Source organism: Hymenobacter polaris, assembly GCF_012927305.1.
Classification (GTDB): Bacteria; Bacteroidota; Bacteroidia; order Cytophagales; family Hymenobacteraceae; genus Hymenobacter; species Hymenobacter polaris.
Genome location: NZ_JABBGH010000003.1, coordinates 792915 through 907911 on the forward strand (window position 1 = coordinate 792915; position 114997 = coordinate 907911).

Consider the following 114997-nt stretch of genomic DNA (forward strand, 5'->3'; position numbering starts at 1 on the left):
TATCAGAACATCAGCGACCGGGGCCAGGTGTCGGTAGGCGTGCAAAAAAGCATGTGGCAAAAGCAGGGCACCCTGCGCCTGAGCGTGACGGATATTTTCTACACGCAGCCCTACCAGGTAATCTCCACCTACGACACGTTCAACGAGCGCTACTACACCCGGCAGGATACGCGGGTGGCTACGCTCTCGCTCAGCTACCGCTTTGGCAACAGCAAGGTGGCCGCCGCCCGCAAGCGCGCCGCCGGGGCCGAGGATGAGCTGCGCCGGGCGGCGGCTGGGCAGTAATTGCCGCGCTGAGACGACAAGTAGCTGCCGAAAGCAGTCGAAAAGCCTCTTGAAATAACCCGGCCCGGCAGCAAGTGGCCCTGGATAAGCATGGCCGTTTTAGCCAGCCAGCCAGCTGCTACGTGCCCGGATGGTACCAAGGCCCCTAGGGTGTAGGGCCGCTTAAAGACTGGCTAAGCGTTGCCACTAGCTAGGGGCGCGTTACTTCGCAGGGCCAAGCCGCTACTTCCCCTGCTCATGCTCCTGCCCGTACCGCTGCCCGCCGAGGTATTCACCCTCGAATACCGCCCCGACCAGGCGCTGCTTGTTGCGCGCTGGCTGCAGCCCCTGGCGCTGCCCGAGCTGCAAGCCAGCTACGAGGCGCTGCTAGCCGCCGCCCTGACCCACGCCAACTGCCGCCACTGGCTGCTCGATGTGCGCCGCCGCCCCGTGGGCAACTTGGAGGCGCTGGCGTGGTTTCGGCAGCAGTTCAGCCCCCGGCTGGTGCCGGCGCTGGGCGGGCCGCTGTTCGTGGCCTACTTCGCCATGGTTAACCAAGAGGCTCTGGGCACCAACTCGGCCTTGCTTGGCAGCATTGCGCAGGGCGAAACCGAGGGCGCCCACTACCAGTATTTCAACCGCGAAAACGAGGCCCTGGCTTGGCTGGCGCAGCAGCCCTAGGGCGGCGGGGCCCGCTACCTTTGGCGCCTAGTTCGCCCATCTCTCCCTCCGCCCGCCCCATGAAGCAAGCCCTCGAAGAAGCCACCCGCCCCGACGTAACCGTGCGCCACCCGCACCAAGACCCCCACGGCATGCAGGATGTGCTGCACCAGCTGGGCATTGGCGCCGAGGTGCCCGCCTATAGCACCGGCCGGCAGTGGGGCGGCGCGGGCCAGGCGCCGCGCCCCGTGCACTCACCCGCCGATGGGCAGCTCATTGCCACCGTGGCCCAGGCTACCCCGGCCGACTACGAAACCGTGCTGCAAGCCGCCCAGGCCGCCTTTGCTACCTGGCGCCTGGTGCCGGCCCCGCGCCGGGGCGAGGTGGTGCGCCAGATTGGCCACGAGCTGCGCCGCCACAAGGAGGCCCTGGGCAAGCTGGTGAGCTACGAGATGGGCAAGATTTTGCAGGAAGGCCTGGGCGAAGTGCAGGAGATGATTGACATCTGCGACTTCGCGGTGGGCCTCAGCCGGCAGCTGCACGGCTTCACCATGCACTCCGAGCGGCCCGCCCACCGCATGTACGAGCAGTACCACCCCCTAGGGGTCGTGGGCGTCATTTCGGCCTTCAACTTCCCGGTGGCGGTGTGGAGCTGGAACGCCATGCTGGCCGCCGTGTGCGGCGACGTGTGCGTGTGGAAACCCTCGGAGAAAACGCCCCTGGTCGCCGTGGCCGTGCAGCATATCATCCAAAAGGTGCTGGAAGATAACGACTTGCCCGAAGGCGTATTCAACCTACTGCTGGGCGGGCCCGCGCTGGGCGAGGCCCTGGCCAAAGACGAGCGCGTACCGCTGGTGTCGGCCACGGGCAGCACCCGCATGGGCCGGGCGGTGGGCGCCGCCGTGGGCGCGCGCCTGGGCCGCGCCCTGCTCGAGCTGGGCGGCAACAACGCCATTATCATTACCCCGCAGGCCGATTTGGAGCTGGCCATTCGGGCGGTGGTGTTTGGGGCGGTGGGCACGGCGGGGCAGCGCTGCACCACCACGCGCCGGCTCATCATCCACGCCAGCTTGTTCGACGAGGTGAGCAAGCGCCTGCAGGCGGCCTACGCCAAGCTGCCGGTGGGTCACCCGCTGCAAGCCGGCACCCTGGTGGGCCCGCTCATCGACGCCGACGCGGTAGGCCTGTTCACCGATGCGCTCGACAAGGTGCAGCAGGAAGGAGGCACGCTGCTGGCCGGCGGCCAGGTGCTGAGCAGCGCCGAGCTGCACGGCGGCCACTACGTGCTGCCGGCGCTGGTGCAGGCCGAAAACCACTACCCCACGGTGCAGCACGAAACCTTCGCGCCTATCCTTTACCTCATTAGGTACGAGGGCGAAGTAGAGGCAGCCATCGCCCTGCAAAACGGGGTGTGCCAAGGTCTGTCGTCGGCCATCTTCACGGGCGGCCTGCGCGAGTCGGAAGCTTTCCTAAGCGCGGCCGGCTCCGACTGCGGCATTGCCAACGTGAACATCGGCACCAGCGGCGCCGAAATTGGCGGTGCCTTCGGCGGCGAAAAGGAAACCGGCGGCGGCCGCGAGTCGGGCTCCGACGCCTGGAAAGTTTACATGCGCCGCCAAACCACTACCATCAACTACGGCACCGAACTGCCCTTGGCGCAAGGTATCAAGTTTGATATCTAACGATTAGGATAAAAAGGCGGTCCTGCTGAGCCTGAATAAAAAGGCGGTCATGCTGAGCCCCGCGAAGCATCTCTCCCGAACGATACCCTAGGGGCGCGGAAGAGATGCTTCGCGGGGCTCAGCATGACCGCCTTTTATCTGCATACAACTCTATACAACTCCTTACCGGCCAGTAGTTTGCCGCACGGCTTCAGGTAGCACGCGGGCCAGGGCCTCGGCTTGGGCGCGGGTGAAGCTGCCTTTCACTTCTACCAGCACAAACGAGTTGGCCGCGTCGGGCAGGCCGCCGGTGGCTACCAGCTCGCTCACGTTGTCGCCGTTGGCGCGGACTACGTAGTTGTAAGCGCCCGTGCCGCTGCCCGCCGCCAGCGAGGTGTAGCGCTCGGCCGCCAGCAGGCCGCTTACCTCGCTGCCTAGGCCGTCGCGCGCCAGCTCGCGAGCGCCGCTGCTGGTGGGCACGAAGCTGAGCACCCGCGCCGTGCGAATGCTGGTAATGGCGTTGGTCAGGTCGCTGCCGCCCAGTAGCTTAGCTGCCCGCACCAACGCCAGCCGCTGCAACAAGTCGGCCGACCACTCGGTGGTGCGAAAGCCCGGCTGGTCGCGGTACTTGGCAAAGAAGTTATCGACGGTGCGGGCCGGGCTGCCGGGGCCGCTGGCGCGGCAGCCGCCCAGCAGCGCCAGGGCCACTAGCAGGGCTAGTAGCCGCAGCCCCCAGTGCGCCGCGGGCCGGACCGGCGTGAAAGAACAGAGGTGATGCATAAGGGAATAGATGAGGTATTGAAAGGGCAAAAAAGAACGTCATACTTATCTGGCGTCCGCCTGCCGAAGCATCTCTCCCGCACGATACGGCGTGGTAGAGATGCTTCGGCAGGCGGACGCCAGATAAGCATGACGTTCGGACGGGATTATTCGCTCCGAAACTAGCTGTGAGCGCCGGCAGTCGAGCCTTCATCGGTGGGGTCGGTTTCGCCGCGGCGCTGGCCCTGGCGGTCTACCGGGCCTTCACCGGCAGTAATCTCCTGGTTTTCGTCGTCCGTTACGTACACGTTGGTGGTGGGGCCTAGGCCGCCGTTGTGGGTCGAGAGGTCAGCCTCGGCTTCGGCAAACTTGAGGTTGAGCAGCGAATCGGCGTGGTTGTCGGGCGTCGGGGAATCCTTTTTCTTGTTGTCAGCCATAAAAACAACCCGGCCGCGGGGAAGTGAGGGGCGGCCCGGCGCTTAGGTGTACGCGGGCTGCGGGCCGGGGTTGGGGGCGGGCTGCGGCGGGCCCGCGGGTTACTTTTGGCAAAAAATGCCCCTAGGCCCGCCCGTATGACGCCCACCACCCCGCCCACCGATTTCGACCCCCAGCATAACCCCTGGCAAACAATGAGTTCGGAGCCCAAGTACCAAAATCCCTGGATTCGGGTGCGCGAAGACCAGGTGATTAACCCCAAGGGTGGCCCCGGCATCTACGGCGTGGTGTCGATGCGCAACAAGGCTATTGGCATCGTGCCCGTTGATGCCGAGGGCAATACCTGGCTGGTGGGCCAGTACCGCTACACGCTGGGCGAGTACAGCTGGGAGATACCCATGGGCGGCGGTCCCGTGGAGTTGGATATTCTGGAATCGGCCCAGCGCGAGCTGCGCGAGGAAACCGGCCTGCTTGCCGCTCGCTGGACGCGCATTGCCCGCCTGCACACCTCCAACTCCGTGACCGACGAAGAAGGCTTCGTGTTTTTGGCCGAAGACCTGACCCAGGCCGACTGGGAGCCCGAGGAAACCGAGGACCTGCGCCTCTGGAAGCTGCCCCTAGCCCAGGCCGTGGCCCTGGCCCTGGATGATACCATCACCGACGCCATTAGCGTGGCCGGCTTGCTGAAAGCCGAGCGCGTGCTGGCCGGGCGCGGGTAGGGACGCCAGGGTTTGGCCGTACCCGAGGGCCCACGCGCCCGGCCCCAATGTTCTGGCCGTTATTTTTGCACTGTATGGGTGATTTCTTTCGCTATATCGGCCAGCGGCTCTATACCACCTGGGCCACGTTTTGCTTCGTGCTGCCGTTTTTCGTCACCTACCCGGCGCAGCTGGTGCTGGTGCGCAGGCCCGCGTGGCGGCGCTACCTGCACGCCATCAACCACTACTGGGCCATCTTTTCAACCACCACCTGGGGCGTGCCGGTAGAGGTAGTGAACGAGGGCCCGCCCCTTCAAGACCAGCCCTGCATTTACCTGGCCAACCACACCTCGTTTGTGGATATTCTGCTGCTGTTTCGCGATATTCCGGGCTTCGTCAACATCATGGGCAAGGACTCGCTAGTGAAGTTTCCGCTGTGGGGGCCCATTTTTGGGCAAACCTACATTCCCATCAACCGCAAGAGCGCCGTGGGCCGGGGCCGCGCCACCGCCCAGGCCCGCCAAAGCCTGCGCGAGGGCCGGCCGCTCATCCTGTTTCCCGAGGGCACCATCGGCCCCAAACCGGGCGAGGCATTGCAGCCGTTTATGGACGGCGCGTTTCAGCTGGCCATTGCTACCGGCGTGCCCATTATTCCGGTAAGTTTGCCGCTGACCCACAAGTTTATGCCTTCGGTACCAGGCCTGCGTGTGCGCCACGCCAAGCTGCGCGCCGTCTACCACCAACCCATCGAAACCAAGGGACTGACCGAGGCCGACATACCCGCCCTAAAGGCGCGGGTGATGGCCGAAATCGCCGACGACTTCGTGCCCGAGGGCCGGGGCATCCCGGTGGGCCGCACCTGGCGCGGCGTGCTGCCCGAAAAACCCGCGAAAGGGTAGGGGCCGCCCAGCCACTAGCGCCCTAGGGCTTGTTTTATCGACTTATCCACACACTTATGAACACCGAAACCCTCCGTGGCCTGGCTCACCTGGCCCGCCTCGAATTTGACCCCGCCCGCGAGCAGCAGATGCTGGCCGACCTCAACGGGATTCTGGACTGGGTGGCCCAGCTCGAAAAAGTGAACACCGACGGCGTGGCCCCGCTGGTGCACCTCTCGCACGAAATCAACGTGCTGCGCCCCGACGAGGCTCGCAATACCGTGAGCCGCCAGGAAGCCCTGCGCAACGCTCCGCGCCATGATTCTGACTATTTCCGCGTGCCCAAGGTGCTGGATTAGGCTACGCTGAGTATTAAAAAGAACGTCATGCTGAGCTTGCCGAAGCATCTCTGTCGCATCGTTGAACGATTCTAGCGGCGTGGCAGAGATGCTTCGACAAGCTCAGCATGACGTTCTTTTTTGCCACCGTTCCATTGTAATAGCCCCTAGGGCTACCCCCGCCGTTTTGCCGACGTTTTCCCAATCTCTACTGCGCCCGCGCCTGCCGCTGCTGCTGGCGCTGCTGGCCCTAGGGGGCGCTACCTACGCCTACTTCGCGGGCGAGGCGGCCACGCTGCCAATGCGCCTGGTGCCGCATCTGGCGCCGGTGCCGGTGGTGCTCGACTCGGTGGCGGCCGGCCCCGCCTGGCTGCCGCTGCCCCTCAATGGCTATGCCGTGACGCTGACCCACGACGTGGGCGGCCCCTACACCCACCCCCTGGCGGCTACCGGCTGGCTGCTGGTGCTGGCCGGGGCGCTGGCCGGCTGGCTGGCGGTGGTGAGCGGGCTGCGGCGGCCGGCCTTCGTGGTGGGCACGGCGCCGGTCATTTTTCTGTTGTCTTCGCTGAACGTGGACGGCCTAGGCCTGTTTGGCGGCAGCCAGCCCTATTTCCTGTGGCTGAGCCTGGGGGTGCTGGGCGCCGCCGCCGGCGGCCTGCACCTGCTGGGCGAGCGGGTGCGCCTACCGCTGCGGGCCTTGGTGCTAACCACGCTGATGGCCGCGCTGGCCGGCCTAGTATATAGCAAAACTCCGCTGTCGCCCGCCGATACGGCTTTGCAGCTGGCGGCCTTTGCCACGCCGGCTGGGGCGGTGCTAGTGGCGCTGCTGGTGCTGTGGGTGGGGGTCGAGAACGTGCGGGCCCTGCTGTGGTTTAATAGCCAGGCCGAGCAGCCCGAAAGCCGGTTTGGGTTATTTCCGTACCTGCTGGCTAGCTCGCTCTACCTTGGGGCGCTGGGCTGGTACTGGTACCAGGGCAGCCTGGCCCTGGGCTATGGCCTGCACCTCGACCCGCTGGTGCTGCTGCTGCCCGCCGTGCTCACGAGCGCGCTGGGGCTGCGCCTGCGCGCGCCTAGCTACGCCGAGTGGGTGCCCTACCCGGCGGCCCGCGTGCTGCTGGGATTGCTAACGGCCGCCGCCGCCGCCGCCCTAGGCTACGCTTTTTATACGGTGAACGCGCCGCTGCTTGATGCGGCGCGCGCTTTCAGCGCGCTGGCCCTAGGGCTGCTGGGCGCGGCTTTTCTGCTGTATTCGCTGCTCAACTTTGCGCCGCTCATCCGGCAGCGGCTGCGGGTGTACCGGGTGGCGTTCGCGCCGCGCCGCTTTCCCTTCTACGCCGTGTATGTGCTGGGGCTGGGCGTGCTAGCGCTGTATGGCGTGCAGGGCGGCTGGCCCTGGCTGGCGCAGGTGCAGGCCGGGCAATACAACCTGCTGGGCGACGCCACCCGCCAGCAAAGCGAGGCCCGCCCCGACGACCTGCCCCTGGCCCTGCTGGCCGAGCGCTACTATGCCGAAAGCGGCGACGTGCTCGACCGCTTCAACCGCCCCGCCCAGCTGGGCCGGGCGGCCCTCTACCGCTTCCGCAGTCAAATCCAAAACGAGCAAAACGCGCTGCGCCGCGCCCTGCTGCGCCAGCCCGACGAGAAGGTGAGCGTGCGCCTGGCCGCCCTGCTCACCACGCCCGGCGACTTTCTCGACGCCCTGGCCGTGCTGCGCCAGGCCCGCCGCGCGCAGCCGCGCAGCTTCGCCCTCACCTCCGATTTGGCCCAGCTGTTCACCCGCTCGGCCCTCACCGACTCGGTGGCTACCTACCTCGACCGGGCCGCGCGCCTAACTCCCGGCAGTGCCGTCAGTGAAGCCAACCAGCTGGGCTTCCTGCTAAGCCAGGGCTTGTATGCGGAAGCTGAGCAGCTGTTCGTCAAGGAGTTAGCAACGCGCAAAACGCCGGCCAATGCGCCCGCGCTAGCGGCCAATAGCACCCTGGCTTACCTGCTGAACGCTACGAAGCCAGGCCAAAAAAAGGGTTTCGTAGCCATCACCACCAACTCGGCTCCCCCCGCCAGCGCCGACCTGGATGATGCCACCTTCGCTGAAGTGTACCAGGACGCGCTGCACATGGCGCGCGCTACCCGCCCCGCCACCGAGCGGCTGCCGTGGGCAAAAGCCCTGGCCACCCTGGCCGCCCGCCCGGCCAACGAGCCTTACTATGAGCAGCTAGTATACCTGCAAAGCCTGCTGCTGCACGCCGCTGGCCACGAGCTAGCCGCCCGGCAGGCCCTAGGCCCCCTGGCCGCCGGCACCAGCCAGTCGGCGGCTTACTATCAGTATGTGCTGGGGCTGTGGCAGCTGCAGCAGCGGCAGTATATCGCCGCCGCCACTCGCCTGGGCCAGGCCGCCGCCCTGGGCGCCGCCGACGCCCGCCCCGCCCAGGCCTGGGCGCTGGCGCTAGCCGGCCGGCCCGACTCGGCCCGCGCCGTGGCGCGCCGCCTGGCCCTGGGGGCCGATACTGCCCAGCGGCCAATGGGCCAGCGCCTGGCCGCTGCCCTGGCGGTGGGCTCGCTGGTGGTGGGCCAGCCCGCCCGGCCGCTGGTGGGCGCAGCGGCCCTAGGCCAGGCGCAGGCCGCCGAAGCCGCCGGCCGCCCCGACAGCGCCGCCCGCCGCTACCGCCGGGCCGTGGCTACCGCGCCCTTCAACGTAGCGTTGGTGCTGGCGGCCGGCCGGTTTTTCAGCGCCCAGCAGCAGCCCGGCAATGCCTACGAGGTGCTGCAGCAGGGCCTCACCGAAAACCCCGACGACCCGGCCCTGCTGTCGGCCTTTGCCCTGGCCGCCGCGAGCGCCGGCGTGGCCGACCTGGGCCAGTCGGCGCTCGCGCAGCTGCGCCCGCGCCTCGACCCGGCCGCCTACGCTACCTTGGGGGCCCAGTTCGAGGCTCGCCGCCGGGCGTATGCGGCGGCCGCGGCCGAGTTTGAGACACTGGGTCCGGCCCAGCCTGCTGGCCGCTAAGCCCGGCCCCTAGGGGCGGTGGCTGCCAAAAGCAGAGGCTACTTGTAATGCCGCGCCCCGCGTGGCCGAACCAAGAAGCGCTGGCCTTACAGGGCCGTAGTATCTTCCCGCAAAATTGCTTTTCCTATGGTCGCTTCCGCCACGCCGTTCGTCATTCAAACCCAGGATATTGCCAAGGAGTACGTGATGGGCACCGAGCACATCCATGCCCTGCGCTCGGTGAGCATCGACATCAGGCGCGGCGAGTACGTGGCCTTTATGGGGCCGTCGGGCTCGGGCAAAAGCACGCTCATGAACATTGTGGGCTGCCTCGACACGCCCAGCAGCGGGCGCTACGTGCTGAACGGGCAGGACGTGAGCCGCATGAGCGACAACCAGCTGGCCGAGGTGCGCAACAAGGAAATCGGCTTTGTTTTCCAAACCTTCAACCTGCTGCCGCGCGCTACGGCCCTGGAAAACGTGGCCCTGCCACTCATTTACGCCGGCCTAAGTAAGCGCGAGCGCACCGAAAAAGCCTTGGAAGCCCTGCGCTCGGTGGGCCTGGCCGACCGCGCCGGCCACCGCCCCAACGAGCTAAGCGGCGGCCAGCGCCAGCGCGTAGCCATTGCCCGCGCCCTCGTCAACGTGCCCAGCGTGCTGCTAGCCGACGAACCCACCGGCGCCCTCGACTCGAAAACCAGCTACGAGATAATGGGTTTGTTTGAAGCGCTTTACGCTAAGGGCAACACCATCATCATGGTAACCCACGAGGAGGATATTGCCCACTACGCCCACCGCATTGTGCGCCTGCGCGACGGCCTCATCGAAACCGATGAGGTAAACCAATCCATCAGCAAGCCGCTGGTTGCTTCGGAGGCCTAGCGGCAAAACGGGCTGCCGCGGCCGCTTTGGCTCGGCCAACCACCCCTAGGCCCCACCCGCGTAGCCAGCGAGCCGTCGGCGAGCGTATCCGCGGAATCCGTTAAATCCGTTAAATCTGCGATGAAGATATATACCAAAACCGGCGACCAGGGCCTGACTTCGCTTATTGGCGGGGTGCGGGTGCCCAAGTCGAGCCTGCGCATCGACTGCTACGGCACCGTAGACGAGCTGAACTCCTACCTGGGCTTACTGCGCGACCAGGACGTGAACGCCCCGCGGCGCGACTTGCTCAAGGAAATTCAGGACCGGCTGTTCACCATTGGCTCGCACCTAGCCACCGACCCTGGCCAGGAGCCCCGCCGGCGCCTGCCCGACCTGCACCCCGCCGACGTAACCCTGCTGGAAACCGAGATGGACCGCATGGACGGCAACTTGGCGCCGCTGCGCGAGTTTGTGCTGCCCGGCGGGCACCCGGCGGTGTCGTTTGCGCACGTGGCGCGCTGCGTGTGCCGCCGCGCCGAGCGCCTGGCCGTGCAGCTGCGCGAGGAAGCGCCGGTGGAGGACCTGGTGGTGATGTACCTGAACCGGCTATCCGACTACCTCTTCGTGCTGAGCCGCCAGATGGCCCACGACCTGGGCGTGCCCGAAGTAACCTGGAAGCCCAGGGTGTGAGGTAGGGCGCCCGCGCAGCCCTAGGGGCGGCCGCGCCGTAAGAAGGTAGGCCAGGCGGCGCGCGGCTGGTCATGCCCGCTTGCCTGCTACCGCCGCCGTACCTTGCGGCCCCAATCCCACCCACTCTTTTTTACCTTTCCCTGACTACTATGCTCGATACCTTTGCCATCGACATTGAGCCGGTCATCACCTCGCGCATTGGCGAGATGGACCCGGACCGCCTGGAATTCGGCAAGCTCTTCGCCGACCACATGCTCACGGCCGAGTATGCCGATGGCGAGTGGCAGGCGCCGCGCATTCGGCCGTATGGCCCGCTCAGCATCAGCCCGGCCACTTCGGCGCTGCACTACGGGCAGGCCATTTTTGAGGGCCAGAAGGCATATCGCCAGGCCGATGGCAGCGTGGCCATCTTCCGGCCCCAGGCCAACTGGCAGCGCTTCAACCACTCGGCCGAGCGCATGGCCATGCCCACCATCCCCGAAGATATTTTCGTGCAAGGCATGCGCGAGCTGGTGAGGCAGGACGCCAGCTGGGTGCCCAGCCGCCCCGGCAGCTCGCTCTACCTGCGGCCCTACATGTTTGCCACCGATGGCTTTCTGGGGGTGCGCCCGTCGGCCACATACCATTTCGGCATCATTACCTGCCCGGTGTCGGCCTTTTTCGGCCAGCCGCTGCGCGTGCGCTTCGAGCAGAAGTACGTGCGCGCCGCCGCGGGCGGGGCGGGCTACGCCAAAAACGCCGGCAACTACGGCGCCGCCATGCTGCCTAGCTCCCTGGCCCAGCGCGAAGGCTACCACCAGCTGCTGTGGACCGACGCCTCGGAGCACCAGTACGTAGAGGAATCGGGCGCGATGAACGTCATGTTTGTTATTGATGGCGTGCTGGTTACGCCCGCGCTGTCCACCTCTATCCTCGACGGCATCACGCGCCGCTCGGTGCTGGAGCTGGCCCGCGACTGGGGCATGCCCACGGAGGAGCGCCGCGTGTCAAGCCGCGAGATTGTAGCGGCCCTAGGCCAGGGCAAGCTGCAAGAAGCCTTTGGCGTGGGCACGGCCGCTACCATCGCGCCCATTGCCATCATTGGCCACGAAGGCCACGACTATACCCTGCCCGAAGTGCCGGCCGATGCTTTTTCGCGCCGCGTGGGGGCCGCCCTGGAGGCCATTCGCACCGGCCAGGCGCCCGACCCGCACCACTGGATGGTGCCGGTGCAAGGCTAGTAAACGCAGGCAGCCCTAGGCCATTGCTAGGGCTGCAAGGCTTAAAAGGCCGGCCGGAATCCCTGGCTGGCCTTTTTTGTTCGACCTTTGCCGTGTGCGGCTTTGCCACTGGGGCAAACCAGGCACTCACTCATTTTCTCACTTACAGATGACCCAAGACCAGATACGGGACTTGAAGGGCCGCGCCGAGGCCCTGAGGAGGTACCTTTGACTACGATACCCGCAAAGAACAAGTAACGGCCGCCGAGGCCGAAACCCTGGCCCCTGATTTTTGGGACGACTCGAAAGCCGCCGAAGCCAAGCTCAAGGAAATCAAGGGAATTAAAACTTGGACCGACGACTACGAGGCGGTGCAGGCTGCCGTGGCCGACACGGAGGTGCTCTACGACTTTTACCGCGAGGGCGAAGCCAGCGAGGCCGATATTCAGGCTGAGTACGACGCCACGCAGGCCAAGGTAGAGGCGCTGGAGTTCAAGCGCATGCTTTCGGACGAGGAAGACCAGTTGCCCGCCGTGCTGGAAATAAACCCCGGCGCCGGCGGCACCGAAAGCCAGGATTGGGCCGAGATGCTGATGCGCATGTACATCATGTGGGGCGAAAGCCACGGCTTCACGGTGCGGCAGCTCAGCTACCAGCCCGGCGAGGGCGCGGGCATCAAGTCGGCCTCGCTGGAAATCGACGGGCCGTTTGCCTACGGCTACCTCAAGAGCGAGATTGGCGTGCACCGGCTGGTGCGCATGTCGCCCTTCGACAGCAGCGGGCGGCGGCACACGTCGTTCGCGTCGGTATTTGCCTACCCGGTGGTCGATGACACCATCAACATTGAGATTAATCCCGCCGACATCAGCTGGGATACTTTCCGGGCCGGCGGCGCGGGCGGCCAGAACGTGAACAAGGTGGAAACCGCCGTGCGCCTCACCCATGCGCCCAGCGGCATCATCATCGCCGTGCAGATTGAGCGCTCGCAGCTTATGAACAAGGAGCACGCCCTGCGCATGCTGCGCTCGCGCCTCTACCAGCAGGAGCTGGACAAGCGCAACGCCGAGCGCGACAAAGTGGAAGCCACCAAGAAGCGCATCGACTTCGGCTCGCAAATTCGCAACTACGTGCTGCATCCCTACAAACTCATCAAGGACCTACGCACTGGCATCGAGCGCACCGACGTGCAGAACGTGCTGGATGGCGACCTGGACGAGTATATCAAAGGGTACTTGATGCAGAACTAGCCCCTAGGGCTGGCAGCTACCTTAGGGGCTGCCTTGGCCCTAGGCGCATAAAAAAGGGCCACCCAGCTGGGTGGCCCTTTTCGTTTTAGGAGGTGTAGCACCTTAGTCTACCACGTCCCAGAAAATCTTGGTGTACTGCGTAACGCCGGCCGGCACGTTGGCCGCGTTGGTGCTCACTTCGCTCAGCGGGTAGAACAAGCGCGTGGGCAGCTTGTCGGCGCGCGGCGACTGCGACTGCGTAGAAGCTACCTGCGACAGGTTCGGCTGGGCGCTGCGACGGTAGTCATCCCAGGCTTCAACGCTGGCAACGGAATTCATCGCCAGGTATTTCTGGTAGATGATGATGGCTTGCTTGCCCAGCGCGCCGTTGCTAGTAGCCGCGTCATAGCTCACCAGCGGGTTGCTAGCGTTGGAGCCACCAGCATTCGTGGTAGCAACGAACGTGTTGTACTGCGAGATACCAGCCGCACCAGCCGTCGTTAGAGCAGACAAAGTAGAGGCGTTAATCGTAGCATTCGTCGTAGCCGCTGCCCGGTAAAAGTAGATAAAGGAAGCTTTGATACCGTCAAGGTAATCTGCCTTAGCCTGAGTATCCCCACCAGGCAGCAGTCCGCGGGTTTCGGCTTCAGCTTTCGAGAAGAGTTGCTCCGATAGCAACATCAGCGCGGTAGGAGCATTCAGGCCCTTGATGATGCCTCCGCTGGCAGCGGTAGAGTTAGCTCCCAAAAAGCGCGAAGCCGTCGGCAAAGACTCCGTGGGGGCGTTGAAAGCGGGCGAGTTGCTTTCGCCCGGCCGGGCCCCTACGTACTGTGCAGCCGATGCCCCATTTACGAGGCGCGCTCCCATCGTGTACAGCTGCGAAACCCGCGGGTCATTATTGTTGAGGTACTGGTTGATAATGAACTGCGTCGGAATCTGGTAGCTCCGCTCGGTAGCCCCCGTGCCCGACGGCGTGAAAGCGTAGCGGGTATAGAGGGGGTTCTGTTGGCCGGTATTCTGAGCGTAGCCAGGTTGCGCTACTACGTCGGAAGTGATAAAATCGCCACCGTTATCGGCCACGCTGGCTTGCAGCGCAGTCATCTGCTGCGTGATATAGGTGTTCAGCGTAGCGTCATTGGTTTGCGACTCGCGCAGCAAGATGCGTAGCTTTAGCGAATTGGCAAACTGGCGCCATTTCAGCATGTTACCGCCAAACACGATGTCTTCGCTGCTCACTGCCCGCGGCGTAAAAGTAGAGGTAGCCGTAGCATCCGTGGCTTTGATGTCAGCAATTGCCCCGGTCAGCTGCACGATAAGGTCCTTGTAAATGTCGGCCGCCTTATCGTAAGTAGGAGCGGTCTGGCCTAGGCCCTTTAGCGCCTGCGTATAAGGTATGTCGCCATACTCATCTACCAGCAGCAGAAAGTTGTACACTTTCATGATGCGCGCAATAGCCGCGTGGTAAGGGTAGCCGTTGGCCGAGCCGTTGGTTTGAATCTGAGCGTAGTCCTCCAGGTTGTCGTAAGTGCCATCCCAGAGGCCGGCGTAGTACGAAGACGAATAGTTGTAAGTCAGCTCTTCGCCGTAGCCGCTCACTACCCCCGTCTTGCCCCAGTAGCCGGCTGCCCAGCTGGCGTAGCTATTGTAGCTGGGGTTGTTGCCCGTGTAGTTGGCGGCCGTGGTAGCCAGAGCCGAGGCCAGCTGAGCATCGGGCGTTACCGCGGTCAGGCTATTCGGATTCTGGTTGATGTCGATAAACGACGAGCAGCCGCTGGTAGCGATACTAAGCGCGCCCGCAGCAAGTGCTATAACGTAATTCTTCATAGGTAAGGCTTAGAAAGTTGCGTTGAGGCTAGCACCGTAAAACTTGGTCGGCGGCGTCTGTAGGTTGGTGTTGATACCGATAGCGTTGGAGTTGGAAAAGCTAAACTCGGGGTCAGTATAGATATTCTCCTTAGGCACCCAGGTTAACACGTTGCGGCCAAATACATTCAGCGACAGGCCTTTGATAACGCTCATCTTTGCCAGTACCGCAGCTGGTAGCGCGTAGCTAAGGGAAATCTCCCGAATCTTGAAGAAAGTTCCGGTGGTAACGTAGTTCTCGGCTACCGTGCGGTTCCAAGTCGAGTTCTGGGCCCAGAACTCAGCGCCACCCGGCGTTACGCCCGTGGTATTCGGAACGTAAGTAGCGCCGCCGTCAGTCGAGATAGCCGAGTTCGGATACACGAAGTTCTGGCGGTTGTACATCGCGCTGCGCGCGCCGCTACCCGTGAAGTCCAGGTCTTCGCCGATAGAATTGTACACCACGTAGCCCGTGCGCAATTCACCCTGACCCGAAAGCGTCAGGCCCTTGTACGAGATGGCGGCATTGAAGCCGTACTTATACTTCGGCTGGGTGTTGCCGAAGGTCTTTAGGTCGCCGGCCTTGAGCGGGTAGTAGTAAGTCGTTAGGTCGGTAGCGTCGTAAGCATTGCGCGTCGAGGCCATTTTCACGCGGCCGTCGTCGGTGCGCTGGTAGTACGAGCCGCGCAGGATGGGGTAGGGCTGGCCAGGTATGGCGTAAAGCTGAGCATTGCCGCCCGTCGAGAGAGCCAACTGGGTCAAAGAGCCGGGTAGCGAGATAACCTCGTTGTTGTTATAGTTGAAGTTGCCACCGAGGGTAATCGAGAGGCCGTTGTCGAGGCGAACCGGCACGATGGTCAGGTCAGCTTCTACCCCGTTGTTGCGCACTTCACCGGCGTTGAGCAGCAGGCCGCTGTAGCCGCTAGCCGATGAGATGCTGGTGTTTACCGTTTGGTTGGTGCTCTTCTGAGCGTAGTAGGTGAAGGCACCAGCTACGCGGCGCTTCAGGAAGCTCAGTTCGATACCAGCTTCAACCGAAACGGTATTCTCGGGCAGCAGGCCCGGTACTACCAAGCCGTTGTTGGCCGTGAACGAAGCCAGCGAGCCGAAAGGGAAGCCGGCGCCTAGGCCATAGGTCGAGGCCAAAGCGTAGGCACCATTTGTCTGGTATACACCCGACGCGCTGTTGAAGGACGAGGTACCCGTACCGCCTAGGTTTACTTGGCTAACCTTGGTAATGCCCCCGCGCAACTTGCCGTAGTCGATGAACGAAGCATCCTTCAGGCCGGGTATGGCGTTGGTGAAGACGAACGAAGCGTCGGCACCAGGATAGAAGAAGCTGCGATTGCCGGGGTCCAGGGTCGAGATGTTGTCGTTGCGGCCCGAACCGTGTAGGAAGAGCAGGTCTTTGAACCCTATCGTCAGGTCGGCATAGAAAGCCACCAGGCGAGTGTTAGCGCGGGCATCAGAGCCGCTCAACTGGCCAACGCGGTTTGCTAGGTTAAACAAACCTGGGGTAGCCAGTGCCGTCGAAGCCACGTAGTTGAAGCGCGACGTGAACTGCTGCACGTTGTTGCCCAGGATACCCTTGATGTTGAAAGCGCCGAACGTTTTATCAACAGTCAGGAATAAATCCGAGTTGATGCGGTTTTGATTGCTGCTGATGTCTTGTACGAAGCCCGGCGTCTGGGCGCTCGACGAGTGGTTGGTATTAGCCAGGGTGTAAGCCGAATACAGGAACTTGTCTTGCGTGTTCAGGCTGTTCTGGTCGATGTTGGTAGTACCGATGCGGTACTGCAGGCGCAACCAGTCACGAACCCGGAACGACAGGTCAACGTTGCCCACCAAGGTATTGCGGCGGTCCATGGTGCGGTTGTTATCGATAACCCAATAAGGGTTGAAGTAAAACGCATTGTAGAACCCGTTGGGGTTAGCATACTCGTTGTTGCGCCAATCCTGGTAAGAAGTCAGGGGCACCAGGGCGGACGTGTTGAACCAGTTCCAGTACACCGACTGGTCGCGGCTCAGGTTAGAGGTAGCGTCTACTTTCTGCTGCGTGTAGGCTACGTTGAAGCCAGCCGTGAGGCGACCAAGTTCGCGCGAGGCGTTGAAGCGGAAGCTGTTGCGGTCGAGCTTGTCTTTGGGCACAATGCCGTTGTTATGCACGTTCTGGTACGAGGCGTAGAACTTAGTTTTCTCGTCGCCGCCCGAGAACGAAATCCCGTTTTGTGCTTGGTAACCCGTGTTCCAGAACTTGCGCTTCTCATCGGGCCGCGCGTTGTACGTCAGCATCTGCACGTCGCCATTCTCCAGGCGCTCGCCTACCGGCCGCAGCACCCCGTCGTAGCGCGGGCCAAACTGCTGGTTTTCGAAGCTGTTATACTGGTAGTCCTCGTTGCTGTCGATAGCGCCGTTGGGGGCATATACCGGGCGGGTCTGGTTCCAGGAGTTGGCACCGGGGCCAAACTGGGTCTGAAACTGAGGCAGGAACGAAACCGACTCGAACTGCGAGGTTTGCGATAACGTAATCTGCGACCGGTTGCTGCCTTTCTTGGTCGTGATAATCAAGGCGCCGTTCGAAGCCTGCGAACCATAGAGGGCGGCGGCGTTTGCCCCTTTCAGCACCGAGATGTCGGCGATGTCATCGGGGTTGAGGGAGGCCAGCAGTTCGTTGGTTGAAATCACCCCGTCGATTACGACCAGGGCTTCGTTGTTGCCCGTGAGCGAGCGGGTGCCGCGCAGCGTCAGGCGCACTTGGGGGCTGATACCCGAGCCGATGGTTTGCACCTGCAAGCCCGAAACTTTGCCGCTCAGGCCGTTCACCACGTTGGTGGGGCGAGCTTGCACTAACTCCTTGGTGTCGAGCGTAGCCGTGGCGTAGCCCACTTCGCGCTCTTGGCGCTGGATGCCCAGGGCCCCCGTTACAACAACTTCCCCTAGCTGCTTAGCGTCGGGGGCAAGTGCCACGTTGATAGTTCCCGCGCGTACTGGTTGCTCGGTGGTAGTGTAGCCAACAAAGCTAAAAGTAAGCGTAGTAACCGTAGCAGGTACGCTCAAGGTAAAGGCGCCGTCTACATTGGTCGAGGTGCCTAGGGTGGTGCCCTTGGCCAGCACTGTCACGCCCGGTAGTCCTTGCCCATTAGCCCGGTCAGTTACCCGGCCAGAAACAGTTCGGTTCTGCGCTGCTGCCTGAAACCCCAGGCAAAAGAGCAGCAAGACCAACAATAGAGAAAAATGCTTCATACTAAAAAGATTGAAGTGGAGAAAAGAGCCATGCTATTCAAGGAGGAGCTGGATTTGGCGCCAAGTTATGACATTATTACTAAATGAAAGTGGCGTGTGCGGCACGGGGCAAGGAGATGAATTCCTCCCTTAAACCTGCGCAAGGCCGAAAGGCGCCGGCTAAGATGCTGCGAGCAGCTAGCCCGAAGCAGCGCAAATCGCTGCCTTTCGGGCGAGTGCGGAAGCGGGTTGCGGGCAGGCATTGTGAGCAGCCAATGAACCCTAGCGCTGGTTTTGCCTGGCCTGCCCCGCGTCCCTAACGACGGACGATGAGTGCAGGGTAGCAATTTTTAACCGCTAGTTAGCGACTACTTCACCTACATCGAAACCCAGACCATTTTTGCCGAGTGCTCGGCGCGGGCCGATGGGGCGGCCACCGCCCTCACGGCCCTCAATAAGATACGGGCGCGCGATGCTAGCCTCTACGCTGGCAATGGCGGCGTATACATGGCTTACGCCAGCAGTGACTTTGCCAGCAGCGACGCCTTGCTAAAGGAAATCCTGACCGAGAAGTACCTCGCCCTCATCGGCCAGATTGAGGAGTTCAACGACGTGCGCCGCACCAACAACCTCATCGGCGTGCCGCTGAATACTACCACGGCCACCATGCTGCCGCAGCGCCTGCTATACCCATAGGTGGAGCTAAATACCAATCTAAACACGCCGAATCCGGTGCCTGGCTTGTTCACCAAAACCTCGGTGAATAACTAAAATCGGCGGCCCTAGGGGACGCCGCAAGACGGAAATAGTTTGAAGCCCTTACTTCCGCAGAAGTAAGGGCTTTTTGCTGGCCAGCCCCCAGCAGTCGCCGGCGGAGGGTAGGCACTTCATGGTGATAAAGTGCTATATAGAAAAAGGTTGCTATTTAGCGTACAAGTACTCGAAAACACGGCTTATATAGCCTAAATAGTTGTAATTCTATTGTTTAGTAATAATAAACTGTTAAGAAAGAATAAGATTTAGTAGTAGGCTCATAACCTGCACATTATCGATATACCTATTATCCTTTTTTATGAATATTTGGTAAAATACCGCTAATGTTAGTGGCGGTAATTTGGTTTGGACGCTATTTGAAGCATATTTTAGCAGCTTCACACTTCAATCATTTTTATTTTTTCCTTCACTCATATGAAGAAAACCTTACTCATGAGTCTGGTGCTCATGTTTACCCTCTTCCAAACGGTGCTGGCTCAAACGCGCACCGTTACGGGACGAGTAATCGACCAAACATCGGGCGAAGGTCTGCCGGGTGTAACGGTGCTACTGAAAGGCACCACGACGGGAATATCAACCAATACTGACGGTCGGTACACCCTAGATGTTCCCGCTACGGGTAGTATATTGGTATTTAGCTCGGTAGGCATGGTTACCCAAGAAGTTGCTATCGGCAACCGCAACACGATTGATGTCGTGCTGGCCGCCGATAATAAGCAATTGAGCGAAGTGGTGGTAACTGGCTACGGGCAAGTAGAGTCGCGCCGCGACCTGACCAGCTCCATTGCTACGGTAAACTCGGCGCAGTACAAAGACCAGCCCGTCATTGGCGTAGACCAGGCCCTGCAAGGCCGCGCTGCTGGGGTACAGGTGTTCCAGAACTCGGGTACGCCCGGTGCAGGCGTGCAGGTACGCGTACGCGGGGCGGCCTCCATCTCGGCTAGCAACGAGCCGCTGTACGTGGTAGACGGCCTACCTATTATTACTACTAGCACCTCGCAGCTAGGTACTGGTAACCAAGGTGTAAATGGTCTGAACGACCTTAATCCAAACGATATCGCTTCTATTGAAGTACTGAAGGATGCTGCTTCGGCAGCTATCTATGGCTCGCGCGCCTCTAACGGGGTAGTACTGATTACGACTAAGCGAGGCAAAGCAGGTAAGGCCAACGTAGACTTGGATTATTACACCGGTGTGCAGTCGGCCTGGAAGCGCCCCAAAGTGCTTGATGGTCCGCAGCAGACGCAGCTTTTCCTAGATGAAGTAGCTGGCGCCTATCCGGTCAATGCTGATGGTACCGTAACAACAGGCGCTTCTGGTGGGCTGCCTGTGCGTTACAATAGCCTAGCTGAATTAACAGCTTATATATTCCGCGCTACGGCAGGTACCCGCACGCTAGCAACTACTTCAAGTGCTTACACTTATTCGTATGCTAACAATGGCGCAATTAGGCCACTGAGTCAGTTTCAGAATCCTAGCACCGCGCCTACTACCAACTGGAGCGACATAGTACTGCGCGATGCGCGTATTAGTAACTACGGAGTAACCTTCTCAGGCGGAAGCGATGCCAGTCGCTACCGTCTAGCAGCTAATTACTTCGATCAAGACGGTATTGTGCTAGGCTCGGGTTATACTCGGGGTAGCGTACGCTTTACGCTGGATAACAAGTTGTCAGATAAGATTCGGATGGGCGCCTCTATTGGTCTCAACCGAAGTGTGAATACCCGTATTAACAACGATAATAGCATTTACGGGGTGCTGACCACTGCGCGCCTATATGCTACTGACTTGCCGCTTTATAATACGGACGGTACCTATTACAAAAACGGCTCGTTAGAAAACCCTTACGTAGCCGCTACCGAGCCCTATATCAAGAGCGCTACCAACCGCTTGATTGGTAGCCAGTACACAGAGTTTGAGTTAATTAAGAATCTGCGCTACCGTGCCACTTTCGGCTTAGACTTTAACTACGCCCGCGATGACCAGTTTTATTCTACCTTAACGAACGCTGGCGCCTCAGTGAATGGACAAGCCTCGCAAGGCACATTGCAAGATGCCAACTTCAACCACATCAGCTCATTGAATTATGTGAAAACATTCGGTACCGACCATAGCTTGAACGCGTTGTTCGTAGCCGAATACCAACGTGATGCCTATAGCAGCAACTTTGCTACTGTGAGCGGCCTGCCTGGTAACGCTATCCGTGAATTGGTCGCCGGTGCTACTAAGGTTGCTATTACTTCGTCTTCTACCTCTAATACTCTTTTCGGTCTGCTGGCTAAGGCTGACTATGCGTATAAGGGGCGTTATTTGCTCTCTGCTTCGGTACGCCGCGATAACTCTTCGCGCTTCGGCCAAAATAACCGTGTTGGCTACTTTCCAGCATTTTCGGCGGGCTGGCGCATCATCGATGAAGACTTTTTGAAAGACCAAACGGCGCTGTCGGAGCTGAAGCTGCGCGGTAGCTATGGCCAGACCGGCAACCAGCCCACCGCCAACTTTGGGGCGCTCGGCCTGATTGGTGTAGGCTATAACTACTTAGACCAGGGTGGTTTGGCCCTTGCGCAGTTGGCTAACTCCGATTTGAAATGGGAGCGCACTAGTGCCACCGACTTGGGCCTAGACTTTGCTTTTCTGAAGAACCGCCTCTATGTGTCGGCTGACCTTTATTATCGCCGCACTACCGACTTGCTGCTGCCCCAGAGTGTTACTTACGATACCGGCTTCAGCAGTTACAGTGCCAACGTGGGCAGCCTTGAAAATAAAGGCTTAGAGGTGGCTTTAACGACCATTAACATCCAGAACGAAGGCGACGGTTTCAATTGGTCGACTAACTTCAATATTAGCTTCAACCGCAATAAAGTGCTCGACATTGCCAACCCTAGCCCCACGGGTGTGGGTTACGGTTTTGCCAGCCGTTTGCAGGCCGGGCAGCCGCTAGGCGCCTTCTACGGCTACGTGGCTGACCATATCTTCCAGTCGCAAGACGAGATTAATGCGCTCAACAGCGCGTTGCGGACTAAAACAGGTGTGGCCACGGCCACCTATCAGACCACATCCACCCGCCCTGGTGATATTATGTTCCGCGACTTAGATGGTGATGGCGTAATTACTGCTGCCGACCAACAAATTATCGGTAGTGCCCAGCCTAAGTATTACGGCGGTATTACCAACACATTCCGTTTCAAAGGCTTTGATCTAAATGTGCTCTTTCAATACAACGTGGGTAATCAGATTTATAATAGCTCGCGCTCCTACACCGAAGGCATGAGTACTTCGTACAGCGCTGATGTAACGGTGCTGAATCGCTGGACTGCGACCAATACGAATACCGACATTCCGCGGGCCGCGTATGGTGACCCCAATAACAACAGCCGGACTTCTACTCGCTTCTTAGAAGATGGTTCTTATGGCCGCTTCAAGTCTGTAACGCTTGGCTATACGTTACCTAGCGCCCTTCTTAGCCGTTTGCATGCACGCACATTACGGGTGTATGTGCAATCGCAAAACCTAGTAACATTCACAAAGTACAAGGGCCTTGACCCCGAAGTAAATACCTACGGCCAAGGTGGTGGTGCATCTACCGCCACCTACAACGCAGCTCTAGGTACCGACTTCTTCACTTATCCACAAGCCCGTACGCTGACTGGCGGGGTCACGCTCGGCTTCTAATTTTTTAAAATAGCATTTCCAATGAATATACATAGTTTACGTCAACTAACTACTCGTGCAACATTGCTACTTGGCTTAGGCCTAGGGGTAGGGGCCTGTGACAAAGCCCTAAACGTGGAGCCGCAGACTAGTATCGTCTCAGATAAAGGTTATAGCACTAGGGCAGACGCAGCTGCCGGTTTGCTAGGCTGCTACGACGCTCTGCAAAACACCAACTATTACGGTGCCTCGTTTCCGTCGGACATCGATATGGTGTCGAATAACATCATTGAGGTAGGTACTTATAACACTACCTATGGCCTGATAGCACAAAATCAGATTTCGGCCGATAACGGTGAGATGTCCACTCTGTGGTCCAGCATGTACGATGCCATCAACCGCTGCAACTATCTGTTACAGCAAAGCGACAACATTAGCGACCCTGCGTTTGCCAAGCTAGCTACGCAGGCCGAAGCCCGTGCTATTCGGGCTCTTTGCTACATGAATTTGCTCTCGCTATGGGGCGGCACCACGGCTGGCTACGGCTATTCGGGCGGAGCGGGCGTACCACTGCGCCTAACGGCTACTACAGCAATTGGTGCCCAAACTACCCCGCTGGCACGCTCTTCGGAAGCCGATGTGGCTACAGCTATTCGCGCCGACTTAGATTTTGCTATCGCCAACCTGTCGGCTGGCACAGGTACTCGCGTAACTAAAAACGCGGCACAAGCTTTGCGTGCTCGTTTTGAACTGCGTATGCGCAATTACGCTGATGCACTGAAATTTGCTCAGCAGGTACCGGTTGTATCTGGATTTACTACGGCGGCGCCTTCGTCTACGACTACGCCCGATGCTATCTGGCAACTATTCTTTTCGGCTACCGATCAGAACTTGTACGCCTTTTACTGGTTTCCGTCGCCAGGCGGACGTAACGAGTTTGACCCAAGCCAGGGGCTAATTAATGCGCACACCACGGGTGACCTGCGCTTGCCAATTAACAACAGTACCGTTACGGCTGGTACTACACTTAAATACACACACACGAGCACGCGCGATGATTACTTTAACATTGTGCGCTATGCCGAGGTAGTGCTCACTATCGCCGAAGCAGCGGCTCAAACTGGCGACCTTATTACCGCTACCACCCAACTGAACATTATCCGTAAACGGGCCGGCTTAGCTAATTCCACTGCTAATACTGCGGCTGGTCTAATTACGGATATTCTGCTACAGCGGCGTTTAGAGCTAGCCTACGAAGGCCACTACTGGATTGACTTGCGCCGCACCAATACCGTGCAGTCGACGCTGGGCACCGGGTCTACTACTAACCCTAACGCCTGGGACCAGGCCTACCGCAACTTGTTTCCGCTGCCGCTACGCGATATTAACCTCGCGCCGGGTGTGCTGACGCAGAACCCTGGTTTTTAATTCAGGGCTTTAGCTATAAAAAAACCCTCAGCCAATGCGGCTGAGGGTTTTTTTGCCCTAGGGATGCCTCACAGGATATATTGGTTCAAGTCGCGGTTCTTCACCATATCGCGCAGGCGCTCTTCTACCAGCGCGGGCGTTACGTTCAGCTGCGTGCCGGCAGGCAGCTTATCGGGCACGTCGAAGAGCAGTTCGTTGAGCAGGCGGCTCATAACGGTGTGCAGGCGGCGGGCGCCAATGTTCTCGACCTCGGCGTTCACCTCGGCCGCAATGTCGGCCAGCTTGAGCAGGGCCTCGTCCTCAAATTCTAGGGTTACGTCCTCGGCGGCCAGTAGGGCCTGGTACTGCTTGGTAAGGGCGTTTTTGGGGTCTTTCAGAATGCGGTAGAAGTCGTCTTTGGTCAGGCTTTGCAGTTCTACGCGGATGGGGAAGCGGCCCTGCAGCTCGGGTATCAGGTCGCTGGGCTTGCTGACGTGGAAGGCGCCGGCGGCGATAAACAAAATGTGGTCGGTATTGACAATGCCGTACTTGGTATTCACGGCTGAGCCCTCCACGATGGGCAGCAAGTCGCGCTGCACGCCCTGGCGGCTCACGTCGGGGCCGCCGCTCTTGCCGCTGCCGCTGCCAGTGGCCACCTTATCAATCTCGTCGATGAAGATGATGCCCGAGTTCTCGGCCTGGCGCACGGCTTCCTCCTTAATCTCGTCCATATCTACTAGCTTGGCGGCTTCCTCGTCCAGCAGCACGCGGCGGGCCTCAGCCACGGTCACCTTGCGCTTCTTCTGCTTTTTGGGCAGCATGGCCCCTAGCATATCCTGTAGGCCCGACATGGTGGCCTCATCCATGCCCGGCGCACCCATAATGCCTACGCTGGGGCCGCTTTGCGCCACATTAATTTCAATGCGCCGGTCGTCCAGCTCGCCGTTGCGAATCTTCTGGCGGAAGCGCTCGCGGGTACGCTCGTTCAGCTCCTGGTCCGAGTTGGGCACCGCGTCGCCAGCAATGGTGTCGCCGCTAATGCCCGCGTTGAACCCTAGGCCACTGCGGCTGCCGCTGGCGTCCTTGGCCGGCGCTTTCACGGGCGGAATCAGCGCGTCCAGGATAATATCTTCCACGGCCTGGGCGGCCTGGGTGCGCACGGCCTCCTGGCGGCGCTGGCGCAGGCGGCTCACGGCCTGCTCGGCCAGGTCGCGCACCATGCTTTCCACGTCGCGCCCCACGTAGCCCACTTCGGTAAACTTGCTGGCTTCCACTTTCACGAAGGGGGCATCGGCCAGAAACGCCAGGCGGCGCGCAATTTCGGTTTTGCCCACGCCAGTAGCCCCAATCATGAGGATGTTGTTGGGCACGATTTCCTTCTGCATATCAGCCGGGGCGTGCAGCCGGCGCCAGCGGTTGCGCAAGGCAATGGCCACGTGGCGCTTGGCCTCGTGCTGGCCGATAATGTATTTGTCTAGCTCGGCCACGATTTGGGCCGGGGTCAAAAAGGTTTCGTCGAGCATACGGGTAAAAAGGATAGTTCAGACTAGCACAAGCTGAAAGAACGTCAGGCCGCCTAGGCCAGAGTCCTTGCGCAGGGCCAGCAGGCAGTACCCCCAACGACCCTGCCAAGATGCTGCGGCCGGCGCAGCCTGCCATTCTTTGCAACGCAAAAAAGCTAGTCGTTGCGCGGCGCGGCGGCGCCAAAATTGTGGCTCAGCGTAAAATAATTGCTGCTGCCGGCCGCCTGCAGCGTGGCGTAGGTATAGTCGAGCTGAAACTGCGCAATGCGCACTTTGGCCCCGAAGCTGAAGCCCGCCCCGCCGCCTACGTTGGCCAGGCGCAGCTCGCGAGCCTGCAGGTGGTTGTAGCCCGCCCGCAGGCTCAGGCCCTTGCCCAGCAGCAGCTCGGCGCCCACCGTGAGGTGCCGGGCCAGGTTGTCGGCAAAGTTGCGCTGCGCCCGGATGGTATCGCCCGCCGCATTGGTCGAGGTCGAGTTAGGGTCGAGGTACTGAATATTCCACTGCTGCAAGTGGTGGGCCGTGAAGGTGAAGCGCAGCGGCATGTGCTCGGGCTTGACGGTGGTGCCCAACTGCACATCAAGCGGCAGCGGCTCGCGCGCGGCGGCCGTGTAGGGCACCAGCATGTAGCCCGCGTTGCGCACCACCAGCCCCACTGTAAAGTCCTGCTCGGCGTGGGGCTTCCAAAGCACACCTGCGTCGGCGGCCAGCCCTAGGGCCCGGTTACCGGCCAGGCCCGAGGCCGCCAGCTTGGCCGTGAGGCCAAACGTAAACTGGCCCTTGGTGTACGAGTCGGCCGCCGCCAGCGCGTACTCATTCACCGAAAACGTGCCTAGCGAGTTGCCCGCCGCGTCGTAGCTCTCAAAACTGCCGTAGTTCAAGTAGGTGAGCCCCAGGCCGAAGCGCCCGCGCTTCTCGGTGTTGAACACATAAGCCGCCGTGCTCTGCCGAATGTCCGTCACGTAGCCCACGTAGCTCACGCCCACGCCGTGGTCCATGTCGGCATTGAGCAGGGCCGGGCTGGCCAGAAACTGCGTGGGGTCGCTGCTGCGGGCCGAGGCCGTCATGCCCCCTAGGGCCGCCACCTGGGCCGAAGGCGGCAGCTCCAGAAACGGAAACGCGTGCCGACCACCCAGCTGCGCCTGGGCAGCGAACGGCAGGAGCACTAAAAAAGCGGAGAGGTGCTTCATCGTTCGAAGGTAACGAGCATAGGCAGCGAAATAATGAATGGAGTAGAGATAGAAAAAACAATAAAAGCGAACGTCATGCTAAGCTTGTCAAAGCATCTCTACCGCATCGTTAGGCGGCGTGGTAGAGATGCTTTGACAAGCTCAGCATGACGCGCTGATTTCCTGTTGTGGGCTGGCTACTGCACCTCCACGCTGGGCCCTAGGGGCGCGGGCGCCTCGTTGCGCACTGGCAGCTTCTGGGGGCGCGCCACCAGCTCGGGCAGCAGGGCCACGGCCAGCACGTCATCCACGCGCTCGGCGTAGTGAATGCGCACGCCCTTGAGATAGTCGGCCGGAATCTCGTCCACGTCCTTGCGGTTTTTGGGCGAGAGGATAATAGTGTCGATGCCGGCCCGGCGCGCGGCCAGCAGCTTCTCCTTGATGCCGCCCACCGGCAGCACCCGGCCGCGCAGGGTAATTTCGCCTGTCATGGCCAGGTGCGGGCGCACCCGGCGCTGGGTGTAGGCCGAGGCGATGCTGGTAAAAATGGCAATGCCGGCGCTCGGCCCGTCCTTCGGAATGCCGCCCTCGGGAAAGTGAATGTGCAAGTCGTACTGCTCAAACAGGCGGTAGTCGATGCCTAGTTCGTCGGCCCGTGAGCGCAGGTAGGAGAGGGCCGTGATGGCCGATTCCTTCATCACGTCGCCAAGCTGCCCGCTGAGCGTGAGCTTGCCCCGCCCGCGACTTAGCAAGCTCTCCACGAACAGAATGTCGCCGCCCACGCTCGTCCAGGCCAGGCCCGTTACCACGCCCGCCGTGTCGTGGTCCTGGTCTTTGTCGCGGTCGAAGCGCGGCGCGCCCAGAATCTTCTGCACCTCGGCCGGGTCAATTTGGGCGGGTAGGGGCTCCTTGCCAGCCTTGCGGCGGGCTAGGTTGCGCGTGAGGGCCGCCAGCTGGCGCTCCAGGCTGCGCACGCCACTCTCGCGGGTGTAGTCGTCGGCCACGCGGTGCAGGGCCGGGTCGGTTATCTTCACCTCGGTTTCGCCCAGTCCGTGCTCGCGCAATTGCTTGGGCCAGAGGTGCTTCTTGGCAATCTGCACTTTCTCCTCCTGGGTGTAGCCCGTCAGGTCGATAATTTCCATCCGGTCGCGCAGCGCCGGCTGAATAGTATCGAGCGAGTTGGCGGTGGCAATGAACAGCACCTTGCTCAGGTCATACTCCACCTCCAAGTAGTTATCGGTGAAGGTTGAGTTCTGCTCGGGGTCCAGCACCTCCAGCAGCGCCGAGCTAGGGTCGCCGCGGAAGTCGCTGCTCACCTTGTCAATCTCATCCAGCACAATCACCGGGTTGTCCACGCCCGCCTTTTTAAGCTGCGAAATAATGCGGCCGGGCATGGCGCCCACGTAGGTTTTGCGGTGCCCCCGTATCTCGGCCTCGTCGCGCACGCCGCCCAGGCTCAGGCGCACATACTTGCGCCCTAGGGCCTGCGCAATGCTGCGGCCCAGGCTGGTCTTGCCCACGCCGGGCGGGCCGTAGAGGCACAAAATCGGCGCCTTCAAATCCTGCTTCAGCTTCAGCACCGCCAGGTATTCCAAGATGCGCTCCTTCACCTTTTCCAGCCCGAAGTGGTCGGCATCCAGGATTTTCTTGGTGCTTTTTAGGTTAAACTTATCCTTGGTCGTATCGCCCCAAGGCAAGTCGAGCAGAAACTCCACGTAATTGAGCGTCACGGGGTAGTCGGGCGCCATCTGGTTGAGGCGGCCCAGCTTCGCCAGCTCCTTGTCGAAGTGCTTGGCCACGGCTTCGGGCCACTTTTTGCCCACGGCGCGGGCCCGCAGCGCGGCCACGTCGCCCTCGGGGCTGCCCTCGCCCTGGCCCAGCTCGTCCTGCAAGGTCTTGAGCTGCTTGCGCAGGAAGTATTCGCGCTGCTCGGCGTCAATGCCGGTGTGCACCTTGGTGCGAATGTCGTTCTTGATTTCGAGCAGCTCAATCTGGCGCAGCAGCGCTTCGAGCAGCTGGCGGGCCTGGGTTTCGGGCTCGGCCAGCTCCAGCAGGGCCTGCTTGGCCGGCACTTCTAGCTGCACGTTGCTGCTCAAAAAATGCGTCAGAAAGGCCGGCGACTGAATGCCCTCCAGCATGGTGCGGGCTTCCAGGGGTATCTCGGGGGTTAGCTCCAGCACCTTGCCAGCGGCTTCGCGCAGGCTTTGCAGCAGCACCATTTCCCCATCGAGATTAGGGTCCAGGGCCTTCTCCTCAAAGTACGTAACCCGCGCCGTGAGCTGCGGGGCAAAGCTTATTTCCTCGCCCACCACGAAGCGCAGCTGGCCCTGAATGATAATGGTAACGGTATCGTCGGGCTGGTCGATGAGCTTTAGAATGCGCGCCAGCGTACCCACCGGGTAGAGGTCGGCTACGCTGGGCTCATCCACATCGGCTTGGCGCTGAGCGACTACGCCAATTAGTTTCTCGGGCTTAGCGGCGAGCTTGCGCACCAGCTTCACGCTTTTGCGGCGCGTTACCGTCACGGGCAGCACCACGCCCGGAAAGAGCACCGTGTTGCGCACTGGCAGCAGAGCCAGGGTAGCGGGAGCGTCGGCGGCAGGCAGTAGGTGGTCGGGGTCGGCCGCCATAATGGCAATGGCTTCGGATGGCGAGTCGGGGCCACCCGCTGCCGAACGGCCGGGGCGGGACAAATCAAAGGGCATGAGCAAAGCAGAAATAAACCAGCCGCGCAGCGCGGCACGGGCTGCCAGAGTGGCAGCTCACCAGCACCCGGCGAAGGTACGGCCGGGGCAAGCGGGGTAAAGCACAAGCCCCGTGCCAAGCAAAAAACCGCCGCGCTCACCTCGCGCAGCTCCGCGCCCCTAGGCTCTGCATCCGCCAAAAGCTAGCCCCGGCTCGGCCCAGCCAACGCAAGCCCGCGCTAGCCAGGCAATGGCTGCCGGACGGCGCGGGCCCGCAGCCGAAAGCAGGAAGTAAAAATGTGATTTTAAGCAGCTAATCCCATACTTTGCCAAGCCCCGCGAGCAGGTAATTTGACAATAGCCGCGCTTTGGTGAGAACTTGCAGCTTACTTACGCTATAGCTTGTGAATGTAATGTTAAAAATTATATATTATTGCTTGATTACGTGCGGGTTGCAACTTGCTGGGGTAACTAGCGCGTGGGCCCAGCTTAACCCGCGCTTCCAACCGGGGGGGGGCATGGATAACCCTGGCCGCAAAACCACGAAGCCCTTGCCACCGCCGCGGGCCACGCCAGCCCCTAGGGCTGCTGCCCCAGCTAAAGCCGCGCCTACCGATACGAGCCGCCGCGCCGCCCACACGCCCTACCGCCAGCAGGTGCTGCGTGCCACGGCCAAGCGCCAGCTGCGCGTGCGCGCCGATGGTACGCCCGACTTTCCTAACGTCAACAAAGTGGCGTTTTACGAGGATAAAAAGGCGCTCAAGGCCATTCAGCGGGCCGAGCGGCGGCACCATTACGGCGAGGCCCGCACCCTGCTGGAGGAGTACGTGCACCACTTCGGCATCGATAACTTCTACCGCAACACCGACTTACTGTGGCACCTGGGGCAGCTGTGGCAGCGCGACAGCACCCAGGCCGAGCGCGCCAAGGCTTACTTCCGCCTGGCCCTCAAGCACCACCGCACCGATGTGACGCGCGTGCAGCTCTACTACGATTCGCTAGAGCAGAAAACGACCGACCTCTACGTGCCGCTCAAGGTGTACTACGACATTGTGGAGTACCGCAAGAGTATCAACACGTTCCACCCGCCCAAGGGGATTTACACCAACATGGGCAGCGGCATCAACTCCGAGGCCGCCGACTACGGCCCTACCCTAGGGGCGGCCGACTCGGTGCTGCTCTTCACCTCGAAGCGCAAGCAGCGCGGCAGCACGCTCAAGCGGGTGGTGGACGAAGACTTGTACACCTCGCACCGCGAAGGCGCCACTTTCTGGACCGACGCCGAGCCCCTGCCCAAGCCCATTAACTCTTCTTATAACGAGGGCTCGGCGTGCTTCTCGCACGACGGGCGCACCATCTTTTTCGCCCGCTGCGAGTGCCCCACCTGCCACGGCAACTGCGACTTGTTCACGGCCAGCCTGGGCAAGGATGGCAAGTGGAGCACGCCCAAGAGCCTGGGGGCGCTGGTAAACTCGCCTAACTGGGATTCGCAGCCCGCCCTCTCGCCCCGTGAGGATACGCTTTACTTCGCCAGCGACCGCCTAGGGGGCTTCGGGCTCAGCGACATCTACTACACGGTGAAGGGCAAAAACGGCCAGTGGGGCAAAGCGATGAATATGGGGCCCGTGGTAAACACCCGCGAAAGTGAGGTGAGCCCCTATTTCCACCCCAAGTACCAGGTGCTGTACTTCAGCTCGCGTGGGCAGCTGCTCAACTTTGGCGACTTCGACATCTACAAGACCTACCGGGTGCAAGGCCGCTGGCAGGAGCCGCGCAACATTGGGCCGCTGGTAAATGGCAAAGGGTCAGAGTATTACTTCACTATCGACAGCCAGAGCAAGAACCTCTACTACGCCCGCTCGGAGGAGAAGGACATGCAGAACCTGGATTTGTTCTCTTTCCCGCTGCCCATGGAAGCCCAGCCGCTGGCCACCACCCAGGTGAGCGGTACCCTACTCGACTCGGTGAGTAGCAAACCACTGAAAGGCATCATTAGCATCATCGACCTCGACAACGGTATTGAGGTGGCTAGCAAGTACCTGCGGCCCGATGGCTCGTTCGACTTCAACCTCATCGACGGCTCGCGCTACGCCATGCTCATTCAGAGCCCCGACTTTTTTTCGGTCGAAAAGCAGTTTGCCTTGAAAGGGGACACGGTGATGACGCTGCTCACCAACAGCATCGACTATAAGCTGCCGCTCATCTTCCGCAACATCGAGTTTGAGCCCGGTAAGGCCGGTATTCTGTCCTCTATGCACCCCACGCTCGACCGCATTAGCCTGTTCTTGGTTGACCACCCGAACTTCCGCCTCAGCATTGCGGGCCACACCGATGGCCGCGGCGACCCGGAGGTAAACGAAAAGCTCTCGCAGGACCGCGCCGAGGAAATCCGCCGCTACATCGAGCGCAAGGGCAAACTTGGCCCCAACCGCATCGATAGCTTCGGCTACGGCGCTAGCAAGCCCCTCAAAGACGAGCTAACCGAGGCCGACGCCCGCGTAAACCGCCGCGTCGAGTTCCGCCTGCTTAAGCCCGAAGAAAGCAAGGCGGGTGCAGCCGGCGATACCAAGTGGTGAGCTTCGCAATACCATTATCACCGGAAACGATGCCCACGAAGCCTGAAAAGCAGCGCCGTTGAGCCAGCAACCCATGCTGGCTCAACGGCGCTGCTCCACTCTCTTTACAGCCGCTAGTCAACTCTTCCAGTAGTAGACAAGCAAAAAGTCCCGCTAAGTGCTTGACTTAGCGGGACTTTAATGGTATAAGAGAGGTAACGGGCGGATTCGAACCGCCGTAGGAGGTTTTGCAGACCTCTACCTAGCCACTCGGTCACGTTACCGGCTTGGGGCTGCAAAAGTACGAAGGAAAACCGTTTGGTGTAGCTTCTGCCCACAAAAAAGCCCCGAACCTCACGGCTCGGGGCTTTTTAACTAGCCTACTGCCAAAGCTTAAGCAATGTCAGCGTTGTCGGGCGAAGGACCGGCCAGGGGAACTTGGTTCTCCACGCGGTTCTTCAGGCGGTCTTCGGCCGTTTGGCGCTCGGTAGTAGCCATCTGGTCGCGCAATGCGCTCAGGGCGTCGAGGTCGCCTAGGGTGTTCTTGTCGGCCGGCTTCTTGAGGTCGCTCAGCTTGCCTTCGCCCTGGGTAGCACCGCCAGCAGCGGGAGCCTTCTTGGCAAATTTCGAGTTCGACGACTTGTTGCTCTCGTCCTCCTTGTTGTACACGGCGGTGTGCGACAGCACGATGCGACGGTCGTCCTTCGAGAACTCGGTAACGCGGAAGTCAAGCTGCTCGCCGTTTTCGGCGGTTGTGCCATCTTCCTTCACCAGGCCTTTCGGGTACGCGAAGCCTTCGATGCCGTAGGGCAATTCGAGCACCGCGCCACGGTCCGACTTCTCAGTGATGGTTGCCTTGTGCACCGAGCCGGGGGTGAACACGGTCTGGAAGGTATCCCAAGGGTTTTCCTCCAGCTGCTTCACGCCCAGAGCCAGGCGGCGGGCCGGCATATCCAGCTCCAGCACCACTACGTCGAGCTTGTCGCCTACCTTGACCACCTCCGAGGGGTGCTTAATTTTCTTGGTCCACGACAAGTCCGACACGTGCACGAGGCCGTCTACGCCCTCCTCCAGCTCCACGAAGAGGCCGAAGTTAGTGAGGTTGCGCACGGTGCCGCTGTGCTTGGTGCCCACGGCAAACTTCTCGGCGAAGTCGCCACGGGTCCACGGGTCTTCGGTCAGTTGCTTGATGCCTAGGCTCATCTTGCGCTCCTCGCGGTCGAGGGTCAGCACCACCGCTTCCACGATGTCGCCTTGCTTGATGAAGTCCTGCGGGTTGCGCAGGTGCTGGCTCCAGCTCATTTCCGACACGTGGATGAGGCCTTCGACGCCCGGTACCACTTCCATAAACGCGCCGTAGTCGGCCACGTTCACGATGCGGCCCTGTACGCGCGAGCCGGGGCCGAGGTCGGCCGGCAGCGAATCCCACGGGTGGGGAGTCAGTTGCTTGAGACCCAGCGAGATGCGCTTCTTGGCTTCGTCGAAGTCCAGCACTACCACGTTGAGTTTCTGGTCGAGCTGCAGGGCTTCGCTCGGGTGAGCGATGCGGCCCCACGAAATGTCCGTGATGTGCAGCAGACCATCGACACCGCCGAGGTCGATGAACACGCCGAAGTTGGTCATGTTCTTGATGTTGCCCTCCAGAATCTGGCCTTTCTCCAGGTTGTTCAAGATGGCTTCGCGCTGCTGCTCGAGGTCCTTCTCAATCAGGACTTTGTGCGACACCACTACGTTGTCGAAGGCGGCGTTGATTTTCACCACCTTTACTTCCATGCGGCGACCAACGTAGATGTCGAAGTCGCGGATGGGCTTCACGTCAATTTGCGAGCCGGGGAGGAAGGCCTCTACGCCATCCATCTCCATGATGAGGCCGCCCTTGGTGCGGCGCTTCACCACGCCTTCCAGCACGGTATCATTTTCCAGGGCGCTGTAGATAGCGTTCCAGGCTTGCTTAATCTTAGCCTTCTTGCGCGACAGTATTAGCTGCCCGTTCGCGTCTTCCTGGTCTTCGATGAACACGTCCACCTCGTCGCCCACTTTCAGCTCGGGCAGGTCGCGGAATTCGCTCAGCGGCACTAGGCCGTCCGACTTAAAGCCGATGTTCAGGATAACGTCGCGGTCGGTGATGCCTACCACGGTACCCTTAATAACCTCTTCCTCCTGCACGGTGGTGAGGGTGTCGCCGTACAATTTTTCCAGCTCGGCGCGCTGCTCGGAGTTGTAGTTACCCCCGAAGCCACTGGCTCCAACATTATCCCAGTCGAAGTCGTCAACCAATTCTGCCATTAGATAGCAGGTTCCTAAATCACTGAACACCACCGCCGGAACCCAGAGCCGTGGCGCAGTTTGAGTTAATGCCGGCCCCTAGGGCACCGGCCCGCCACCTTGACGGGGCCGCAAAGGTACGGATTATCAATGAGTTTTGCTAGTCCCGATACTCCCTTTGTAGATAAGGTTTAGCTACTGCTTTTAAAAAATTAGGATTAATTATTACGCTAGCTGAAGCAGCCCTTATGGCTTTGCGATTTGCTTCTGTATCGGGTGCTGAAAAATATAATTCAATTATTCGATAGTCACCATATATAGTTAGCGCGCTATTGTAGCTTGCCTGGCCACGCCATCCTGCTTCTTTTTGCTGCGGCAGTCTATAAGTTAATGTCAACCTGCGAGTTGAACTGTCAGTAACTTGTGTTTCAATTATAGCTAACCCGTGGTTTTTTGCAATAAGCTCTTCCTTATACTGTTGTATATTTTTTGAATTAGTTAAGAGCTTCCATGGTACCCCCACTAAGATGCCGGTAGGATTTGCTCTTACAACAACGCTTACTCTTATACTAGAATCAGGACTGAAATAATGAGCACCCGTTTCTTTATAATCAGGATTGGGCCCATAATCAGGTGCGAAGAAAAGAGGTTTGCTGTATGCAAGTGAGCTATCTGGTAAAATGAGCGATATGTTGCCTTTGGCTAAATAAACGCGCTTTCCGACCGGCTTTGGCGTCAAGCTACAAGCGAAGAGGCATATCTGCAGAACCAAGAGAGCGGAATTTTTCATGAATATTTGTAATTATTTTGTACGTACATTTATATCATGCAAACTCGCCTCATCCGTGTCGGCAATTCCCAAGGAATTGTTCTGCCTAAAAAGCTGCTGCAACAGTATCACCTAAGCGGCGAAGTGGAACTGCGCCCTACGCCTGAAGGCCTGCTCATTGCCCCAGTAATACGCCCAGTTCGACAAGGCTGGGCAGCCCAGATGCAAGCAGCCATGGCTGACGGCCAAGAGCCAGAAGGGGAGTTGCTGGAAGGGTTTTCGGATGCGAAGTTTGAAGAAGACGAGTGGCAATGGTAACTACCGTGCAGCGCTTCGAGGTGTGGCTGGTGAACTTGGACCCAACCCAAGGCAGCGAAATCAATAAGACCCGGCCGTGCGTGGTCATTTCGCCCGATGAGCTGAACCGCTATTTGCGCACCGTTACGGTAGCCGCCCTAACGAGTGCGCAGCGGGCGTATCCGTCGCGGGTCGATTGCCAGTTTCAGGACAAAGCTGGGCAGGTGGCGCTCGACCATATTCGCTCGGTAGATAAGGCGCGGCTAGTGAAGAAGCTCGGAGCGATTGCAACCGATACAGCCAAGGAGATAGGTGACCGGCTTGTGGAATTGTTTCAATATTAGCTGACAAACCAACCCGCTTGCTGTTTGGTAAAAAAATCGCAGCAATGGAAAAACTCGTGCTTATCCGCCACGGCGAAAGCCAATGGAACCTCGAAAACCGCTTCACCGGCTGGACCGACGTGGACCTGACTGACACCGGCCGCCAGCAGGCGCGCAACGCCGGGCAGATTCTCAAAAAGAACGGTTACACCTTCGACCAGGGCTTCACGTCGGTGCTGCGCCGCGCTATCAAAACGCTTGATTACGTGCTTGATGGGGCGGATTGCCTCTGGATTCCGATTCAAAAGTCGTGGCGGCTGAATGAGCGGTTCTACGGCGCGCTACAAGGCCTCAATAAGGCCGAAACCGCCGAGAAATACGGCGAGGAGCAGGTGCAGAAGTGGCGCCGCGACCCCCACGCCCTGCCGCCCGCCGTGACGCGCGACGACCCGCGCTTTCCGGGCCATGACATTCGCTACAAGCACCTCACCGACCGCGAGCTGCCGCTAACCGAGAACCTGAGCGAAACGATGGCGCGCGTGATGCCCTTCTGGACCGAGCGCATTGTGCGGGCCATGCGCAACCAGCAGAAAGTTATCGTATCGGCCCACGGCAACAGCCTGCGGGCGCTGGTGCAGTACATTGACAACCTGTCGGATGAGGAAGTGACCAAGCTCGAAATCCCGACTGGCGTGCCGCTGGTGTACGAGCTGGATGACAACCTGAACCGCATCCGGCACTACTATTTGCAATAAGGCAAGGCGCAAAGCTGGCGCTACGGCCTGCTGCGCACCATCCTTTCGGCCACCACCGCCCCTAGGGCCAGCAGCGAACCGATAGCCACCCGCCGCCAGCGCCGGGTAGCGGGCGACTCGTAGGCGCGGCCTCCCGCCAGTTCGGCAGTTACGGCGTTGAGCGACTTAACCTTATGGGCAAAATCGCCGGCCAGGCGCCCGCGGATGATGGTCATCTGCGCCAGTACCTCGTCTAGCTCGTCGGGCAGGGTTTCTTCGAGCACGGCGCGCAGGCGCTTGCCCACGGTGGGCGACTTGCCGTTGGTGGAAATGGCTATTTTCAGCTGACCCTTTACTACTACTGACGAAAGGTAGAAGTCGCACAGCGCGGGCGTGTCGGCCACGTTTACGAGCAGGCGGCGCGGGCGGGCGGCGGCCACAATGGCGCGGTGCAGGCCGGGGTCGTCGGTGGCGGCAAACACGAGGTCGTGGGCGTCGAGGTCAGTTTCGGCGAAGGCTTTTTGCAGCAGCTGCACCCTAGGGTGCCGGGCGGCCAGCGCGCGCAGCTCGGGCAGCAGGGTGATGCTCACGACCGTGATGGCCGTGCGCGGACTGTTGCGCAGGATGGCCGTGAGCTTTTCCAGGCCCACATTGCCGCCCCCTACGAGCAGCACCCGCAGGTTTTCGAGTTGCAGAAAGGCCGGGAACAGCGGGTTTTGGTCGGGCATCTTGGGGGGGAGGGCGCCGGGCACGCGCCGCGCTGGCTACCAGCAGAAAGCGCCGCGCAAGCAAATTGTTCGGCCCTAGGGGCGGCACCGGGCCAAAGACCAGGGCCGCGGGCAAATTAGTGGTAGGCTAGAAGCGCTACCGTGCCCCGGTCAGCTGGTGCTCACCTACGCTGGCAAAATCGGTTGCCGGGGCGTCGCAGGTGGGGCAGTAGTAGGCCAGTAGCTCTTCGAACGGGGTGCCCGGCGCCGCGCCTTGGGCAGGGTCGCCGTAGGCGGCATCGTACACGGTGAGGCAGTGGCGGCACTGGTGCAGCGTGGGCTGGTAGGCCGGGGCGGCGGGCGCGGCCGGCTCAAGCAGCGGTGCGGGCAGGGTGGCAGCCTCCTGCTGCTCGTAAAACTGGTCGCAGAGCTGGCTCAGGTACCAGGGTAGGTTGTCGCGGCTCACGCGCTGGCGGAAGCTCACGAAGTCCTTGCTGTTGGGGTTGAAATCGCGGGTGTGCAGCAACTCGTACTGCTCGGCGTGCAGGCCAACCTGGCTGAGGTGGCCCTGCTGGCTGCGCACCACGATAGAGCCGAATAAGCCCGTTTTGGGCTTGGTTTTGATGGCGAAGCACAGCTGGTAGGTTCGGATATCCTCCTCATTGAAGTGGCGCACCAGCTCGTGCTTCAGGGCCAGGCCCGTGGGGCACTCGTCCTCCACTTGCCAGTTTAGCTCGTTGGCGGCGTGGCGCACGTTGAGGCGGTGGCGGCGCAGCACGGCATCCCACAGGGGCCGGTCGGCGGGGTCGATGCCTTTAATGATGAGCGACTTCCAGGGCGTGGTGCACAGTTGGCCGATGCGCATGCGCAGGCACAGCTGGCACGCCTCCTTCAGGAAAGCCAACGAAAACTGCTCGTCGCGCCGGTAGATGCCGAGCCAGATTTTGCTGCCGTAGCGGTTGAAGCCCTCGTAGTAGGGCAGGGTAAACGGCGGCAGGGTGAGCGGCGCCGTAATGGGCTGGAAGCCAAAGCTATGCTGGGCGCTCACCAGCCCGTACAGTAAGGTGCCATCTGCCCCTGGTTGGTCGTAGAACCGCTCGCGGTTCCCGAGTATCACCCGCTCGACGGTGCCGCTCACCGCCGCAATGTCCTCCGAGTACACCAGCGAAGGCCAGCAGTACAGTTGGTTATGCTTCGGAAACCGCACGTATAGGTACCAGTAGTTGGGCGTGTCGGAGGTGATAAAGTTTAGGTTGCCCGTAAAGAAGGGCACGAAGGTCTGGCCTTTGTCGATGAGGTTGATTTTCAGGCGCGGCTGGAAATCAAACGAATCCAGTACATCCTGGTAGACGCCCTCGCGCAGCCAGGCCGTGTGGTGAAATACTTCTTCCACCACGTAGGAGCTACTGATGTTGGGGTGCAGCTCGGTATCGACCTCGTGGGCAATGCCGGCCGTGGCCAAGGCCTCGCTCAGCGCCGGCTGCCGGTCGTCGCCCACGCGCACCAGTAGCTGCTGCCGGGTGCCCAGGTGCAGGTGCTCGGCCTCGGCCGCCTCAGCGGCTTCCACGATGGTGAGCAGGTCGCCGGCCGGCACGAGGCCGCCGGGCAGATTGATGCGGATGGTGGGCATGTGATGCAGACGCTTCGCCTCACCCCCTAGCCCCCTCTCCTTCAGAGAGGGGGGACTAGCTCTAGTACTTAGCTCTAGCTTCCTAAGTGGTTATGCGTAAAGAGTATATCGTTATAAGCTAAACTAAAAGCTGAAGCTAGTTCCCTTTTTCTAAAGGCGAGGGGGCTAGGGGGCGAGGTGACCCTAGGCCGATTCCACCGCTACCAAACTCTCCTCCAGCAGGCGCTGCACCTCGGGTCGGCACGAGCCGCAGCCGGTGCCGGCGCCCGTGGCGGCGCTTAGTTCGCGCAGCGAGGCGCAGCCAGTGGCAATGGCCTGGCGCAGGTTGCCGGCCCCCACGTTGTTGCAGCTGCACACCAGCTTGCCGAGCACCGGCGCGGCGGGACGGCCACTGCGCAGTAGCTGCAGGCGCTTGTCGCTCAGCTCGGTGCGGTTGGCAATCAGCTCGCGAAACTCCTGGAACTCGTTTTTATCACCAATGAGAATGGCCCCCACCAGCCGGTCTTGGTGAATGATGCACTTCTTGTAGTAACGCTGGGCTTTGTCGATGAAGACAATTTCCTCGTAGTCAATAGCATTAGGGGCTTCGGGCAGGCCAATGCTGCACAAGTCGAAGCCGTGAATCTTGATAATATTCATGAACGTGCTGCCCTGGTAGTGGGCAACCACATCGCCGCCTAGGTAGCGGGCCAGCACCGCCGCCTGCTGCTCGGCGGCGGCCGTAATGCCGTAGAGCGTGCCCTCAAACTCGGCAATCTCCCCTAGGGCGTACACGCTCGGGTCGCTGGTTTGCAGGTGCGCATCCACCACCACGCCGCGCTGGCAGCGCAGGCCGCAGTCGCGGGCCAGCTCCAGGTTGGGGACCGTGCCGATGGCCAGCAGCACGGCATCGCAGTCGAGGCGGCGGCCACTTTTGAGGCCCACGCCGGTGAGGCGCGCGCGGCCGTAGAACAGCTCTACCTCGTCGTTGAAATACAACTCGCAGCCCTGGTTGGCCATTTCCTCGCGCAGCAGCTGGCTGCCTAGGGCATCAAGCTGGCGGTCAAGAAAGCGCGAGGTGCGCTGAATAATCGTGACGCGGGTACCCATTTCGCGCAGCGAGGCGGCCATTTCCAGGCCCAGCAGGCCGCCGCCCACCACCACCACGTGGGCCCCGGTGGCCGGCAGGTGCGCCCGAAAATTGTCGGCGTCGAGGCGGCTGCGCATCGAGAAGATGCCGGGTAGCGCGGGCACTCCCCTCGGCACCGCCGCCCGGCTGCCCGTGGCCAGAATGAGCACGTCATAATCGGTGCGCTGGCCATGCGAGTCGAGTACGTACTTCTCGGCGCAGTGGATACTTTCCACGCTCACGCCGCGCCGCACCTCGAGGCGGTAGGCAGTTTCTTCGGCTTCCTGCATCTTCACCAACTGCGCCCACTGCTGGTGCCCACTCAGGTAGTCGGGCAGCAGTACGCGATTGTAGAAGGGAAAGTCTTCCTTGCTGAATACAATCAGTTCATCTTGCTGATTTACTTCGCGGTAGGACTTGACGAAGCCGCAGGCGCCGGCCCCGGCGCCCACCACCACCACGCGCCGCCGGGCGGGCCGGTACTTCACCACCTGCACGGCGCAAAACTTAAAGTCGGGCTCCTTGGACAGCGGGTCCAGCGTGCCCGACGTCACGTTGTTGGCCCGGTTCAGGTCGGAGCCCAGCTGCCGGCCCCAGTGCATGGGCAGAAACACCACGCCCGGCCGGATGCCGACGCTGAGGCGCGCCGCCACCCGCACCTCGCCCCGGCGCGAGCTTACCGTCACCAGCTCGCCCTCGGCCACCCCTAGGGCTTCCGCATCCTGGGGGTGCAGCTCCAGAAAAGCCTGCGGCAGGTGCTTGGTCAGCTTGCTCACCTTGCCCGTTTTGGTCATGGTGTGCCACTGGTCGCGGATGCGGCCGGTGGTGAGCACGAAGGGAAACTCCTCGTCGGGCGCCTCGCTGCGGAAGCTGGCCGCCGGCGCGTGCAGCACCGCCCGGCCGCTGGGAGTATAGAATCGGTGGTCGGTGAACAGGCGCGGCGTATCGGGCGCGGCCTGGCCGGCGCGGTAGGGCCACTGCACCGAGCCGCGCTCTTTCAAGGTGCTGTAGTTCAATCCCGTACTGTCGAGGCTGGTGCCGGCCGTTAGGCGGATATGCTCCAGGTAGATAGCCTCGGGGCTAGGGTAGTCGAAGCCCGGAAAGCCCATGGCCTGGGCAAAGCGGCAGATTATTTCGGCATCGGGCAGGGCCTCGCCGGGCGCGTCCACCACCTTGGCCAGGTGGCTGATGCGGCGCTCCGAGTTGGTCATGGTGCCCTCTTTTTCGGCCCAGGCGGCGGCGGGCAGCACCACGTCGGCGTAGGTCAGGGTTTGGGGCTGGCTGCTGACTTCCTGCACCACCACGAACTTGGCCTTGGCCAGCGCTGCCTCGGCCTGGCGCGCATTGGGCAGGCTGGTGAGCGGGTTGGTGCACACTATCCAGATAGCCTTGAGGCGCCCGGCTTCGAGGGCCTCAAACATCTCGGTGGCCGTGTAGCCGGGCTGCGCGGCCAGCGGCCCGCTGCCCCAAAACTGCTGCACCTCGGCCCGGTGCGCGGGGTTGGCCAGGTTGCGGTGGGCGGGCAGCAGGTTGCTGAGGCCGCCCACCTCGCGCCCGCCCATGGCGTTGGGCTGCCCGGTAAGCGAGAGCGGCCCCGCGCCGGGCCGGCCAATCTGGCCCGTCAGCAAATGCAGATTCAGCAAACACAGGTTTTTATCGACTCCCACGGCGCTCTGGTTCAGCCCCATCGTCCACATCGACAGAAAGGCCTGAGCTGAGCCGATGTAGCTGGCCGCCAGCCGAATGTCAGCCTCGGGTACGCCGCACAGGGCGGCGCTTTCGGCCACGGGGCGGGCCAGCACCAGCGCGCGGTAGGTTTCGTAGCCTTCGGTGTGGTGGGCTAGGAAGTCCGCGTCCACGTCGCCGTTCTCGAGCAGCACCCGCGCGATGGCTTGCAGCAGCACCACGTCGGTACCCGGAATGAGCTGCAGGTGCAAGTCGGCCAGGGCGCAGGTGTCGGTGGCCCTAGGGTCGATGACGATGACTTTGGTGGCGGGGTGCGCCGCCTTGCGGGCCTCCACGCGGCGCCACAAAATGGGGTGGCACCAGGCGGGGTTGGCGCCGGCCACCAGGAAGCAGTCGGCCAAATCCAGGTCGTCGTAGCACACCGGCACGCTGTCCTCGCCCAGGGCCATTTTGTAGCCCACCACCGCGCTGCTCATGCACAGGCGCGAGTTGGTGTCGAGGTTGTTGCTGCCGATAAAGCCCTTCATGAGCTTATTGAGCACGTAATATTCCTCCGTCAGGCACTGCCCCGAGGCGTAGAAGGCCACCGAGTCGGGCCCGTATTTCGCGATGAACGTCTTAAATACCGCCGCCGTGCGTTGCAGGGCTTCGTCCCAGCTCACGCGCTGCAAAGGCCGGGTGCGGCTGTAGCGCATCTGCGGGTGCAGCAGCCGGTCGCTCCGGTCGTTCACGGTGTACTGCAGGTTCAGCCCCTTGCTGCACAGCGCCCCGCGGTTGACGGGGTAGTCGGGGTTGCCCACCACGCTTACGTCGCCGCCGGGCAGCGGCGCTACCAGCACGCCGCAGCCCACCCCGCAGTAGCAGCAAATAGATGGTTTGGGAGTAGGAGTTGGCATGGTAGAGTTGTGCGCTTCACTGGGGGCCTAGGCCGCTAGGGCCATGGCCGGGGCTTCGGCAGCTTCGCGCTTGGCGGCGAAGGCCCGCACCAGCAGCACCACGCCGCCCACGGCCGCCACCCCGAGGCCGATGTAGAGAAAAGCCGTACTGTAGCTGATTTCCTTGGATTTGAAGAGGAAGCCTACCAGCATGGCCCCCAGGTTGCCGCCCGCCCCCACAATGCCGCTCACGCTGCCAATGGCCTGCCGGTTCACGAAGGGCACGATGGAATAGGTAGTGCCATTGGCCATTTTTAGGAACAGGGCGAAGAATAGCATGGCCGTAATGGCCAGCGTGAGGCTAGGCGCCATCGAGAAGAACACGATGCCAATACCTTCGAGCACCAGCACGCCGCTCAGCAGCAGCCACTTGCCCTGGATGCCGTAGGCGCGGCCAGCCCGGTCGGCCACAATGCCGCCCAGGGCGCGGGCAAAGACGTTCATGCCGCCAAAAATGCCCGCCAGCGCGCCGGCCAGAATAAGAGACGCCTTGTAATTGTCCACGAAGTAGGTAGCGGCCACGTTGTCGATGGTAATCTCGATGCCGAAGCACGCGCCGTAGGCCAGCGCCAGTAGCCAGGTGCGGTAGTCGCGCAGGGCTATGCCGAAGGTGCCTTCCTTGCGCTCGGCCCGCTCGCGGTCAATGTCGGTATAGTTGCCGCGGGGCGTGTCCTGGGTGTAGCGATAGTACAAAGTGGCCATGACCAGTAGTAGCACGCCCGGCACCACCATGGCGTAGCGCCACGAGTTAGCTTTGTCGACGAAGCCTAGGCTTACAAAAGCGGCGGCTACCAGGGGCATGGCCAGGTTGGCAATGCCGCCGCCGAGGTTGCCCCAGCCGCCGGCCACGGCGTTGGCCGTGCCCACAACGCCCGGCGCAAACATCATGGAGGTGTGAAACTGAGTGATGACGAACGAGGCCCCGATGATGCCAATGCAGAAGCGAAACAGCAGGAAGCTCTCGTAGCTATTGCTTAAGCCAATGAGCATCACCGGAATAGCCCCCACTACCAGCAGCCAGGTATAGGCCTTGCGCGGCCCAATAGTGTCGCAGAGCTTGCCCATGAGCAGGCGCGCCAAAATGGTGGCCGACACCGAAGCAATGACGATGTTGCCCACCTGGCCCTTATCCAGGTGCAGCTGCTCGCGCACCAGCGGCATAAGCGGTGCAATGCCGAACCAGCCAAAAAAGCAAAAGAAGAACGTCAGCCAGGTTAGCTGGAACGTGCGCATCTGCATGCCCCTACCCGAGAAGACGTTGAGCCGGCTTAGCGGCTGCTGAGTAGTCAATTCGGCTTCCATAGGAAAGTATTTTTGAATGAAATGCTTGATTATAGGAATATTGTGACCCGACGAGTGCCCCACTGCTACCCCTAGGGCTGCGAACTACGAAGCCCGCGCCACTGCGCTACAGTCCCACGTACACTACGCCGCCCTCTACCTTCACCGGGTAGGTGCGGATGCCAGGCAAATCGCTGCTGCTCAAACACTCGCCGGTAAGTAGCGAAAACGTGTTCTTGTGGAAAGGGCAGGCTACCTTGGGCACGCTCAGCTCGCCGGTGCTGCCCACCAGGCCCCGCGCCAGCGCCATCTGCTGCTTGTGCGGGCACAGGTTTTGGGTGGCGTACCACTCGCCGCGCCGGGCGAAGTTGTAGATGGCCACCTGCTCGCCCGCTACCAAGGCGCAGGCCCCGCCATCGGCCGGAATGTCAGTGGTTTGGCACACGGGCAGCCAGGTAACGGCAAGTGCAGCTTCCATAAAATATTGATTGTATTGATTTTGGATGCAGGTCGTCCTCTGCGGTGCGCCTCACCCCTAGCCCCTCTCCAAAAAGGAGAGGAGAACTAGCTCTAGTTTCTAGCTTTTAATTGCAGTCCGCGCCGCCTCACCCCTAGGCGACCCGCACCTACCAGGCCGAACTCATCTTCTGCCCGCGCATTTCCGCAAACTCCATTGTGGGGTCTTTCGACTTGGGCACGTTCACGAAGTGGGTGAACTGCTTGCGCAGCTCCGGGTCTTCCACCACCTTGCGCCACTCGCAGTGGTAGTTGGCGATGAGCAGGGCGATTTCAGCCTCTAGGTCGGCGCAGAGGCCTAGGCTGTCGTTCACCACCACGTTGCGCAGGTAGGCGATGCCGCCGTCCATCTTGTTGAGCCAGGTGGCGGTGCGCATCAGCGGGTCGGCCGTCTTGATGTAGAACATGATGAAGCGGTCGAGGTACTTCACCAGCGTTTCCTTGTCGATGTCGGCGGCCAGCAATTGGGCGTGCTGGGGCTTGGCGCCGCCGTTGCCGCATACGTAGAGGTTCCAGCCTTTTTCGGTGGCAATCACCCCGAAGTCCTTGGCCTGCGCCTCGGCGCACTCGCGCACGCAGCCGCTCACGCCGCTCTTCATCTTATGGGGCGAGCGGATGCCCTTGTAGCGGTTTTCCAACTCAATGGCCAGGCTCACGCTGTCGTGCAGGCCGTAGCGGCACCAGGTACTGCCCACGCAGCTTTTGATGGTGCGCAGGCTCTTGCCGTAGGCGTGCCCGCTCTCGAAGCCCGCGTTCACCAGCTCCTCCCAAATGTCGGGCAGGTCGCTCACGTGCGCCCCAAACATGTCGATGCGCTGGCCGCCCGTAATCTTGGTGTACAGATTGTACTTGCGGGCAATCTGGCCGATAACTATCAGCTGCTCGGGGCTCACCTCGCCGCCAGCCATGCGCGGCATCACCGAGTAGCTGCCGCCCTTCTGGATGTTGGCCAAGTAGCGGTCGTTGGTGTCCTGGATAACGTTTTGCTTGATGATCAAATCGTTCCACAAGCCCGCCAGGATACTGCCCACCGCCGGCTTGCACACCTCGCAGCCATCGCCCACCCCGAAGCGGTCGAGCGCCTGGTCGTAGGTGCGGATGTCGTTGATTTTCAAGAGGTCGAACAGCTCCTGGCGCGAGTAGTCGAAGTGCTCGCACAGCACGTTCTTGATGTAGGCGCCCTGGGCCGTGAGTACGCCGTTGATAAGGTCCTTGACCATCGGCACGCAGCCGCCGCAGCCGGTGCCAGCCTTGGTGCACTTCTTCAGGCCCGCCAGGTCTGTGATACCCTGGGTTTCAATGGCGTCGCAAATCATGCCCTTGGTCACGGCCTCGCACGAGCACACCAGCGCTTCGTCGGGCAAGCTCATGACGCCGGCCCCGGCGGCTTCTTCGCCGCCGCGCGCCCCTAGGATGAGGTCTTCCGGGTGGGGCGGTAGGGCCAGCTTGTTGTTCACCGTTTGCAGCAGCATGCTGTAGGCCTCGGCGTCGCCTACTAGCACGCCGCCCAGCAAGTATTTCCCGTCGGGGCTGATATTGATGCGCTTGTAGATGCCGTTGTGCGCGTCCTCGTACACGATGGCGCGGCTGTGCGGCTCGGCAATGAACGGGTCGCCGAAGCTGGCCACGTCCACCCCAATCAGCTTGAGCTTGCTGCTCATATCGAAGCCCGTGAAGGCCCTGGCCCCGCGCAGCAGCTGGCTTACTACCACCTCGGCCATGTCGTAGCCGGGCGCCACCAGCCCGTAAATCATGCCGCCGTGCAGGGCGCACTCGCCAATGGCAAAGATGCGCGGGTCAGTGGTTTGCATCTCATCATTCACCACGATGCCGCCGCGCATGCCCACGTCCAGCCCCGCTAGCTTGGCCAGCTCATCCCTGGGCCGAATGCCGGCCGAAATCACCAGCATATCCACCTCCAGCACCGAGCCGTCGCCGAAGTGCAAGCTCTCCACCTTGCCCTCGCCCACAATGCTCGACGTAGCCTTGCTGAGGTGAATCTTCAGCCCTAGGGCCTCCAGCTTGCTTTGGAGCATGGCGCTGCCGGCCGCGTCAATCTGCCGGGGCATCAGGCGGGGCGCGAACTCCACCACGTGCGCCTCCGGCACCCCTAGGTCGAGCAGGGCCTTGGCGGCTTCCAGGCCCAGCAGGCCGCCGCCCAGCACGGCCCCGCTGCGGGCGGTGGCGGCATAGGCCTTTATCTCGTCCAGGTCCTCAATGGTGCGGTACACCATCACCCCGGCCTGCTCCACGCCCGGAATGTCGGGCACGAAGGCCGACGAGCCGGTGGCCAGCACCAGGTAGTCGTAGGGCTGCACCAGGCCGCTGCGGGCGTGCACCGTCTGGCTGGCCCGGTCGATTTCCTGCACCGCGTCGCCCAGGTGCAGGGTGATGCCGTTGTCGCGGTACCAGTTGGTGGGCGCCATCAGCAGGTCGTCGGCGGTTTTGCCGCCGAAGTATTCGCTCAGGTGCACCCGGTCGTAAGCCACGCGCGGCTCTTCGCCAAATACTACCACGTTAAAATCGGTCGACTTGGCGAGCAGCTTCTCGCAAAACTTGTAGCCGACCATGCCGTTGCCGATAACGACCACGGTAGGGTTTCCCTGCATTGCCATACTATCCTAAGAAATCGGGTAGTGAAAAATGAATTGGCGAAGTCGAGGGGTGGGAGAGGGGAAGGAGCGAGAGAAAGCAGCCTTTTATTTTATAAGGTATTTGAAAATGACCTTATAATTAAAGGTGTTTAGAAACTATATCAGCAAACTTAAACAAAATAACCCTTAAAGCAATAGGGGGTGTAAAAGAAATTTAATATAAAGTTTCGAAATAACACCTTAAAAACGAAGGGCAGTACTACAGTCGTTTATAGCTTGATAGGCCATCCCCCTTTATCAGCCGCCAGGCAAGTAGCTGTGGTAGCTACTCACCTTTGTAGCTAGCCGATGGTTTAGTAGCTGCACCTTGAAACTGGTGCCGCTTGTTGCGGCGGCCGTTGGTCGGCAGCTATCCCTACTTGCCTGTCCCGCGCCCTAGCCCTTTTTTTTCTGTCATGGCCCGACTCCCTATTCTGCCCGAGCTATACGTAGTGGGCGCCGGCCCCGGCGACCCGGAGCTGCTGACGCTCAAGGCCTACCGCATCCTGCAATCGGCCGACGTTATCCTCTACGACAACCTCGCCAACCAAGAGCTGCTGGCCCTGGCACCGGCCGCCTGCGAGTGCCTGTACGTGGGCAAAAAACCCTACGGTGAGTACACCCCGCAGGAGGTCATTCACCAGCTTATCCTGGAAAAAGCCCGGACCCTAGGGCGCGTGGTGCGCCTCAAGGGCGGCGACCCGTTCATCTTCGGCCGGGGCTTCGAGGAAATGCTCTTTGCCCGCGCCCACGGTATCGCGGCGCACTACGTGCCAGGTATTTCGAGCATGCAGGCCGTGGGGTTTGAGGATATTCCCCTCACGCACCGGCAAGTGAGCGAGGGCTTTTGGGTGCTGACGGGCACCAAAAAGGACGGCTCGCTCTCGGCCGATTTACGCCTAGCCATGCAAAGCAATTCCACGGTGGTCGTCTACATGGGCATGAAGGCCCTGCCCCACATCGTGGCCACCTACGAGGCCGAGGGCCGCGGCGCCACCCCCGCCGCCGTGGTCATGCACGCCTCGCTGCCGCAACGCAAATCGGTAGCCGGCCCCGTGCGCGACCTGCCGGCCCTGGTGGCGGCAGCGGGCATTACGTACCCGGCGCTGATATTTATTGGGGAGGTGGTGGGGATGCGGGAGGGGGCGTAACGCCCTGCGCCAGCTGGGGTGTTGCCCGGCGCGGGCTGCCCTGAACACCCGGCCGCCGGCTGCGTATTTTAAGGACGACTACCTGCCGGGCGGGCCGGCCCCCAGGGGCCAGCCACCTATTCACTCTCTTTCTGTTTTTCTATGAATCAGCGTGTTTTAGTAACCGGGGCTAGCATTGCCGGCCCGACCCTGGCCTGGTGGTTACACCACTATGGCTTCGACGTAACGGTGGTGGAGCGGGCACCGGAGTTCCGCGACGGCGGCCAGAACATCGACGTGCGCGGGGCCGCCCGCCCGATACTCGAGCGGATGGGTTTGCTGCAAGCCGTGAAAGACCACAATACCGGCGAGCAGGGCTTTGCCTACGTCGACGAGCACAACGAACCTGTGGCCGAGTTCGACAACGACCAGGTAGGGGGCGAAGGCCTGACGGCCGAGCTGGAAATCCTGCGCGGCGACCTGGCCCGGCTGCTCTACGACCACAGCCGCGAGCAGGTGCGCTACCGCTTCGGCGATACCATTGAAAAGGTAGAACAAACCGACGCGGGCGTGCGCGTCACCTTCGCGCACGGCGAGCCGGAGCAGTTCGACCTGGTGGTGGCGGCCGAAGGGGCCAACTCCTCTACGCGCCAGCTGCTGTTCGAAGCCGAGGTCACGCGCAAGCCCTACGACCTGTACGTGGCCTACTTCACCATTGCGCGCGCGGCGGGCGACGGCCAGATTGCCCGCGCCTACAACGCGCCCGGCGGCCGCGGCCTTTGGCTGCGCCCCGACAATACTGATACCACCCGCGCCCTGCTGCTGTGGCAGCACGAACCGGCCGGCTACGAAAACCTGCCCGTGGCCGCCCAGAAGCAAAAGCTGCACGAAGTATTTGCCGACGCCGGCTGGGAGGCCCCCCGCATCGTGGCCGGACTGGACGCGGCCGACGACTTCTACTTCGAGCTGGTGAGCCAGGTGAAGCTCAGCCAGTGGACCAGGGGCCGCGTGGCGCTAACCGGTGACGCCGCCTGGTGCTCCGGCCCCTTTGGCGTGGGCACCACCGAGGCCATCGTGGGCAGCTACGTGCTGGCCGGCGAGCTGCACCGCCACGGTCCCGACTACCCGGCCGCCTTCGCCGCCTACGAGCAGCGGCTGCGCCCCTACGTGGAAAAAGGCCAAGACGTGTCCAAAACGACCCCGCGCATCTTCAACCCGCAGTCGCGCCTGGGCCTGGTCCTGCTGCGCACGGTGCTGCACATATCCGCCGCGCCGGGCATCCGGCAGCTCACCACCCTGCTGGCCAGCCCGCCCACCGGCGACATCGAGCTGCCCGACTACGAGCAACCCGACCCCAAGGCCGTACTGAACTAGCCGCCCGGCGCTACCCGCCCAGCGCCCGCGTCACCAGCGCCAGCGCCTCGGGCGAAAACGGCAGCTGCAAAGCCAGCGCGTGGCCGCGCTCGGTCATCTTAGGCCAGGTTTTGCGCACTATCTCCATGACCTTCTCCTCGGGGTGCTGGGCCGCGAAGTGCAGGAAGTAATGCTCGAGAAACACCAGGCAAATCACGTCTTCCAGCAGCTGCACTTCGGGGTCATCCTTCAGGCGCTCCTTGCGCAGTAGCTGCTGCACGCGCAGTATCGCATCCGCCTCGTAGCCAGCCTGCTGCAATAGCTCGCCGGCCAGCTCGGCGTGGTACTGCTTGAGGGTGTTGCGCCACTGGTGGTAGCCGGGGCGCGTCAGCGGGAAGTCGGCCCTAGGGATGTGCCAGCGCCGGATGTGCTGGCTGCGGGCAGCCAGTTGCACGGCCTCGGGGGCGTCGGGGGCCACGCGGGCCAGGCAGGCACTCATGCGCTGGGCATACAGCAGCTCTTTGGGCACGGGCTGGCCGTGGTCATCAAGCTCCAGAGTGGGGTCGTCGGCATTGGCCGCGTCGAAGAGGCGGCAGGCTTCGGCAAAGCGGGCGGGGTTGGCAAGCATAAAGGGGCCTAGGGTGCTGGGAAAGGAGAACCTTAGCGCGCGGCTACGCTCGCGGCGCTTGGTAGCGGCAGGCCCTGGCGCAGCAGCCCGCGCACCTGCCCCAGGGGCAGAAACACCGCCACCTCGCCCTGGGCGTAGGCCGCAATTTCGTAGGGCTGGTAGGTGAACACGACGCCGCCCGCCGTCAGGTACACGTTGTGCGTGATTGGCATTCGCTTCACAAACAGCGTTTTGTCGAGCGCTTCGCCGGGCTTCAGGCCCACCAAGGGGCGCACGGCGGTGGCCAGCAGCGCGGGCAGGCTAGGGGCGGCGCTGGGCAGGAAAATATCGTCGTAGCGCAGGCGGCGGCCGGTGCGCAGGTCGTAGCTGGCGCCGGTGGTGCCGTAGTTGCCGTGCGCCCCGCCGCTGTAGTCATACGTGAAATAGGCCACGCTCAGCAAGTCGCCCCCTCGAAAGAGCACGTAACTGGCCGTTTGCTGCTCGTAGTTGAGGGTGGCGCGGTACGAGCCGGTGTCGCTAGTGTCAGTAGGGGCGGGGGTAGCGGCCAGCTCGGCGCGGTAGTCGGTGAAGAAGGTATCGCGCTGCTGCTTGTACAGGGCCGGCAGGGCTAGGGGTGCGCGGGCGTCGGTGGTATCGCCGCGCAGGTCGCGCAGCATACTGGCTTGCAGGGCCTGGCGCGGCGCGGCGGGCCCGCCCGCGGGCACTAGCGCCTGCCAGCTCAGGCGGGCGCGGGGCGACTTGGCCTGGCGCGGGAAGGCCGCCAGCGAATCGGCAAAGTAGCGCACGGCCAGCGTGAGCGTGCCGGCCGGCGCGGGCAATAGCCGCAGGCGCACGGGGCGCCCCGCCACGGTGCCCACCAGCGCCCCGCCCGGCTGCTGGCGCAGCCGCCACACCGGCGCCTCGCCCCTAGGGCCGCTGGCGCGCTCAGGGCTCACGTCGTTGAGCACCACGCTATCGGGGGCGGTGCTGAGCTGGCTTTGCAGCTGGTAAGGGTGGCCGTCGGCGCCGTAGTAGCTGCCGCGGTGGCCGGGGCCGCTGCCTAAGGCAAAAAACCGGGCTGGCGCCGTCACCAGGTGCAGCGTGATGCTGTCGGCCTGGCCCGGCAGCTGCCCGCGGTACGCATGGTAGGCCGTGCCCGGCGAGCTAGCCACGGCGGCCGTGGCCTCGGTGGGGGCCGCAGGCGCGGCAGCGGGGGGCTGGGTGGTAGTAGCGGTGCTTTGGCTGGTGGGCGACTGGCAGGCGGCCAAGCCCCCTAGGGCCACCAGCCACCGCAAAGAACGGGTCGGAGAAAACATGGGCGCAAAGGACGGGTAGGCAGGCGAAAGACAAACAACAAGCAGCAGCAGCCGCCGAAAGCCAGCTAGCGGCAGCGGGCGCCGGCGAGCAAGCTAAGCACCAGCTTAATATAGATGGTTTAGCGTGGTGGTAGGCAATGTTTTAAGCAAGTTCACAATAAAATTATGTCATTTAATACCCACTCCCAGGTCCTTTGCGTAAACCTAGCAAATTCCCGTTCACCACTCCTCCTTTTCTCATGAGCTACATCAAAATAGGGCAAGATGCCCAAGGCAAAGACCTCCACGTACATTACTGCGACTACGGCCAGGGCAACCCGGTTGTGCTCATCCACGGCTGGCCGCTTTCGGGCGCTTCCTGGGAGTACCAACTGGCCGAGCTGCCCCTGCACGGCGTGCGCGTCATTGCCTACGACCGCCGCGGCTTCGGCCAGTCGTCAAAACCTTGGGATGGCTACAACTATGATACGCTAGCCGACGACCTGAAAGCCGTGCTCGACGAGCTAGACCTGCAAAACGTGACCTTGGTAGGCTTCTCGATGGGCGGCGGCGAAGTGGCCCGCTACATGAGCCGCCACAACGGCGCCCGCGTATCTAAAGTGGTGTTTGTGAGTTCTGTAGCGCCCTTCATGCTCAAAACCGGCGACAACCCCTCGGGCGTTGATAAATCGACGTTTGACGATATGATTACCAACCTCGGCAAGGACCGCTTCGGCTTCCTCTCCGACTTCGGCAAGAAGTTCTACGGCCAGGGCACCTTCTCAAAGCCGGTAAGCCAGGGCGTGCTCGACTGGACGGCCATGCTGGCTTTCCCGGCCTCGCCCCGCGCCACCTCGCAGTGCGTCAAAGCGTTTGGTGAAACTGACTTCCGCCAGGATATGGGTACCATCAAGGTGCCCACGCTCTTCATCTACGGTACTGCTGACGACATTGTGCCGCCCGAAACTGGCGCCAAGGCCGCCGCGCCCCTGGTGCCCGGCTCGCAGATTGTGGGCTACGACGGCGAGCCCCACGGCCTGCTCATCACCTCGAAAGACCGCCTGAACCGCGACCTGCTCACCTTCGTGAATGGCCAGCCGGTGCAGGACTACTACGACACGGACGACGCTTCGACCCAGCCCGTGCGCGAAGAAAACAACGCCACCCGCTACGAAAACCAGACCCGCTAGGGCCTAGGCCCCCCGGCTAACAAAAAACCCCGCTGCCATCAGCAGCGGGGTTTTTTGTTAGCCCAGGTAGTCGTGCCAGGTCTGGTCGATGGTACCGGCGCTCAACTTGAGAAAGCCCGTGAGCGTGGGCTTTTTGGGCTGGGTGCGCAGGGGCATGTTGGCCTCGGCGGGGGTGCGCTGGCCCTTGTGGTGGTTGCAGCGCGAGCAGGCCGTTACCAGGTTAGTCCAGCCCGAGTCGCCGCCGCGTGAGCGGGGCAGCACGTGGTCCAGGGTCAGGGTCTTGGTCGAGCCGCAGTACTGGCACTCGTACTGGTCGCGCTTAAAGATGTTGTGGCGGCTCAGGGCAATGCCCTTGTAGGGCACGCGCACGTAGCGGGCCAGGCGAATGATGCTGGGCTTCGGAAACTCCTGCGAAATGGAGCGCAACGCGCCTTCCGACTTCGCCACCATCTCGGCTTTATCAAGAAACAGCAGCACGAAGGCCTTCTGCACGCTGCATAAAGTAATGGCGGTGTAATCGCCATTGAGTACAAGCACTTTTTGGTCCATACAAACAGGCGAAAACGAAGTTTATGCAAGCTACTAGCTTTTGCCTGATAAACAAGGGCCTGCCAGCGAAGATTCAAACCCGGGCCAGGCCCTAGGGCCCCGGCACCGCCCAAGGCGTTTTTGCCGAGCAGTGAAAAGCCCCGATGCCGAGTGGCACCGGGGCTTTGGCAACAGGCAGGCGGCTTACCGCCAAGAACTTACCCTAGGGCCGGTAAGCAACTGCTGGGGCTAGTCAATGGTGTGGAACAAGCGGTTCCAGCGCACCTTGTGGGCGGCGTCGCCGAAGGGGTCGAGCGAGAGCCAGATGAGCACGGCCTTGCCCACCACGTGGTCTTCGGGCACGAAGCCCCAGAAGCGCGAGTCCTCCGAGTTATGGCGGTTGTCGCCCATCATCCAGTAGTAGTTCTGCTTGATGGTGTAGCTGGTCAGCGGCTGGCCGTTCTGGGCTATCATGCCGTCCTTCCAAGTGATGTTCTGGTTGTGCTCGTACTGGCTCACGATTTTGTAGTAAATCGCGGCGTTGGCCGGCGTCAGTTGAATAGTTTGGCCCTTCTTGGGCACGGGCAGCGGGCCGTAGTTGTCGAGCTGCCAGCGGCGCGGCGTGGCGCTCATGGCCCCCGATACGTGGAAGTCAGCCGCGTCGGGAAAAAGCGTAAGGCCTTCGGGCTCCGTTACTTCCAGCTTCTTCACGTAAGGCTGCTGGCGGAAGTAGGCGGCCACGTCGGCCGGGCAGCTAAAGGTGTAGCCCACGGCGCCGGTGGCGGGGTCGGTGCCCGCGACGGGCATGCCGTCGGGCTCGTCGTAGTTCACCACGCCGTGGTCGTGCAGGGCCTGGCGCACCTCGTCGTTGGCTTCCGTCACCTGCATGAAGTACGAGGTTTGGGGCTGCCCAGCAATGGCGCCCGGCTGTCCGTTCAGGAATATCTGGCCCTGGCGAATCTCCAGCGTATCGCCCGCGATGGCAATGCAGCGCTTGATGTAGTTGGTGCGCAGGTCGGCCGGGTACTGCTGCTCGTGCGGCACGTGAAACACCACCACGTCGTTGCGCTTGATGGAGCTGAAGCCCGGAAAGCGGTAGGTGGGCAGCTGAATGAGGTCGGAGTAGCTCTTGAAATTAAAGATGGGCACCGTTTGGTGCGTCAGCGGCACTTGCAGGGGCGTTTGGGGCGTGATGGGCCCGTAGTGCAGCTTGCTCACAAACAGGTAGTCGCCCACCAGCAGTGAGTGCTCCATGCTCGGCGACGGGATGACGTAGGCCTCAAACGTGGCCCAGCGGATGAGCGTAGCCGCGATAACGGCGAACAGCAGCGAATCGACCCACTCGCGGGATTTGCTTTTAGGAGGCTTGGGCGGAGCCGTGGGTTCGGTTTTGCGAAGCAGCATGGAAAAATAGGCCGAATGTTCGGCAAATAAACAACTTAGAGAACGGAGTGAAGTACCGCGTTGGTACCCAGGATAGCTAAGAATCTCAAATGTACAAGAACGTCATGCTGAGCCTGCCGAAGCATCTCTACCGAACGATACCATAGGAACGCGGTAGAGATGTTTCGGCAGGCTCAGCATGACGTTCTTTTTACCCTAGGCCCCTACAACCCCAGCAAGTCATTCATGCCAAATACCCCGTGGCGGCCCGGCAGCCAGCCCGCCGCCAGCAGCGCGCCCTGGGCAAAGCCCTCGCGCGAGTGGGCTTCGTGGCGCAGCGTAATGGTATCGGCCGTTGAGGCGTAGCGCACTTCGTGAATACCTACCACGTCGCCGCGCCGCTCGCTAAGCACGGCCAGCTCTTCGGGAGCCTGGGCGGGGGCGTTGCGCCAGGTGGTCTTGCTGGGGAAGTGGGCCAGGATGCCCTGGGCCGCCGTGAGGGCCGTGCCGCTGGGCTGGTCTACCTTCTGGGTGTGGTGCACTTCGGTCAGCTGCACGTCGTAGCTGGCGGCAAACTGGTTCATCTTGGCCGCGATATACTCGTTGAAGTGGAAAAACAGGTTCACGCCCACGCTGTAGTTGGAGGCGTAGAACAGCGCGCCGTTGGTGTCGGCCACCAGCTGCTGGGCTTCCTCGAAGCGGTGCAGCCAGCCCGTGCTGCCGCACACCACCGGCAGGCCCTGGCGCAGGCAGGCGGCCACGTTCTCGAAGGCCGACTCGGGGTGCGTAAACTCAATGGCGGCATCAACCTGGTCGGGTGTGAAGTCCGCTATTTTCGAATCAGAAGCTTGGTGGTCCACGATGCCAACGATTTCGTGCCCGGCCGCCGAAGCCAACGCCGCAATGGTCTGGCCCATTTTGCCGTAGCCGATAAGGAGAATTTTCATGTTTAACTAGTTAAGCAGTAGCTCGTAAAAGAACGTCATTCCGAGCTTGCGAGGAATCTCACCGATAGTGTTGAACGATACCCGAACGATTCCTAGGTAGTGCGAGCGAGATTCCTCGCAAGCTCGGCATGACGTTCTTTTACGAGCTATGACGGGGACTACTTGCGCGCGTGCAGCGTCAGCATCAGGCCCGGCGCAAAGGCCGCCTGCCCCGGCACCGGCAGCGCCGCCGGCTGCCAGCGCAGCGAAAGGTCGTCGCTCACGTCAAACTCGCTCAAGTGGGCGTCCACCACCGCGTCGAGCACCGTAAGCGAGTAGCCTACTGCGCTTAAAAGGATGGATAAATCGCGGAAGCGGCGGGCCGAGATAAGGCTGTTAGTAATGGCGGCGGGGTTGTCGGTAGAGGCGGTGGCGAGCTGAGCTTGCAACTGCCGCTCGCTATCGCTGTCGCCGAAAAGTTTGGAATCAGTTATCTGCTTGGCTCTGGTTATCAGCTGGCCGGTGGCGTCGGTATAAGCCACCGTGCCGTTCGCAAAACTAAACTGCTTGTAGAGCCGCTGCTGGTAGTATATCCAGTACCCTAGGCCCCCCACCAGCCCATACACGATGGGAAGCTTCCAGTATTTTTTGTTGTAAATCTGTCCGCCGCCGGGCGCAATGGCCAGGAAGCCTGCCTTGGCTGGCTTGGTGAGGCGCAAGCCGAACAGCTTTTCGGTGCGGCGGGCCGAGTCGGCGGCGGCTTGCTCGCGCTTCTGCTTTTTAGTAGGCTTGCGCACAGTCGCCGTGTCGGGGCGCACAATGGGCACCGCCGGGTTTACCATCGTGCCGTTGGGGTTAGTGGGCAGCACCTGCCCTAGGGCCGGGCTCGCCGCCCAAGCTAGTAGCAGGGCCAGCACCCAGCCCAGGCGCCCCCGGCGTGCGGCGGCTACGTTTTCTATCGTCTTCATAAGCAAGCTGCTAACGCCGACCGGCAAGTGCCCCGGCGACGCTTAAGCAGGGTGCAGAATATGCAGAATCCGTTGCATGTCCTCCACCGAATCAAAGGCGATTTTGATTTCGCCGCGCCCCTGGGCCGTGGGCCGCAGCTGCACCCTAGAGCCAAAGTGGTCGGTAAGCACGCGCTCGGTGCGGCGCAGCTCGGCGGCGGGCACGGCGGGCGCCGCGGCTTGCTTGGGCGCCGTTTTATCGGCCGGGGCTTCGGGCCGGCCGGCGCCCTGGCGCACCAACTCCTCCACGCGGCGCACCGATAAGTCCTCGGTGACGATGCGGCGGTAGAGGCCTACTTGCTGCTGCGGGTCCTCAATGCTGATGAGTGCGCGGGCGTGGCCCATGCCAATCACGCCGTCGCGCAGGCCAATCTGGATGTCGGGCGGCAGCTTCAGCAGGCGCAGGTAGTTGGTAACGGTGCTGCGGTTCTTGCCCACACGCTCCCCTAGGTCCTCCTGGCGCAGCTGGCACTCACTTAGCAGGCGCTGGTAGCTGAGGGCGATTTCGATGGCGTTGAGGTTTTCGCGCTGGATGTTCTCAATCAGCGCCATTTCCAGCATCTGCTGGTCGTCGGCCTTGCGGATGTATGCCGGAATGCTGGTCAGGCCCGCCAGCTTGGAGGCTTGCAGGCGGCGCTCGCCCGAAATAAGCTGGTAGGTGTTGGTGCCGGTTTGGCGCACCGTCACGGGCTGGATAATCCCTTGAATCTTAATGCTGTCGGCCAGCTCGGCCAGCGCATCCTGGTCGAAGTGGGTGCGGGGCTGGTAGGGGTTGGCCTCAATCTGCTCCACCGGAATTTGGCCTACCGAGTTCATGGGGTGGGGCACGAGGCGCTCGCGGTTCTCGCCTTTCTTCTCGTAGCTGCCCTCAATCAGCGCGTTCAGGCCCCGGCCCAGACCGCTTTTGCGCTTCACGGCCGCGGCGGCGGCCAGGGCGGCTTGCAGTTTCTCTTCGTTTTTATCCAAAGCCATAATTCCAGGGGCCGGCTCAAAAGGGGAGCAGCAGCCGAAAATCAAAATTACGCCCTAGCCGCCGAAGGGCAAGCCGAAGCCAGGCGTTACTGCAGCCACTGCCCGCGGTCGCGCGAGAAGTTGCGAGCCGCGTGCAGCATTTCGGAGGTCAGCTGCGGGAAATCACGCAAAATCTGGGCTTCGCTCATGCCGCTACCCATCCATTCCAGCACGTCGTTTACGCTGATGCGCGTGCCGGTAAAGTAGGGCCGGCCGCCGCGCACGGTCGGGTCTTGGCTGATGAGGGGGAAGCGGGCGTGGGCGGGCATGGGAGAATTAGTAAAAAGCTATAACAGAGACGTGGGCCCTAGGGGTTCGGTTGCCGGTTTAGTTTGCCTGCTTTAGCCTAATTACTTCTACTACTTCGCACACGCCCATGCGCCTAGAGCTTTCTACAAAGTAGCCTCGCACTCCCGGCCGAATATGTTGGCGATGAAAAGCCTATAATCCCCCGCTCAGTGTATATATATCGGCCTGCCCAACGTGCGGTAGCGGCACAAGAGGTAGCGGCAACCCATCAAGGCCTAAAAAGACTGGGCGAATCATCCAGGTGCTAGTGGAAATAGCAGGGTCATCGTAACGAAAATCCCAGCGGATACCTTAATAAGCCGGTGTTTTTCGGCCCCCTTCCTCCGCTGTATAGAGTCTGTACGTTACTCGAAAATCAGGCAAGCGACCAACTCGTATCTGCCGGTTAGTTTCGTCGAATCCCCATACTTTTCCGCTTATAGTGCTGCCCAGCGCCGGATAGTCGTCCGGAAACAGCATGCCGCCTTCAGGATTACCAAACTCAGTTACGTTAATAAGAACCGGAAAGCCGAGCCCAGCGTCGTAAAAGACGCCAAACTCGGCTTGGATATATACCTTGCCGGTGAGGACATTTCCTGCCGGCAAGTGGAGCTTCAGCAATTCCCAAGCGGCAGTCTGCTGCTCGGAGAACAAACCATCGGCAAAAGGTGGATTTGGTATGATTCTCCAGCCGTTCATGACTGCAAGATAGCCCTAGGCCACCTCGTCCTCAGCGGTTTCGGGGTTAGCCTCCACGCTGTTCTTCTCCACGATTTCGCGGGCCAGGTTGAGGTAGCTGACGGCGCCCTTGCTTTCGGCGTCGTGCAGGATGACGGGGATGCCAAAGCTCGGCGACTCCGAGAGCTTGACGTTGCGCGGGATGATGGTGTCGAAGACGAGCTGTTGAAAGTGCATCTGCACTTCCTCTACCACCTGGTTCGAGAGGCGCAGGCGCACGTCGTACATCGTGAGCAGGATGCCCTCGATGTCGAGGTCGGTGTTGAGGCGGCTTTGGATTATCTTGATGGTATTGAGAAGCTTGCCTAGGCCCTCCAGGGCGAAATACTCGCACTGCACCGGGATGATGACCGAGTTGGCCGCCGTTAGGGCGTTGACCGTGATGAGGCCTAGGGAGGGCGAGCAGTCGATGATGATGAAGTCGTACTCGGCGGCCAGCGGGCGCAGGGCGGCCTTCATCTTTTCCTCGCGGTTGGGCAGGTTTATCATCTCCACCTCGGCGCCCACTAGGTCGATGTGGGAGGGCATCAGGTCGAGGTGGGGCAGGATGTTGGTGGGTACGATAATGTCGTGGGGGTCAATGCCATCGACCATGCACTCGTACACGCTGTTCTCGATGTCCTTGGGGTCGAAGCCCACGCCCGAGGTGGCGTTGGCCTGGGGGTCGGCGTCCACGAGCAGCGTGCGGTAGTCGAGGGCCGCCAGCGAGGCAGCCAGGTTAATGGCCGAGGTGGTTTTGCCGACGCCGCCCTTCTGGTTGGCAACCGCGATGATTTTACCCATAACAACAAATCGATAAGACAGGAATACGTGCCGGTGCTTAAACGTAGCGCCGGTGGCCCCCGGCATACTTTAACTTACAAAATAAGGCTAAAAAAAATGGATTCGCCAAGCCGGTTAATAAGGGCCCGCTAGAAAGCGCGACCTTGGGCGTTATATGAAAGCACGTCATGCTGCGCTTGCCGAAGCATCTCTCCCGCGCAGTTGGGTTTACTAACCCTAGGGACGCAGTAGAGATACTTCGGCAAGCGCAGCATGACGTGCTTTTGGGCGTTGACTACCCTAGGGCCTTACAGTTCCACCGTTTCGCCAATGCGCAGCAGGCGCAGGTTTTTGCCGGCGGCCTGGGCTTCGGCCTGGGCAGCGGCGTGGTCGATGACCAGCGGCGGGAAGGTATCGTAGTGCATGCCAATGAGTTCGGTGGCGCCTACCCAGTCGGCGGCCACCAGGGCATCGCTGATGCCCATGGTGTAGTGGTCGCCGATGGGCAGCAGGGCGAAGTCGAGCTGGTGGCGCTCCTTGATGAGCTTGAGGTCGTAGGTGAGGGCGGTGTCGCCGGCGAAGTAGAAGGTTTTGCCTTCTTTGGTTTTGATGACGAAGCCCATGGCCACGCCGCCGTAGGTGCCGTCGGGCAGCGACGAGCTGTGGGCGGCGGCTACGCAGTGCACCGTGCCGAAGGGCAGCTCGACCTTGCCACCGAGGTTGGCCCCGATGCCGTCAAAGCCCTTGGCGCCGTAGTAGCCCGCGATTTCGGCAATAGCCAGGAATTTGGCGCCGGTGCGGGTGGCAATGCTTTCAAAGTCGCCCACGTGGTCGCCGTGGCCGTGCGAGAGCAGGATAAAATCAGCCTCAATGGCATTGACATTAACGTCTTTGGCCAGCGGATTGCCGCTGATGAATGGGTCGAACAGCACGCGCACGCCGTCGATGGTGGCTAGAAAGCAGGAGTGGCCGAAATAGGTAAGCTGCATGGGGAAGAATGGGCGAATGTGGAAATGAGAAAATGTAGAACGAGCGCCGCCGGCCCAGGGGTGCGCGCAGCCGTTACTTTTGCAACCACTACCCCAAACGGATGTTTCTACACGGATTGCGCTTTCGCCTGCTTGCCGCGCTGCTGGGGGCCCTAGGGGGGGCCGGGCTGCTGGCCGGCTGCCAGGGCGGTGGCCTCTCGGCGGCCGACGAGCGCCGCGTATTTCGCTACAACCAGCCCGAGGCGCTCACCTCGCTCGACCCCGCCTTTGCCCGCAACCAAGCCAATAGCTGGGCCGTGGCGCAGCTCTACAACGGCCTGCTGGAGCTGGACTCCACGCTGCAACCCGCGCCGGCCCTGGCCCGCCGCTACCAGATTTCACCCGATGGGCTAACGTACACGTTTTGGTTGCGCAAGAGGGTGTTATTTCACCGAGATACTATCGTCTTTAAAAAGTCGGAAAAGCAATTGGCGCGAGAGGATAGCACAGACGCAGAAGATGAAGCCAGGTTTCACGGAAAACCAGTGGATTACAAAGTCCGAGAAGCTATACGCATCGGACAACCTTTCACCCGCGACGTCACCGCCGCCGATTTCGTGTACAGCTTCAAGCGCCTACTCGATGCCAAAACGGCCTCGCCGGGCGGCTGGATATTTCGAGGCAAGGTGCTGGAAGACAAGCAGGGTAACCCCAGCGACACCTGCTTCGTGGCGGTGAACGACTCGACGCTGCGCATTCACCTCAAGGCGCCGTTCATCCCGTTTCTGGGCATCCTGACGATGCCCTACGCCTACGTGGTGCCACACGAGGCGGTGGAGAAGTACGGCAAGGACTTTCGGGAGCATCCGGTGGGCACCGGGCCATTCCAGTTCAAGCTCTGGGACGAGGGCAACGTGCTGCTGTACAAGCGTAACAACTACTACTGGCGCCGCGACTCTAAGGACCAGCTGCTGCCCTACCTCGACGCCGTGGCCATCAGCTTCATCGCCGACCGCAAGACCGAGTTTCTTACGTTTCTGCAAGGCAAGCTGGATTTTCTGAGTGGTATCCGCGAAGGCTCGCGCGACCTTATCCTCAACCCTGACGGTTCGGTGCGGGCCGATTTCAAAGGGCGCTTTCAGGTGCAAAAGGCACCGTATCTCAACACTGAGTACCTGGGGTTTCAGCTGGATAGCACCAACCTGACGGGCGCGCAGGCCACCCAGGGCCGCGCCCTGCGCGATGCGCGGGTGCGCCAGGCCCTCAACTACGCCCTCAACAAGCCCGAACTGGTGGCCTACGTGCTTAGCCACGTGGGACGGCCCGGCAAATCGGGCTTCGTGCCGGCGGCGCTGCCCTCGTTTTCGGCAACCCAGGTGCCCGGCTACACCTACCAGCCGCAGCGGGCGCGGGCGCTGCTGGCCGCGGCGGGCTACGGCCCCCGGCGGCCCTTGCAGTTGCGCCTGAGCACCGTGGCCGAGCGCAAAGCCGTGGCCGAGTACCTGCAAAAAAACTGGGCCGACGTGGGCATCCAGGTGCAAATTGACATCAACCAGTCGGCCGCCCAGCAGGAGCTGGTGGACAACGGGCGCACGGCGTTCTTCAGCAAGAGCTGGCTGGGCGACTACCCCGACGCCGAAAACTACCTAGCCCTGTTTTACTCGCCCAACTTCAGCCCCGCCGGCCCCGACAAAACGCACTACAAATCAGCGGAATATGACCAGCTGTACCAGCAGGCCATTCGCGAGCAGCAGGGCCCTCGGCGCACGGCCCTCTACCAGCAGATGGACCGGCTGGTGGTGCGCGACGTGCCGGTTATCGCGTTGTACTACGACGAAATCGTGCGCCTCACCCAAAACAACGTGCGGGGCCTCGGCACCAACCCCATGAACCAGCTGCTGCTGGAGCGCGTGCGCAAGCAGTAGCCGTCAAAAGAGTAGCTATGGCAAACCCGAGCCTTTTATTAACGCTGCTGCTACTGGCCCTAGGGCAGCGCGCAACGGCCCAAGGCCCGCCCGTGCCAGCCGAGCCGCTCTGCATCGGCCAGTCGTTTACCATCCAGTCGAAGGTGCTGGGCGAAACCCGGCGGCTCAACGTGTACTTGCCGGCGGGCTACGCCGCCTCGGCCACCCAGCGGCTGCCGGTGCTTTACATGCCCGACGGGGGCCTAGGGGAAGATTTTCTGCATATCGCGGGCCTGGTGCAGGTGCTGGTGGGCAACGGCTCGATGCGGCCCTTTATCGTGGTGGGCATCGAGAATACCGCGCGGCGGCGCGACCTGACCGGGCCCACCACCCGCGCCGAGGACCGCAAAATTGCCCCCCGCGTGGGTGGCTCGGCCACGTTCCGGCAGTTTCTACGCCAGGAGTTGATGCCCGAGGTGCGCCGCCGCTACCGCACCACCCCCGAAACGGCCATCGTGGGCGAGTCGCTGGCGGGCCTGTTCGTGGTGGAAACGCTGCTGCTGGAGCCCGCGCTGTTCGATACTTACCTGGCTTTCGACCCAAGCATGTGGTGGAATGGCGGCCAGCTGGCGCAGGATGCGCTGGCTCAGCTCCGGGCATACAGCGGCCCGCCCCGGCACGTGTACCTAGCTGCCAGCAGCCAGGGCGATACGGCCGCCACGCGCCTGCTGGCTCGCGACCTTAACCGCGCCGCCGCCCGTGGCTTTAGTGGCTATTATGAGTTGCTGCCGCAGGAAACGCACGCTACCATTTACCACCCGGCCGCCCTGGGGGCCTTTCGGCGCGCCTTCAAGCCCTAGGGGCACTATTTGTCCATATTCAGCCCGGCCAGCGGGTCGAGCCGGCCCTTGAGGTAGGCGATGTAGCCTTGCAGCGGCGCCGGAATATTGGCCTCGGCCAGCACGCGGTGGCGCTGCTGGCCCGGCAGGTACACCGTGATGATAGTACTTGGCAAATCCGACACGTTGCTAGTATAGCTGGGCGCCAGGCTGTTGAAATTGATGCGCCGGGCCTCGTCGAGCATGGCCGTAACAGTAGCGGGCGGCAGGCTGAGCGTGCGCTGGCCCGTCACGGGCACGAAGCGGTCGCCGAAGTAACTCACCTGGCCGTTGCGGAAAATGGTGGCCGTGTAAGCGGGGCAGGTGCCGTAGCAAGGCGTGCGCTGAAACACCAGCACCGTGTCGCCGGGCGCGGTATTGATGGGGATGGTTGACACCGTGCGCGGCTTCTGAAAAACCGGCGTGGCCGGGGTCGCCGAAGTCGCCGCGCCGGTAGTGGCCGCGTGCTGGGCGCAGGAAGACAGGGTGGCCGTAAGGGTCAGCAAATAGAGGGCAGCGCGCATAAGCGTAAGCAAAAAGTAGACGGAATAGGCTGGCCACTTAAAAAAACCGTGCCATGTCCAGCGCCTTCTCATGCGGCCGGCCGCGGCCCCTCCGCGCCTAGCCGGCCACAAATGGCCCTAGGGCCCGTGCTAGGGGCCTTACCGCGCGGCCCCGTACAGCGCTTCCAGCAAGCCCTGGCGGGGCGTGTCGCCGGTCAGCTCCCAGAACATGATGCCGCCCAGGTGCTTGTCGCGCGCGTATTTGGTTTTCAGCTGGATGGATTTTTTGTCGTCGAAGGTGGCGAGCTCCTGGCGGCGCGGGTTGTAGGCGTAGGGCGCCTGCGCCACGTTGTCCCAGTAGGTGGTGAAGCCCCGCGCCGGCGACAGGCTATCGGCGAAGTACTTGTAGTCGAAAGCTTTCTTAAACTTGCCGGGCTGGTACAGGCCCTGGTTGGTGGCCGGCACGCCGCCAAAAATGCGCGCGTAAAAGGCCGCGCCAATCACAATCTTGCCCGGCGCCACGCCCACCGAGTCGAGGTAGTGCACGCCATCATCCACCGAAGCGCGCTGGCGCGGGGTGGAGTAGAGCGGCGTGTGGTGGCCGGTGACGGTGCTGTAGCCGTTCACCAGGTCGTAGCTCATCAAATTCACGCGGTCGACCAGCGGCATTACGGCCGCCCAATCCACCGAGTTTTGCAGGTACTCGCGGTAGCCGCCGGCGGCGAAGCTTATCTCGTATTTGGGCCCTAGGGCAGCGCGCAGCCTCTGGATGAGCAGGGTGAAATTGTGGCGGTCCTCGGGCGTGTAGCGGTGGCCGGGCGGGCCCGGAATGGCCGGGTACTCCCAGTCCAGGTCGATGCCGTCGGTGTGGGAGGCGGCCAGCACCTGCTTCACCGACGCCACGAACTCGGCGCGGCCCGGCGCGGTCGAAAACACCTGCGAGCAGGTTTCGCAGCCGCCCCAGCCGCCCAGCGACAGCATCACCTTTAGCTTGGGATTCTGCGCCTTAAGGGCCACCAGGGCCGCTACCGTGGCCTCCGACTGGGGCTTGTCGAAGGTGAACGCGTTGCCCCTGAGGTGCAGAAAGCTATAGATGATGTGCGTCAGCCCCTGGGTCTGGTATTGCTTAAAGGTGGTAGGGTCGCCGGCGTAGTAGGCAATAACGGCCATGCCGGGCCTAGGGGCCGCTGGTGGATTACTGGCGGTAAGGAAAGCGGCGCCTGTAGCCGCAACCAGCAGCAGGGCCGAGCGAAGAACGTTTCTCATGGGGAAGGCGGCAACGTGGGAAGGCAGTAAAGATGGGCAAAAAAAAGCACGTCATGCTGAGCTTGCCGAAGCATCTCTACCACGCCGTATCGTGCAGTAGAGATGCTTCGGCAAGCTCAGCATGACGTGCTTTTAATGTCTGCCAGGGCCCTAGGGACCTTAGGCCTTGCCGGGGCTCTTGCGGGCCTGGGCCTCACGCTCCTGCGCCGACTTCATGGCCTCGGCCAGGCGGGCCTGAAAGCCGCTAGGCTTCTTGCCTTTGTTCTTCACCTTATTGGCATCGAGCTGGGCCCGAATCTTGGTGTCGTCCACAAACGAGCGAGTTAGCGCTTGCTGCCCTAGGGTCACTACGTTGGAAACCAAGTAGTACCAGGTAAGGCCGGCGGCGAAGCTGTTGAGCACGAAGAAGAAAATCAGCGGCATGAGGTAGCTGTAGAACTTCATCGGGCCTTGCATGGCGGCCGGGTTCATCTGGTTGCTCTGGTAGGTCATGAAGAGCGTCGAAATCGTCATTAGCACCGTGAAAATGCTGATGTGCGCCCCCAGGAAGGGCAGCGTAAAGGGCAGCTTAATGACGTTGTCGTAGGTGCTCAGGTCGGTAGCCCACAGAAACGGCTCTTGGCGCAGCTCAATCGCGTTGGGGAAGAACTGGAACATAGCGAACAGAATCGGCAGCGTGAGCAGTTGCGGCACGCACCCGCTGAGCTGCGACACCCCAAACTCCTGGTAGAGCTTCATGGTCTCCTGCTGGGTCTTCATCTGGTCGTCGCCGTGCTTCGCCTTGATGGCGTCAATCTCGGGCTTGAGCACCTTCATGCGGGCCTGGCTCTCATAGCTCTTATAGGTGAGCGGCCAGGTAACCAGCTTGATAAGCACCACCAGCAGCAGGATAATCACGCCGTAGTTGCTGATGTACTGCTGCAAAAAGTTGAACACCGGAATGATAACGAATCGGTTGACCCACCGGAACAAGCCCCAGCCCAAGTACACGTTGCGGTCGAAGTCGGGCGCTACGCTTTTGAGCAGGTTAAACTGGTTGGGCCCGAAGAAGTAGCGGTAGTTGCCCCCGGCGGCGCTCGTCACGTCGGCCACCGGCAGGCCCAGCTGGGTGCTCAGGCCCTTGATGAAGGTGCTGTCGGTCAGGTTCACATCGGCGTTGAACTGGCCGCTAGTGAAGGGCTGCGAGTCGGCCACGATGCCGGCCACGAAGAAGTCGTGCTTGTCGGCCACCCAGGTTAGGGGCTCGGCCACCTTGCTTTCCTCGGGCTTCTCGCTGGTTTCGGCCAGGTTGTTCTGGGTGCCGCCGGCCGAGTAGTGGTTGATGGTGGTGTGGTTGCGGTTTTGCTTGATGTCCTGCTCGGTCTGGCGCACGTTGTCGCGGAACGACCATTGCAGCGGCTCCTGGGCCACCTGCACGCCGGCCAGCTTCAGGTTGTATTTCACCTCGTAGCCGGTTTTGGGCAGCACGTAGGTTTGCGTGATGGTGCCGCCGCCCACCGGAGCCGTAAAGGCCAACTGCTGGCCGCCGTCGGCTGTGGGCTGCGGCCCGGCCGTCTGGAAGTTGAGAGCCGCGAAGTCCACCGTCTGCCCATTTAGGGTGCGAAACTTGGTGTCGTAGCGGGCGCTTTGCTCATCGAGCAAGAAAAGCGGCTTGCCAAAAAACGTTTTGTACTGGCTGAGCAGCACTGAGGCCACGCGCCCGCCTTGGGTCGAGAAGTCGATGGTCAGTTCGGGGTTTTTGAGCGTGATGCGCTGCACCGGCCCCGCGGCCGAGTCGAGCTGGGGCGCGGTGGGCAGGGCCGCCGGGGCGGCGGCCGGCGCCGTTTGGGCGGCCGTGGTAGCGGCGGGCGTTTTTCCCTTTTCCGGCTCGGCTTTGGGCGAGAAGAAAAACAGGTAAATCAGCAGCAGGGCCGATATCAGGAACAGGCCAGTTGCTTGGTTGCGGTCCATTTAGTCTAAGGAAAATTTTTCGAACCGCAAAGGTACGGTTTCTTTTAGCTGTTAGTAGGAAGCTGTTAGCGGGGGCCTGTTGGCCTTTAGCCGTTCGTTATGAGCTTTTGGGTTGTATTGATTACAGGCCGCCGCAAAAAAAGGACGTCATGCCCATCTGGCGTCCGCACAGCCGGAGCATCTCTCCCGAACGCTACCCTAGGGGCACGGGAGAGATGCTTCGACTGTGCGGACGCCAGATGGGCATGACGTCCTGATGAGAAGCTTACTTTAAGCTAATAACCAACAGCGCAAAAAATCACAGCCCTTTCTTGCGCTGAATGGCCGCCTTCACAAAGCGCACGAACAGCGGGTGCGGGTTCTCCACGGTGCTCTTCAGCTCGGGGTGAAACTGCCCAGCTACAAACCAGGGGTGCACCGTCTTGGGTAGCTCAATCACTTCTACCAGGCCCGTGGCGGGGTTGATGCCGGAGGCCGACATCCCGGCTTCCTCAAACCGCGCCAGGTACTCATTATTAAACTCGTAGCGGTGGCGGTGGCGCTCGCTGATGAGGTTACGCCCGTAGGCCTTGGCGGCGCGGCTGCCGCGCTTCAACTCGCAGGCGTAGGCTCCTAGGCGCATGGTGCCGCCCTTCTGGGTGATGTCCTTCTGGTCGGCCATCAGGGCAATAACCGGGTCGGGCGTCAGCGGATTCATTTCCGTAGAGCTGGCTTCGGGCAGCCCGAGCACGTGGCGGGCGTACTCCACCACGGCCACCTGCATGCCCAGGCAGATGCCAAAAAATGGGATGCCCGCCTCGCGTACGTAGCGCACGGCCTCTACCTTGCCCTCGAAGCCGCGCTCGCCGAAGCCGGGGGCCACCAGCACCCCATCCACGCCCTGCAGCTGCTGGGCCGCGTTTTCGGGCGTCAGAAACTCGCTCTGGATGGTGCGCACCTTTACCTTGCACTCGTTGGTCGCCCCGGCGTGAATAAACGCCTCAATGATAGACTTGTAGGCATCGGGTAGCTCTACGTACTTGCCCACCAGCGCGATGGTCACGTCCTCGGTCGGGTTCTTGAGGCGGCCCAGAAACTCTTTCCACTCCTCCAAATCGGGGGTGTGGCCGCCCTGCAGGCGCAGCTTGCTGATAACGCGCGCGTCCAGCTCCTCCTTCAGCATCAGCAGCGGCACCGAGTAGATGCTGTCGGCGTCGAGGCTCTCGATGACCGCGTTCACCTTCACGTTGCAGAAGAGCGCGATTTTTTTGCGCATATCGGCCGGAATGGGATGCTCGGAGCGGCACACCAGGATGTCGGGCTGCAGGCCGGCCTCGCGCAGGTCGCGCACCGAGTGTTGGGTAGGCTTGGTTTTCAGCTCGCCGGCCGCCGCCAGGTAGGGCAGCAGCGTGAGGTGAATGACAAGCGAGTCGTGAGGCGGCAGTTCCCAGCGCAGCTGGCGCACGGCCTCCACAAAGGGCAGGCTCTCGATGTCGCCGATGCAGCCGCCAATTTCGGTAATCACCACGTCGAACTCGCCGTTCTGGCCCAGCAGCAGCATCCGGCGCTTAATCTCGTCGGTGATGTGGGGCACCACCTGCACGGTCTTGCCGAGGAAAGCGCCTTCGCGCTCGCGCCGAATTACGGTGTCGTAGATGCGGCCGGTGGTCACGTTGTTGGCCTGCGAGGTGGGCGCGTTCAGGAAGCGCTCGTAGTGGCCCAGGTCGAGGTCGGTTTCGGCCCCGTCGTCTGTCACGTAGCACTCGCCGTGCTCGTAGGGGTTGAGCGTGCCGGGGTCGATGTTGATGTAGGGGTCGAATTTTTGGATAGTTACTCGGAACCCCCTGGCCTGCAAAAGCTTGGCCAGCGAGGCGGAAATAATTCCTTTGCCGAGTGAGGAGGTGACGCCGCCGGTAACGAAGATATACTTCGCAGCCGACGCGCTAGGGGAGGAGGGGCGTTCGGACATGACGGGGGCCAAAGTTACGCCCTAGTGGGTGGCCGGCCGCCAACCCGCCGCCAAAGCCCCGGCCCCGGCGGCTGGCTGGCGAGCGGCGAGGGCAGGTGTGGGCGCCTGGCCGGCGCAGAACCGGCAGCCGGGTGCACGAAGCGAAAGCAGTAGCCAGCCTGCGTAAAGCAGCGTGGCAGCCGGGTTGGGCGCCGCCACGCCCGGAGAGGTACTTTCGGGCCTGTTTGCGTCGTTTGGGGCCCTAGGGTCCTCAGGCGCTGGCAAGCGCAAAAACAACTTTGAATAAGCCTATGAGAAGTAAGAGCAAGTGGGCGCTGCTGCTGGGCTGGCTGCTGCTGGGCCAGCTGGCCGCCGCCCAAGCGCTGCGCAAAGACCTGCGCAAGGACTTTGGCGCCGTGGGTGATGGCAAAACCAACGACCAGGCCGCCTTTCAAAAAGCGGCGGCTTTCTTCAACCAGCGCGCCCAAACGCCGGCCGGCGCAGGCCCAGCGGTGCTAGTTATCCCTAGGGGGGTGTACCTGGTGGGGCAGCCGGCGGTAAACCCCGAGGGTGATGACGTGCTGAAGCTAGTGGGCTGCCGTAACCTAACCGTGCAGGGCGCCGATAGCGCCAGCACCGAAATTCGCTACGTGGCGGGCGTGCGCTACGGCTCCTTCAACCCGGCCACGCACCAGCCGTTCGAGGCGCCGACGGCATTTTTTACCGACCGCGCCTACGCGGCGACGGTGGGTGTATGCATCACGCTGCAAAAATGCGAAAACGTAACCGTGGCCGGGCTCGCCATCAATGGCAATAGCGCCCAGGCCGTGGTGGGTGGGCACTGGGGCGACGTTGGAATTCAACTCAACTACGACGGAATTTTTGTGGGCGACTCGCGCCGCATTACCCTGCGCGGGCTGGCGCTGCACCACCTGGGGCGCGATGGTATTCAGGTGCTCAACCACTTGGCCAAGAGCCTGAACGACCCGCAACGCGACGACATCGTGCTCGAAAACTTGACTTGCCGCTACAACGGTCGCCAGGGCTTGTCCATTACCGGAGCCAATGGACTGCGGGCTACTAACTGCGACTTCAGCCACACCGGCCGGGTCATCATTCCGGCCCTGGGCAAGGCGCTGTTTTCCAACCCCGGTGCGGGCGTCGATATAGAGCCCGAAGGCGGCTTCGCCACCAACCTGCGCTTCGACAATTGCCGCTTCGTGGACAACGCCGGCCAGGGTATTGTGTCGGACCGGCCGGGCGACGCTCATACCACCCAGCACATTGAGGTGCGTAACAGCCTCATCTGGGGCCTTACCAACTGGTCGGCCTGGGTGACGCAGCCGGGCTTTTTATTTACCGATTGCCGCATCTACGGCGCCTTCGTGCACGGCTGCCGGGCCGCCAATGCCGCCGAGGCCACGCGCTTCGTGCGCTGCACTTTCGAAGACCGGCCCTACCACGGCCAAACGGCCTACGGGCAGTTCCTGTTGCATTCCGATGGGGCGGCGCGCTACATGAGCTTCACCGACTGCCGCTTCGTGGGCACGCATAACTACCTGATGTGGGCCATCGTGAGCAAACCCCTGGCCGGCGACGTGCCCGATTCGGCCAGCTTCTTCCACCTGCGCCGCTGCACTTTTCTCTACGACTACGCCCAGCCCACGCAAGGCTCGAGCAACAACCTGCAGGGCGCCGTCTTTATGGGCGCCAACGTGTTCAGAGACGGGCCGCACCGCAGCAGCGGGCACCACACCGCCACGGTGCTGGGCAACGGCGCGCCGGCCACGCCTACTATCATCCGGGCGCCCGGCAGCTTGCAGCTGCTGGCCGCCAACTGCTCGTATGACCTCATCAATGGGCTCGACCTGGGCCGGGCCCCAGCGCGCGCCCGCGACTCGGCTAGCCTGGTTATCGGCGCCGCCAACTCGCTGACCCTGCACCAAACCTATCGCCCTAGGCCCGAGCTGTACGTGGGGCCCACGGCGCGCCTGGTGGTGAAGAAGGGCGGGTCCCTGGTGGTAGAAGCCAACACGCGCCTCACCCTGGCCGGCCAGCTGGTGGTGGAGGACGGCGCCTACTTCTACCTCGACCCTGGCGCTACCCTCACCACCGTAGGCCGGGGTGGCATGCGCCTGGCTGCCAAGGCGATAAAGGGTCGCCGGCCCGGTTAGGCCCTAGGGCCAGCAACAGCGGAAAAGGGCTGGGCCACCGAGCGTGAAAATATTTTTGGGGGTGTACTAAGGGTGAAGCGCTTGGGTGGCGTAATATTGATATAGCTACCCGCAAACGTTTGCGGGTAGCTGGTTTCTTTTCCACCTCCTTTTCCCCACCCATTATGCCCAATTTTATTGGTGGCGCGGCTTCGCGCTTGGTGGCGCAGCGTGTGCGCACCTACCTCCTTTTCTTACTGGCTGGCCTGAGCTGGCACTCGACCCTAGGCCAGAGCTTTTTGCAAGCCAGTGGCCCCAAAATGGTGAATGCCAGCAATCAGGAAGTGATTTTGCGGGGGGTGAACCTCGGTGGCTGGCAGGTGCAGGAGGGCTACATGATGAAGCCCGGCTTTAGCGGTACGCAGGGTTCCATTAAGAAGGGCCTCTACAACCAGGGCCAGAACGACGGGCAGGTGGAGAGTTTCTACCAGCAGTGGCGCGACAATTTCTTCACCAAGGCCGACATCGACTACCTGAAGGACAAGGGCTTTAACTGCGTGCGCCTGCCGCTGCACTACGAGCTGTTTCTGACGGCCAGCCAGCGCGGCGTGCGCACCGGCGTGAGCAAGGGCAGCACCAGCTACGGCGACTACCTCAACGCCTTGCGCGGCTGGTACGGCAACAACCAGCTCTTTACCGACCCCAGCACCCTAGAGGGCTTCCGGCTGATTGACGAAGTGCTGAGCTGGTGCGGCGGCAACGGCATGTACGTGGTACTGGACCTGCACGCCGCCCCCGGCGCCCAGGGCTCCGACACCAACATCTCGGACGCGCTGGTGAGTGGCGGCAACGACTTCTGGAACAACCAGATAAACCAGGACGTGGCCAACCGCCTGTGGCAGGCGCTCTCGACCCGCTACAAGGGCGACCCGCGCGTAGCCATGTACGACGTGCTCAACGAGCCCAACAACATCCCCAACACCAGCAGCCAGAACGGCAATCAGCGCCTGCACGACGTGCTGCAGCGCTTTATCAACACTATTCGGGGCAACGGCGACAACCACCTCATCTTGCTGGAGGGCAACGGCTTTGGCAACGACTACAACTACATGGAGAAGCGCACCTTCTCGAACACGGCCAACCTGGTGTACAACTCGCACCGCTACAGCGGCAGCGGCTACGAGATTGATAACAACCCCAACTCGGTGGATGGCAACCAGCCCAACAGCCTGCGCCTGATTGGCAACCTCACGCGGTTTCGCTCGGACAACAACGTGCCCATCTGGGTGGGCGAAACCGGCGAAAACTCCGCGCAGTGGATGAGCGACGCGGCCAAGGGCCTCAACCAAGTAGGCATCGGCTACTGCCACTGGACGTATAAGCGCTTCGAAAACAACTCGAACGCGGCGCTTTTTCACATTAACTCGCCCTACGTGGTGGATGGCGCGGGCAACATCCCGGCCGCGCTGCAGAATATCAAGTTTGCCAACTGCGTGGTGAACACCAGCACCCTGAACGCGGTGGCGCCCAACCCTGGCGGCGCGGTGCGCAACACCCGCGCGCCCATCGGCCAGGTTATCACCCTCAAGGCGGTTATCAACGGCAAGTATGTATCGGGCGAGAACGGCGCGCAGGCCATGACCTGCACCCGCGCCACGGCCGGCACCTGGGAGCAGTTTGCGGTGGTGGATGCGGGCAACGGCAAGGTGTACTTGCGCAGCCAAAATCAGTACGTTTCGAGCGAGAACGGCACCCAGGCGATGAACGCCAACCGCACCAGCCCCGGCTGGTGGGAAGCCTTCGACTGGATTGTGAACGCCGACGGCACCATCAGCCTAGGGGGCTACAACGGCCGCTACGTGAGCAGCGAGAACGGCCAGCAGGCCATTACGTGCAATCGCATGACCATCTCGGGCTGGGAGGCCTTCAGCTACACCGTAGTGGGCACCGCCCGCACCGCTAATGTGCTAGCCACCAGCAGCGCCAGCGCTGACCCGGCCGGCGCCTACTACCCCAACCCCGTGCTCGACCACCTCACCTACGCCGTGCCCGCGGGCCTAGGGGCCCATACCCTGACCCTGAGTGATGCCACCGGCCGCACCGTACTAAGCCGCGCCTACGGCCGCACCGGTCCCGAAAATACCTTGGATGCCAGCGGCCTGGCCAGCGGCCTTTACCTGGTGCGGTTGGCGGGCGAGGGCTTCGCGCAGTCGTTTAAGTTCACCAAAGAGTAGAGGATATGACATACGACCGTCATGCTGAGCGCAGCCGAAGCATCTCTACCACGCCGCCTAGGATGATGTTTGGTAGAGATGCTTCGGCTGCGCTCAGCAGGACGGCCTTGTATCAAATAGCTTTCATAGAGTGAGGCGCAAAACTGCCAGCTTGCCCTAGTCGGTAAGCCAAGTTGCCCGTATAGCAAGGCCTACCCTGAACCTCGCTTTCCTCCATGAAAAAGAAAACCCCTCGCCCCGCCAAGTTTTGGCCCACGCTGGGCTTTGCCGCGCTGGCGGGCTCGCGCGCTACCAGCGCCCCGGCCTTCCTCAGCCAGTACCTCTCGCACCAGGCCCTGAGCCCGGCGCTGGCCAAGTCGCCGCTGCGCTTCTTCGCCCGGCCCGGCGTAACTATTGCCCTGGAACTGCTGGTGGCTGGCGAAATAGTGGGCGATAAAATGCCCAGCGCCCCCGACCGCACCGTGCCCCAGCAGCTGGCTACCCGCACCGCGTCGGGCGCGCTGGTGGGCGCCACGCTCTACAAGGCCAAGGGCGGCAATGCGCTGGTGGGCGCCCTGGTAGGCGGCCTAGGCACGGTGGCCGCCACCTACGCCACCTGGTGGCTGCGCACCCAAGCCAGCCAGCAGTTCAACCTCGACTCGGGCCTGGTGGGCGCGGGCGAAGACGCCCTGGTGCTGGCCGCCGGCACCGCCCTGGCCAAGGCGCAGGGCCCCACGACTGCGCAGTAGCAACGGGTTCGCCTGCCGCTGCTTGGTATCTTTGTGAGGCCGGCCCCCAGGGGCCGGCCTCACTCGTTTCCTGCGTTTATGAATCAGTACGACGTTACCGTTATCGGCTCGGGGCCGGGCGGGTATGTGGCGGCCATCCGCTGCGCGCAATTGGGCCTGAAAACGGCGCTCATCGAGAAGTACCCGACCCTAGGGGGCACCTGCCTCAACGTGGGCTGCATCCCCAGTAAGGCGCTGCTCGACAGCACCGAGCACTACCACAACGCCCACAGCACCTTCAAGGAGCATGGCATCGAGCTGGAAAACCTGGCCGTGAACATGAACCAGATGATTGACCGCAAAAACGGCGTGGTGAAAGCCAACGTGGACGGCATCGCCTACCTGATGAAAAAGAACAAAATCGACGTGCTCAAGGGCGTCGGTTCGTTCGTGGACAAGAACCACCTCAGTATCGCGCCCACTGAGGGCGGCGAGGCGCAGCAGATTGAAACCAAGAACGTTATCATCGCCACCGGCTCGAAGCCCACGGTGCTACCGTTCATTCAGCAGGACAAGCAGCGCATCATCACCAGCACCGAGGCCCTCAACATCCGCGAAGTGCCCAAGCACCTCATCGTGATTGGCGGCGGCGTAATTGGCCTCGAAATGGCGTCGGTGTACGCCCGCCTGGGCGCCAAGGTGAGCGTGGTCGAGTTCACCGACAGCATCATCCCCACTATGGACCTGGCCCTCGGGAAGGAGCTGAAGCGCATCCTGGGCAAAATTGGCATCCAGTTTTACCTGGGCCACAAAGTGACCGGCGCCACCCGCGAGGGCGACACCGTGACCGTGACGGCCACCACGCCCAAGGGCGAGGAGTTGAAGCTGGAAGGCGACTACTGCCTGGTGGCCGTGGGCCGCGCGCCCTACACCGCGGGCCTCAACCTCGAAGCCGCCGGCGTGCAGATGGAGGAGCGCGGCCGCATCAAGGTCGATGCCTACCTACAAACCAACGTGCCCGGCATCTACGCCATCGGCGACGTGGTGCGCGGCGCCATGCTGGCTCACAAAGCCGAGGAAGAAGGCACGTTCGTGGCCGAAACCATTGCCGGCCAGAAGCCCCACGTCAACTACCTGCTCATCCCCGGTGTGGTGTACACCTGGCCCGAGGTGGCCGGCGTGGGCTTCACCGAGGAGCAGCTCAAGGCCGACGGCCGCGCCTACAAGGTGGGTAACTTCCCCTTTAAAGCCAGCGGCCGCGCCCGCGCCAGCATGGACACCGACGGCTTCGTGAAGGTGCTGGCCGACAAAGCCACCGACGAAATCCTGGGCGTGCACATGATTGGCCCGCGCATCGCCGACCTCATCGCCGAAGCCGTGACGGCCATGGAGTTCCGCGCCTCGGCCGAGGACGTAGCCCGCATGAGCCACGCCCACCCCACCTACGCCGAAGCCATGAAGGAAGCCTGCCTCGCCGCCACCGAAAACCGGGCCATCCACATCTAGGCCCTAGGGGTACCCAGCCACGCAAAAGCGCCTGAAGCTACCGTAGCTTCAGGCGCTTTTGCTTTACCTTGCAGCGTGACCAAAGCCGACCATATTGCTTACTGGATGACTACCGCCAATCAGAACTGGCAGGAAGTCGGCAGTATGTTCGCAGCGGGTACGTATGTGCCATGTTTGTTCTGGGCGCACCTGACCATTGAAAAGTTGGCGAAGGCACTGTGGGTGCAGGATAACGTGGGTGATACACCACCTTTCACACATAACATAGCCCGACTGCTGGCCGATACCAACCTGGTGTTGACCCCAGCGCAAGCCACCTTTGTGCAGCAATTGAATACTTTTCAGTTGGAAGGACGTTATGAAAGCTACACGGCCAACCTGCGCCAATTAGCAACCGCTGCTTTCACGCAGTCTGTCCTGCAAGACGTTACCGACCTTCGCCAATGTATACTCAAGCAACTGCCCTAGAGCGGGTCAAGGCCTTCGCCGAAAGCATTCGCAGCCAGCGTATTTCGTTGCGAAAAGTAATTCTGTTCGGCTCGTATGCCCGCAATGAGCAGCGGGAGTTTTCGGATATTGACGTGGCCCTAGTGGCCGATGAGTTTACCGGGTTCGGCTTCCAGGACGTGGGTCTGATTGGAGCGGCTATGGCGCAGAAGTTATTTATTGCTATTGAACCGCATACCTTCTCGCCCGAGCAGTTCACCGACTGGAATCCGTTTGTACAGGAAATCAAGCGCACCGGCATCATAATAGGCGAATGGGAGCCAACTGCCACCGAGAACCGGGCCATCCACATCTAGGCCCTAGGGGTACCCAGCCACGCAAAAGCGCCTGAAGCTACGGTAGCTTCAGGCGCTTTTGCATTTGTAAGCATAAAAGCTGGCTATCCTCTGCGTTTTAAAGAACTAATAATCACCGCTTGTATATTTTTTATGAATTCATCGAAGTTTTCAATAGAGCAAATAAAAAATTGAGAATAATATTTATTTAAAATATAAACAGATGATTCTTGTAAATTATCTATCTCCTTTATTGGTGAATGATAGGTATTATATTTCCTATTTTTAAACTTAATTTGCTTAGATTCGAAAGATTCAATATTAATATCTTTCTTAAGTTTTTTGAACCTCTTGAATATCATCTTGTGATGGTCTGCAAAATCATGACCTAAACTACTGCCAAATATAAGCCAAGGTATCTTGCTGGCTATTTCCTCAATTGATTCTGTTTGCTTGATGCTTTCAATAGAAATGTCTTTATTGAATAAATAAAGCTCTGCGTTTGTAATTAGAACCGGAATAATAAAAAATGGCAAAGCATCCCCAATGTGATTTAGAGTATTGAATTCTATGCTTTCTTTTAATAAATATGGTAAGGCATATTTAAGTTGTGAAATACCGTGTTTGATGTCTTTATCAAATACTTCTCCATTTGCGAGATTTATCTCTGTGCCTTTTAAAGAGTAGTTAAATTCATTTTCAAAATTATATATTGGTTCTTCATTAATGGCTTTAGTTGAGAATGCACTGACTACTTTGCAAGTTCCTCCCAGGGTAAAGGTTGAAAAGTCAAGTGGATTAACTTCGGGCAAGAAAGCCCATACCTTACCCTCATCTCGGAATTTACATTCTCCAATAATTGCCAATCTACTTGTTATTTTGTTTGAATTACTGAATGGTGAGAACCCTAATCCGTGAATGTCTACTGAAAACTCCTTGTTTGCAGCGCCGTCCAGTCTGCTATAACTATAGTCATACGAGGTATGAATACGATATTTTGCTAATATTTTAGCGACTTCATATTCAAGAGGTATACTTGAGGACAAAAGTCTCGCTTTCCATTTTTTAGATAATTCGCTCATTTTTACTTGAAATAAAGATGCTTTTCAGTGGAACCTGGTAAGATAGATTGCTTCCGGTTGCCAATATTACAAGAAAGGATATAACTGAATGACAGGCTTCTTGTGTTTCCGCCGCTTCCTGAGTATATTGGTTATATGACTGCTACCGAACACATTCAGTATTGGCTCGACACAGCAGCGCGAGATTGGGACACTATGGAAGCACTGAAAGTAGTCAATCCACGACCCGCTTTGGTTTTCACGCATCGGGCGTTAGAGAAGATTAGCAAGGCCTTGCCAGTGCGGAGACATACTGATGCAATCCAACGATGTAGTCGAATTACTGATGGCAGTTGGTATCACGCTTACACCACAGCAAGCTGAACTAATGAGTCGCGTGAAATCATTTCACGACGATATAGTAGAGACAGACCCTAGCCGTCCAGCCCCGCAGTTGAAAAAAGGAGAAACGATGCAATCCATAGTCAGGGAGGCAGCGAGTTTACATCAGCAATTATCTGCAAGATTGACTAGGTGAAATAAGTAGCTGTGGGTGTGCATCTTGTAACGCCCGACTAATAGCCTCGGTACCCCGCCCATGCGCCTCCTTTTCCTGCTTCTACTGGCCCTGCCGCTGCTGCCCGCGCCGGCCGATAGCGCCACCTACGTGCTGCACAAGTTCGCCTAGCTCATCGGGCGCGAAACCTACCGCCTCACCCGCACCGTCAGTAGCTGACAAAAAGAAAGATAAATTAAATAGCTTCTCGTTGTTGGGCCCCTAGGGGCTGCCCGCGGCAGAAATAGCCGCCGCTACTGCGCTATTTCCGTGAATACGCCGTTGGTTACGCTGCCCAGCACGCGCCCCAGCTTGTCGACCCGCGAGCCGGCAAACGTGCCGGCCCATTTGCCCGGCGAGGTCTGCGTGAGCGTGGCGGCGTGGGGCGAGTCGAAGTAAAAGCTAGTGGAGTTGGCCAGGTTGATGTAGATGGTGGCGAGCTTGTACTGGATGTCGGACTGGCTGGCCAGCTTATAAAAAGCCAGGTGAATGTATTCTTCGGCGCCCATCGAGGTCTGGGCGTAGGTATTTAGGAAAAGCGAATCCACGCCGCCCGTCCCGCTGGCGGGCTTGAGGCTAACCTTGGCGGTGCCGCTCATGGTGCGGCCATCTAGGGTGTAGGTAACGAAGCTTTTGATGGAGGCGGCGGCGCGCAGGTCGGGTCCTTTGGAGCAGCCAGCGCCCAGTCCGGCCGCCAGTAGTATGCCACCTGAGAAGAGTAAGTGCTTGTTCATAAGGTAGCTAAGTTACGAGCGTGGTGCCGCGCTCAGGCTGCGCAAGGTAAAGGCTTGCGTAAAAAGTAGCCGAGCGCACGGGCCCGCGCGAACAACGCCGACTAGCTGGCTGCTGTTGGCGGGAAAATACAACTGCGCAGTACTGCACTTTTTCCCTGCTTCTCCCGTTAGAGGCGGCAGTCCGCGCAGCCGCTACCGGTGGCGCGGGCGCCTAGGCTTGTGCAAGGTGCAGAAGCTCGCTGTGGTTTGCCGGAGGGTGAGGACGGCACCGCCCCAGCGGCCAGGGCTGCCGGGGTTTACCAGTTGGCTTTCCCTTTATGGCCCTACCCCGCTTTGCGCCCCCGCGCTCGTTCCACGTCGAGTTGAAGCGCCGCACCGCCGATTACTTCCAAACTGCGGGCAAGGCCCAAACCGGCAATGCGGCCCTGCTCGGCAAGGCGGCGCTGCTGGTGGGCAGCCTGGTGGCGCTCTACGTATTCCTGGTATTCTTTACCCCCGCGCTGGGCTGGGCCTTGCTGGCCTGCGTGGCCCTAGGGGTGTCGATGGCCCTGGTGGGCTTCAACGTGATGCACGACGGGGCGCACGGCAGCTTCAGCCGCTGGCCGTGGCTCAATAAAATGGCGGCCTTTACGCTCAACGTGATGGGCGGCAGCAGCTACATGTGGGACGCCAAGCACAACACCGTGCACCACATGTACACCAACATCGACGGCGTAGACGACGACCTCGACATTCAGCCCTGGATGCGCATGACCGCCGACCAGAAGCGACACCGCGCCCACCGCTTCCAGCACCTCTACTTTTGGGTTTTGTATTGCCTGCTGTACTTCTCCTGGGTGTTTGTGATGGACTACCAGAAGTACTTCACCCGGCGCATTGGTTCGGTGCCCCTCAAGCCTATGAGCCGCCCCGACCACCTGGTTTTCTGGGGCTTCAAGGTGCTGAGCCTGGGCATTTTTATCGCCCTGCCGGTATATATGGTGGGCTTTGCAGGCTGGGCGCTGGGCTTCATGGTGGCCATGTCGGTGGCAGGCTTCACCCTGAGCATCGTGTTCCAACTGGCCCACACCGTCGAGCAGACGGCCTTTCCGGTGCCGCACGAAGTCACGCGCAAACTGGAAGATGAGTGGGCCGTGCACCAGCTGCGCACCACGGCCAACTTCGCCACCCACAACCGCCTGATTAGCTGGCTGGTGGGTGGTCTCAATTTTCAAATTGAGCACCACCTCTTCCCCAAGGTATCGCACGTGCACTACCCTAAGCTAAGCAAAATAATTCGCGAAACCTGCGCCGAGTTTGGCGTGCCCTACCAGGAATACCCGCGCATGTGGCAGGCCGTGGTGTCGCACGTAGCCTTTCTGCGTCAGTTGGGCCGAGCGTAGGAGTAAGTTAGGAATGGGCAGCAAAACCGAACGTCATGCTGAGCCCCGCGAAGCATCTCTACCGAACGTCACCCGGACGATGCGGTAGAGATGCTTCGCGGGGCTTGGCATGACGTTCTATAAGTTAACGGCATGGAGTAACCTAGGCGGCCATTTTCACACGCACGGCGGTGGGGCCTTTCATGCCCGGCTCTACCTCGAAGGTGACCTTGTTGCCCTCTTTGAGGGTGAGGCCCCCTAGGGCGTTGGCGTGCACAAAAATGCTCTCCTGGCTAGCCGCGTCGCGAATGAAGCCGTAGCCCTTCGAGTCGTTGAAAAACGATACGGTGCCGGTGCGCTGCGGGTCTTCCTGCTCGCGGTCTTCCTGCTTGGGCACGCCAATCTGAATACTCTCCAGGGCAATTTCTTTCTTTTTGCGGGTGGGGTCGGGCGGCGTATTCGTGATGTTGCCGTTCTCGTCCACGTAGGCCATCATCTCTTCCAGGCTTTGGCCCGAAACAGCGTTGGCTTGGCGCTCCTTGCGCTTCTCGTCTTTCTCGGTGCGCTTCTGCTGGCGCTTTTTCTCGTTTTCTTTCTTGCTGAACGACGTTTGTGCTTTGGCCATAAAGGGGGTTTGGTTCGCGAAGAGCCTTAGTAGGCGCCTCTAGGATAGGTAAACAAGTAGCAAGGCAATAGGATTCCGGCGCTCGCCAAAAAGTGCGGCCGGGTAGCTAGCGCTGCCCGGCCTCGTAGCCCTAGGGCTGCCCCAATTGCCCGGCCGGGCCGGCTGCCACTTGGTTAGCTTGCCCGGCGGCCCCCAAAGCTACGCGGTGCTAAGCCACCAGCTTCTTTACCCGCACGGCGGTGGGGCCCTTCAGGCCCGGCTCCGTTTCAAACGTCACTTTGTCGCCCTCTAACAGCACGAGGCCGCCCAGGTTGTTGGCGTGCACAAAAATGCTTTCCTGGTTGCTGCTGTCCTTGATGAAACCGTAGCCCTTGGCGGTGTTGAAAAACGTGACCGCGCCCTGGCGCACCGCGTCTTCCTCTTCGCGGTCTTCCTGCCGCGCCACCCCGATGCGAATGCTCTCCAGCGCAATCTCCTTCTTCTTGGTAGGGTCGGGCGGGGTGCTCGTGATGTTGCCGTTCTCATCCACGTAGGCAATCATATCGTCGAGGCTTTGGCCCTTGCTGGCCTGGCGCTCGCGGCGGCGCTCCTCCTTCTCGTTCTTTTTTTGCTGGCGCTTCTTTTCGTTGTCCTGCTTGCTAAAATTCTGTTGTGCTTTTGCCATGGGATGCGGGGCGCGAAGAAGCCGCGGGGGCTTGCTCTACAAAAGAAAAAAACGGGGCGTTAACTGCTGAATAGTGCGCCCGAAGTTAATAAGAAAAGTGCAGTTGCCGCCTCGTCCCAGCTGGGCAATTCGCGCACCTCGCCGGGCTGCAGGGCGCCCAGCAGCAGGGGCCCCACCCGCACGCGCACCAGGCGCAGCGTGGGCAGCCCCACGGCGGCCGACATCTTGCGCACCTGCCGAAACTTTCCTTCGGCTATGGTCACTGACAGCCAGCTGCTTGGCCCGTGGCGCTCGTCGCGCACGGGGCGGGCGCGAGGCGGCAGGCTAGGGGCTTCGGCCAGCCGCCGGGCCTGGCAGGGCGCGGTGCGAAACGCCTGCCCGTGCAGGCTGATGTCGATGCCCTGCCGCAGCTGCGCCAGCGCCGCCTCGGTGGCCAGCCCATCCACCTGGATGTAGTATTCCTTTTCCACGTCGGCACGGCGCAGGCGCTCGCTCAGGCGGCCGTCGGTGGTGAGCACCAGCAGGCCCTCGCTGGCTTCGTCGAGGCGGCCCACGGCCATGGTGCCGGGCGGAAAGTCGTGCAGCTCGCCCAAAAAGCGCTTTTTGCGCGCTTCCCGCGCGTCGTCGCTCCAAAATTGGCTGAGGTAGCCGTAGGGCTTATAAAGCAGGAAGTGGCGGTGCATGAGGTAGTTGGTAGGGAAACGAGCGCGAGGTGCGGAGTGCGGCCGGGCAAAAGTACCCGCTGCCTCCGGCCGGCGGGGGCAGGGCCAACCTGGTTTTGCCGCCAACCCCGCGCCTAGGCCCTACGTTAGGACGAATAAACTACCACTCCTAACCTTTTCCATGGCTGACAAACCCACTCTCTTTCCCCCGCAGTCGCAAGACGCGGGTGCCGGCAAGCCCGGCCTCGAATACAAGATGACCCCCGAGCCCGAGTTCATCCGCGAGGGCTACAAAGGGGCCGATAAGCTGCTGAACAAAGTAGCCCTAATTACGGGCGGCGATTCGGGCATCGGCCGGGCCGTGGCCGTGCACTTCGCCCGCGAAGGCGCCGACGTAACCATCGTTTACTTCCCCACTGAGGAGGAGGACGCCGCCAAAACCAAGCAGCTGGTAGAAGCCGAAGGCCGCCGCTGCCTAGCCCTAGCGGGCGACCTGAAGCTGCCCGCGTTCTGCCAAGAGATTGTGGAGCGCACCGTGGCCGAGTACGGCCAGCTGGATGTGCTGGTGAACAACGCCGCTGAGCAAAACTGGCACGATTCGCTGGAAGACATCACCGACAGCGAGCTGGACAGCATCTTCAACCTAAACATCATCGCCATGTTCCGCATCACGCGGGCGGCGCTGAAGCACCTCAAGGAAGGCGCGGCCGTCATCAACACCACCTCGGTAAATGCCTACAAGGGCAACGAGGCACTGCTCGACTATACTTCCACCAAAGGCGCCATTGAGGCCTTCACGCGGGCTCTGTCGCTGCAGCTAGTGAAAAAAGGTATTCGGGTGAACTCGGTAGCGCCGGGCCCCATCTGGACGCCCTTCATCACCGGCGCGGGCCTGCTGAAAGTGCCCGTATTTGGCCACAATACGCCCATGGGCCGCGCCGGCCAGCCCTCGGAGGTAGCGCCCGCCTACGTGTTCCTGGCGTCGGAAGACGCCTCGTACTTCTCGGGCCAGACGCTGCACCCCAACGGCGGCGACGTGGTAAACGCCTAGGCCCCTAAAGTATAAAAAAGCGACTAGTGGCAGTGCGGAGCTTAGGCTCGCGCTGCCACTAGTCGCTTTTTACGGGCCTGGCAACATCGCGCTGCCGGGCCCGTAAAAAGCGAAGTTTTGCGGGAAAAGCCGCACCATCATGCTGAATAACTATATGAACACCAAATTGCTCGCGCTGGCTTCGGCTGCCGCCTTCACTTTCGCCTCGTGCTCGGACAACAAAACCGAAACCACGACCACCACCACCGATACCGCCGCCACCCCGCCCGCAGCCGTGGACACGCTGGCCTACCGCACCCCCGCCGCCGACCTGGCCCAGCGCGTAGCCAGCGACATTAAAGTAACCGATACGGCCACCGTCCGCCAGCTCAAGCAGGTGTACTACACCCGCGGCCGCGCCCTGAGCCGCATCGACGCTATGACGGACACCACCGGCCGCTACGCCGCTACCAAGGCCGCCAACGACCAGGCTTCGACCGCCGTGAAAGGCATTGTGGGCGCCCCCGCCTACGCCACCTACGCGGCCAACCAGGGCGGCTACTACAACGGCCCCTACACGGTAGTAACCACCACGACCACCACCAGCCGCCCCACCCTGGGCGAGCGCGTGGGCCAGGGCTCAGGCATTAAGAAGCTGGAAAACAGCGACGACGACCGCAAGGTGAAGTACGAGAACGGCGCCAAGATTAAGCGCAGCGACGACGGCTCGCTGAAAATCAAGCGCGCCGACGGCACCAAAATCAAGATTGACGAAAACGGCAACCGCACCGTGAAGAAGGGTCTCTTCTAGGGTCTGCCACCGACCAAAAGCCCGCGGCCCACCTGGCCGCGGGCTTTTTTTGTGCCTACTCTCGGCGGTGTACCTTGCCGTGCCGCCCCTAGCCCCTTAGCTACCCATGACGCCCGCGCCCACCGCTGCCCCTACGTCCACCGCGCCCGCTGCCAATCCGTTTGCGGTCGCTTTTGCCGCGCTGCGCGCCCGCGCGCCCGCCCTGCGGGCCGCGGACGTGGCCGCCCGGCGCCAGCGCCTGCGCCGCCTCGAAGCGTGGCTGCTAGCGCACCGCGCCGATGTGCAGCAGGTGCTGTACCAGGATTTTAAGAAGCCTGCGGCCGAAGTAGACCTCACCGAGCTGTGGCCCACGCTGACGGAGCTGCGCCACACCCGCCGCCACCTGCGGCGCTGGCTGGCCCGCCGCCGGGTGGGCACCCCGCTAGCCTTGCTGGGCACCCGCAGCTGGGTGCAGCTCGAACCCAAGGGCGTGGTGCTCATCATTGCCCCCTGGAACTATCCCTTCTACCTGGCCCTCGACCCGCTGGTATCGGCCCTAGCGGCTGGCAACGCGGTAGTCATCAAGCCCGCCGAGCAAACCCCGGCCACCTCGGCCCTGCTGCGGCGCCTGGCCGAAGCCCTGTTCCAGCCCGACGAGGTGCTGGTGGTGGAAGGCGGCCAGGCCGAGGCCACGGCCCTGCTGGCGCTGCCCTGGGACCATATTTTCTTCACCGGCTCGCCGGCCGTGGGCAAGGTGGTGATGCGCGCCGCCGCCGAGCACCTCAGCGGCCTCACGCTGGAGCTGGGCGGCAAGAGCCCCGCCATTGTAGACGACACCGCCAACCTGCGCGACACGGCCGAGAAGCTGGTCTGGGGCAAGTTTCTGAACGCCGGCCAAACCTGCGTGGCGCCCGACTACGTGCTGGTGCAGGCCAGCGTGCGCGACGCGCTGGTGCAGGCCCTGCGCGCCGCCATCCAGCAGCTGTACAACGCCGACCGGCAGGGCATAGCGCAGTCGCCCGCGCTGGCCCGCATCGTCAACGCTCGGCACTTTGCCCGCCTGGCCGGCCTGCTGGCCGATGCCCAGGCCCGCGGCGCCACCGTGGCCCTAGGGGGCCGCGCCGATGCCAGCCAGCTTTACCTCGAGCCCACCATCCTCACCGACGTGCCCGCCGGGGCCACCGTGCTGGAGGAGGAGATATTTGGGCCGCTGCTGCCCGTGCTCCCGTTCAATACGCTGCCCGACGCCGTGGCCTACGTCAACGCCCGCCCCAAGCCGCTGGCCCAGTACGTGTTCAGCACCAGCTCCGCCAACCAGCGCTACCTGCTGGCGGCCGTAGCAGCCGGCGGCGCGGCCGTCAACGAAACCATTATCCAGCTGGCGCACCCCGATTTGCCCTTCGGCGGCGTGGGCAACAGCGGCCTGGGTAAGGCCCATGGCTACGCCGGCCTGCTGGCCTTCAGCAACGAGAAAGCGGTGCTACAGCAGCGCGTGGGCTTCACCGGCATCAAGCCCTTTTACCCGCCTTACACCCCTAGGGTGCGCCGGCTGCTGGACCTGTTGCTCCGGTATTTGTAGTAGATGGCGCAAGTAGCCGTCCCTAGTTTCTGGTTAGTGCGCTACCCTTAGCGGCGCTGCATCTCGGCCTGAATCTGGGGGCGCTTGGCTTGCAGCTCTTTGTATTTGGCAGTCCCCAGCACCTGGCGCAGCTTGCCCTCGGAGGCGGTATTGATGCGGGTGAGGGCGGCGGTTAGCTCCGGCGACTGGGCGGGGTGCTGCTGGCGGGCGGCGTTCACCTCGGCCACGGTTTCGCTCAGTATCTGGCGCACCTTGCCCGTTTGGTCGGGTTGCAGCTTCAGCACGTCGGCCATCACGTCGGCTAGGTCGCGGGCGGCGGTGGGGGGTAGCGGCGCGGCGGGCGGCGGGGCCACGGCGGCGGGGGGCGGCTCGTGGCGGTGGCGGTGAAAAATGGAGCAGCCCGAGCCAGCCAGCGCCAGCAGCAGCAAGCCTAGGGCCGCCGGGCGGCGGAGTGAAAGAGAAGCGGTGTTCATGCGGGAAAGAAGCGGAAGAGTGCTTCTCCTACGCAAAAAGCTGGCGCAAGGTCAGGTTGGCGCGGTGGGCCTACTGGTGCGCCCGCGGCGGCGGGGCTACTGGCCGGCGGCCTGCTGGCGGCGCAGCTGGCGCTCTATCTTGGGCCAGCGGTGGGCTAGCTTGCGCTGCGCAAAAGCCCCCGGCGCCAGGCTGTCGAGTTGCCGCTGGGCGCGCGCCTCCAGGCTGTCGTAGACCGCCAGGCGAGCGCGGCCCCGCAGCTGGCGGCGGGCGGCTTCGTGGGCGCGCCGCTCCTGGCTCATGATGTGCCAGAGGCGTTGGCGCCGCGAGGCCCCCAGGCTATATAAAAAACCACTTACCCCGCCCCCGCAGCTGCCAAACACCAGCAGCGCCGCCAGGCCCAGCAGCAGCCACTGAGCAGTCGAAAAGGTAGTTAAACGCTTCACAGCCATAAAAATAATCAATGCAGGGGGCAGTGGGCAGTAAAGGCGGGGCGGGCCCCCGCCCGTCGTTGCACGACGATGGAAGAACTGGCGCGACCACCGAACGGAGTCCCGCCCCTACGATACGCCAGTCTCGAAGCTGCCCTAGGCCGGCGGCAGGGGGCAAGCGGCCATGTGAGCGGCCAAGGCGGCGGGTGGCTGCTCGCCCAGGGCCAGTAGGGCCGCGTAGGGGTCGCCGGGCAGGTGCAGGAGTTGGGCAAAGGCGGGCTCCGTCTTCAGGCCGCGCTGCTTGAGGGCCCGCACGGCAGCGCGCCAGGGCTCACCCCCGGCGGCCAGCACCGCGTGCTCCACCACTAGGTGCCGGTAGGCGTGCTGCTGGCGGGTGGGCAGGGCCTGCCCAAACACCTCGATGGGTGTGCCCGCGTGCCAGAAGCGCGCCACGGTGGCGGCCGGCCCGCGCACCCGGCCCGGTCCCAGCCAGAAGCCTGGCAGCTGGCTGTAGTGCGCCCGCAGCCGCTGCGCAAACGCCGGCTGCGCGGCCGGCGCTACTTCGCAAATAATATCCAAGTCGCTCTCAGGCAGGTCGATGCCCAGCGGCACGGTGCCGGCCAGCACCGGGTCGAAGCCGCGCAGCACCTGCCACACCCCTAGGGCCCGTAGCGTGGCCAAGGCCTGGCGCTGCCGCGCAGTGCCAGCCAGCAGGTAAGCAGGGTCGTGCCAGTTGGGCATAGGCAATGGTAAGGCTGAAGTAGGGTGCAGGTCGCCCTCGGCGCGCAAGAACAACTCATACACCGTTCCCGAAGCGGTGCCAGTCGCCCGCTACTTCAGCCCCTGGGCTAGGTAGTGTGCCAGGGCCATAATGGTGAGCATGGGATTGACGCCGCTGCACGCAGGGAAAGCCGAGCCATCGGCTACGTACAGGCCCGATACTTCTACGGTTTCGCCGCTGGGGCGCAGGGGGTGGGTGGCGGCCTGCCCCCCGAGGCGGCAGGTGCTCATCTGGTGGGCGCTGAAGAGGCCAAAGCGGCCCGGCTGCCAACTTAGGCGCGGCAGCTGCGCCAGCAGCTCGGGGTTTAGCAGGCGGCCGTTTTCGGCGCGCAGGGTGGGCAGCGTGCCGTGGGGCAGGTAAATGGTATGGGCCCCGGCGGCGGCGTGAATTTCGGCCGCCCCGCGCACCCCGGTTAGTAGGTGGGCGCGGTCGTAGGTCGAGAGCTGGTAGTCGATGAGCGGCGCGCCCTGCTTATCTACCCGTACCCGGCCGCCGTCGCGGTCGCGAGTGAGCACAATGAACGAGCCCAGGTGGCTGGCCTGGTGCATGAGCGCGCGGTGCTGCTGGCCGCCCAGCCAGGGCAGCACCGTGCTCAGCAGGCCGGGATGGGTGGGCGGCGTTTCGAGCTTCACCCCATAGTTGGAGCCGCCCAGGCGCGCCAAGTGGTCGTTGACGATGCTCATGCTGGGGCCGTGCCACGAGTGCATGGGCTGCGCGTAGCGCCCAGCCACAATCACGGTGGGGTGCAGGTGCAGGTGCTGCCCCAGGTGCGGGTGGCGCAGCCCCGAGCGCAGCAGCAACGCCGGCGTGTGCACGGCGCCCCCAGCCACCACCACGCGCTGGGCCCGCACCGTCACGGTTACTGCGAGGCCGCCGGCGGTGGTGTGCGTGGCGACGGCGCCAGTAGCCCGGCCGGCCGCCACCGTCACGCGCGCCACTTGGGTGCCCGGCAGCAGGCGGGCGCCGTGGGCGCAGGCCAGCGGCAGGTACGTGTTGAGCGTGCCCTGCTTGATGCCGTGCGCATCGCCCAGGCTCGAAAACCCTAGGCCCCGAAAGTGCCCTAGGCCCTCACCCAGCCCCCGCTCGTTGCGCGGAATGAGGTGGGTGGCCTGCCCCAGCCGGGCCGAACCATCGCGCAGGGCTTGGTTTTGGCCGTTGTGCTGGGCGTAGGCGGTGTTCACGCCCAGGGCCGCTGCCACGGCGTCGAGGCTGCGGGCAAAGTCGGGCCCCGCGAAAAAAGGCGCGTCGTGCTCGCGGGCCCACTCATCCAGGATGTAGTCGGGGGGGCGAAACGCGCCGGCCCAGTTGACGGTGGTGCCGCCCCCTAGGCACGAGCCGGCCAGTAGGCCCACGCCCCCATCCTGCGTGAGCAGGCTGGCCCGCGCCTCGTAGAGCTGGCTGAGCATATCGGCCTCGCGGCCGGTGAAGTCGGCGCCGTGCCGGTAGGGGCCTTTTTCGAGTACCAGCACGTCGTGCCCGGCGGCGGCCAGCTCGCCCGCCACCACGCCCCCGCCCGCGCCCGAGCCAATCACCAGCACGTCGCAGGTATAGGTTACGTCGGCGGTGGGGGCCAGCAGGTTGAGGTGCTGGGGGGCGGCCACCGGCGCCTGGTCGTCGGCCGGGGCGGGGCCGGGGTAGCCCAGGTCAGCCCAGGCCGGGTTGGGGCCGCCCGCGGCCGGGCTGTCGCCGTAGTACAGGAACAGGCACAGCTGCCGCAACGCGTGGAAGCCCTTGCGCAGCGGGGCCAGCCGCGAGGTGGCCCAGCTTTGCAGCAGCAGCTCGCGCTGGGCGGGCGCCAGCTCCGGAAACGCCCGCAGCGGCCCCCGCCAGGTGAAACCTGCCAGCGGCCGGCCCAGTAACTCAAGCAGGCGCTCGAACTCCGCCTGCGCCCCTAGGGGCTGGGCCCGGATGGTAGCCGCCAGCTTCTCAAAATCGATGAGCGCCGAGCCGGGCGGCAGGTGGTGGGGGCCGGGCGGCAGCAGGGTGTCGGCCACGGCGTGCAGCACGGCCAAGCGGGCGGGGGTGAGGGCAAACATGCAGCAAAGGAAGGCGGGCGAGAAAGGTACAGAATTTTGGGCTAAGTAGTAGGCACGCCGAGTAGTTGTAGCTGCGGTGGGCAGGAAAGTGCGCGCCAGACTGCTCTGGCTGGGCCGGGCCAAGTGCCGCACCAGCCGGCGGTTGCTGGGCGGGTTGTAGGCTAGGCGGCTCTACCGGCCCGCCGGTGGGCTGCCTGGCTGGCGCGCCAGTTGCTGCTGCGCCCGCGCCCCGCCCAGGCGGCTGTGCCGTTCTTTGGGGGCCCATTTACCTATTCTTGCTGCCCATGCCCGCCCTGCCCCGCTCGCCCGAAACCCTGCACCGCGTTCATTTTCAGGACTGCGACATGCTCGGGCACCTCAACAATGCCCGCTACCTCGACTACTTCCTGAATGCCCGCGAAGACCAGGTGGCCGAGCATTACGCCCTCAATATGGGCCAGCTGGCCCAGGACCAGCAGGCGGCCTGGGTGGTGACCAAGCACCAAATCAGCTACCTCAAGCCCGCCCGCCAGGGGGTGCTGGTGCGCATCCGAACCCAGATTGTGCACTTCGACAACTCGAACCTGGTGGTGGAGATGCAAATGCGCACCGCCGATGGCCAGCGCCTGCTGGCGCTGCTGTGGGCCGAGATGGTGTTTGTGCGCCTGCCCGCCGGCACCCGCCTCGACCACTCCGACGCCCTGATGGACCTGCTCGAACAACTCGACGAGCCCGACAGCGACTACAGCCCCGACGGCTTCGACGACCGGGTGAAGGCCCTGCGCCAGGAGCTGAAAAAGGCGCGCCGCGAGGCCTAGGGCCGGCTGCTTGACCGTAGCGTAGCCTAGGGCTCTGGGGGCCAGCGCGGCAGTTACCAGCCGCCCTGGCCGGACAAAACCCCACTCCCTGGCCGGCGTAAGAAGGAGCAAGCGATGGAACTCTCCGCCGCGCTACTCCTTTTCCACTATGTCACTCTTTGGCAGCGATAAATTAACCGGCAAGCGCGTGGCCATCCTGGCCACCGACGGGTTTGAGCAAGTTGAACTAACCAAGCCCCAAAAATTCCTAAAGGACGAGGGCGCCCACGTGGACATTGTGTCCATCAAGGGCGGCAGCATCAAGGGCTGGGACATGACCGACTGGGGCGATAAGGTGGACGTGGACAAGACCATTGACGAGGTGAAGGTGGAAGACTACGACGCCCTGGTGCTGCCCGGCGGCCAGATTAACCCCGACAAGCTGCGCCTCAATGCGCAGGTGGTCGATTTCGTGCGCGAGTTCGCTCACACCGGCAAGCCGGTGGCCGCCATCTGCCACGGCCCCTGGACGCTCATCGAGGCCGGCGTGGTGCAAGGCCGGCACATGACCAGCTGGCCCAGCCTCAAAACCGACCTGCGCAACGCTGGCGCCGAGTGGCAGGACTCGGAAGTGGTGGTGGACGGCAACTTCATCACCAGCCGCAAGCCCGACGATATTCCGGCCTTCAACCAAAAAATTGAGGAGCTGCTGCTGGAAGAGAAAGTGAGCGCCTAGGGCGCTTTCAAGCAGATAAGCAAAATAAGCAGGCGGTGTCATGCTGAGCTTGCCGAAGCATCTCTGCCGCGTAACTAACTCCAAACGTTGGGTTTACTTACGCGGCAGAGATGCTTCGGCAAGCTCAGCATGATACCGCCTGCTTGTTTTGCTTCCAGGCGGCCCTAGGCCCCTAGAAATACCGCAGCACCACCCACATGGCGGCGTCGAACACCAGCAGGAAAGCGCCTTGCAACTGGATGGAGCGGCCGAAGCCGTAGAGGCGCTCGGGGCGGCGGGCGGCGGGCGCGGCGGCGCGGCGCAGCAGCCACAGCGCCACCAGCAGGTAGCCCACGTCGAGCACCGCGTTCACCAGAAAAATGCGCTCGGTCAGCAGCTGCGAGTCGAGGGCGGCGGCGGGGGTGAAGCCCAGCGGCGGCTGGCCGGGGTGGCTGCGCAAAATGCCCAGGGCTGCCAGCACGGCGTTTACGAAGCCCCAGCCGCAGTTCATGAGGTGGAAGTGGTGGTGCCACTCGCGGGCGTCGGTGCGCGGCAGCGAGTAGCCACTCAGCAAGAGATTGAGCACGGCCCAGACCCCGAGCACGCTTAGGCCGCGGCCCAGGAGCAGCTCTTGGTGCTGGTAGGCGGCCAGCCAGGCCGGCCCGGCCAGTAGCGTAGTAAGCAGCATAGGCGCAAGGTAAGGCCGCGCGCCCACCCCTAGGCCTCCCGCGCGGGCCAAACCGCCGCCAGTGCCTACTTTTGCAGTCAACCCCTGGGGAATTAGCTCAGCTGGTTAGAGCGCTACCTTGACATGGTAGAGGTCATCGGTTCGATTCCGATATTGCCCACTAAAGCCCCTCTAGGAGTATGCTAGAGGGGCTTTTTAATTGCATGCACCCGATTATCATGCTATGAACTCGTTTTATGGTATGTCTGCCAGTGGACCTATTTATTTAATGGCTAGCTCAATAAGTATTATCAAATACCTCATTTAATGCTTTAAAGAGAGCTATGTGAAAATTTGCCCTGGGTATCACATTCGGATTGGTATCTTTTTACAATATTGCCTGCTAGTTTTCTACATTCATAATAACTCCACATTCATCAATATGGAATTAAGGAGCATTCGAATTAGAAATTTTCGTAGTGTTGAACAAGAGCAATATTTGCTCTTTTCCAATGGCACAACGATTGTTGGCCCTAATAGCAGTGGCAAAACTAATATTTTAAAAGCAGTGAAAATGTTATTCACAGGCTTTGATAATATATTGAAATACAATAGAGTAGATGATTTGACTTTTGGTCAAGAAAAGAATAAAACAAGTATAACGGCCCAATTTGATGGTAATCCAGATGGAATAGACAAGAACCTTTATAGTTTACTTGACGAGTTGCATAAATTACAAGGCACAATTCGCAACGGAAATTTATTCAGTTTGAGCCTATATTTTACAGATACTAGTACGCCAGTATATAACATATTTCCAAATGTTAAAAGACCTAATGATTTAGGAAAGGCAAAAATATATTCTAGGGTTCACAGACAATTAGTAACTCAACTTATAGAATCCTTTTCTATATATTATGTCCCAGCAGCAAAAAGTATCAGACAGCTTTATGAAGATTTACTAGCTCCTCTTTTGCGAAAAATAACCGCAGATGCTTTGTCTTCACATATTCCTGATGTTGCATCAAAAATAAGTGACGTTTCGAATAGACTAAATGAGCAATTAGAACTTGCTGGATTAAGTAATTTAAAAGCATCTTTTATTATTCCGGAAAATTCGTTAGAAAGTTTCTTTACAAATTTTGATTTTGTTCTTGAGGACCCAGCTAAAACTCCTATATATGAAAAAGGGATGGGTATACAATCAACAGCATTAATTGCATCATTTCTATGGATTACGCAAGAAATGAAGAGGCAAGCTAAAAATGTTATATGGTTGCTTGAAGAACCAGAATCATATTTGCATCCAGAACTTTCGGTATCATGCTTAAGAATATTATCCGAATTAGAAAAGGAATCACTAGTTATTAAAACTACACATTCGCTGAGTTTTGTGCCTCAAGACCCAGATAGAATAAAAGGAGTCACAATCAATTCTGTCGGTCGAACGGAAGTTTCTTCTTACAGGACATATGTAGAAGCGACAAGCAGCTTAAGAAGAAATTTAGGTGTACGATTTAGCGATTTTTATAATTTAGGACAGTATAACGTAATGGTAGAAGGGCCTAGTGACAGGGAGATATTTAATTGGTTTTTATCAATAGCCCCTGTTGAAAAGTATTCTTGGCCTTTACTGCGTCAAGCACAATTTCTAGATTATGGGGGTGTTAAGTTTTTAAGTGGATTTTTAAGAGCTACATATCAATTTGTAAGCAAAGAAAGGTCTTGTGTTGCAGTCTTCGATGGTGATGATGCCGGCACTAAAGAGTATAAGGATTTACAAGGATATTTTGGACAGATTAAGATTCCATTCCAGGCAAATAATGAATTCATTGTTGTTAGAAATAGATTCCCTATTGAAGGTTTATTTCCTGATGATTGGATTAAAGATGCTGCGCACGAACATCAAAATTGGTTTAAAAGCTTCACAGTAGATGCTTCGGATGAGTTAGCCCCTTTTGATGTCCACGACAATCATAAAAACCAATTGCAAAATGCGCTAATGCAACGAGTTAAGGAGGAGCAGAATTTTAATTGGGCTAAAAGATTTTTGGACGTCTGCAATGCTATTGACTCAGCTCTGAGTCATCAAGACAGAAAACTTCATCCATAATTAGATAAGATAAATAATTGAAAGGTCACTATATCTGCAGATGGGTGGCCTTTTTATATAGCTTGCTGCATATTGCGCAGTGCTCGGTAAACAGTACTCCTAGTAACCCTACAGTCCTCAGCCGTATCAACCGCTGCCTGGCCCGGCCTGTCGAAGTAGCGCGGGCTACTGAGCAGCTGATATTTCTCGTGTGGGCTGTAGGCCGTCAGCGTCACGTCGCCGGTCATGTAGCGCGGACATCCTCCACGGGTGGGCTCGTCGGGCACGAAATGCTTCTTTTTGGTGTAGCAAGCGTATGGACCATCTGCTCAAGGAATGGGCTTTGCAGTGCGGCATGAGCCTAAGTCAGTACTGGCATCTGCGCCTGATTATGTCCGTGTCGCTGCTGCCGCTGCTGGCTATTCTCTATCTCATTTTGTTCGACAAGCGGACGCGGCGGCGGGCGGCGCGTTCGTACTCCCTGTGGGTGCGGAGCGACGGGCAGCTGGTGGCGCGGCCCGGCCGCTAGGCCCTACCCCGCACGCGGCTTTTCTTTGCCCCATGCCCCGCGAGCGTCCCTTCTTTCAATACGTCATCGGCAGCTTCGTGCAGCTAGCCCAGGGCGCACCGATGCAGCGCGTCATCTGGCGCGGCAGGCAGGTAGTGCCCAGCATCACCGGCCAGCCCCAGGAGGTAGCCGTTTACCGCCTCGACAACGACCACTGGGACTGCTACTATGAGTACCAGCTGCACCCCACCCTGCAGCAAGTGGATAGCCCCCGCGACCGCCGGCCCAGGCGCTAAGGCTTCGGCCGCCGCCTGCGCAGTCTATGAACCGGGTTGTTACGAGAAAGCGGCTGCCAGCCAGGTAAAGGCAATAGTCAGCAGCCCTTGCGCTGGCTTGCCAGCGGGCTGGCGGGGCGCGCCTACTCGCCGCCGACGGCGGGCGCCGGGTGCCGGGCGGTGAGCGTGGCGCCGGCGCTCGCGGCCACTATGCAGCCCACCGCCAGCCACTGCCCTAGGGTCAGCTGCTCGTGCAAAACGAGCCAGCCCGACAGGGCGGCGGCCACGGGCTCCAGGCTCATCAGGATGCTGAACGTGCGCGTGGGCATCGTCTTTAGCGCGTGCAGCTCGAGCGAGAACGGCAGCACGCTGGAGAACAGCGCCAGCAGCCCCCCTAGCAGCAATAGGTGCGGCGTAAGCACCTGGAAGCCGCCGCTGGCCAGGCCGAAGGGCAGTACTGGCAGCAGGGCCACCAGCATGCCGATGGCCACGCCCTGCTGCCCCGGCACCACGGCCGCCGTGCGCCGGCTCAGCACGATGTAGGCCGCCCAGCACCCCCCGGCGGCCAGCGCCAGCGCCAGGCCCCCTAGGTCGAGGCCGCGCCCGCTCCAGGGCGTAAGCAAGCCGATGCCAGCGGCTGCCAGCCCCACCCACACAAACTCGAGCCACCGGCGCGCGCCCACCAGGGCCAGCCCCAGCGGGCCAATAAACTCCACCGTGACGGCCAGGCCCAGCGGCACGCGGGCTAGCGCTAAGTAAAACAAGAAGTTCATCAAACCCAGCGCCAGGCCGTAGGGCACCACGGCCCGCCACTGCGCTGGCCGCAGCTGCCCCAGGCGCGGTCGCACCACCAGGCCCAGCACCACCGCCGACAAGCCGATGCGCAGGCTGGTGGTAGTGGCCGCCCCCAGCAGCGGAAACAGGCCTTTAGCCAGCGCCGCGCCGCCCTGCACGCTTAGGATAGCCAGCAGAACGGACGGCAGCGCGGGTAGTGAAACGCGAGCGGTTTCTTTCACAGTGAGGAGGAAGGCCCGATGAGACAAACCTGCCGCGGGGCAAAAATCGGCGCCGACCCGCTTAGCGCGGCCGCAATCGGGCACCAAGTCGGCCTGGACTGTTTGGCCGGGCGGCTGGCCCTAGGGCGGCAGGCTGCTCTGGCGTGGCCGGGGCGCGGAGCGGCTGGCTACTTGCCGCGCGGCGGGGTAGCCGCGGCCTGCGCCGCCCGCAGCCACGCCCGCGCCGCCTCGCTGTTGTCGAACAGGTGCATCTGCAGCTGCCCGTGCAGGCCTAGGGCCATCAACCGCGCCGAACCAGCCGCCATCGACTCGGCGCCGACTACGTTGGCAAAGTGCGTGAGGCCCTGCGCAATAGCGCGGGGCGCCCAGTTCGTGACAATCCAGTCCACGGCGTGGTCCCAGGGGCCCACCACCTGGCGGTTATCGTTGAGCAGGTAGGCGCAGCGGTGTTCGCGCAGCGGCAGCAGCCAGGCATCAGCCCCGGCCACGATGCCCACGTGGGTTTGGTACCCCAGCCACTCGTTGTAAACCCAGCCGTTAGCCGCGTCATACTCGACGGTCAGGTAAACCTTGCCAAACCCGTTGAGTAGTTCTGTAGCAGCCATGCGGTGAGTAGAGAAGTGAGCAAGGCCCTTCTACGGTGGCTGGGTGCCAAGGGTGGGGTGGCCGGCGGGCCGGCAGCAAAAAAGCCCCCGGCCGATGGGCTGGGGGCGAAGCAGCTAGCGGCTAAAGGTCTGGGTAGAGAAATAGTGCGTATCCGGGCTCTCCCACACCTCCAGCAGCACCAGCCGGTGGGCGCTAAGCTCGGCTACGCGCACGGTGCGGGGCGCTACCGTGCCCGTCGTCCAGCTGTAGCTGCTGGCAAAGGTAAGGTCTTGTCCCTGATAGGAATAAGTGCTTTCGATGTGATAAGGGCCCGGCGCCGAAGGCAGCTGCATGTCGAGCGTGAAGTGCTGCTCGTCTACATAGGTGAGGAACACCGGCCCGGCCGGGGGCGCTACCGTGTACACCGTGGCGGGGCTGCCATCGAGCGGCGTCGCCTCCCGCTGCTCCGATTGCAGCATCCAGCGCTGCCCCAGCAGCGTGGGCGTAGGGGCGGGTAGGGGGTCGTCGGCTTTTTGGCAGCCAACCAGGGTGAGCGCGGCGAGCGCGCTCCAGGCCAGGCGTTGCATAGAAGAAATTAGTGGAAAGGAATTTAATAAGGTATTTACCAACGGATTATCTGCCAGCAAAGGTCGGGCTAAGCTGCCGTTGGCGGTATCGCATGATGATGCGAAGGAGAATCCAAGAAAAAGTTGGAGCGTTGCGGGCCCGGCCGGGGGCGTCCGCAGCCCTAGGCCCCGCCGCGGCAACAAGGCCGGTGCTTGCGGCGCGTGCGCCCGGCCTTGCCCGGTAGGGGCTAAAAAGCAAAAAACCCTGACTGAGGCAGTCAGGGCTTTCCGAGCTATGAAAACAAACTTTAGCAGATTGCTCTGCTTTCCCGCTAACCCCCGCTCGCGCTAAAAGGCTCCCTAGGGATGAAAAAACCCCGCCCTGAGGAGGGCGGGGCCAGTGGCAAAGCTTGTATAACAGAGCACAGAAGGCATAGCGGCTTACTATACGTGCCCGAAGCCGCCACGGGTGAAAACCAATTGATTACGTACTAGGCAAGCATGGGCTGGTGTCGTCGCCCTAGCCCACCAGCAGCTTAGGTAGTCCGTCGTTGAACGATTACCAGCCAGCGGCGCGGCCGACGGGCGAGGACCAGCCCCGCCCCTACCTGCACTGGAAACTACTATTAGGAATAGGCTTGATAGGTAGAGCTAACGGACAGGACAAGTGCGCGTCGTTTTTGTGAGAGGACGCTACAAAATTCCGCTGTTAGCCCCGGCCATACAGCCCATCTTCGATGAACCCCGGTAAGCACTGTGTTAACCGCAGGTGGCCGTTGGCTAACCTAGTTGGATTGCGGCTGGCGCGGGCTGCTCACCACGCTTTTTGCCCAGTTGCTGCCCTAGGGGTCCCAGGGTTAGCTAGTGCGCAGCGCGCTTGCCCCTAAGGCCCTCTAGGCACAAAAGCCCCGACCGGGGTGGTCGGGGCCGTTGGCTAAGTATCATAGAGCAGAAGGCAGATAGCGGCGCAACTTACACCGGTACCGTTGAGCTACGAAGACCCCTTGCGGCTTGCTATGCGAATCTGATGCCTGGCACGGCCGGCGGGTGGTTTGGCTAGCTAAGCAGCACAGTAAGCCGGGCTTAGGTGGCGGGGCCCAGGGCCAGTGGTGCCGCCGGCGGCGTAAGCGCGGCGGCGCGGGTGATGGTGTCGCCCTGCACCTCGAAGTAGCTGCCCGCCTGGTGGTTGCCGTACACCAGCAGCACGCCCTGGGGCGTGGCCTCTACCAGGTCGGGCTGGCCCAGGCCCAGCACCAAATGCTGCAATTGCATGCCAGGCCCAATATCCTGGGCGGCCACGCGCCGGCCCAGGTCCTCGCCAAACAGCAGCTTGAGGGTCAGCAGCCACAGGGTGGGGTCTTGGTCGGCCAGCAGGCGCTGGCGCTCGGCCGCCAGTTGGCAGAGGTAAGTGGCCAGGTCGGCCTCGCGCTGCTGGCGGCGAGCTACCAGCTGGGTTTCGAGGGCCGCCAGCTGGGCGGGGCTCAGGCGGTTAAGGTCGATAAGCTCGCCGTCGAGGGCCAGTAGGTTGGGTGGGGGCGGCGGTGGGGGAGTAGGGGTGGTTTTGCCCGGAAAAATACTAGTAAATAGCGCTTTAAATAAACTCATAACCCATAATGCGTAAGAACTAGCCTAAGCTACAACGCGGCGCCGAAATGCCCTGGTATGCCGCGCAGCCAGGGCCGGTGGGGGTGGCGCACCGGGTTATTTTTTGGCGCGAATCACCACTCAAACCACCGGCTATGCGTAGTATTGAGCGACCAACCGGCGGCCCACCTAGGGCCCGCTGGCTGGCAAACGATTGTGTAAGGCCCTTAGCCCCTTTTGCCATGAACCCCTTAGTTGATATCCGTCGCCTCGACCAGAGCCTGTGGCTCGATTTTATTAGCCGCCAGATTTTGCAGAACGGCGAGCTGAAAGCCCGCATCGACAACGACGCGCTGCGCGGCGTCACGTCCAACCCGGCCATCTTCGAGAAAGCCATTGGCGGCTCGGCCGACTACGACGATACCATCAAGGAGCAGGCCCGCCAGGGCAAATCGGCCGAGGAAATCTACGTGGGCCTGGCCGTGGCCGACGTGCAGGCCGCCTGCGACTTGTTTCGCCCGCTCTACGACAGCAAGGACAACAGTAGCGACGGCTACGTGAGCCTGGAGGTATCGCCCAGGCTGGCCCACGACACCGAAGGCACGGTGGCCGAGGCGCGCCAGCTGTGGAAGGACGTGGCCCGCCCCAACGTGATGATAAAGGTGCCCGCCACCAAGGAAGGGCTGCCCGCCATCCGCACGCTCATTTCGGAAGGCATCAACGTGAACGTGACGCTGATTTTCGGCCTGGAGCGCTACCGCGCCGTCACGGAAGCCTTCATTGGCGGGCTCGAAGACCGGGCCAAAACCGGCCAGTCGCTGGCGCGCATCGACTCGGTGGCCAGCTTCTTTCTGAGCCGCATCGACGTGCTGATTGACCCCATGCTGGAAAAGCTGGTGGCCGACGGCAAAGCCGAGGCGCAGCCGCTGGTGGGCGAGGTGGCCATTGCCAGCGCAAAAGTGGCCTACGAGATGTATAAGGAAATCTTTGCCGGCCCGCGCTGGCAGGCCCTGGCCGACAAAGGTGCCCATACCCAGCGCCTGCTGTGGGCCAGCACCGGCAACAAAAACCCTAAGTACGACGACCTGAAGTACGTAGAAGGTCTTATTGGTCCGAAAACCGTGGACACGGTGCCCGTCGAAACAATGGACTTGTTTAAGGAGCGCGGCAAGGTGGCCGATACCCTGGAGCAAGGCACCGACCAGGCCCACAAAGTGCTCGACGCACTGCCCGGCCTGGGCCTGCACCTCGACGACCTGACCCAACAACTGGAAGACGAAGGCGTGAAAAAGTTTATCGACCCCTTTGGCAAGCTGCTCGACTCGGTGGAGAAGAAGCGCAAGCAAGCCGCCGAAGGCGCCGAGGCGCTGAAGTAGCCCTAGGCCTTGCCCACGCAAAAACGTCCGGCCACGCATGTGCGTGGCCGGACGTTTTTGCGTGAGGAACGTGGTAAAATAGGCGGTCATGCTGAGCGCAGTCGAAGCATCTCTACCACGCCGTTGAACAACCCTTAGGGGCGCGGTAGAGATGCTTTGACTGCGCTCAGCATGACCGCCTATTTGCTTGCGCAAGGCTATCTACTCACCTACTCACTTGCTACTTTACCCAGCGCCAGCACTTCCTCCAGCACCTGGCGCGAGTTGCCGAGGCGGGGCACCTTGCGCTGGCCCCCCAGGCGGCCGCGCTGGCGCAGCCAGGCCTCGAAGGTGCCGGGCGGCAGCAGGTGCAAGCGGGGCGGGGCCAGGGCTAGGTCGCGGTGGCGCTTGGCGTCGTAGTCGGAGTTGAGGCGGCGCAGTTCGGCGTCGAGGGCCTGGGCAAAGGCGGCGGGGCTAGGGGGCGGCGGGCCGTTGAACTCCACCGCCCACTCGTGGCCGCCCCGCGAGGCCGCCACGCCCGCCGCGAAGTATACCGGCGCCGCCGTGAAGTCGCGCACCTGCACCCCGGTGGCGCGGGCGGCAAAGGCCACGGCGGCTTCGGCGTTCTCCACCACCACTTCCTCCCCAAAGGCGTTGAGGAAGTGCTTGGTGCGGCCCGTGATGCGCACCCGGTAGGGGCGCACCGAGGTGAAGCGCACCGTATCGCCCACCAGATAGCGCCACAAGCCAGCGTTGGTGCTGACAACCAGCGCGTAGCTAGCGCCCAGCTGCACGGCCTCCAGCGGCACGGCCTGAGGGATGGCAGATTCCAGCTGGTCGAGGGGCAGAAACTCGTAGTAGATGCCGTGGTCGAGCAGCAGCAGCAAGTCGGCGCTGCCGGGCTCGTCTTGCAGGGCAAAGTAGCCCTCCGAGGCGTTGTAGATTTCGAGGTAGCGCAGACTAGGGGCCAGTTCGCCAAACAGCTCCTGGTAGGGCCCGAAGGCCACCGCGCCGTGCAGAAACAGCCCCAGGCGCGGCCACACCTCCTCGAGCTGCGTGGCGCCCCCTAGGGCCAGCACCCGGCGCAGCAGCACCACCATCCAGGTGGGCACGCCGGCCAGCACCCGCACATCCTGGCGCAGTACGTGGCGGGCAATGCGCTCAATCTTGTCTTCCCACTCGTCCAACAAAGCCAGCTCCAGGGGCGGAGTGCGCAGGATTTCGGCCCAGCCCGGCAGGCCCTGCATGATAAGGGCCGACACGTCGCCGGCCCGCGCCCGGCCAGCGAACGGGCTGGGGCCGTGGGTGCCGCCCAGGCTCAGGGTTTTGCCCTGCATGATGCCCAGGGCCGGGTAGTGGTGCAGGGCCAGGGCCAGCATGTCGCGCCCGGCGCGGTAGTGGTTGTGGTGCAGCGCCTCGGGCGTGAGGGGCAGGTACTTGCTGCGGGCGTTGGTGGTGCCGCTGCTGCGGGCCTGCCAGCGCGGCGCCGGGCCGGGCCACAGCACGCCCGGCTGGCCGCGCAGCACCTTTTCCAGTTCGGGGTATAGCTGCTCGTAGGTGCTAATGGGCACGCGCACAGCAAAGGTGGCAGCCCCTAGGCCCGGCGCGTAGCCGTAGCGCCGGCCCCACTCGGTGCCCCGCGCCCGGCCCAGCAGGTAGCGCAGCACCGCCGCCTGGGCGGCCAGCGGCTCGCGCCGCACCCGCTCTACGCGCGGCAAGCTGGTGAGCTGAACAGCAGAGCCGAGAAGCTGACGAAACACGTTTTGGGTTAGAAATTAAAAGTGATGAGTGATGAGTTAAAAAAGGCCGTCATGCTGAGCTTGCCGAAGCATCTCTACCACGCCGTATTGTTCGGTAGAGATGCTTCGGCAAGCTCAGCATGACGGCCTTTTTTAACTCATCACTCATCACTTTTAACTCCTGGCTCCTTACGCGAACACTTTGCGCTTCTTTAGCTCGAAGTCGCGGCCTAGGTACACGCGGCGCACGGTTTCGTCGGCGGCCAGCTCCTCGGCGGTGCCGGCTTTCAGCAGCTTGCCTTCGAAGAGTAGGTAGGCACGGTCCACAATTTCGAGGGTTTTCTGCACGTCGTGGTCGGTGATGAGCACGCCGATGTTCTGAGTTTTGAGCTTGGCCACGATGCCCTGGATTTCCTCGGTCGCGATGGGGTCGACGCCCGCAAAGGGCTCGTCGAGCAGCACAAATTTGGGGCTCACGGCCAGGGCGCGGGCAATTTCGGTGCGCCGCCGCTCGCCGCCGCTCAGCACCTTGCCCAGGTTTTTGCGCACGTGGGTAAGGCTGAACTCTTCGAGCAGCTGCTCTACCTTTTCGCGCTGCGCCGGCTTGGGCATATCCGTCATTTCGAGCACCGAGAGGATATTTTCCTCCACGCTCAAGTCGCGGAACACGCTGGCTTCCTGGGCCAGGTAGCCCACCCCGCGCCGGGCACGCTGGTAAATGGGTAGGCGCGTCACCTCCTCGTCGCCCACGAAGATGCGGCCGGCGTTGGGCTTCACCATGCCCACCATCATGTAGAAGCAGGTGGTTTTGCCCGCCCCATTGGGCCCCAGCAGCCCCACTATCTCGCCCTGCTCCACGGTCACGCTCATGTCGTTGACCACGGTGCGGGCTTTGTATTGCTTGAAGAGGTGCTCGGCGCGAAGAATCATAACTGGCGGCAAAGGTACTAGCTACCGGAAGCTTGCGGCGGCGCAAAAGGTTGCACCCCCTAGGGCCGGGGGTCGGCCGCAGCGGTACTCTGCCAGGAAAAAATAAGCTGGGGCTAAGGCCAGGCTGCTTAGCCCTGAACTAGCTGAAAAAAGCGTGAAGAACAAGTAGCCAACTACGCCGGGCGCCTGCTTTTCTTTGCCTGAAAAACGAAGGCTAACTGCTTATGCGTAAATATTTACTAGTGCTAGTATTGGGGGTGATGGCGCTGACCAGCTGGGGCCAGGTGCCGGACTTTAAGCTAACTAAAACCATCGGTACGCCCGTGTTCGACCCCATGGACGTGACCGTGGACAAGGCCGGCAATATCTACCTGCTCGACGGGCCGGGCATCACCAAGCTGGCGCCCAGCGGCGAGCTGCTGCAAAGCATTGTGCTGAGCCGCACCAGCTTCAACGGCGCGGCGCTGGACGTCGACGATGCGGGCAACCTGTACGTCGGCATCTGGAATTTCGTGCGCAAGTACAGTCCGGCCGGGCAGTTGCTGCTGGAGTTTGGCACCCTAGGCAGCGGGCCGGGGCAGCTGCGCGACGTGGGCGGCCTGGCCGTGGATGGTGCCGGCAACATCTACGTGGCCGACACGGGCAACAACCGCCTGCAAAAATTCGACACCAACGGCAAGTTTTTATTCGACTACCAGGGCGCCGGCCCTAACCAGCTCGATAACCCCAAGGGCGTGACGCTGGCCCCAAACGGCGACATTTACCTGTTTGACCGCAACCTGCTAGTAACCCAGCTGTCGGCCGCTGGCGCCCTGCGGCGCACCATTGCCCTAGGCCCCGTTAGCACGGATGAGGGCACGTCGATTGCAGTGGATGCGGCGGGCAGTATCTACTTAAGCACGTTTCGCGGCGGCGGGGTAACGAAGTACGACGCCAGCGGTAAGAACTTGAAAGCCCTGGAAAGCGGTTACGACTGGAGCGAAAGCACCCACACCGCCATTGCCCTAGACGCGGCCGGCAACGTGTACGCCACCACCTTCGGGCACCACGGCGACAGCCGGCTGCTGAAGTTCGACGCCAGCGGCAAGCGGGTGGAGCGCTGGGGCAACCTCACCTCCTTCGTGCCCGCCGCGATGGATGCGGCCGGCAACTATTACTACGTAGACCAGCGCGACTGGATGGTAAGCAAGTTCAGCCCCACCTACCAGTTGCTAGCCAAGTTCGCGGGCGTGTTCGACGCGACTGCCATGGCTATCGACGTGGCCGGTAATATCTACCTGGCGTCCTGGGGCTCGCCGTTCAGCGTAACCAAGCTGGGGCCCGACGGCCGCGTGCTGGCCACTTACACCAAGTGGGGCACCAACTTGGGCTACAATTCGTCGGGCATTGGGCTGGCCGTGGATGCCCAGGGCACCATGTACGTGCCCGACTTCTACGGCAGCACGGTGCTGCGCATGAACGCGCAGGGCACGCTGCTGCCTTCCCTGGGTAGCCGCGGCACGGGCGCCGGGCAGCTGCTAAACCCGGTGAACGTGGCGGTGGACGCCCACGGCTTCGTGTACGTGGCCGACAACGTGGGCCAGCGGGTGCAGCGCTTTGCGCCCGGCGGGCAGTTTCTGCGCGCCTTCGGGCCGGGCGACAACGGGCGCCTGACCTGGGTGGGCGGCGCGTCGCTGGCCGTGGATGGCAGCGGCACCGTGTACCTGAACTGCAGCCTGGAGCCGGGCATTCAAATTTTTAATGGCATTACGGGCGACCGGACGGCGCTACCCAATTTTCCGAAGGGCGCCCTGGCCGTGGACCGGCAGGCGACGCGCCTGCTGTCAGTTACGGGCGATGTGCTGCACTTTTACAGCGGCAACACCGCGCGCCCCCACAACCTGATTACGGGCAACGTGTATGAGGAGCGCGACGGCAACTGCCGACGCGACGCCACCGACCCCGCCATGCCCGGTATGGTGGTAGCGGCCCAGCCCGGCGACTACTACGGGCTGACGGACGCCAGCGGCAACTACGCCATTGAGGTGGATACGGGCGCCTACCAGGTGGGCCAGCTGCTGCCCAGCCACGAGCCGGGCCGTGCCATCAGCGAGCAGTGCGCCACCAGCCCCATCCTCACCTTCCACACCTACGGCAACACGGCCCTAGGCCCCGATTTTGGCAACCAGGTGAGCCGCGCGCCCTACCTGACGGTGAGCGTGGCCGTGGGCCGGCGGCGGCGCTGCGCCCGCAGCACCACCAGCGTAGCCTATGCCAACAAGGGCTTTGCTACGGCGCCCCAGGCCCAGGCCGTGGTGGCCCTGCCGCCCTACGTGGTGCTGGTGAAAGCCAGCGCGCCCTACACCCGCGATGCGCACGGCAACTACGTGTTTGCCCTCGGCGACCTGGCGGCCGGCCAGTACGGCAGCATCGTGCTGCAAGACTCGGTGGTGTGCGGCGACACCAGCATTCGGGGCCTCACGCTGTGCACCAAGGCCTGGCTAACGCCCCCCAACACCTACCCCGAGCCCGCCGCCTGGAACAAGGCCTCCATGGCCATCAGCAGTACCGTAGAGCCTGGCAACCAAGTGCGGTTTGTGGTGCGCAACCAGGGCCGGGGCGCCACCACCGACAGCCTGGGGCTGCGCCTCTACCAGGATGCCCAGCTGGCTTTGACGCACCGCTACGCCCTAGGGGCTGGCGACAGCCTGGTGCTGCGCGTGCCGGCCACCCGCGCCGCCGTGCGCCTCGAAGCCGACCAGCCCGCCGGCCACCCCCTCCAAGCTCAAACCAGCGCCACCGTGGAGGTGGCCGCCCTGCGTACCAGCTCGGCCCCCACGGCGGCTCTGGCCGCTATGCCGCCCCCCACCGGCGACCCCGAAGTAGCCCAGGACTGCCAGCCGGTGGTAGACTCTTTTGACCCCAACGACAAGCAGGTGCTGCCGGCGGGCGTCACGGCCCAGCACTACACGCCCACCCAGGCACCCCTCAGCTACCAGCTGCGCTTCCAGAACACGGGTACCGCGCCGGCCTACTACGTGTCCCTGGTCGATACGCTATCGGCCGACCTGGACTTGCGTACGCTGCGCCTGGGGGCCAGCTCGCACCCCTACCAGCTGACCGTGACGGGCCAGCACCGGCCGGTGCTCACCTTCACCTTCAGCAACCTGGAGCTACCCGCGCGCGCCGCGGATGAGGCGGGCAGCCAGGGCTTTGTGCAGTTCACCATTCAGCCCAAGGCCGGGCTGGCACCCAAAACGCTGGTAGCCAACTACGCCGACATCTTCTTCGACTATAACCCGCCGGTGCGCACCAATACCACGCTCAACCGCCTCTACGACTTGCCGGCGCAGGTGGTGGAAGCCGTGCGCCTGCCCTACGCGGCGGTAGTAGCCTCGCCGGCGCTCAGGGGCTTTGCGCCGGCGCAGGGCCGCGCCGGCACGCGGGTGGTGCTCAGCGGCGAGCGGTTTGCCCCCGACCCGGCCAGCAACCGAGTGTACTTCAATAGCGTGGCGGCCCCGGTGCTGGCGGCCACGGCCACCACCCTCACCGTGCGGGTGCCCGCCGGCGCCACGCCCGGCCAGGTGCAGGTAGTGACGCCCAACGGCAGCGTGCGCAGCGCCGCCGATTTCCTGGCTTTCGTGCCGCCTACGCTGGCCGCACTCACCCCCGCCGAGGGTGTGCCCGGCGCGGTGGTTACGCTCGCGGGCACCGGTTTTTCGGCTGTGGCCGCCCAAGACTCGGTAGCCTTTGGCGGGGTGGCGGCGGTGGTGCGCCAAGCCACCCCCACGGCGCTGACCGTGGAAGTACCCGCTACCGCCAGCACCGGCCTCGTGACGCTGCGCACCCTAGGGGGCCAGGCCACCAGCGGGCAAGTGTTTCGGGTGTGGTACCCGCCCACGGTCAGCGCCCTGCTGCCCGCCAAAGCCCGCGCCGGCAAGGTGCTCACCCTCAGCGGCACCAACTTCGCGGAGGTAGCCGCGCGCAACGAAGTAAGCCTGGGTGGCGCGGCGGCGCCCGTACTGGCCGCCACCAGCACCCAGTTGCAGCTGCAAGTGCCCGCCTCGGCGGCCAGCGGCGCGCTGGTGCTGCGCACACCCGGCGGCACGGCCACGGTGCCGGGGTTTGTATTCGTGCCAGCCCCCGTCATCACCGATTTTGCCCCCCGCACCGGCAGCATCGGCACGCAGGTAACAGTAACGGGCCAGCACTTCGGAGCCGATGCCCAAGCTGATACCATCTACGTGGGCGGCGTGGCGGCGCGGGTGCTGCGCAGCACCGCCACCGAGGCCTTAGTAGTAGTGCCTAAAGGTGCCCGCACCGGGCCGCTGGCCGTGGCCGGCGCCGGCGGGCGTGGGCAAAGCAGCCAGGAGTTTGCCCTGCTGGCGCTGCCCCCCGCCGAGGCCGTAGCCGTGTATCCCAACCCCACCCACGGCCCGCTGCTGCTCGACTGGCAGCGCGCCGGCTTTGCCGTGCAGGAGGTGTGCGTCTACAACACCCTAGGGGCACTGCTGCTGCGGCAAGACCTGCGCTCCCTGGCCGCCGATACGCTGGCGCTGCCCACCCTGCTGCCCGGCCTCTACCTGGTAGTAGTGCAAACGGCCCTGGGCCCCGTAACCAAGCACGTATCAGTATATTAAGCAAAGTTAGAGGAAAGAAAAATTTAATAAGCCCGTCATGCTCATCTGGCGTCCGCTTGTCGAAGCATCTCTACTGAACGTCACCAGAACGAAACGGTAGAGATGCTTCGACAAGCGGACGCCAGATGAGCATGACGGGCTTATTGAATAGAATTCTTTCGGTTACAAGCAGCCGCCAAGCACTATACCAGTCCCACCAGCGCTTGCAGCAGCGGCCCGGCCTGCCCGGCGCGGTAGGCCACGCACTGCGTAAGCACCACGCCTGCCCCGGCCACGCGCAGGGGCCGCGCCACCACGCCGGGCACCTGGCTGAGGTCAAAAAAGGAGGGCACGAACGCAATGCCGATGCCCAACCGCACCAGGTTGCTGAGCAGCTCTAGCGACGATACCTCCTGGGCAATGGCCCCGCGCCGGCTGAAGCCCGCCCGCTGGCACATCTGCTCGATGTCGTCGTACACCGGGTGCAGCGGGCGGCTGATTTCCACCCATTTCTCGTGCCCTAGGGCTTCCAGGGGCACCTCGGGCAGCGCGGCCAGCGGGTGCGCGCTGGGCAGGGCCACCGCCAGCCCGCCCTGCCCAAACGGCCGGGCCGCCAGCTCGGGGTGCAGCAGCGGCTGCATGGTCAGGCCCAGGTCGAGGCGGCCGGCCACCAGCGCCTCTTGCACCGCCCGAAAGGTGGGCAGCTCGTGTAAGTGAAAATGCACCTCCGGAAAGTGCGTCCGAAACCGCTCGACGATGCCCGCCAGGCGGTCGGGCCGCAGCAGCTGGTAGTAGCCCAGCTCCACGGTTTTGGCCTGCGCCCCGATGCGGCGCACGGCTTCCACGGCGGCGCGGCTCTCGCGCAAAATGCCCTCGGCCGCGGCTAAGAAGACGGTGCCGGCTTCGGTAAGCACCACCCGGCGCTGGCGCTGGCGCTGCTGGTGGTCGAACAGCTCCACGCCCAGCTCGCGCTCCAGCAGCTGAATCTGCTGGCTCAGGGCCGGCTGCGATACGCACAGCCGCGCGGCCGCCCGGCCGAAGTGCCGCTCAGTGGCTACCTCTACAAAGTACCGTAGCTGCCGCAGTTCCATGAGTTGTAAGGCCAAGCTCCGGCTTGGTGAGGCGCCCGCGCCGCGTGGGGGGCGCGTAGCGTTAGTCAACGAAGCACCAAGCTAGAGCTTGGTGTTGCAAACCTAATAAGAAATGCTTATCGGCCTCATCGGAAACTGATATTGGAAAAGCCTTACTAACGCCCGTTAGTTTTACGTACTATTTCTCTCTCCTTGACTGTCCTGCTCTCACCCCAAGCGTATTTTTGAATGGAAATCCTCACCGCCCCCGCGCCCGTTGCTTCCGATACAACCGACTTCCTGCCCTTGCTTGGCACCGACCACCTGGAGTTTTACGTGGGCAACGCCAAGCAGGCGGCCTACTACTACCAGGCGGCATTCGGCTTCGAGCTGCTGGCCTACCTGGGCCCCGAAACCGGCGTGCGCGACCGCGCCAGCTACGTGCTGCGGCAGGGTAAAATCCGGCTGGTGCTCACCACCGCGCTGCGCAGCGACAGTGCCATTGCCGAGCACGTGAAGCAGCACGGCGACGGCGTAAAAATCCTGGCTTTGTGGGTGGATGATGCCTTTGCGAGCTACGAGAAAACCGTGGCCCGCGGCGCCCGCCCCTACCAGGAGCCTAGGGTGCTGACGGATGAGCACGGCGAGGTGCGCACGGCTGGCATCTACACCTACGGCGAAACGGTGCACCTCTTCGTGGAGCGCCAGAACTACCGCGGCGTTTTCCTGCCTGGCTACGTGGCCCGCCAAAGCAGCTTCAACCCTGGCCCGGTGGGCTTGCAGTACGTAGACCACTGCGTGGGCAACGTGGGCTGGAACCGCATGAACGAAACCGTGCAGTGGTACCAGGACGTGATGGGCTTCCGCAACATCCTAAGCTTCGACGACAAGCAGATTACTACCGAGTACTCGGCCCTGATGAGCAAGGTAATGAGCAACGGCAACGGCTTCGTAAAATTCCCCATCAACGAGCCGGCCGAAGGCAAGAAGAAGTCGCAGATTGAAGAGTACCTGACCTTCTACGAGGGCGAGGGCGTGCAGCACATTGCGGTGGCTACCAACGACATTATTAGCACGGTGCGCCAGATGAAAGCGCGCGGTGTGGAGTTTCTGACGACACCGGGTAGCTACTACGACAACCTGCCCAACCACGTGGGCGCCATCGACGAGGACGTGCAGGCCCTGCGCGAGCTGGGCATCATGGCCGACCGCGACGAGGAAGGTTACCTGCTCCAGATTTTCACCAAGCCCGTGGAGGACCGCCCCACGGTATTCTTTGAAATCATCCAGCGCAAGGGCGCCAAAAGCTTCGGCGCCGGCAACTTCAAGGCCTTGTTCGAGAGCATCGAGCGCGAGCAGGCGCTACGGGGAAATTTGTAATCCACCAGTTGGAAAAGAACGTCATGCTGAGCTTGCCGAAGCATCTCTCCCACGTAACTAACCCCAAATGTTGAGTTTACTTGCGCGGGAGAGATGCTTCGGCAAGCTCAGCATGACGTGCTATTGTAGTTCATTCTATTCCCACCCAACTCCACGCTATGCCCATCTACCACAAGCTTGGCCAGCTGCCGCCTACGCGCCACACGCAGTTTGAGAAGCCAGGCGGCGGGCTCTACTACGAGCAGTTGTTCGGCACCATCGGCTTCGAGGGCATGTCGTCGCTCATGTACCACCTGCGGCGGCCCACGACGGTGAAGGAGATACTGGGCGAAACCGACCTGACGCCCAAAATCGCGGTCGAGAAAAGCATTAAGGCGCGGCTGCTCAAGGGCTTCGCGGTGCCACCCCAGGACGACTACTTGGCCGCCCGCACGCCGGTGCTGGTGAACGGCGACGTGCACATCTCGCTGGCCGCCCCCCGGCAGTCGCTCACGGCCTACTTCTACAAAAACGCCGACGCCGACGAGCTGCTGTTCGTCCACCGCGGCACCGGCACGCTGCGCACGCAGCTGGGCAACATTGCGTTCGAACCGGGCGACTACCTGCTGGTGCCTAGGGGGGTGATTTACCAGCTGGCCTTCGACCAGGCAGACAACCGCCTGCTCATCGCCGAGTCGTTCCACCCCGTGCACACCCCTAGGCGCTACCGCAACCACTTCGGCCAGCTGCTGGAGCACGCGCCCTACTCGGAGCGCGACTACAAGCTGCCCACCGAGCTGGAAACCCACGACGAAACTGGCGACTTTATCTTGAAAATCAAGAAGCAGGGCGTGCTGCACGAGCTGCTCTACCCTAGCCACCCCTTCGACGTGGTGGGCTGGGACGGGTACAACTACCCCTACGGTATGAACATCCGCGACTTCCAGCCCATTACCGGCAAGGTGCACCAGCCGCCGCCCGTGCACCAGCACTTCGAAACCAAGGCTTTCGTAGTGTGCTCGTTCGTGCCCCGGCTGTTCGACTACCACGAGCGGGCCATTCCCGCGCCCTACCACCACTCCAACATCGACTCGGACGAGGTGATTTACTACGTAGACGGCGACTTCATGTCGCGCAACAACATCGAGCAGGGCCACCTCACGCTGCATCCCGGTGGTATTCCGCACGGCCCCGCGCCGGGCGCTTACGAGCGCAGCATCGGCAAGAAAGGCACCGACGAGTGGGCCGTGATGATTGACACCTTCCGCCCCCTTATGCTGACCGAAGCGGCCCTAGGGCTCGACGACGGCCAGTACTATAAATCGTGGCTGGAGTAGCGGCGGCAGCAAGCAAAGAAAAAGAACGTCATGCTTATCTGGCGTCCGCCTGTCGAAGCATCTCTACCGCGTAAGTAATCCTACCATTTGAGGTTAATTACGTGGGAGAGATGCTTCGACAGGCGGACGCCAGATAAGCATGACGTTCTTGTGGGATACATGCATTCTCAAAAGCTCACTTGGCCGCTGGTAGCGCTGGCCCTGCTCTTTGCGGCGGCGGGCACGCTGCACTTTCTCAAGCCCGAAACCTACCTGCGCATTATGCCGCCGGCCCTGCCCGCGCCCCGGCTGCTGGTGGCATTGAGCGGCGCGGCCGAGGTGGCGGGGGGGCTAGGGCTGCTGTGGCCCGCCACGCGGCAGCTGGCGCGCTGGGGCCTGCTAGCTCTGCTGCTTGCCGTGTTTCCGGCCAATGTGTACATGCTGCAACTTCACGAGCAGCTAGGCATACCGCTGTGGGCGCTGTGGGCCCGGCTGCCGCTGCAGCCGCTCCTGATGTGGTGGGTGTGGCGGGCGGCGCGGCCTAGGGGGCGCCGGGTAGCCAGCACGCAAGACTAGCGGCAGGTGCTGGCCTCGGCGCCGTAGGCCGCCAAGTCGAGCAGCTGCTGCTGCACCGTGGCCTGCCACCGGGTTACCGAGCCGCCGATGGAGTCGGCGGCCACTTCCGCATCGAAGCGATTGTTGCAAGTGGTTTTGGCCACCAGCAACTCCGCGATACGCCCGTGCAGCTCGGCCGTGAAGGGGTAGCGCCCGGCGCGGTAGTAGCTGGCTACCAGCGCCCGAATCTGGCGGGCGTACAGCTCGTTGATGTCAAAATGCACCTGCTCGTGGGCTAGCGTCAGGCGGTTGGCGAAGCTGGCCGAGTCGCGCACCCACGAGTGGCTAGGGTCTAGGTACGACGCCACCTGGAAAGTGCCCCGGCCTCGGGCATCGGCGCAGGGCAGCACCGCAATGCCCGTTGCCACGCACGCCCCCAGGGCCCGCTCGCCGGCGCGGGTTTGCACGGGGCAGGTGCGGGCCCGAAAATCGCCCCAGCGTAAGGGGCGCTGGGCCTGCCAGTAGACCATGCCCCGCACCTCGGCCTGGGCGGCCCGGCTGGCGTGCGGCGGCCCGCCACCCAGCGTGCCCAGCCCGGCCACAAGCAGCAGGCGCGCCAAGAGAGACAAGAACATAGCGAAGGGGCCGCAGCGGATGGGAAAGCAGCCGCTAAAGTAGCCGCCGCCCAGCCGCCGCGCAAGCCGCCCTGGCCGCCACCGAGCGCTCGTCCGGCAAGGCCCCTCGTTGTGCAATTCGAAGCCCTCGGGCATCAAGCGGGTAGCGTATCACCAACCCCCGCTTCGCTGCCATGCACAACCTATCGCTTTTCCTACTGCTAGTAGCCCTAGGGCCCGCCGCGACCGGTGCTCAGCCCGCGCCGCCAGCTGCCCCCGCCGCGGTCACCTCCACGCGCACCATCAGCGGGCGCGTGACCGATGCTCAGGGCCAGGGCCTGCCCGGCGTAACGGTACTCGTGAAGGGTGCCACCCTAGGCACCAGCACCACCGCCAACGGCACCTACGTGCTGGCGGGCGTGCCAGCGCGCGGCCGGCTGCTGTTCAGCGGCGTGGGCTACGTAACCCAAGAGCTACCCCTGCCCGCCGCCGGCCAGCCGCTAAATGTGGTGCTGCTGGAAAGCCACCAGTCGCTGCAAGAAGTGGTGGTGGGCTACGGCGCGCGGCAGCGGCACGACGTAACGGGCGCCGTAGCCACCAGGCCAGCCCCAGCCCCGGTGATGGCGCCCCCGCCGCCGTTGCAGCAGCAGCTCCAGGGCCGGGCGGCGGGCATCCTGATAACGCCAGCCAGAACTAGTAGGCAGTTGAAATTCACGCCGCCGGTTGTGAAGCGCGATGAGGAAGTATGGCCCGCCCGCCCCGAGGCCGGCGCGGGCGACACCTACGCCAAGGTGCAAGAAAACGCCTTCCAGGCAGTAAAGCAAGCGCCGCTGAGCACCTTCTCGCTTGATGTGGACAATGCCAGCTACACCAACGTGCGGCGCTTCCTGAACGAAGGCCAGCTGCCCCCGCGCGACGCCGTGCGGGTCGAAGAGATGCTGAATTACTTCCGGTACCAGCTGCCCGCGCCGGCCGCCAGCAGCCCCGACCCGGTGCGCATCAGCGCCGAGCTAAGCGAGTGCCCCTGGGCCCTAGGGCACCAGCTGGCCCGCATCGGCATCCAAGCCAAAAACATCGAAACCGCCAGCCTGCCGCCCGCCAACCTCGTGTTTCTGGTCGATGTATCGGGCTCGATGGACGAGGCCGATAAGCTGCCCCTGGTGCAAGCCGGCTTGAAGCTGCTGGTGCGCCAGCTGCGGCCCCAAGACCACGTGGCGCTGGTGGCCTACGCCGGGGCGGCCGGCCTGGTGCTGCCCCCCACGGCCGGTAACCGGCAGCAGGAAATCCTCGACGCCATCGACCGCCTGCAGGCCGGCGGCTCTACGGCGGGCGGTGCGGGCCTGCGGCTGGCCTACTCGGTGGCGCAGCAAAACTTCCAGAAGGCAGGCAACAACCGCGTAGTGCTGGCCACCGATGGCGACTTCAACGTGGGCGAAAGCTCGGACGCGGCCATGGAGCAACTCATTGTGCAGCAGCGCGAAACCGGCGTGTTCCTGACTGTGCTGGGCGTGGGCCGCGGCAACCTGCGCGACAGCCGCATGGAATTGCTGGCCGACAAGGGCAACGGCAACTATGCCTACCTCGACAACCTCGACGAAGCCCGCCGCACGCTGGTGGCGCAGTTTGGCGGCACGCTCTTCACGGTGGCCAAGGACGTGAAGCTGCAAATTGAGTTCAACCCCGCCCGCGTGGCCAGCTACCGCCTCATCGGCTACGAAAACCGCCTGCTGGCCAGCGAGGATTTCAACAACGACCGCAAGGACGCCGGCGAGCTGGGCGCGGGCCACACCGTCACGGCCCTCTACGAGCTGGTGCCCCTAGGGTCGCCTAACCCCTTGGTAGACCAGCTAAAGTACGCGCCCCAAAATGTGCTGCTGCCCGCCGGCACCGCCGCCGAGGTGCTCACCGTGAAGCTGCGCTATAAGGAGCCGCAGGGCAGCGCCAGCCGCCTGCTGGCCCAGCCGCTGGCCGGTGCCGCCACGCCCATCGCCCAGGCCTCGGCCGACCAGCAGTTTGCCGCCGCCGTGGCCGAATTTGGCTTGCTGCTGCGCCAGAGCGAGCAGCGCGGCACTGCTACCTGGGCTAGCGCCACCCGCCTGGCCCAGGCCGGCCGCGGCCCCGACGCCGATGGCTACCGCGCCGAGCTGGTGCGCCTTATCGGGCTGGCCGAGGGCCTAGGGCCGGCCAGCAAGGCCGTAGGCGCGCGGTAGGGTATAAATAAAAGGTGGTCATGCTGAGTTTGCCGAAGCATCTCTCCCGCGCCGTATGGTAATCGTGACAACGACCTGCAAATGGCGCGGTAGAGATGCTTCGGCAAGCTCAGCATGACCACCTTTTTTCTCAGGTGCCTAGCCTACCTTCGCCACCTATGGCGCAACCCACTTTGCAGCGTCGCCTGGGCCTCCTCCAAGCCACGGCGCTCAATATGATTGATATGGTCGGCATCGGGCCCTTCGTGACCCTGCCGCTGGTGATGGGGCTCCTAGGGCCCAACTTCTTGCTGGCCTGGCTGGTAGGAGCGGGGCTGGCCTTTGCCGATGCCTGCATTTGGAGCGAGCTGGGCGCGGCCTACCCCGAGGCGGGCGGCTCGTACCGCTTCCTCAAGCTGGCCTATGGCGAAACCACCTGGGGGCGTTACATGTCGTTTCTCTACGTCTGGCAAACGCTTATTCAGTCGCCGCTGGTGCTGGCCTCGGGCGCCATTGGCTTTGCGCAGTACTTCGGCTTTCTGGCCAAGGGCCAACCCTGGTGGCACCCCGAAACCGCCTGGTGGCAGCCCAAGCTGGTAGCCGGCGCCACGGTGCTGCTGCTCATCGTGCTGCTCTACCGCCGCATCGAGGACATTGGCAAGCTGGGCGTGGCGCTGTGGGTGGGCGTGCTGGGGCTGATGGGCTGGCTGATTTTTGGCGGCCTCACCCACCCGCACTACCCGGTGGCCTTAGTGCCGGCCGGGGGCCTAGGGGCACTGCCCGGCCTGCTGCTGTCGGCCGCCATGGGCCAGGCCGCCGTCAAGAGCATTTACTCCTACCTGGGCTACTACAACGTGTGCCACCTGGGCGCCGAAATCAAGGAGCCGCAGCGCGTTATTCCGCGCAGCATGTTCCTCAGCATCATCGGCATTGCCTCGCTCTACCTGCTGCTGAATTGGAGCGTGGGCACCGTCATTCCGTGGCGCGAGGTGCAGGGCTGGCAAGCCAGCGCCAGCGACCAGTCGCAGTACATCGTGAGCGTATTTATGCAGCGCCTCTACGGCCCGGTGGCGGCTACCATTGCCACGGGGCTGGTGCTGCTGGTGGCCTTCGCCTCGCTGTTTGCGGTGCTGCTGGGCTACTCGCGCATCCCCTACGCCGCCGCCGCCGACGGCGAGTTTCTGCCCGTTTTTGCCAAGCTGCACCCCACCAAGCACTTCCCCTACGTGTCGCTGCTGCTGCTGGGCGGCGTGGGCTTCGTGTTCAGCTTGCTGTTTCGGCTGGGCGAGGTGATTTCGGCCATTCTGGCCATGCGCATTTTGGTGCAGTTTGTGGGGCAGGCCGTGGGGCTGGTGCTGCTGCGCCGCCGGCGCGGCACGGCCGCGCTGCCCTTCAAGATGCCGCTCTACCCGCTGCCGGTGCTGCTGGCGGTGGCCGTGTGGCTGGCCGTGTTTGCGGGCATCGCGCCGGTCGAGGTCAGCTGGGGCGGGCTGCACTTTCGCCTCTACTTCCAGCTGGCGGCCCTGGGCATGATGGCCCTGGGCACGCTGGCTTTCCTGCTCTGGAGCCGCCGCCTGGGCCGCTGGCCTTTTGCCGGAAAAACTGCTGCCGGGACGATAGGATAAAAAAAGTGCGGCGGACGTGTAATAAAGCGGGTATTAGTTCGGTAGTACTTTTAGCGCCCTAGGGGTGCTCGGCCAAGCTGCGCTTGCAGCAGGTAGCCAGGCTATTCCGATTACCTTTCACCTTTTCTCTTATGCTCCGTCGGTTACTGTTTGCCGCTGCTTTCCTAGGGTGCTGCCTGGCCGGGCAGGCCCAAAAAGCGCCCGCCAAAGAAACATTTGCCACCTACGACAGCCAGTTTGAGTTGCAGCGGCGCCAGCTGAGTGAGGCGCACCAGTACCCGCAGCTCCTCAAAATGTATGGCGACTGGCACCGCGCCTACGCCAAGCTACCCGCGGCCCAAAAGGCGGAGTTTCAAAACCGCCTGCCCAATATTTACTACAACGAGGCCTGCTACTACTCGCTGGCCCACCAGGCGGACCCGGCCGTGCGCTGCTTCGGGCAGGCTGTGGCCGCCGGCTGGCGCGACTACCAGCACGCTACTGTCGATACCGACTTCGACTACATCCGCACTAATCCGGGCTTTCAGCAGCAGCTGGCCGTGCTGCGCGAGCGCGGCGACTACCTCTACGTGCTGAAGCAAGCCGGGCCCTACGCCCCCGGCCCCGGCGCCGCACTGCCCGCCTACACCTACCAGCCCGCCGCCGAGCCCCACCTGGCCGCCCTGCGCCAGCGCTACAAGCTCGACTCGGTGGCCGGCCAGCAAAGCGACGTGGCCCGCTTCATCA

General features: G+C 62.1%; 94 protein-coding genes and 2 tRNA genes (2 of these 96 only partly in view). 47 read left to right on the forward strand and 49 right to left on the reverse strand.

Annotated elements, in window-relative coordinates; translation table 11 throughout:
• The 3 genes from HHL22_RS19910 to amaB form a co-directional block, all read left to right on the forward strand.
• On the forward strand, positions 1–285 hold the end of the coding sequence (locus HHL22_RS19910) for a TonB-dependent receptor (protein WP_169533136.1). 2199 nt of this gene lie to the left of the window's left edge; the window shows 285 of its 2484 coding nt (coding positions 2200–2484); the start codon falls outside the window, past its left edge; its stop codon occupies positions 283–285.
• Between the two features lie 237 nt (positions 286–522).
• Positions 523–945: a hypothetical protein gene (locus HHL22_RS19915; protein WP_169533137.1), complete on the forward strand. Its 423-nt coding sequence runs from the start codon at positions 523–525 to the stop codon at positions 943–945.
• 59 nt (positions 946–1004) lie between these two features.
• Positions 1005–2606: an L-piperidine-6-carboxylate dehydrogenase gene (amaB, locus tag HHL22_RS19920; protein ID WP_169533138.1), complete on the forward strand. Its 1602-nt coding sequence runs from the start codon at positions 1005–1007 to the stop codon at positions 2604–2606.
• A gap of 162 nt (positions 2607–2768) precedes the next feature.
• Here the strand turns inward: amaB and HHL22_RS19925 are convergent, their stop codons facing one another.
• Entirely contained in the window at positions 2769–3365 is a 597-nt protein-coding gene (locus HHL22_RS19925) for a DUF4252 domain-containing protein (RefSeq protein WP_169533139.1), read from the reverse strand.
• Positions 3366–3526: 161 nt separating this feature from the next.
• A complete protein-coding gene (locus HHL22_RS19930; protein WP_169533140.1) occupies positions 3527–3781 on the reverse strand; it encodes a hypothetical protein in 255 nt (84 codons plus the stop codon).
• Between the two features lie 135 nt (positions 3782–3916).
• Between HHL22_RS19930 and HHL22_RS19935 the strand changes: the two genes are divergently transcribed.
• From HHL22_RS19935 to prfB, 8 genes are all read left to right on the forward strand, one after another.
• The gene (locus HHL22_RS19935) at positions 3917–4498 is read left to right on the forward strand and encodes an NUDIX domain-containing protein (RefSeq protein ID WP_169533141.1); all 582 of its coding nucleotides are present in this window, start codon (positions 3917–3919) and stop codon (positions 4496–4498) included.
• A 74-nt stretch (positions 4499–4572) separates the two neighbouring features.
• On the forward strand, positions 4573–5376 hold the full coding sequence (locus HHL22_RS19940) for a lysophospholipid acyltransferase family protein (protein ID WP_169533142.1): 804 nt from the start codon (positions 4573–4575) through the stop codon (positions 5374–5376).
• 56 nt (positions 5377–5432) lie between these two features.
• Complete coding sequence (gene gatC / locus HHL22_RS19945) at positions 5433–5714, forward strand: Asp-tRNA(Asn)/Glu-tRNA(Gln) amidotransferase subunit GatC (RefSeq protein WP_169533143.1); 282 nt, start codon at positions 5433–5435, stop codon at positions 5712–5714.
• A gap of 166 nt (positions 5715–5880) precedes the next feature.
• Positions 5881–8694, forward strand: a complete 2814-nt coding sequence (locus tag HHL22_RS19950) for a tetratricopeptide repeat protein (RefSeq protein WP_169533144.1) — start codon at positions 5881–5883, stop codon at positions 8692–8694.
• Positions 8695–8820: 126 nt separating this feature from the next.
• Complete coding sequence (locus HHL22_RS19955; RefSeq protein ID WP_169533145.1) at positions 8821–9555, forward strand: ABC transporter ATP-binding protein; 735 nt, start codon at positions 8821–8823, stop codon at positions 9553–9555.
• Between the two features lie 120 nt (positions 9556–9675).
• Complete coding sequence (locus HHL22_RS19960; protein WP_169533146.1) at positions 9676–10227, forward strand: cob(I)yrinic acid a,c-diamide adenosyltransferase; 552 nt, start codon at positions 9676–9678, stop codon at positions 10225–10227.
• Positions 10228–10376: 149 nt separating this feature from the next.
• Entirely contained in the window at positions 10377–11447 is a 1071-nt protein-coding gene (locus HHL22_RS19965) for a branched-chain amino acid aminotransferase (protein WP_169533147.1), read from the forward strand.
• Positions 11448–11595: 148 nt separating this feature from the next.
• Positions 11596–12673, forward strand: a protein-coding gene (gene prfB / locus HHL22_RS19970) for a peptide chain release factor 2 (RefSeq protein WP_195809335.1) whose coding sequence is annotated in 2 segments (ribosomal slippage) — positions 11596–11655 and positions 11657–12673 — 1077 coding nt in all. Because the reading frame shifts where the segments join, the coding sequence is not laid out codon by codon here.
• 102 nt (positions 12674–12775) lie between these two features.
• On the opposite strand, the gene HHL22_RS19975 is transcribed toward prfB, so the two are convergent.
• Complete coding sequence (locus HHL22_RS19975; protein ID WP_169533149.1) at positions 12776–14476, reverse strand: SusD/RagB family nutrient-binding outer membrane lipoprotein; 1701 nt, start codon at positions 14474–14476, stop codon at positions 12776–12778.
• Positions 14477–14485: 9 nt separating this feature from the next.
• On the reverse strand, positions 14486–17737 hold the full coding sequence (locus HHL22_RS19980) for a SusC/RagA family TonB-linked outer membrane protein (protein WP_169533150.1): 3252 nt from the start codon (positions 17735–17737) through the stop codon (positions 14486–14488).
• 375 nt (positions 17738–18112) lie between these two features.
• Between HHL22_RS19980 and HHL22_RS19985 the strand changes: the two genes are divergently transcribed.
• The 3 genes from HHL22_RS19985 to HHL22_RS19995 all read left to right on the forward strand — a co-directional run bounded on the left by HHL22_RS19985 (position 18113) and on the right by HHL22_RS19995 (position 23569).
• On the forward strand, positions 18113–18412 hold the full coding sequence (locus HHL22_RS19985; protein ID WP_317172721.1) for a RagB/SusD family nutrient uptake outer membrane protein: 300 nt from the start codon (positions 18113–18115) through the stop codon (positions 18410–18412).
• Between the two features lie 492 nt (positions 18413–18904).
• Entirely contained in the window at positions 18905–22162 is a 3258-nt protein-coding gene (locus tag HHL22_RS19990) for a SusC/RagA family TonB-linked outer membrane protein (protein WP_169533151.1), read from the forward strand.
• A 21-nt stretch (positions 22163–22183) separates the two neighbouring features.
• Positions 22184–23569, forward strand: a complete 1386-nt coding sequence (locus HHL22_RS19995) for a RagB/SusD family nutrient uptake outer membrane protein (protein ID WP_241738189.1) — start codon at positions 22184–22186, stop codon at positions 23567–23569.
• A 68-nt stretch (positions 23570–23637) separates the two neighbouring features.
• On the opposite strand, the gene hslU is transcribed toward HHL22_RS19995, so the two are convergent.
• From hslU to lon, 3 genes are all read right to left on the reverse strand, one after another.
• Complete coding sequence (gene hslU, locus HHL22_RS20000) at positions 23638–25071, reverse strand: ATP-dependent protease ATPase subunit HslU (RefSeq protein ID WP_169533153.1); 1434 nt, start codon at positions 25069–25071, stop codon at positions 23638–23640.
• Between the two features lie 155 nt (positions 25072–25226).
• A complete protein-coding gene (porQ, locus tag HHL22_RS20005) occupies positions 25227–26258 on the reverse strand; it encodes a type IX secretion system protein PorQ (protein WP_169533154.1) in 1032 nt (343 codons plus the stop codon).
• A 176-nt stretch (positions 26259–26434) separates the two neighbouring features.
• Positions 26435–28942 (reverse strand): endopeptidase La, encoded by a 2508-nt coding sequence (lon, locus tag HHL22_RS20010; RefSeq protein ID WP_195809336.1) that lies wholly within the window; start codon positions 28940–28942, stop codon positions 26435–26437.
• 497 nt (positions 28943–29439) lie between these two features.
• Between lon and HHL22_RS20015 the strand changes: the two genes are divergently transcribed.
• Positions 29440–31497 carry an OmpA family protein gene (locus tag HHL22_RS20015; protein WP_169533155.1) on the forward strand — a complete coding sequence of 686 codons (2058 nt, stop codon included), beginning with the start codon at positions 29440–29442 and terminating at the stop codon, positions 31495–31497.
• A gap of 192 nt (positions 31498–31689) precedes the next feature.
• On the opposite strand, the gene HHL22_RS20020 is transcribed toward HHL22_RS20015, so the two are convergent.
• From HHL22_RS20020 to HHL22_RS20030, 3 genes are all read right to left on the reverse strand, one after another.
• Positions 31690–31760: transfer RNA gene (locus HHL22_RS20020), tRNA-Cys, on the reverse strand.
• A gap of 109 nt (positions 31761–31869) precedes the next feature.
• On the reverse strand, positions 31870–33762 hold the full coding sequence (gene rpsA, locus HHL22_RS20025; RefSeq protein WP_169533156.1) for a 30S ribosomal protein S1: 1893 nt from the start codon (positions 33760–33762) through the stop codon (positions 31870–31872).
• A 139-nt stretch (positions 33763–33901) separates the two neighbouring features.
• Positions 33902–34531, reverse strand: a complete 630-nt coding sequence (locus HHL22_RS20030; protein ID WP_169533157.1) for a hypothetical protein — start codon at positions 34529–34531, stop codon at positions 33902–33904.
• 36 nt (positions 34532–34567) lie between these two features.
• Here HHL22_RS20030 and HHL22_RS20035 point away from each other — a divergent pair, with 36 nt between their 5' ends.
• Genes HHL22_RS20035 through gpmA form a run of 3 tightly spaced genes read left to right on the forward strand, consistent with a single transcriptional unit; the run spans position 34568 to position 35885 of the window.
• Positions 34568–34828: an AbrB/MazE/SpoVT family DNA-binding domain-containing protein gene (locus HHL22_RS20035; protein WP_169533158.1), complete on the forward strand. Its 261-nt coding sequence runs from the start codon at positions 34568–34570 to the stop codon at positions 34826–34828.
• A complete protein-coding gene (locus HHL22_RS20040) occupies positions 34822–35151 on the forward strand; it encodes a type II toxin-antitoxin system PemK/MazF family toxin (RefSeq protein ID WP_169533159.1) in 330 nt (109 codons plus the stop codon). Before HHL22_RS20035 ends, HHL22_RS20040 begins: the two co-directional genes overlap by 7 nt.
• A gap of 44 nt (positions 35152–35195) precedes the next feature.
• The gene (gene gpmA / locus HHL22_RS20045; protein ID WP_169533160.1) at positions 35196–35885 is read left to right on the forward strand and encodes a 2,3-diphosphoglycerate-dependent phosphoglycerate mutase; all 690 of its coding nucleotides are present in this window, start codon (positions 35196–35198) and stop codon (positions 35883–35885) included.
• A 20-nt stretch (positions 35886–35905) separates the two neighbouring features.
• Here the strand turns inward: gpmA and HHL22_RS20050 are convergent, their stop codons facing one another.
• The 6 genes from HHL22_RS20050 to nirB form a co-directional block, all read right to left on the reverse strand.
• Positions 35906–36592 (reverse strand): precorrin-2 dehydrogenase/sirohydrochlorin ferrochelatase family protein, encoded by a 687-nt coding sequence (locus tag HHL22_RS20050; protein WP_169533161.1) that lies wholly within the window; start codon positions 36590–36592, stop codon positions 35906–35908.
• A gap of 136 nt (positions 36593–36728) precedes the next feature.
• Complete coding sequence (locus HHL22_RS20055) at positions 36729–38201, reverse strand: rubredoxin (RefSeq protein WP_169533162.1); 1473 nt, start codon at positions 38199–38201, stop codon at positions 36729–36731.
• A 183-nt stretch (positions 38202–38384) separates the two neighbouring features.
• Positions 38385–41891 (reverse strand): nitrate reductase, encoded by a 3507-nt coding sequence (locus HHL22_RS20060; protein WP_169533163.1) that lies wholly within the window; start codon positions 41889–41891, stop codon positions 38385–38387.
• A gap of 27 nt (positions 41892–41918) precedes the next feature.
• Complete coding sequence (locus tag HHL22_RS20065) at positions 41919–43232, reverse strand: MFS transporter (protein WP_169533164.1); 1314 nt, start codon at positions 43230–43232, stop codon at positions 41919–41921.
• Positions 43233–43338: 106 nt separating this feature from the next.
• Entirely contained in the window at positions 43339–43689 is a 351-nt protein-coding gene (nirD, locus tag HHL22_RS20070) for a nitrite reductase small subunit NirD (RefSeq protein WP_169533165.1), read from the reverse strand.
• A gap of 148 nt (positions 43690–43837) precedes the next feature.
• Positions 43838–46342, reverse strand: coding sequence for a nitrite reductase large subunit NirB (gene nirB, locus HHL22_RS20075; RefSeq protein ID WP_206680746.1), 2505 nt, complete (start codon positions 46340–46342; stop codon positions 43838–43840).
• A 434-nt stretch (positions 46343–46776) separates the two neighbouring features.
• On the opposite strand from nirB, the gene cobA reads away from it, so the two are divergent.
• Complete coding sequence (gene cobA / locus HHL22_RS20080; RefSeq protein ID WP_195809337.1) at positions 46777–47511, forward strand: uroporphyrinogen-III C-methyltransferase; 735 nt, start codon at positions 46777–46779, stop codon at positions 47509–47511.
• A 141-nt stretch (positions 47512–47652) separates the two neighbouring features.
• Complete coding sequence (locus HHL22_RS20085; protein WP_169533166.1) at positions 47653–48864, forward strand: FAD-dependent monooxygenase; 1212 nt, start codon at positions 47653–47655, stop codon at positions 48862–48864.
• 10 nt (positions 48865–48874) lie between these two features.
• Here HHL22_RS20085 and HHL22_RS20090 read toward each other — a convergent pair whose 3' ends face one another.
• Together HHL22_RS20090 and HHL22_RS20095 are read right to left on the reverse strand one after the other, a co-directional pair.
• Positions 48875–49471, reverse strand: coding sequence for a DUF4202 domain-containing protein (locus HHL22_RS20090; RefSeq protein ID WP_169533167.1), 597 nt, complete (start codon positions 49469–49471; stop codon positions 48875–48877).
• Positions 49472–49503: 32 nt separating this feature from the next.
• The gene (locus tag HHL22_RS20095; protein WP_169533168.1) at positions 49504–50766 is read right to left on the reverse strand and encodes a DUF3298 and DUF4163 domain-containing protein; all 1263 of its coding nucleotides are present in this window, start codon (positions 50764–50766) and stop codon (positions 49504–49506) included.
• A gap of 239 nt (positions 50767–51005) precedes the next feature.
• On the opposite strand from HHL22_RS20095, the gene HHL22_RS20100 reads away from it, so the two are divergent.
• Complete coding sequence (locus HHL22_RS20100; protein WP_169533169.1) at positions 51006–51935, forward strand: alpha/beta fold hydrolase; 930 nt, start codon at positions 51006–51008, stop codon at positions 51933–51935.
• A gap of 57 nt (positions 51936–51992) precedes the next feature.
• On the opposite strand, the gene HHL22_RS20105 is transcribed toward HHL22_RS20100, so the two are convergent.
• The 9 genes from HHL22_RS20105 to HHL22_RS20145 all read right to left on the reverse strand — a co-directional run bounded on the left by HHL22_RS20105 (position 51993) and on the right by HHL22_RS20145 (position 59567).
• A complete protein-coding gene (locus HHL22_RS20105; protein WP_169533170.1) occupies positions 51993–52484 on the reverse strand; it encodes an HNH endonuclease in 492 nt (163 codons plus the stop codon).
• 228 nt (positions 52485–52712) lie between these two features.
• On the reverse strand, positions 52713–53867 hold the full coding sequence (gene lepB, locus HHL22_RS20110) for a signal peptidase I (protein WP_169533171.1): 1155 nt from the start codon (positions 53865–53867) through the stop codon (positions 52713–52715).
• A gap of 203 nt (positions 53868–54070) precedes the next feature.
• On the reverse strand, positions 54071–54793 hold the full coding sequence (gene dapB / locus HHL22_RS20115) for a 4-hydroxy-tetrahydrodipicolinate reductase (protein ID WP_169533172.1): 723 nt from the start codon (positions 54791–54793) through the stop codon (positions 54071–54073).
• 158 nt (positions 54794–54951) lie between these two features.
• Positions 54952–55740, reverse strand: a complete 789-nt coding sequence (locus HHL22_RS20120) for a DUF5683 domain-containing protein (RefSeq protein WP_169533173.1) — start codon at positions 55738–55740, stop codon at positions 54952–54954.
• A gap of 42 nt (positions 55741–55782) precedes the next feature.
• On the reverse strand, positions 55783–56751 hold the full coding sequence (locus HHL22_RS20125) for a ParB/RepB/Spo0J family partition protein (RefSeq protein ID WP_169533174.1): 969 nt from the start codon (positions 56749–56751) through the stop codon (positions 55783–55785).
• Positions 56752–56837: 86 nt separating this feature from the next.
• Positions 56838–57059, reverse strand: a complete 222-nt coding sequence (locus HHL22_RS20130) for a DUF433 domain-containing protein (protein WP_169533175.1) — start codon at positions 57057–57059, stop codon at positions 56838–56840.
• Between the two features lie 331 nt (positions 57060–57390).
• A complete protein-coding gene (locus HHL22_RS20135) occupies positions 57391–57777 on the reverse strand; it encodes a hypothetical protein (protein ID WP_169533176.1) in 387 nt (128 codons plus the stop codon).
• 15 nt (positions 57778–57792) lie between these two features.
• Positions 57793–58599: a ParA family protein gene (locus HHL22_RS20140; RefSeq protein WP_169533177.1), complete on the reverse strand. Its 807-nt coding sequence runs from the start codon at positions 58597–58599 to the stop codon at positions 57793–57795.
• A gap of 287 nt (positions 58600–58886) precedes the next feature.
• The gene (locus HHL22_RS20145; RefSeq protein ID WP_169533178.1) at positions 58887–59567 is read right to left on the reverse strand and encodes a metal-dependent hydrolase; all 681 of its coding nucleotides are present in this window, start codon (positions 59565–59567) and stop codon (positions 58887–58889) included.
• A gap of 116 nt (positions 59568–59683) precedes the next feature.
• On the opposite strand from HHL22_RS20145, the gene HHL22_RS23660 reads away from it, so the two are divergent.
• On the forward strand, positions 59684–61471 hold the full coding sequence (locus HHL22_RS23660; RefSeq protein ID WP_195809338.1) for an ABC transporter substrate-binding protein: 1788 nt from the start codon (positions 59684–59686) through the stop codon (positions 61469–61471).
• Between the two features lie 17 nt (positions 61472–61488).
• Entirely contained in the window at positions 61489–62310 is an 822-nt protein-coding gene (locus HHL22_RS20155; RefSeq protein ID WP_169533179.1) for an alpha/beta hydrolase, read from the forward strand.
• A gap of 5 nt (positions 62311–62315) precedes the next feature.
• Here the strand turns inward: HHL22_RS20155 and HHL22_RS20160 are convergent, their stop codons facing one another.
• The 4 genes from HHL22_RS20160 to HHL22_RS20175 form a co-directional block, all read right to left on the reverse strand.
• The gene (locus tag HHL22_RS20160; RefSeq protein WP_169533180.1) at positions 62316–62852 is read right to left on the reverse strand and encodes a DUF6438 domain-containing protein; all 537 of its coding nucleotides are present in this window, start codon (positions 62850–62852) and stop codon (positions 62316–62318) included.
• A 138-nt stretch (positions 62853–62990) separates the two neighbouring features.
• Entirely contained in the window at positions 62991–64097 is a 1107-nt protein-coding gene (locus tag HHL22_RS20165) for a glycoside hydrolase family 18 protein (RefSeq protein ID WP_169533181.1), read from the reverse strand.
• Between the two features lie 159 nt (positions 64098–64256).
• On the reverse strand, positions 64257–66047 hold the full coding sequence (gene yidC, locus HHL22_RS20170; RefSeq protein ID WP_169533182.1) for a membrane protein insertase YidC: 1791 nt from the start codon (positions 66045–66047) through the stop codon (positions 64257–64259).
• Between the two features lie 298 nt (positions 66048–66345).
• Positions 66346–67995 (reverse strand): CTP synthase, encoded by a 1650-nt coding sequence (locus HHL22_RS20175; RefSeq protein ID WP_169533183.1) that lies wholly within the window; start codon positions 67993–67995, stop codon positions 66346–66348.
• Between the two features lie 290 nt (positions 67996–68285).
• Here HHL22_RS20175 and HHL22_RS20180 point away from each other — a divergent pair, with 290 nt between their 5' ends.
• The 6 genes from HHL22_RS20180 (at position 68286) to HHL22_RS20205 (ending at position 75377) form a co-directional block, all read left to right on the forward strand.
• Entirely contained in the window at positions 68286–70148 is a 1863-nt protein-coding gene (locus tag HHL22_RS20180) for a right-handed parallel beta-helix repeat-containing protein (RefSeq protein WP_169533184.1), read from the forward strand.
• 164 nt (positions 70149–70312) lie between these two features.
• A complete protein-coding gene (locus HHL22_RS20185) occupies positions 70313–72361 on the forward strand; it encodes a cellulase family glycosylhydrolase (RefSeq protein WP_169533185.1) in 2049 nt (682 codons plus the stop codon).
• 215 nt (positions 72362–72576) lie between these two features.
• Positions 72577–73089 (forward strand): DUF4126 domain-containing protein, encoded by a 513-nt coding sequence (locus HHL22_RS20190; protein WP_169533186.1) that lies wholly within the window; start codon positions 72577–72579, stop codon positions 73087–73089.
• A 78-nt stretch (positions 73090–73167) separates the two neighbouring features.
• Positions 73168–74574, forward strand: a complete 1407-nt coding sequence (gene lpdA, locus HHL22_RS20195; protein ID WP_169533187.1) for a dihydrolipoyl dehydrogenase — start codon at positions 73168–73170, stop codon at positions 74572–74574.
• Positions 74575–74649: 75 nt separating this feature from the next.
• On the forward strand, positions 74650–75042 hold the full coding sequence (locus tag HHL22_RS20200; protein WP_169533188.1) for a HEPN domain-containing protein: 393 nt from the start codon (positions 74650–74652) through the stop codon (positions 75040–75042).
• Positions 75018–75377: a nucleotidyltransferase domain-containing protein gene (locus tag HHL22_RS20205; RefSeq protein WP_169533189.1), complete on the forward strand. Its 360-nt coding sequence runs from the start codon at positions 75018–75020 to the stop codon at positions 75375–75377. Before HHL22_RS20200 ends, HHL22_RS20205 begins: the two co-directional genes overlap by 25 nt.
• 83 nt (positions 75378–75460) lie before the next feature.
• Here the strand turns inward: HHL22_RS20205 and HHL22_RS20210 are convergent, their stop codons facing one another.
• Together HHL22_RS20210 and HHL22_RS20215 are read right to left on the reverse strand one after the other, a co-directional pair.
• On the reverse strand, positions 75461–76438 hold the full coding sequence (locus HHL22_RS20210; RefSeq protein WP_169533190.1) for a hypothetical protein: 978 nt from the start codon (positions 76436–76438) through the stop codon (positions 75461–75463).
• A gap of 789 nt (positions 76439–77227) precedes the next feature.
• Entirely contained in the window at positions 77228–77707 is a 480-nt protein-coding gene (locus HHL22_RS20215) for a hypothetical protein (protein ID WP_169533191.1), read from the reverse strand.
• A 317-nt stretch (positions 77708–78024) separates the two neighbouring features.
• Between HHL22_RS20215 and HHL22_RS20220 the strand changes: the two genes are divergently transcribed.
• Complete coding sequence (locus HHL22_RS20220) at positions 78025–79089, forward strand: fatty acid desaturase family protein (RefSeq protein ID WP_169533192.1); 1065 nt, start codon at positions 78025–78027, stop codon at positions 79087–79089.
• Positions 79090–79231: 142 nt separating this feature from the next.
• Here the strand turns inward: HHL22_RS20220 and HHL22_RS20225 are convergent, their stop codons facing one another.
• From HHL22_RS20225 to HHL22_RS20235, 3 genes are all read right to left on the reverse strand, one after another.
• Positions 79232–79693, reverse strand: coding sequence for a cold-shock protein (locus tag HHL22_RS20225; protein ID WP_169533193.1), 462 nt, complete (start codon positions 79691–79693; stop codon positions 79232–79234).
• A 208-nt stretch (positions 79694–79901) separates the two neighbouring features.
• A complete protein-coding gene (locus tag HHL22_RS20230) occupies positions 79902–80357 on the reverse strand; it encodes a cold-shock protein (protein ID WP_169533194.1) in 456 nt (151 codons plus the stop codon).
• A 59-nt stretch (positions 80358–80416) separates the two neighbouring features.
• The gene (locus HHL22_RS20235; RefSeq protein ID WP_169533195.1) at positions 80417–81040 is read right to left on the reverse strand and encodes a pseudouridine synthase; all 624 of its coding nucleotides are present in this window, start codon (positions 81038–81040) and stop codon (positions 80417–80419) included.
• Between the two features lie 160 nt (positions 81041–81200).
• Between HHL22_RS20235 and HHL22_RS20240 the strand changes: the two genes are divergently transcribed.
• The 3 genes from HHL22_RS20240 to HHL22_RS20250 all read left to right on the forward strand — a co-directional run bounded on the left by HHL22_RS20240 (position 81201) and on the right by HHL22_RS20250 (position 84418).
• Positions 81201–82070, forward strand: coding sequence for an SDR family oxidoreductase (locus HHL22_RS20240; protein WP_169533196.1), 870 nt, complete (start codon positions 81201–81203; stop codon positions 82068–82070).
• A gap of 154 nt (positions 82071–82224) precedes the next feature.
• A complete protein-coding gene (locus HHL22_RS20245) occupies positions 82225–82860 on the forward strand; it encodes a hypothetical protein (RefSeq protein ID WP_169533197.1) in 636 nt (211 codons plus the stop codon).
• A gap of 106 nt (positions 82861–82966) precedes the next feature.
• On the forward strand, positions 82967–84418 hold the full coding sequence (locus HHL22_RS20250) for an aldehyde dehydrogenase family protein (RefSeq protein WP_169533198.1): 1452 nt from the start codon (positions 82967–82969) through the stop codon (positions 84416–84418).
• Positions 84419–84465: 47 nt separating this feature from the next.
• Here the strand turns inward: HHL22_RS20250 and HHL22_RS20255 are convergent, their stop codons facing one another.
• The 4 genes from HHL22_RS20255 to HHL22_RS20270 form a co-directional block, all read right to left on the reverse strand.
• Positions 84466–84891, reverse strand: a complete 426-nt coding sequence (locus HHL22_RS20255) for a hypothetical protein (RefSeq protein ID WP_169533199.1) — start codon at positions 84889–84891, stop codon at positions 84466–84468.
• Between the two features lie 96 nt (positions 84892–84987).
• Entirely contained in the window at positions 84988–85335 is a 348-nt protein-coding gene (locus HHL22_RS20260) for a hypothetical protein (protein WP_169533200.1), read from the reverse strand.
• Positions 85336–85476: 141 nt separating this feature from the next.
• Complete coding sequence (locus tag HHL22_RS20265) at positions 85477–86061, reverse strand: DUF4269 domain-containing protein (RefSeq protein ID WP_169533201.1); 585 nt, start codon at positions 86059–86061, stop codon at positions 85477–85479.
• A 90-nt stretch (positions 86062–86151) separates the two neighbouring features.
• Positions 86152–88137, reverse strand: coding sequence for an FAD-dependent oxidoreductase (locus HHL22_RS20270; RefSeq protein ID WP_169533202.1), 1986 nt, complete (start codon positions 88135–88137; stop codon positions 86152–86154).
• Positions 88138–88421: 284 nt separating this feature from the next.
• Between HHL22_RS20270 and HHL22_RS20275 the strand changes: the two genes are divergently transcribed.
• Both HHL22_RS20275 and HHL22_RS20280 read left to right on the forward strand, forming a co-directional pair.
• The gene (locus HHL22_RS20275) at positions 88422–88934 is read left to right on the forward strand and encodes an acyl-CoA thioesterase (RefSeq protein ID WP_169533203.1); all 513 of its coding nucleotides are present in this window, start codon (positions 88422–88424) and stop codon (positions 88932–88934) included.
• Between the two features lie 148 nt (positions 88935–89082).
• The gene (locus tag HHL22_RS20280; RefSeq protein ID WP_169533204.1) at positions 89083–89649 is read left to right on the forward strand and encodes a type 1 glutamine amidotransferase domain-containing protein; all 567 of its coding nucleotides are present in this window, start codon (positions 89083–89085) and stop codon (positions 89647–89649) included.
• Between the two features lie 172 nt (positions 89650–89821).
• On the opposite strand, the gene HHL22_RS20285 is transcribed toward HHL22_RS20280, so the two are convergent.
• On the reverse strand, positions 89822–90316 hold the full coding sequence (locus HHL22_RS20285) for a DUF6992 family protein (protein WP_169533205.1): 495 nt from the start codon (positions 90314–90316) through the stop codon (positions 89822–89824).
• An 86-nt stretch (positions 90317–90402) separates the two neighbouring features.
• Here HHL22_RS20285 and HHL22_RS20290 point away from each other — a divergent pair.
• From HHL22_RS20290 to HHL22_RS20305, 4 genes are all read left to right on the forward strand, one after another.
• Positions 90403–90476: transfer RNA gene (locus HHL22_RS20290), tRNA-Val, on the forward strand.
• 261 nt (positions 90477–90737) lie between these two features.
• Entirely contained in the window at positions 90738–92408 is a 1671-nt protein-coding gene (locus HHL22_RS20295; protein WP_169533206.1) for an ATP-dependent nuclease, read from the forward strand.
• Positions 92409–92703: 295 nt separating this feature from the next.
• Positions 92704–92916 (forward strand): hypothetical protein, encoded by a 213-nt coding sequence (locus tag HHL22_RS20300; RefSeq protein ID WP_169533207.1) that lies wholly within the window; start codon positions 92704–92706, stop codon positions 92914–92916.
• 32 nt (positions 92917–92948) lie between these two features.
• Entirely contained in the window at positions 92949–93191 is a 243-nt protein-coding gene (locus tag HHL22_RS20305) for a hypothetical protein (protein ID WP_169533208.1), read from the forward strand.
• A gap of 122 nt (positions 93192–93313) precedes the next feature.
• Here the strand turns inward: HHL22_RS20305 and HHL22_RS20310 are convergent, their stop codons facing one another.
• The 4 genes from HHL22_RS20310 to HHL22_RS20325 all read right to left on the reverse strand — a co-directional run bounded on the left by HHL22_RS20310 (position 93314) and on the right by HHL22_RS20325 (position 96942).
• A complete protein-coding gene (locus HHL22_RS20310) occupies positions 93314–94186 on the reverse strand; it encodes an EamA family transporter (protein ID WP_169533209.1) in 873 nt (290 codons plus the stop codon).
• A gap of 167 nt (positions 94187–94353) precedes the next feature.
• Positions 94354–94791: a hypothetical protein gene (locus HHL22_RS20315; protein WP_169533210.1), complete on the reverse strand. Its 438-nt coding sequence runs from the start codon at positions 94789–94791 to the stop codon at positions 94354–94356.
• 114 nt (positions 94792–94905) lie between these two features.
• Entirely contained in the window at positions 94906–95358 is a 453-nt protein-coding gene (locus HHL22_RS20320; protein ID WP_169533211.1) for a hypothetical protein, read from the reverse strand.
• A gap of 1062 nt (positions 95359–96420) precedes the next feature.
• Positions 96421–96942, reverse strand: a complete 522-nt coding sequence (locus tag HHL22_RS20325; protein WP_169533212.1) for a hypothetical protein — start codon at positions 96940–96942, stop codon at positions 96421–96423.
• Positions 96943–97163: 221 nt separating this feature from the next.
• Here HHL22_RS20325 and tal point away from each other — a divergent pair, with 221 nt between their 5' ends.
• The gene (gene tal / locus HHL22_RS20330; RefSeq protein WP_169533213.1) at positions 97164–98297 is read left to right on the forward strand and encodes a transaldolase; all 1134 of its coding nucleotides are present in this window, start codon (positions 97164–97166) and stop codon (positions 98295–98297) included.
• Positions 98298–98506: 209 nt separating this feature from the next.
• Here tal and HHL22_RS20335 read toward each other — a convergent pair whose 3' ends face one another.
• A complete protein-coding gene (locus HHL22_RS20335; RefSeq protein WP_317172709.1) occupies positions 98507–100036 on the reverse strand; it encodes a GH3 auxin-responsive promoter family protein in 1530 nt (509 codons plus the stop codon).
• Positions 100037–100204: 168 nt separating this feature from the next.
• Entirely contained in the window at positions 100205–100945 is a 741-nt protein-coding gene (gene lptB, locus HHL22_RS20340; RefSeq protein ID WP_169533214.1) for an LPS export ABC transporter ATP-binding protein, read from the reverse strand.
• Between the two features lie 224 nt (positions 100946–101169).
• Here lptB and HHL22_RS20345 point away from each other — a divergent pair, with 224 nt between their 5' ends.
• Positions 101170–105564, forward strand: coding sequence for a DUF7619 domain-containing protein (locus HHL22_RS20345; protein WP_169533215.1), 4395 nt, complete (start codon positions 101170–101172; stop codon positions 105562–105564).
• 182 nt (positions 105565–105746) lie between these two features.
• Here HHL22_RS20345 and HHL22_RS20350 read toward each other — a convergent pair whose 3' ends face one another.
• Entirely contained in the window at positions 105747–106649 is a 903-nt protein-coding gene (locus tag HHL22_RS20350) for a LysR family transcriptional regulator (RefSeq protein WP_169533216.1), read from the reverse strand.
• A 213-nt stretch (positions 106650–106862) separates the two neighbouring features.
• Here HHL22_RS20350 and hppD point away from each other — a divergent pair, with 213 nt between their 5' ends.
• The 3 genes from hppD to HHL22_RS20365 all read left to right on the forward strand — a co-directional run bounded on the left by hppD (position 106863) and on the right by HHL22_RS20365 (position 109864).
• Positions 106863–107993: a 4-hydroxyphenylpyruvate dioxygenase gene (hppD, locus tag HHL22_RS20355; protein WP_169533217.1), complete on the forward strand. Its 1131-nt coding sequence runs from the start codon at positions 106863–106865 to the stop codon at positions 107991–107993.
• A 158-nt stretch (positions 107994–108151) separates the two neighbouring features.
• A complete protein-coding gene (locus tag HHL22_RS20360; protein WP_169533218.1) occupies positions 108152–109309 on the forward strand; it encodes a homogentisate 1,2-dioxygenase in 1158 nt (385 codons plus the stop codon).
• Between the two features lie 159 nt (positions 109310–109468).
• Positions 109469–109864 (forward strand): DoxX family protein, encoded by a 396-nt coding sequence (locus tag HHL22_RS20365; RefSeq protein WP_169533219.1) that lies wholly within the window; start codon positions 109469–109471, stop codon positions 109862–109864.
• On the opposite strand, the gene HHL22_RS20370 is transcribed toward HHL22_RS20365, so the two are convergent.
• Entirely contained in the window at positions 109861–110478 is a 618-nt protein-coding gene (locus tag HHL22_RS20370; protein WP_169533220.1) for a hypothetical protein, read from the reverse strand. The two genes, HHL22_RS20365 and HHL22_RS20370, sit on opposite strands and share 4 nt — an antisense overlap.
• 173 nt (positions 110479–110651) lie before the next feature.
• Between HHL22_RS20370 and HHL22_RS20375 the strand changes: the two genes are divergently transcribed.
• The 3 genes from HHL22_RS20375 to HHL22_RS20385 all read left to right on the forward strand — a co-directional run.
• Complete coding sequence (locus HHL22_RS20375) at positions 110652–112667, forward strand: vWA domain-containing protein (RefSeq protein WP_169533221.1); 2016 nt, start codon at positions 110652–110654, stop codon at positions 112665–112667.
• Between the two features lie 158 nt (positions 112668–112825).
• Entirely contained in the window at positions 112826–114271 is a 1446-nt protein-coding gene (locus tag HHL22_RS20380) for an APC family permease (RefSeq protein WP_169533222.1), read from the forward strand.
• Positions 114272–114402: 131 nt separating this feature from the next.
• A protein-coding gene (locus HHL22_RS20385; RefSeq protein WP_169533223.1) for a TPR end-of-group domain-containing protein crosses the window boundary here: on the forward strand, positions 114403–114997 show its beginning. The gene runs 662 nt beyond the window's last position; 595 of the gene's 1257 nt are visible here — the first part of the coding sequence; the start codon lies at positions 114403–114405; its stop codon lies beyond the right edge, outside the window.

Excerpts from the sequence above, each read along its gene's own strand:
- HHL22_RS19915 (WP_169533137.1), top strand. The coding sequence starts at position 523 with ATGCTCCTGCCCGTACCGCTGCCCGCCGAGGTATTCACCCTCGAATAC.
- amaB (WP_169533138.1), top strand. The coding sequence starts at position 1,005 with ATGAAGCAAGCCCTCGAAGAAGCCACCCGCCCCGACGTAACCGTGCGC.
- HHL22_RS19925 (WP_169533139.1), bottom strand. The coding sequence starts at position 3,365 with ATGCATCACCTCTGTTCTTTCACGCCGGTCCGGCCCGCGGCGCACTGG.
- HHL22_RS19930 (WP_169533140.1), bottom strand. The coding sequence starts at position 3,781 with ATGGCTGACAACAAGAAAAAGGATTCCCCGACGCCCGACAACCACGCC.
- HHL22_RS19935 (WP_169533141.1), top strand. The coding sequence starts at position 3,917 with ATGACGCCCACCACCCCGCCCACCGATTTCGACCCCCAGCATAACCCC.
- HHL22_RS19940 (WP_169533142.1), top strand. The coding sequence starts at position 4,573 with ATGGGTGATTTCTTTCGCTATATCGGCCAGCGGCTCTATACCACCTGG.
- gatC (WP_169533143.1), top strand. The coding sequence starts at position 5,433 with ATGAACACCGAAACCCTCCGTGGCCTGGCTCACCTGGCCCGCCTCGAA.
- HHL22_RS19955 (WP_169533145.1), top strand. The coding sequence starts at position 8,821 with ATGGTCGCTTCCGCCACGCCGTTCGTCATTCAAACCCAGGATATTGCC.
- HHL22_RS19960 (WP_169533146.1), top strand. The coding sequence starts at position 9,676 with ATGAAGATATATACCAAAACCGGCGACCAGGGCCTGACTTCGCTTATT.
- HHL22_RS19965 (WP_169533147.1), top strand. The coding sequence starts at position 10,377 with ATGCTCGATACCTTTGCCATCGACATTGAGCCGGTCATCACCTCGCGC.
- HHL22_RS19975 (WP_169533149.1), bottom strand. The coding sequence starts at position 14,476 with ATGAAGAATTACGTTATAGCACTTGCTGCGGGCGCGCTTAGTATCGCT.
- HHL22_RS19980 (WP_169533150.1), bottom strand. The coding sequence starts at position 17,737 with ATGAAGCATTTTTCTCTATTGTTGGTCTTGCTGCTCTTTTGCCTGGGG.
- HHL22_RS19990 (WP_169533151.1), top strand. The coding sequence starts at position 18,905 with ATGAAGAAAACCTTACTCATGAGTCTGGTGCTCATGTTTACCCTCTTC.
- HHL22_RS19995 (WP_241738189.1), top strand. The coding sequence starts at position 22,184 with ATGAATATACATAGTTTACGTCAACTAACTACTCGTGCAACATTGCTA.
- hslU (WP_169533153.1), bottom strand. The coding sequence starts at position 25,071 with ATGCTCGACGAAACCTTTTTGACCCCGGCCCAAATCGTGGCCGAGCTA.
- porQ (WP_169533154.1), bottom strand. The coding sequence starts at position 26,258 with ATGAAGCACCTCTCCGCTTTTTTAGTGCTCCTGCCGTTCGCTGCCCAG.
- lon (WP_195809336.1), bottom strand. The coding sequence starts at position 28,942 with ATGCCCTTTGATTTGTCCCGCCCCGGCCGTTCGGCAGCGGGTGGCCCC.
- HHL22_RS20015 (WP_169533155.1), top strand. The coding sequence starts at position 29,440 with ATGGATAACCCTGGCCGCAAAACCACGAAGCCCTTGCCACCGCCGCGG.
- rpsA (WP_169533156.1), bottom strand. The coding sequence starts at position 33,762 with ATGGCAGAATTGGTTGACGACTTCGACTGGGATAATGTTGGAGCCAGT.
- HHL22_RS20030 (WP_169533157.1), bottom strand. The coding sequence starts at position 34,531 with ATGAAAAATTCCGCTCTCTTGGTTCTGCAGATATGCCTCTTCGCTTGT.
- HHL22_RS20035 (WP_169533158.1), top strand. The coding sequence starts at position 34,568 with ATGCAAACTCGCCTCATCCGTGTCGGCAATTCCCAAGGAATTGTTCTG.
- HHL22_RS20040 (WP_169533159.1), top strand. The coding sequence starts at position 34,822 with ATGGTAACTACCGTGCAGCGCTTCGAGGTGTGGCTGGTGAACTTGGAC.
- gpmA (WP_169533160.1), top strand. The coding sequence starts at position 35,196 with ATGGAAAAACTCGTGCTTATCCGCCACGGCGAAAGCCAATGGAACCTC.
- HHL22_RS20050 (WP_169533161.1), bottom strand. The coding sequence starts at position 36,592 with ATGCCCGACCAAAACCCGCTGTTCCCGGCCTTTCTGCAACTCGAAAAC.
- HHL22_RS20055 (WP_169533162.1), bottom strand. The coding sequence starts at position 38,201 with ATGCCCACCATCCGCATCAATCTGCCCGGCGGCCTCGTGCCGGCCGGC.
- HHL22_RS20060 (WP_169533163.1), bottom strand. The coding sequence starts at position 41,891 with ATGCCAACTCCTACTCCCAAACCATCTATTTGCTGCTACTGCGGGGTG.
- HHL22_RS20065 (WP_169533164.1), bottom strand. The coding sequence starts at position 43,232 with ATGGAAGCCGAATTGACTACTCAGCAGCCGCTAAGCCGGCTCAACGTC.
- nirD (WP_169533165.1), bottom strand. The coding sequence starts at position 43,689 with ATGGAAGCTGCACTTGCCGTTACCTGGCTGCCCGTGTGCCAAACCACT.
- nirB (WP_206680746.1), bottom strand. The coding sequence starts at position 46,342 with ATGGCAATGCAGGGAAACCCTACCGTGGTCGTTATCGGCAACGGCATG.
- cobA (WP_195809337.1), top strand. The coding sequence starts at position 46,777 with ATGGCCCGACTCCCTATTCTGCCCGAGCTATACGTAGTGGGCGCCGGC.
- HHL22_RS20085 (WP_169533166.1), top strand. The coding sequence starts at position 47,653 with ATGAATCAGCGTGTTTTAGTAACCGGGGCTAGCATTGCCGGCCCGACC.
- HHL22_RS20090 (WP_169533167.1), bottom strand. The coding sequence starts at position 49,471 with ATGCTTGCCAACCCCGCCCGCTTTGCCGAAGCCTGCCGCCTCTTCGAC.
- HHL22_RS20095 (WP_169533168.1), bottom strand. The coding sequence starts at position 50,766 with ATGTTTTCTCCGACCCGTTCTTTGCGGTGGCTGGTGGCCCTAGGGGGC.
- HHL22_RS20100 (WP_169533169.1), top strand. The coding sequence starts at position 51,006 with ATGAGCTACATCAAAATAGGGCAAGATGCCCAAGGCAAAGACCTCCAC.
- HHL22_RS20105 (WP_169533170.1), bottom strand. The coding sequence starts at position 52,484 with ATGGACCAAAAAGTGCTTGTACTCAATGGCGATTACACCGCCATTACT.
- lepB (WP_169533171.1), bottom strand. The coding sequence starts at position 53,867 with ATGCTGCTTCGCAAAACCGAACCCACGGCTCCGCCCAAGCCTCCTAAA.
- dapB (WP_169533172.1), bottom strand. The coding sequence starts at position 54,793 with ATGAAAATTCTCCTTATCGGCTACGGCAAAATGGGCCAGACCATTGCG.
- HHL22_RS20120 (WP_169533173.1), bottom strand. The coding sequence starts at position 55,740 with ATGAAGACGATAGAAAACGTAGCCGCCGCACGCCGGGGGCGCCTGGGC.
- HHL22_RS20125 (WP_169533174.1), bottom strand. The coding sequence starts at position 56,751 with ATGGCTTTGGATAAAAACGAAGAGAAACTGCAAGCCGCCCTGGCCGCC.
- HHL22_RS20130 (WP_169533175.1), bottom strand. The coding sequence starts at position 57,059 with ATGCCCGCCCACGCCCGCTTCCCCCTCATCAGCCAAGACCCGACCGTG.
- HHL22_RS20135 (WP_169533176.1), bottom strand. The coding sequence starts at position 57,777 with ATGAACGGCTGGAGAATCATACCAAATCCACCTTTTGCCGATGGTTTG.
- HHL22_RS20140 (WP_169533177.1), bottom strand. The coding sequence starts at position 58,599 with ATGGGTAAAATCATCGCGGTTGCCAACCAGAAGGGCGGCGTCGGCAAA.
- HHL22_RS20145 (WP_169533178.1), bottom strand. The coding sequence starts at position 59,567 with ATGCAGCTTACCTATTTCGGCCACTCCTGCTTTCTAGCCACCATCGAC.
- HHL22_RS20155 (WP_169533179.1), top strand. The coding sequence starts at position 61,489 with ATGGCAAACCCGAGCCTTTTATTAACGCTGCTGCTACTGGCCCTAGGG.
- HHL22_RS20160 (WP_169533180.1), bottom strand. The coding sequence starts at position 62,852 with ATGCGCGCTGCCCTCTATTTGCTGACCCTTACGGCCACCCTGTCTTCC.
- HHL22_RS20165 (WP_169533181.1), bottom strand. The coding sequence starts at position 64,097 with ATGAGAAACGTTCTTCGCTCGGCCCTGCTGCTGGTTGCGGCTACAGGC.
- yidC (WP_169533182.1), bottom strand. The coding sequence starts at position 66,047 with ATGGACCGCAACCAAGCAACTGGCCTGTTCCTGATATCGGCCCTGCTG.
- HHL22_RS20175 (WP_169533183.1), bottom strand. The coding sequence starts at position 67,995 with ATGTCCGAACGCCCCTCCTCCCCTAGCGCGTCGGCTGCGAAGTATATC.
- HHL22_RS20180 (WP_169533184.1), top strand. The coding sequence starts at position 68,286 with ATGAGAAGTAAGAGCAAGTGGGCGCTGCTGCTGGGCTGGCTGCTGCTG.
- HHL22_RS20185 (WP_169533185.1), top strand. The coding sequence starts at position 70,313 with ATGCCCAATTTTATTGGTGGCGCGGCTTCGCGCTTGGTGGCGCAGCGT.
- HHL22_RS20190 (WP_169533186.1), top strand. The coding sequence starts at position 72,577 with ATGAAAAAGAAAACCCCTCGCCCCGCCAAGTTTTGGCCCACGCTGGGC.
- lpdA (WP_169533187.1), top strand. The coding sequence starts at position 73,168 with ATGAATCAGTACGACGTTACCGTTATCGGCTCGGGGCCGGGCGGGTAT.
- HHL22_RS20205 (WP_169533189.1), top strand. The coding sequence starts at position 75,018 with ATGTATACTCAAGCAACTGCCCTAGAGCGGGTCAAGGCCTTCGCCGAA.
- HHL22_RS20210 (WP_169533190.1), bottom strand. The coding sequence starts at position 76,438 with ATGAGCGAATTATCTAAAAAATGGAAAGCGAGACTTTTGTCCTCAAGT.
- HHL22_RS20215 (WP_169533191.1), bottom strand. The coding sequence starts at position 77,707 with ATGAACAAGCACTTACTCTTCTCAGGTGGCATACTACTGGCGGCCGGA.
- HHL22_RS20220 (WP_169533192.1), top strand. The coding sequence starts at position 78,025 with ATGGCCCTACCCCGCTTTGCGCCCCCGCGCTCGTTCCACGTCGAGTTG.
- HHL22_RS20225 (WP_169533193.1), bottom strand. The coding sequence starts at position 79,693 with ATGGCCAAAGCACAAACGTCGTTCAGCAAGAAAGAAAACGAGAAAAAG.
- HHL22_RS20230 (WP_169533194.1), bottom strand. The coding sequence starts at position 80,357 with ATGGCAAAAGCACAACAGAATTTTAGCAAGCAGGACAACGAAAAGAAG.
- HHL22_RS20235 (WP_169533195.1), bottom strand. The coding sequence starts at position 81,040 with ATGCACCGCCACTTCCTGCTTTATAAGCCCTACGGCTACCTCAGCCAA.
- HHL22_RS20240 (WP_169533196.1), top strand. The coding sequence starts at position 81,201 with ATGGCTGACAAACCCACTCTCTTTCCCCCGCAGTCGCAAGACGCGGGT.
- HHL22_RS20245 (WP_169533197.1), top strand. The coding sequence starts at position 82,225 with ATGAACACCAAATTGCTCGCGCTGGCTTCGGCTGCCGCCTTCACTTTC.
- HHL22_RS20250 (WP_169533198.1), top strand. The coding sequence starts at position 82,967 with ATGACGCCCGCGCCCACCGCTGCCCCTACGTCCACCGCGCCCGCTGCC.
- HHL22_RS20255 (WP_169533199.1), bottom strand. The coding sequence starts at position 84,891 with ATGAACACCGCTTCTCTTTCACTCCGCCGCCCGGCGGCCCTAGGCTTG.
- HHL22_RS20265 (WP_169533201.1), bottom strand. The coding sequence starts at position 86,061 with ATGCCCAACTGGCACGACCCTGCTTACCTGCTGGCTGGCACTGCGCGG.
- HHL22_RS20270 (WP_169533202.1), bottom strand. The coding sequence starts at position 88,137 with ATGTTTGCCCTCACCCCCGCCCGCTTGGCCGTGCTGCACGCCGTGGCC.
- HHL22_RS20275 (WP_169533203.1), top strand. The coding sequence starts at position 88,422 with ATGCCCGCCCTGCCCCGCTCGCCCGAAACCCTGCACCGCGTTCATTTT.
- HHL22_RS20280 (WP_169533204.1), top strand. The coding sequence starts at position 89,083 with ATGTCACTCTTTGGCAGCGATAAATTAACCGGCAAGCGCGTGGCCATC.
- HHL22_RS20285 (WP_169533205.1), bottom strand. The coding sequence starts at position 90,316 with ATGCTGCTTACTACGCTACTGGCCGGGCCGGCCTGGCTGGCCGCCTAC.
- HHL22_RS20295 (WP_169533206.1), top strand. The coding sequence starts at position 90,738 with ATGGAATTAAGGAGCATTCGAATTAGAAATTTTCGTAGTGTTGAACAA.
- HHL22_RS20300 (WP_169533207.1), top strand. The coding sequence starts at position 92,704 with ATGGACCATCTGCTCAAGGAATGGGCTTTGCAGTGCGGCATGAGCCTA.
- HHL22_RS20305 (WP_169533208.1), top strand. The coding sequence starts at position 92,949 with ATGCCCCGCGAGCGTCCCTTCTTTCAATACGTCATCGGCAGCTTCGTG.
- HHL22_RS20315 (WP_169533210.1), bottom strand. The coding sequence starts at position 94,791 with ATGGCTGCTACAGAACTACTCAACGGGTTTGGCAAGGTTTACCTGACC.
- HHL22_RS20320 (WP_169533211.1), bottom strand. The coding sequence starts at position 95,358 with ATGCAACGCCTGGCCTGGAGCGCGCTCGCCGCGCTCACCCTGGTTGGC.
- HHL22_RS20325 (WP_169533212.1), bottom strand. The coding sequence starts at position 96,942 with ATGAGTTTATTTAAAGCGCTATTTACTAGTATTTTTCCGGGCAAAACC.
- tal (WP_169533213.1), top strand. The coding sequence starts at position 97,164 with ATGAACCCCTTAGTTGATATCCGTCGCCTCGACCAGAGCCTGTGGCTC.
- lptB (WP_169533214.1), bottom strand. The coding sequence starts at position 100,945 with ATGATTCTTCGCGCCGAGCACCTCTTCAAGCAATACAAAGCCCGCACC.
- HHL22_RS20345 (WP_169533215.1), top strand. The coding sequence starts at position 101,170 with ATGCGTAAATATTTACTAGTGCTAGTATTGGGGGTGATGGCGCTGACC.
- hppD (WP_169533217.1), top strand. The coding sequence starts at position 106,863 with ATGGAAATCCTCACCGCCCCCGCGCCCGTTGCTTCCGATACAACCGAC.
- HHL22_RS20360 (WP_169533218.1), top strand. The coding sequence starts at position 108,152 with ATGCCCATCTACCACAAGCTTGGCCAGCTGCCGCCTACGCGCCACACG.
- HHL22_RS20365 (WP_169533219.1), top strand. The coding sequence starts at position 109,469 with ATGCATTCTCAAAAGCTCACTTGGCCGCTGGTAGCGCTGGCCCTGCTC.
- HHL22_RS20370 (WP_169533220.1), bottom strand. The coding sequence starts at position 110,478 with ATGTTCTTGTCTCTCTTGGCGCGCCTGCTGCTTGTGGCCGGGCTGGGC.
- HHL22_RS20375 (WP_169533221.1), top strand. The coding sequence starts at position 110,652 with ATGCACAACCTATCGCTTTTCCTACTGCTAGTAGCCCTAGGGCCCGCC.
- HHL22_RS20380 (WP_169533222.1), top strand. The coding sequence starts at position 112,826 with ATGGCGCAACCCACTTTGCAGCGTCGCCTGGGCCTCCTCCAAGCCACG.